Origin of the sequence: Sphingobium sp. EP60837 (genome assembly GCF_001658005.1) — a bacterium.
GTDB classification, from domain to species: Bacteria; Pseudomonadota; Alphaproteobacteria; order Sphingomonadales; family Sphingomonadaceae; genus Sphingobium; species Sphingobium tyrosinilyticum.
This window is the reverse complement of sequence record NZ_CP015987.1, coordinates 550,001-664,985: the sequence shown is the minus strand read 5'-3', so window position 1 is coordinate 664,985 and position 114,985 is coordinate 550,001. Positions and strand designations below refer to the sequence as shown.

General features: G+C 63.2%; 104 protein-coding genes, 1 pseudogene and 1 riboswitch (2 of these 106 cut by a window edge). Of the genes and pseudogenes, 46 read left to right on the top strand and 59 right to left on the bottom strand.

Features of this window, described 5'->3' with window-relative positions:
* The 3 genes from EP837_RS15975 to EP837_RS15965 form a co-directional block, all read left to right on the top strand.
* On the top strand, positions 1-826 hold the end of the coding sequence (locus tag EP837_RS15975) for a TonB-dependent receptor (RefSeq protein WP_066530798.1). It extends 1,439 nt beyond the left edge of the window; only the last 826 of its 2,265 coding nucleotides appear in the window; its start codon lies beyond the left edge, outside the window; its stop codon occupies positions 824-826.
* 61 nt (positions 827-887) lie between these two features.
* Positions 888-1,961 (top strand): helix-turn-helix transcriptional regulator, encoded by a 1,074-nt coding sequence (locus tag EP837_RS15970; protein WP_066530796.1) that lies wholly within the window; start codon positions 888-890, stop codon positions 1,959-1,961.
* A gap of 73 nt (positions 1,962-2,034) precedes the next feature.
* A complete protein-coding gene (locus EP837_RS15965; protein ID WP_066531691.1) occupies positions 2,035-3,177 on the top strand; it encodes an LLM class flavin-dependent oxidoreductase in 1,143 nt (380 codons plus the stop codon).
* 62 nt (positions 3,178-3,239) lie between these two features.
* On the opposite strand, the gene EP837_RS15960 is transcribed toward EP837_RS15965, so the two are convergent.
* Genes EP837_RS15960 through EP837_RS15945 form a run of 4 tightly spaced genes read right to left on the bottom strand, consistent with a single transcriptional unit; the run spans position 3,240 to position 6,788 of the window.
* A complete protein-coding gene (locus tag EP837_RS15960; RefSeq protein WP_066530793.1) occupies positions 3,240-4,037 on the bottom strand; it encodes a sugar phosphate isomerase/epimerase family protein in 798 nt (265 codons plus the stop codon).
* 30 nt (positions 4,038-4,067) lie between these two features.
* On the bottom strand, positions 4,068-4,820 hold the full coding sequence (locus EP837_RS15955; protein ID WP_066530791.1) for an SDR family NAD(P)-dependent oxidoreductase: 753 nt from the start codon (positions 4,818-4,820) through the stop codon (positions 4,068-4,070).
* A gap of 11 nt (positions 4,821-4,831) precedes the next feature.
* On the bottom strand, positions 4,832-5,695 hold the full coding sequence (locus EP837_RS15950) for an SDR family NAD(P)-dependent oxidoreductase (protein WP_066530788.1): 864 nt from the start codon (positions 5,693-5,695) through the stop codon (positions 4,832-4,834).
* 13 nt (positions 5,696-5,708) lie between these two features.
* Entirely contained in the window at positions 5,709-6,788 is a 1,080-nt protein-coding gene (locus tag EP837_RS15945) for a Rieske 2Fe-2S domain-containing protein (protein WP_066530715.1), read from the bottom strand.
* 182 nt (positions 6,789-6,970) lie between these two features.
* Here EP837_RS15945 and EP837_RS15940 point away from each other — a divergent pair, with 182 nt between their 5' ends.
* Positions 6,971-7,396, top strand: a complete 426-nt coding sequence (locus EP837_RS15940; RefSeq protein ID WP_066530786.1) for a steroid Delta-isomerase — start codon at positions 6,971-6,973, stop codon at positions 7,394-7,396.
* 58 nt (positions 7,397-7,454) lie between these two features.
* Here the strand turns inward: EP837_RS15940 and EP837_RS15935 are convergent, their stop codons facing one another.
* Positions 7,455-8,525, bottom strand: a complete 1,071-nt coding sequence (locus EP837_RS15935; RefSeq protein WP_066530774.1) for a hypothetical protein — start codon at positions 8,523-8,525, stop codon at positions 7,455-7,457.
* A gap of 246 nt (positions 8,526-8,771) precedes the next feature.
* On the opposite strand from EP837_RS15935, the gene EP837_RS15930 reads away from it, so the two are divergent.
* The 5 genes from EP837_RS15930 to EP837_RS15910 are packed head-to-tail and all read left to right on the top strand — an operon-like array spanning position 8,772 to position 13,182.
* Positions 8,772-10,037, top strand: coding sequence for a DUF1214 domain-containing protein (locus EP837_RS15930; RefSeq protein WP_225870617.1), 1,266 nt, complete (start codon positions 8,772-8,774; stop codon positions 10,035-10,037).
* 4 nt (positions 10,038-10,041) lie between these two features.
* Positions 10,042-10,455 carry a VOC family protein gene (locus EP837_RS15925; protein WP_066530772.1) on the top strand — a complete coding sequence of 138 codons (414 nt, stop codon included), beginning with the start codon at positions 10,042-10,044 and terminating at the stop codon, positions 10,453-10,455.
* Complete coding sequence (locus tag EP837_RS15920) at positions 10,452-11,309, top strand: sugar phosphate isomerase/epimerase family protein (RefSeq protein WP_066530769.1); 858 nt, start codon at positions 10,452-10,454, stop codon at positions 11,307-11,309. Before EP837_RS15925 ends, EP837_RS15920 begins: the two co-directional genes overlap by 4 nt.
* On the top strand, positions 11,306-12,433 hold the full coding sequence (locus EP837_RS15915) for a Gfo/Idh/MocA family protein (RefSeq protein WP_066530762.1): 1,128 nt from the start codon (positions 11,306-11,308) through the stop codon (positions 12,431-12,433). The genes EP837_RS15920 and EP837_RS15915 overlap by 4 nt, the downstream gene beginning before the upstream one ends.
* Positions 12,430-13,182, top strand: a complete 753-nt coding sequence (locus EP837_RS15910; protein WP_066530758.1) for an SDR family NAD(P)-dependent oxidoreductase — start codon at positions 12,430-12,432, stop codon at positions 13,180-13,182. The genes EP837_RS15915 and EP837_RS15910 overlap by 4 nt, the downstream gene beginning before the upstream one ends.
* Before the next feature lie 173 nt (positions 13,183-13,355).
* Here the strand turns inward: EP837_RS15910 and EP837_RS15905 are convergent, their stop codons facing one another.
* The 8 genes from EP837_RS15905 to EP837_RS15870 all read right to left on the bottom strand — a co-directional run bounded on the left by EP837_RS15905 (position 13,356) and on the right by EP837_RS15870 (position 23,284).
* The gene (locus EP837_RS15905; protein WP_066531686.1) at positions 13,356-15,299 is read right to left on the bottom strand and encodes a flavin-containing monooxygenase; all 1,944 of its coding nucleotides are present in this window, start codon (positions 15,297-15,299) and stop codon (positions 13,356-13,358) included.
* A 77-nt stretch (positions 15,300-15,376) separates the two neighbouring features.
* Positions 15,377-16,015, bottom strand: coding sequence for a TetR/AcrR family transcriptional regulator (locus EP837_RS15900; RefSeq protein ID WP_066530757.1), 639 nt, complete (start codon positions 16,013-16,015; stop codon positions 15,377-15,379).
* Position 16,016: 1 nt separating this feature from the next.
* On the bottom strand, positions 16,017-17,288 hold the full coding sequence (locus tag EP837_RS15895; protein ID WP_197486353.1) for a sulfotransferase family protein: 1,272 nt from the start codon (positions 17,286-17,288) through the stop codon (positions 16,017-16,019).
* Between the two features lie 40 nt (positions 17,289-17,328).
* Positions 17,329-18,402: a zinc-dependent alcohol dehydrogenase gene (locus tag EP837_RS15890; RefSeq protein ID WP_225870616.1), complete on the bottom strand. Its 1,074-nt coding sequence runs from the start codon at positions 18,400-18,402 to the stop codon at positions 17,329-17,331.
* 261 nt (positions 18,403-18,663) lie between these two features.
* Positions 18,664-20,100, bottom strand: a complete 1,437-nt coding sequence (locus EP837_RS15885) for an NAD-dependent succinate-semialdehyde dehydrogenase (protein ID WP_066530746.1) — start codon at positions 20,098-20,100, stop codon at positions 18,664-18,666.
* A gap of 131 nt (positions 20,101-20,231) precedes the next feature.
* Complete coding sequence (locus EP837_RS15880) at positions 20,232-21,155, bottom strand: acyl-CoA dehydrogenase family protein (protein WP_066530742.1); 924 nt, start codon at positions 21,153-21,155, stop codon at positions 20,232-20,234.
* A gap of 13 nt (positions 21,156-21,168) precedes the next feature.
* A complete protein-coding gene (locus EP837_RS15875) occupies positions 21,169-22,323 on the bottom strand; it encodes an acyl-CoA dehydrogenase family protein (RefSeq protein WP_066530740.1) in 1,155 nt (384 codons plus the stop codon).
* Between the two features lie 88 nt (positions 22,324-22,411).
* On the bottom strand, positions 22,412-23,284 hold the full coding sequence (locus tag EP837_RS15870) for a LysR family transcriptional regulator (RefSeq protein WP_066531679.1): 873 nt from the start codon (positions 23,282-23,284) through the stop codon (positions 22,412-22,414).
* A gap of 101 nt (positions 23,285-23,385) precedes the next feature.
* On the opposite strand from EP837_RS15870, the gene EP837_RS15865 reads away from it, so the two are divergent.
* From EP837_RS15865 to EP837_RS15840, 6 genes are all read left to right on the top strand, one after another.
* Entirely contained in the window at positions 23,386-24,186 is an 801-nt protein-coding gene (locus tag EP837_RS15865) for a crotonase/enoyl-CoA hydratase family protein (protein ID WP_066530738.1), read from the top strand.
* Positions 24,183-25,427, top strand: a complete 1,245-nt coding sequence (locus EP837_RS15860; protein WP_066530736.1) for a CaiB/BaiF CoA transferase family protein — start codon at positions 24,183-24,185, stop codon at positions 25,425-25,427. Before EP837_RS15865 ends, EP837_RS15860 begins: the two co-directional genes overlap by 4 nt.
* A 49-nt stretch (positions 25,428-25,476) precedes the next feature.
* Positions 25,477-26,376: an NAD(P)-dependent oxidoreductase gene (locus EP837_RS15855; RefSeq protein WP_066530733.1), complete on the top strand. Its 900-nt coding sequence runs from the start codon at positions 25,477-25,479 to the stop codon at positions 26,374-26,376.
* 13 nt (positions 26,377-26,389) lie between these two features.
* The gene (locus tag EP837_RS15850; RefSeq protein ID WP_066531677.1) at positions 26,390-27,244 is read left to right on the top strand and encodes a sugar phosphate isomerase/epimerase family protein; all 855 of its coding nucleotides are present in this window, start codon (positions 26,390-26,392) and stop codon (positions 27,242-27,244) included.
* Between the two features lie 114 nt (positions 27,245-27,358).
* Positions 27,359-28,318: an AEC family transporter gene (locus EP837_RS15845; protein WP_082919746.1), complete on the top strand. Its 960-nt coding sequence runs from the start codon at positions 27,359-27,361 to the stop codon at positions 28,316-28,318.
* Positions 28,319-28,415: 97 nt separating this feature from the next.
* Positions 28,416-28,877, top strand: coding sequence for a hypothetical protein (locus EP837_RS15840; RefSeq protein ID WP_066530730.1), 462 nt, complete (start codon positions 28,416-28,418; stop codon positions 28,875-28,877).
* 9 nt (positions 28,878-28,886) lie between these two features.
* Here EP837_RS15840 and EP837_RS15835 read toward each other — a convergent pair whose 3' ends face one another.
* Positions 28,887-29,297, bottom strand: a complete 411-nt coding sequence (locus EP837_RS15835; RefSeq protein ID WP_066531675.1) for a low affinity iron permease family protein — start codon at positions 29,295-29,297, stop codon at positions 28,887-28,889.
* A 59-nt stretch (positions 29,298-29,356) separates the two neighbouring features.
* Positions 29,357-29,704, bottom strand: a complete 348-nt coding sequence (locus tag EP837_RS15830; RefSeq protein ID WP_066530728.1) for a hypothetical protein — start codon at positions 29,702-29,704, stop codon at positions 29,357-29,359.
* Here EP837_RS15830 and EP837_RS15825 point away from each other — a divergent pair.
* The 5 genes from EP837_RS15825 to EP837_RS15805 are packed head-to-tail and all read left to right on the top strand — an operon-like array spanning position 29,694 to position 35,503.
* Positions 29,694-31,301, top strand: a complete 1,608-nt coding sequence (locus tag EP837_RS15825; protein ID WP_197486352.1) for a putative bifunctional diguanylate cyclase/phosphodiesterase — start codon at positions 29,694-29,696, stop codon at positions 31,299-31,301. The genes EP837_RS15830 and EP837_RS15825 overlap by 11 nt on opposite strands.
* Positions 31,298-32,029 carry a LysM peptidoglycan-binding domain-containing protein gene (locus EP837_RS15820; RefSeq protein ID WP_066530721.1) on the top strand — a complete coding sequence of 244 codons (732 nt, stop codon included), beginning with the start codon at positions 31,298-31,300 and terminating at the stop codon, positions 32,027-32,029. Before EP837_RS15825 ends, EP837_RS15820 begins: the two co-directional genes overlap by 4 nt.
* On the top strand, positions 32,026-33,756 hold the full coding sequence (locus EP837_RS15815; RefSeq protein ID WP_156518655.1) for a serine/threonine-protein kinase: 1,731 nt from the start codon (positions 32,026-32,028) through the stop codon (positions 33,754-33,756). Before EP837_RS15820 ends, EP837_RS15815 begins: the two co-directional genes overlap by 4 nt.
* Complete coding sequence (locus EP837_RS15810; RefSeq protein ID WP_066530718.1) at positions 33,756-34,766, top strand: type VI secretion system-associated FHA domain protein; 1,011 nt, start codon at positions 33,756-33,758, stop codon at positions 34,764-34,766. Before EP837_RS15815 ends, EP837_RS15810 begins: the two co-directional genes overlap by 1 nt.
* Positions 34,763-35,503 (top strand): PP2C family protein-serine/threonine phosphatase, encoded by a 741-nt coding sequence (locus EP837_RS15805; RefSeq protein ID WP_082919743.1) that lies wholly within the window; start codon positions 34,763-34,765, stop codon positions 35,501-35,503. The genes EP837_RS15810 and EP837_RS15805 overlap by 4 nt, the downstream gene beginning before the upstream one ends.
* 199 nt (positions 35,504-35,702) lie before the next feature.
* Here EP837_RS15805 and EP837_RS15800 read toward each other — a convergent pair whose 3' ends face one another.
* The 3 genes from EP837_RS15800 to EP837_RS15790 form a co-directional block, all read right to left on the bottom strand.
* Positions 35,703-36,380, bottom strand: a complete 678-nt coding sequence (locus EP837_RS15800; protein WP_066530716.1) for a hypothetical protein — start codon at positions 36,378-36,380, stop codon at positions 35,703-35,705.
* 88 nt (positions 36,381-36,468) lie between these two features.
* Positions 36,469-37,548 (bottom strand): Rieske 2Fe-2S domain-containing protein, encoded by a 1,080-nt coding sequence (locus EP837_RS15795; RefSeq protein ID WP_066530715.1) that lies wholly within the window; start codon positions 37,546-37,548, stop codon positions 36,469-36,471.
* Between the two features lie 745 nt (positions 37,549-38,293).
* On the bottom strand, positions 38,294-38,686 hold the full coding sequence (locus tag EP837_RS15790) for a restriction endonuclease (RefSeq protein WP_197486351.1): 393 nt from the start codon (positions 38,684-38,686) through the stop codon (positions 38,294-38,296).
* Positions 38,687-38,944: 258 nt separating this feature from the next.
* On the opposite strand from EP837_RS15790, the gene EP837_RS15785 reads away from it, so the two are divergent.
* Positions 38,945-39,187, top strand: coding sequence for a type II toxin-antitoxin system Phd/YefM family antitoxin (locus tag EP837_RS15785; protein ID WP_066531672.1), 243 nt, complete (start codon positions 38,945-38,947; stop codon positions 39,185-39,187).
* On the top strand, positions 39,187-39,609 hold the full coding sequence (locus EP837_RS15780; RefSeq protein WP_066530714.1) for a type II toxin-antitoxin system VapC family toxin: 423 nt from the start codon (positions 39,187-39,189) through the stop codon (positions 39,607-39,609). The genes EP837_RS15785 and EP837_RS15780 overlap by 1 nt, the downstream gene beginning before the upstream one ends.
* Before the next feature lie 562 nt (positions 39,610-40,171).
* Here EP837_RS15780 and EP837_RS15775 read toward each other — a convergent pair.
* Positions 40,172-40,993 (bottom strand): 3-keto-disaccharide hydrolase, encoded by an 822-nt coding sequence (locus EP837_RS15775; protein WP_082919809.1) that lies wholly within the window; start codon positions 40,991-40,993, stop codon positions 40,172-40,174.
* Positions 40,994-41,164: 171 nt separating this feature from the next.
* Positions 41,165-41,614 (bottom strand): P-loop NTPase fold protein, encoded by a 450-nt coding sequence (locus EP837_RS15770; RefSeq protein ID WP_066530712.1) that lies wholly within the window; start codon positions 41,612-41,614, stop codon positions 41,165-41,167.
* Between the two features lie 495 nt (positions 41,615-42,109).
* Here EP837_RS15770 and EP837_RS20680 point away from each other — a divergent pair, with 495 nt between their 5' ends.
* Together EP837_RS20680 and EP837_RS22095 are read left to right on the top strand one after the other, a co-directional pair.
* Complete coding sequence (locus tag EP837_RS20680; protein ID WP_082919808.1) at positions 42,110-42,460, top strand: thermonuclease family protein; 351 nt, start codon at positions 42,110-42,112, stop codon at positions 42,458-42,460.
* A gap of 237 nt (positions 42,461-42,697) precedes the next feature.
* The gene (locus EP837_RS22095) at positions 42,698-42,880 is read left to right on the top strand and encodes a DUF6961 family protein (protein ID WP_443019132.1); all 183 of its coding nucleotides are present in this window, start codon (positions 42,698-42,700) and stop codon (positions 42,878-42,880) included.
* A gap of 13 nt (positions 42,881-42,893) precedes the next feature.
* On the opposite strand, the gene EP837_RS21115 is transcribed toward EP837_RS22095, so the two are convergent.
* Positions 42,894-43,064, bottom strand: coding sequence for a hypothetical protein (locus EP837_RS21115; protein WP_156518653.1), 171 nt, complete (start codon positions 43,062-43,064; stop codon positions 42,894-42,896).
* A 192-nt stretch (positions 43,065-43,256) separates the two neighbouring features.
* Here EP837_RS21115 and EP837_RS15755 point away from each other — a divergent pair, with 192 nt between their 5' ends.
* The 4 genes from EP837_RS15755 (at position 43,257) to EP837_RS21435 (ending at position 45,215) form a co-directional block, all read left to right on the top strand.
* Entirely contained in the window at positions 43,257-43,472 is a 216-nt protein-coding gene (locus EP837_RS15755) for a hypothetical protein (RefSeq protein WP_066530706.1), read from the top strand.
* A 126-nt stretch (positions 43,473-43,598) separates the two neighbouring features.
* A complete protein-coding gene (locus tag EP837_RS15750; protein WP_066530705.1) occupies positions 43,599-44,081 on the top strand; it encodes an ATP dependent DNA ligase in 483 nt (160 codons plus the stop codon).
* A gap of 694 nt (positions 44,082-44,775) precedes the next feature.
* The gene (locus tag EP837_RS15745) at positions 44,776-44,976 is read left to right on the top strand and encodes a hypothetical protein (protein WP_066530702.1); all 201 of its coding nucleotides are present in this window, start codon (positions 44,776-44,778) and stop codon (positions 44,974-44,976) included.
* Positions 44,977-45,065: 89 nt separating this feature from the next.
* Positions 45,066-45,215: a hypothetical protein gene (locus EP837_RS21435; RefSeq protein ID WP_197486350.1), complete on the top strand. Its 150-nt coding sequence runs from the start codon at positions 45,066-45,068 to the stop codon at positions 45,213-45,215.
* Positions 45,216-45,228: 13 nt separating this feature from the next.
* On the opposite strand, the gene EP837_RS21630 is transcribed toward EP837_RS21435, so the two are convergent.
* The 3 genes from EP837_RS21630 to EP837_RS21105 form a co-directional block, all read right to left on the bottom strand.
* Positions 45,229-45,315, bottom strand: coding sequence for a DUF3606 domain-containing protein (locus EP837_RS21630; protein ID WP_082919741.1), 87 nt, complete (start codon positions 45,313-45,315; stop codon positions 45,229-45,231).
* Positions 45,316-45,463: 148 nt separating this feature from the next.
* Positions 45,464-46,120, bottom strand: coding sequence for an SOS response-associated peptidase family protein (locus tag EP837_RS15740; RefSeq protein ID WP_066530698.1), 657 nt, complete (start codon positions 46,118-46,120; stop codon positions 45,464-45,466).
* Between the two features lie 438 nt (positions 46,121-46,558).
* Positions 46,559-47,116, bottom strand: a complete 558-nt coding sequence (locus EP837_RS21105; RefSeq protein ID WP_156518651.1) for a DUF6894 family protein — start codon at positions 47,114-47,116, stop codon at positions 46,559-46,561.
* Between the two features lie 12 nt (positions 47,117-47,128).
* Here EP837_RS21105 and EP837_RS21100 point away from each other — a divergent pair, with 12 nt between their 5' ends.
* The 3 genes from EP837_RS21100 to EP837_RS21090 all read left to right on the top strand — a co-directional run bounded on the left by EP837_RS21100 (position 47,129) and on the right by EP837_RS21090 (position 47,811).
* A complete protein-coding gene (locus EP837_RS21100; protein WP_156518649.1) occupies positions 47,129-47,293 on the top strand; it encodes a hypothetical protein in 165 nt (54 codons plus the stop codon).
* Positions 47,280-47,450 carry a hypothetical protein gene (locus EP837_RS21095; RefSeq protein WP_197486421.1) on the top strand — a complete coding sequence of 57 codons (171 nt, stop codon included), beginning with the start codon at positions 47,280-47,282 and terminating at the stop codon, positions 47,448-47,450. The genes EP837_RS21100 and EP837_RS21095 overlap by 14 nt, the downstream gene beginning before the upstream one ends.
* Positions 47,451-47,634: 184 nt before the next feature.
* A complete protein-coding gene (locus EP837_RS21090) occupies positions 47,635-47,811 on the top strand; it encodes a hypothetical protein (protein WP_156518645.1) in 177 nt (58 codons plus the stop codon).
* Positions 47,812-48,391: 580 nt separating this feature from the next.
* Here EP837_RS21090 and EP837_RS15725 read toward each other — a convergent pair.
* Positions 48,392-50,017 (bottom strand): long-chain-fatty-acid--CoA ligase, encoded by a 1,626-nt coding sequence (locus EP837_RS15725; protein ID WP_082919807.1) that lies wholly within the window; start codon positions 50,015-50,017, stop codon positions 48,392-48,394.
* Between the two features lie 636 nt (positions 50,018-50,653).
* Between EP837_RS15725 and EP837_RS15720 the strand changes: the two genes are divergently transcribed.
* On the top strand, positions 50,654-50,959 hold the full coding sequence (locus EP837_RS15720; RefSeq protein ID WP_197486349.1) for a hypothetical protein: 306 nt from the start codon (positions 50,654-50,656) through the stop codon (positions 50,957-50,959).
* Here EP837_RS15720 and EP837_RS15715 read toward each other — a convergent pair.
* From EP837_RS15715 to EP837_RS15695, 5 genes and pseudogenes are all read right to left on the bottom strand, one after another.
* A complete protein-coding gene (locus EP837_RS15715; protein ID WP_066530683.1) occupies positions 50,943-52,199 on the bottom strand; it encodes an alginate export family protein in 1,257 nt (418 codons plus the stop codon). The two genes, EP837_RS15720 and EP837_RS15715, sit on opposite strands and share 17 nt — an antisense overlap.
* Before the next feature lie 141 nt (positions 52,200-52,340).
* Positions 52,341-52,996 (bottom strand): annotated as a pseudogene (locus EP837_RS15710) (RBBP9/YdeN family alpha/beta hydrolase).
* A 146-nt stretch (positions 52,997-53,142) separates the two neighbouring features.
* Positions 53,143-53,886, bottom strand: a complete 744-nt coding sequence (locus EP837_RS15705; RefSeq protein ID WP_066530678.1) for a metallophosphoesterase family protein — start codon at positions 53,884-53,886, stop codon at positions 53,143-53,145.
* Positions 53,870-54,643 carry a nucleotidyltransferase gene (locus EP837_RS15700; RefSeq protein ID WP_066530677.1) on the bottom strand — a complete coding sequence of 258 codons (774 nt, stop codon included), beginning with the start codon at positions 54,641-54,643 and terminating at the stop codon, positions 53,870-53,872. The genes EP837_RS15705 and EP837_RS15700 overlap by 17 nt, the downstream gene beginning before the upstream one ends.
* Positions 54,644-54,837: 194 nt before the next feature.
* Positions 54,838-55,776, bottom strand: a complete 939-nt coding sequence (locus EP837_RS15695) for a tetratricopeptide repeat protein (RefSeq protein WP_380804535.1) — start codon at positions 55,774-55,776, stop codon at positions 54,838-54,840.
* A gap of 191 nt (positions 55,777-55,967) precedes the next feature.
* Here EP837_RS15695 and EP837_RS15690 point away from each other — a divergent pair, with 191 nt between their 5' ends.
* From EP837_RS15690 to EP837_RS15675, 4 genes are read left to right on the top strand one after another with little or no spacing between them, the layout of a single operon-like run.
* The gene (locus EP837_RS15690; protein WP_237234896.1) at positions 55,968-58,445 is read left to right on the top strand and encodes a cyclic nucleotide-binding domain-containing protein; all 2,478 of its coding nucleotides are present in this window, start codon (positions 55,968-55,970) and stop codon (positions 58,443-58,445) included.
* The gene (locus EP837_RS15685) at positions 58,445-59,320 is read left to right on the top strand and encodes a hypothetical protein (protein WP_066530675.1); all 876 of its coding nucleotides are present in this window, start codon (positions 58,445-58,447) and stop codon (positions 59,318-59,320) included. The genes EP837_RS15690 and EP837_RS15685 overlap by 1 nt, the downstream gene beginning before the upstream one ends.
* Before the next feature lie 8 nt (positions 59,321-59,328).
* Positions 59,329-61,125, top strand: a complete 1,797-nt coding sequence (locus EP837_RS15680; protein ID WP_066530674.1) for a cytochrome c3 family protein — start codon at positions 59,329-59,331, stop codon at positions 61,123-61,125.
* A gap of 16 nt (positions 61,126-61,141) precedes the next feature.
* Positions 61,142-61,990 carry a metallophosphoesterase gene (locus tag EP837_RS15675; RefSeq protein ID WP_066530672.1) on the top strand — a complete coding sequence of 283 codons (849 nt, stop codon included), beginning with the start codon at positions 61,142-61,144 and terminating at the stop codon, positions 61,988-61,990.
* Between the two features lie 67 nt (positions 61,991-62,057).
* Here the strand turns inward: EP837_RS15675 and EP837_RS15670 are convergent, their stop codons facing one another.
* From EP837_RS15670 to EP837_RS15605, 14 genes are all read right to left on the bottom strand, one after another.
* Positions 62,058-62,243 (bottom strand): hypothetical protein, encoded by a 186-nt coding sequence (locus tag EP837_RS15670; protein ID WP_156518643.1) that lies wholly within the window; start codon positions 62,241-62,243, stop codon positions 62,058-62,060.
* A 50-nt stretch (positions 62,244-62,293) separates the two neighbouring features.
* On the bottom strand, positions 62,294-62,647 hold the full coding sequence (locus EP837_RS15665) for a hypothetical protein (RefSeq protein WP_156518641.1): 354 nt from the start codon (positions 62,645-62,647) through the stop codon (positions 62,294-62,296).
* Between the two features lie 410 nt (positions 62,648-63,057).
* A complete protein-coding gene (locus EP837_RS15660) occupies positions 63,058-67,077 on the bottom strand; it encodes an LVIVD repeat-containing protein (RefSeq protein WP_066530668.1) in 4,020 nt (1,339 codons plus the stop codon).
* Complete coding sequence (locus EP837_RS15655) at positions 67,077-68,915, bottom strand: hypothetical protein (protein ID WP_066530667.1); 1,839 nt, start codon at positions 68,913-68,915, stop codon at positions 67,077-67,079. The genes EP837_RS15660 and EP837_RS15655 overlap by 1 nt, the downstream gene beginning before the upstream one ends.
* Before the next feature lie 2 nt (positions 68,916-68,917).
* A complete protein-coding gene (locus tag EP837_RS15650; protein ID WP_066530666.1) occupies positions 68,918-70,894 on the bottom strand; it encodes a heme-binding protein in 1,977 nt (658 codons plus the stop codon).
* Positions 70,895-71,102: 208 nt separating this feature from the next.
* Entirely contained in the window at positions 71,103-72,431 is a 1,329-nt protein-coding gene (locus EP837_RS15645) for a multiheme c-type cytochrome (RefSeq protein ID WP_443019151.1), read from the bottom strand.
* 139 nt (positions 72,432-72,570) lie between these two features.
* The gene (locus EP837_RS15640) at positions 72,571-78,891 is read right to left on the bottom strand and encodes a histidine kinase (RefSeq protein ID WP_225870614.1); all 6,321 of its coding nucleotides are present in this window, start codon (positions 78,889-78,891) and stop codon (positions 72,571-72,573) included.
* 130 nt (positions 78,892-79,021) lie between these two features.
* The gene (locus EP837_RS15635) at positions 79,022-80,803 is read right to left on the bottom strand and encodes a ShlB/FhaC/HecB family hemolysin secretion/activation protein (RefSeq protein ID WP_066530659.1); all 1,782 of its coding nucleotides are present in this window, start codon (positions 80,801-80,803) and stop codon (positions 79,022-79,024) included.
* A gap of 115 nt (positions 80,804-80,918) precedes the next feature.
* Positions 80,919-81,638, bottom strand: a complete 720-nt coding sequence (locus tag EP837_RS15630; RefSeq protein ID WP_066530657.1) for a hypothetical protein — start codon at positions 81,636-81,638, stop codon at positions 80,919-80,921.
* On the bottom strand, positions 81,625-83,667 hold the full coding sequence (locus tag EP837_RS15625; RefSeq protein WP_066530655.1) for an adenylate/guanylate cyclase domain-containing protein: 2,043 nt from the start codon (positions 83,665-83,667) through the stop codon (positions 81,625-81,627). The genes EP837_RS15630 and EP837_RS15625 overlap by 14 nt, the downstream gene beginning before the upstream one ends.
* Before the next feature lie 4 nt (positions 83,668-83,671).
* Complete coding sequence (locus tag EP837_RS15620) at positions 83,672-86,788, bottom strand: CHAT domain-containing protein (RefSeq protein ID WP_225870613.1); 3,117 nt, start codon at positions 86,786-86,788, stop codon at positions 83,672-83,674.
* 194 nt (positions 86,789-86,982) lie between these two features.
* The gene (locus EP837_RS15615) at positions 86,983-87,768 is read right to left on the bottom strand and encodes an SDR family NAD(P)-dependent oxidoreductase (RefSeq protein ID WP_066530652.1); all 786 of its coding nucleotides are present in this window, start codon (positions 87,766-87,768) and stop codon (positions 86,983-86,985) included.
* A gap of 14 nt (positions 87,769-87,782) precedes the next feature.
* A complete protein-coding gene (locus EP837_RS15610) occupies positions 87,783-88,976 on the bottom strand; it encodes a zinc-dependent alcohol dehydrogenase (protein WP_066530651.1) in 1,194 nt (397 codons plus the stop codon).
* Complete coding sequence (locus tag EP837_RS15605; protein WP_066530649.1) at positions 88,976-89,569, bottom strand: SRPBCC family protein; 594 nt, start codon at positions 89,567-89,569, stop codon at positions 88,976-88,978. The genes EP837_RS15610 and EP837_RS15605 overlap by 1 nt, the downstream gene beginning before the upstream one ends.
* A gap of 189 nt (positions 89,570-89,758) precedes the next feature.
* Between EP837_RS15605 and EP837_RS15600 the strand changes: the two genes are divergently transcribed.
* The 3 genes from EP837_RS15600 (at position 89,759) to EP837_RS15590 (ending at position 91,084) form a co-directional block, all read left to right on the top strand.
* Complete coding sequence (locus EP837_RS15600) at positions 89,759-90,334, top strand: hemerythrin domain-containing protein (protein ID WP_066530647.1); 576 nt, start codon at positions 89,759-89,761, stop codon at positions 90,332-90,334.
* A 19-nt stretch (positions 90,335-90,353) separates the two neighbouring features.
* Positions 90,354-90,614 (top strand): hypothetical protein, encoded by a 261-nt coding sequence (locus tag EP837_RS15595; RefSeq protein ID WP_066530644.1) that lies wholly within the window; start codon positions 90,354-90,356, stop codon positions 90,612-90,614.
* A gap of 233 nt (positions 90,615-90,847) precedes the next feature.
* Positions 90,848-91,084 (top strand): hypothetical protein, encoded by a 237-nt coding sequence (locus EP837_RS15590; RefSeq protein WP_066530642.1) that lies wholly within the window; start codon positions 90,848-90,850, stop codon positions 91,082-91,084.
* A gap of 74 nt (positions 91,085-91,158) precedes the next feature.
* On the opposite strand, the gene EP837_RS15585 is transcribed toward EP837_RS15590, so the two are convergent.
* Together EP837_RS15585 and EP837_RS15580 are read right to left on the bottom strand one after the other, a co-directional pair.
* Positions 91,159-91,797, bottom strand: a complete 639-nt coding sequence (locus tag EP837_RS15585) for a Crp/Fnr family transcriptional regulator (protein WP_066530641.1) — start codon at positions 91,795-91,797, stop codon at positions 91,159-91,161.
* Between the two features lie 139 nt (positions 91,798-91,936).
* Positions 91,937-94,111, bottom strand: coding sequence for a catalase (locus EP837_RS15580; protein WP_066530638.1), 2,175 nt, complete (start codon positions 94,109-94,111; stop codon positions 91,937-91,939).
* Positions 94,112-94,316: 205 nt separating this feature from the next.
* Between EP837_RS15580 and EP837_RS15575 the strand changes: the two genes are divergently transcribed.
* The 3 genes from EP837_RS15575 to EP837_RS15565 are packed head-to-tail and all read left to right on the top strand — an operon-like array spanning position 94,317 to position 95,253.
* Positions 94,317-94,826 (top strand): DUF4142 domain-containing protein, encoded by a 510-nt coding sequence (locus EP837_RS15575; protein ID WP_066531661.1) that lies wholly within the window; start codon positions 94,317-94,319, stop codon positions 94,824-94,826.
* A 22-nt stretch (positions 94,827-94,848) separates the two neighbouring features.
* Positions 94,849-95,055: a DUF3606 domain-containing protein gene (locus EP837_RS15570; protein WP_066530637.1), complete on the top strand. Its 207-nt coding sequence runs from the start codon at positions 94,849-94,851 to the stop codon at positions 95,053-95,055.
* Positions 95,056-95,061: 6 nt separating this feature from the next.
* Positions 95,062-95,253 (top strand): hypothetical protein, encoded by a 192-nt coding sequence (locus EP837_RS15565; RefSeq protein ID WP_066530634.1) that lies wholly within the window; start codon positions 95,062-95,064, stop codon positions 95,251-95,253.
* A gap of 10 nt (positions 95,254-95,263) precedes the next feature.
* Here EP837_RS15565 and EP837_RS15560 read toward each other — a convergent pair whose 3' ends face one another.
* From EP837_RS15560 to EP837_RS15535, 6 genes are all read right to left on the bottom strand, one after another.
* Positions 95,264-96,580: an erythromycin esterase family protein gene (locus EP837_RS15560; RefSeq protein ID WP_225870612.1), complete on the bottom strand. Its 1,317-nt coding sequence runs from the start codon at positions 96,578-96,580 to the stop codon at positions 95,264-95,266.
* A gap of 57 nt (positions 96,581-96,637) precedes the next feature.
* Positions 96,638-97,009, bottom strand: coding sequence for a hypothetical protein (locus EP837_RS15555; protein ID WP_066530633.1), 372 nt, complete (start codon positions 97,007-97,009; stop codon positions 96,638-96,640).
* 65 nt (positions 97,010-97,074) lie between these two features.
* Positions 97,075-99,162, bottom strand: a complete 2,088-nt coding sequence (locus tag EP837_RS15550; RefSeq protein ID WP_066530631.1) for a PAS domain-containing hybrid sensor histidine kinase/response regulator — start codon at positions 99,160-99,162, stop codon at positions 97,075-97,077.
* Positions 99,155-100,657, bottom strand: coding sequence for an ATPase domain-containing protein (locus EP837_RS15545; protein WP_066530625.1), 1,503 nt, complete (start codon positions 100,655-100,657; stop codon positions 99,155-99,157). The genes EP837_RS15550 and EP837_RS15545 overlap by 8 nt, the downstream gene beginning before the upstream one ends.
* Positions 100,658-100,808: 151 nt before the next feature.
* Positions 100,809-101,111 carry a hypothetical protein gene (locus tag EP837_RS15540; protein ID WP_156518637.1) on the bottom strand — a complete coding sequence of 101 codons (303 nt, stop codon included), beginning with the start codon at positions 101,109-101,111 and terminating at the stop codon, positions 100,809-100,811.
* A 13-nt stretch (positions 101,112-101,124) separates the two neighbouring features.
* Positions 101,125-101,628, bottom strand: coding sequence for a hypothetical protein (locus EP837_RS15535; protein WP_066530622.1), 504 nt, complete (start codon positions 101,626-101,628; stop codon positions 101,125-101,127).
* 191 nt (positions 101,629-101,819) lie between these two features.
* Between EP837_RS15535 and EP837_RS15530 the strand changes: the two genes are divergently transcribed.
* Positions 101,820-102,209, top strand: a complete 390-nt coding sequence (locus EP837_RS15530; RefSeq protein WP_156518635.1) for a nuclear transport factor 2 family protein — start codon at positions 101,820-101,822, stop codon at positions 102,207-102,209.
* Positions 102,210-102,245: 36 nt separating this feature from the next.
* Here the strand turns inward: EP837_RS15530 and htpG are convergent, their stop codons facing one another.
* Positions 102,246-104,126 (bottom strand): molecular chaperone HtpG, encoded by a 1,881-nt coding sequence (gene htpG / locus EP837_RS15525; RefSeq protein WP_066530617.1) that lies wholly within the window; start codon positions 104,124-104,126, stop codon positions 102,246-102,248.
* Positions 104,127-104,272: 146 nt separating this feature from the next.
* Here htpG and EP837_RS15520 point away from each other — a divergent pair, with 146 nt between their 5' ends.
* The gene (locus EP837_RS15520; protein ID WP_066530614.1) at positions 104,273-104,782 is read left to right on the top strand and encodes a cupin; all 510 of its coding nucleotides are present in this window, start codon (positions 104,273-104,275) and stop codon (positions 104,780-104,782) included.
* Positions 104,783-104,987: 205 nt separating this feature from the next.
* Here EP837_RS15520 and EP837_RS22090 read toward each other — a convergent pair whose 3' ends face one another.
* The 3 genes from EP837_RS22090 to EP837_RS15505 form a co-directional block, all read right to left on the bottom strand.
* On the bottom strand, positions 104,988-105,239 hold the full coding sequence (locus EP837_RS22090) for a GFA family protein (protein WP_066530610.1): 252 nt from the start codon (positions 105,237-105,239) through the stop codon (positions 104,988-104,990).
* A gap of 272 nt (positions 105,240-105,511) precedes the next feature.
* Positions 105,512-107,113 (bottom strand): ShlB/FhaC/HecB family hemolysin secretion/activation protein, encoded by a 1,602-nt coding sequence (locus EP837_RS15510; protein WP_066530607.1) that lies wholly within the window; start codon positions 107,111-107,113, stop codon positions 105,512-105,514.
* Positions 107,114-107,178: 65 nt separating this feature from the next.
* Positions 107,179-108,324 (bottom strand): hypothetical protein, encoded by a 1,146-nt coding sequence (locus EP837_RS15505; protein ID WP_066530605.1) that lies wholly within the window; start codon positions 108,322-108,324, stop codon positions 107,179-107,181.
* A 147-nt stretch (positions 108,325-108,471) separates the two neighbouring features.
* Positions 108,472-108,549, bottom strand: a riboswitch (cyclic di-GMP riboswitch).
* Positions 108,550-108,900: 351 nt separating this feature from the next.
* On the opposite strand from EP837_RS15505, the gene EP837_RS15500 reads away from it, so the two are divergent.
* Positions 108,901-109,725 (top strand): hypothetical protein, encoded by an 825-nt coding sequence (locus EP837_RS15500; protein ID WP_335676291.1) that lies wholly within the window; start codon positions 108,901-108,903, stop codon positions 109,723-109,725.
* Between the two features lie 480 nt (positions 109,726-110,205).
* Here EP837_RS15500 and EP837_RS15495 read toward each other — a convergent pair whose 3' ends face one another.
* The 3 genes from EP837_RS15495 to EP837_RS15485 all read right to left on the bottom strand — a co-directional run bounded on the left by EP837_RS15495 (position 110,206) and on the right by EP837_RS15485 (position 113,979).
* On the bottom strand, positions 110,206-111,411 hold the full coding sequence (locus EP837_RS15495) for a replication initiator protein A (protein WP_066530601.1): 1,206 nt from the start codon (positions 111,409-111,411) through the stop codon (positions 110,206-110,208).
* 187 nt (positions 111,412-111,598) lie between these two features.
* Positions 111,599-112,696: a ParB/RepB/Spo0J family partition protein gene (locus EP837_RS15490; RefSeq protein WP_066530590.1), complete on the bottom strand. Its 1,098-nt coding sequence runs from the start codon at positions 112,694-112,696 to the stop codon at positions 111,599-111,601.
* Between the two features lie 86 nt (positions 112,697-112,782).
* Positions 112,783-113,979 carry an AAA family ATPase gene (locus EP837_RS15485; protein WP_066530586.1) on the bottom strand — a complete coding sequence of 399 codons (1,197 nt, stop codon included), beginning with the start codon at positions 113,977-113,979 and terminating at the stop codon, positions 112,783-112,785.
* 201 nt (positions 113,980-114,180) lie between these two features.
* Here EP837_RS15485 and EP837_RS15480 point away from each other — a divergent pair, with 201 nt between their 5' ends.
* Positions 114,181-114,985 carry the 5' portion of an aldo/keto reductase gene (locus EP837_RS15480; protein ID WP_066530583.1) on the top strand. Its footprint extends 209 nt past the window's final position, so the window shows 805 of its 1,014 coding nt (coding positions 1-805); the start codon lies at positions 114,181-114,183; its stop codon lies beyond the right edge, outside the window.

Here is a 114,985-nt window from a genome sequence, read left to right as displayed (position 1 = left end):
GCCGAGCTATACGTTGGAAAAGAGCTGGGACGCTTTCACGCCGCGCGCGTCGATCTCTTACAAGTTCCGGCCGAACCTGATGACCTATGCTTCCTATTCGCGGGGCTTCCGGTCGGGCGGGTTCAATGGGCGGCCCACCTCGGTCGAAGAAATCGGCTCCTATGACCCGGAATATCTGACCGCTTATGAAGCGGGTCTGAAGGCGGGTTTCGGCGGCGTCGCCACGATCAACCTCGCCGTGTTCCGCAACGAATATCGCGATCAGCAGATCCTGGTGTCCACGGTCAGCCCGACTACTGGCCTGATCGTCGTGCGGAACGAGAATGCCGGGCGCTCGCGCATCCAGGGTATCGAGCTGGAAGGCGCGTTCAAGGTGTCGCAGCGCTTCACTGTGACCGGCGCGCTTGGCTTGCTCGACGCCAAATATCTGGACTATGTTTCGGTAATCAACGGCGTCCCGACGGATGTCAGCGACCGCAAGCTGAAACAGGCGCCCGACATCACCGCCAATGCGAGCGTGGTTTATGAAGCGCCGCTCAGCGAAGATGTGGACGCGGTCTTCCGCCTCGACGCCGCCTATAAGAGCCAGGTCTTTGTCGATGCCGAAAACACGCCGCTGCTGCGGCAGCCCGACCATGCGATCCTCAATGCGAGCGCCGAGTTGCGCCTTGCGGACAGTGGCCTGTCGGTGCGGGCGGGCGTCGATAACATCACCGATCGCCGCATCATCACGGCGGGTTATGACGCGTCCACCAGCTTTGGCTTTACCGAAGCCTATTATTCGCCGCCGCGCCGCTACAGCATCACGCTGGCCCTGCGGCGCTGACGCGGGGGGAGAGCCGCGGCGGCGCAACCCGCTGCCGCGGCCAAGGCGGATGATCTGATCGATGAGCGACGACACTGCCTTTGCCGACCTGCTCGAAACTCTCTATGGCGGACTGACCCGGTCGCCGCCGTGGGAAGATTTTCTGCGCACGCTCGCGGCCGCGACCAATACGACTTTCGCCACGCTGCTCATCGGCCGGGGGCATGCTGGCATCGACGCGCATGTTACGCCCGGCGCTGACCCGGAACGCACACAGGAATATCAGAAGATATCGCAAGCCGACCCCTTTGTGGGCCTGCCAGAAGGACAGGTCGTGTCTTTCCGCGACTTTGTCAGCCATATCCCCGCGCGATTCCGCGACTGGTTGAATGTGGCGCATAGCGTCGAGATATTGGGCGTCGATCTCCATCGGCCGCCCGATGTCGCCGTCCGCTTGCGCTTGACGCGGGTTGATGAGGAGGGCGAATTCGGCGATGCCGAACGGGCGTTGCTCACCCGCCTGATCCCGCATCTGCGCATCGCGCTGGACCTGCACGCCCGCCTCACCACCACTCAGGCGGAAAGCCAGCTGTTCAGCAGCGCCATGGCGGGCCTGGCGGTCGCCACGCTGATCCTGGACCGTGAAGGCCGTATCCTGAGGCGCAATGCGGTGGCCATGAGGATGCTGGAGGAAGCCGACGTCGTGGCGGAGCAGAGCGGCAAGCTGCAGCCGCGAACGGGGTCCGCCGCCGCCACGATCAACCGCATTCTCGCTTCTCCCCCACCGGCGGGAGAGGAAATATTGTTCGAAGTCGCCGCGGGAGACGGGCAGCCGCTCCATGCCCGTGCCCGCGCGGTGCCGTCCTCAGCTTATGGTGATGGGGCATGGATCGCCCTGTTCATCGCCGATCCAAGCAGGCCGGGAGGGCTATCCGAAGAAGCGCTGCGGGAACGATTTCAGCTGACCCGCGCCGAAGCAGGACTGGCGCTGCATCTAGCGCAGGGCGCATCGCTCGCAGACGCGGCGGTAGCGCTCGACATTGCCTATAATACCGTCCGATCTCACCTACGCGCCATATTCGCGAAGACCGGCACCCATCGCCAGGGTCAACTCATCACATTGCTTAGGACCGCCGGCAGCGAATATGAAATCTGATCCATTTGGATGATGCCGCCGCCTGCCACTGCGCATAGCCTTGCTCCACGACAAGAAAATTGTGGAGAAGATGATGAAATTCTCGATCATTTACGAAGCGCAGATGGCCGACACGTCGCGCGCGAATGAACAGCAGGTGTTTCGCGACATCGTCGAACAGTCAGTCTATGCCGAGGAAATGGGCTTCGACACGATCTGGGCGGTCGAACATACCGCGCTGACCCAATATGCCCATATGTCAGCGCCCGAGACTTTCCTCGCCTATCTCGCCGGCCGCACCTCGCGCATCGGCATCGGCCATGGCGTGGTTTGCCTGCCGCCCGCGATGAACCATCCGGTGAAGGTGGCAGAGCGAATCGCGACGCTCGACATCCTGTCTAATGGCCGCGTTCATTTCGGCATGGGTAAGGGCGGGACGCAGCAGGAAGCGGGCACCTTCGGCTATAATCTCGAAGACCTCCCGCCGATGATCGACGAGTCCATGTATCTGATCCCCAAGATCCTGAAGCATGGCGAGATCGAGCATGACGGCCAGTTCGTGAAGATCCCCTTCCGTCCGATCCACCCGAGTCCGCTGCAGGATCCGCATCCGCCGATCTACATGGCCTGCACCCGCGCCGACACGCTGGTCACCGCCGGTTCGCGCGGCATCGGTGCGCTGGTTCTGGGCTTCGCAGGCCCGGAAGATATCGCTAAGAAGAACGCCATCTATCGCGAGGCTTTCGCGAACCGGAAAGCCGAGGATCAGGTCGGCTATCGCCCGACGCAGCATCTCGCCGCGCTTTGCCCCGCCGTCGTGCTGGAAGACCGCGAAAAGGCGCGCCGCATCGGCCTGCGCGGGCAGCGCTTCTTCGTGGAATCGCTCGGTCACTGGTATTCGGGCGGCCCAGCCCCCGATGTCGAGGACCTCGACGCCAGCGAAAGCCTCGCCGCGCTTCAGCGCCATAAGGAAGAGACCGTGGCCTGGCTGTCGGAAGAAAAGATCGCTGTTGGTGGCCATCATACCGAAAGCTTCGAAGTGGTCGAGGATGCCTACGGCACGCCGGAGGACTGCATCCGCCAGATCAAGCGCCTTCAGGATGCCGGCGCCGACGAAATCCTTTTCATGTTCCAGATGGGCGGCATCCCGCATGAAGTGATCATGGAAACGATTCGCAACATCGGCGAAAAAGTCATTCCCTATTTCCGGGAACAGACGACACTGGCTGCCGAATAAAACGGATCGGATCGGGCGGAGAGTTGCTCTTCGCCCGATGGAGACCCCTGAGCAATGGGCTCTCAGTGCGCTGCGTAGAGATCCCGCATCGATTGCATCAGCCGGGCCGCGCGTTCATGCGGCTCCCCCTTTGCAAGCGCGCGGGACGGCGCTTCCACCGCGATGGTTGCGTGGCCGGGCAGCAGCGCCAGCAGGGCCTTGAGGCCGAACGCGCCCTCCCCCGGCAGTTGTCGGTCGAACACAGCCTCATTCACCCTGTCATGCGGCGCTTCCAGCGGTCCATCATTCAACTGGACATGACGGATCCGTCCGGGTGGCAGCGCGGCGACATCGTCCCAGCTGCCTCCGCTGCGGATGATGTGCAGCGTATCGATGCACAGGCCGACGTCCGGACCCAAAGCCTGAGCAAAGCCTAGCGCCTGCGCCGGCGAGCGGATCGTGGAGAGCGGATAGGCTTCGATCACAGCCGCCGCCTGCGCCCTGCGACAAATATCGACCGTGCGCTCCAGCGACTCCCGCAGTCGCGCATGATCCTCGTCCAGGCCCAATATGTTGACCGTGCCGCCAAGCTCCGCCGTCAGTTCCGCGCTATGTTCAAGCAACTGCCAATTGGGATCCTGATCGAGCATGAAGGGTTCGACGATTCCGACCCGCAAGCCCGTATCGCGCAAAGCAGCGAGGACTTCCCTTCGCGCCACCTTGTCCGCCACCAGATCAGGCGTCGGACTGATGGGAATAGGGGTAACGAACAGGCTGACCGCAGCAAAGCCCGCATGGGCGGCGGCATCGATCACCGTCAGCGCATCGAGATCGACGAGTGACAGATGATCGAGACAAAATTCAGGCGCAGCGAAGGTCATTGCAGGCGACCCCTTGCAACGTCCGGCGCTTCAGGCGTGGACGCCCCCATCGACACGCACGACTGCCCCATTCATGTGCCCTCCATCCTCGCTCGCCAGCATGGCGATGACGCCCGCGATCTTGTCCGGGGCGGCAAAACCCTTGATCGGGCTTAGATGATTATACAACTCCCAATCGGCCCCTTCCACCATGGCGGTTTGTACGCTGCTGGCCAACGGGGTTTCAATCCCGCCGGGAGCCACGGCATTTACCCGGACCCCCCGCTTTACATATTCCCAGGCGAGGCTTTGGGTATAAGCGGCGACCGCCCCCTTGCTCGCGGCATAGCCGGTCAGGAAAGGGTGACCGAAATGGCTCGAGGTAGATGCGGCATTGACGATGTTGCCGCCGACCTTTTCCAAATGCGGCAGGGCTTCGCGACACATGAGGAAGGTGCTGCCCAGATTAACGGCAATGATGGACATGAAGTCTTCATAATCCGTCGATGCGGCGTGGCTCGATCTTATGATCCCGGCCATGTTGACCAGGACGTCCAACCGGCCCGCCACCGCGACCCATTCAGCGATGATGGAGCGGACGGTAGGTTCATCGGCGACGGAGCCCGCCCGGATTTCAATACCGGGCTGTTCCTGCTGCAGCGTCGCCAGACCCTTTTCATCCAGATCGACGGCCAACACCCGCCCACCCTCGGCAGCCAGGCGCAGCGCCGTAGCGCGTCCGATGCCCGACGCCCCGCCGGTGACGATGATCGACTTGCCTGCAAATCGACGTCCAAACTCCATCAGTTCTTTCCTCAAGCCACGATTGCAGGGTGCGCAATCCGGGGGTCGCCCAGCATCGCGCGGTAGGAAGGCGGCGTGCGCCCGCCGGATTCGGTGATGCCGTAGCGCTGCGCAATTTCGGCGGTGATCAACGTCTGACCGTTGAGCTCGTCGCGGTTCGGGTCATCATGAATCGCCGCGATAACGCGCCCGTTGAATTCCGGCGTTTCCGCGTCGGCCATGAACTTTTCATATTGCTCCGGATGCTCCGACAGCGTGCGTTCGCTCCGTTCGGTAAGCAGCGGCCCCATCCAAAGCGCGATCGCGGCGACGCCCGTTCCCCGAAAATCGACGCCCATGTCGGCGGCGAACTTATCTACGCCCGCCTTCTGCGCGCCATAGGCTGCGCCGTGCATGTAGCAGACCGACCCGAAGGAGGAGGTAAAGGCAATGAGGCCGCTTCCAGCCGGGACCATCATGCGCGCCGCATGCCAGCTCGCCAGATAATGGGAGCGAAGCCCGACGTTCAGAATGTCGGCCAGGCCGGTGGATTTTTCCCAGAAGGGGCCGGGCTTCACCAGATCATCATTCAAGGCGGCGACATTGTTGACCAATATGTCGAGCCGGCCGCTTTCTTCCCGCACCCGGTCGAACAGCGCGGCGATCGCGTCATCATCGGCGTGATCGACCTGGACGGCGCGGCCTTCGCCACCTGCGGCATCGACCTGCGCGGCCGTAGCGCCAATGGTGCCCGGCAGTTCCGCATCGCCTTCGCGGATAGACCGGCCGGTGACATAGACGCGATAGCCCTGTTCGCCCAGCGCAACGGCGATGCCGCGGCCTGCGCCACGGCTAGCGCCGGTAACGATGGCTACCGGGCGTTCACTTCTCTCCATCTCTTTTTCTCCTTCAGGCGGCTTGCGTCGAGCTACGCTTGTCGAGCGTGACATGCAGGCCGTTGGTGCGCTTGTGCAGGTCGGGGGTCTTGTCTCGGGGATTGTAGAACTGCTTGTACCAGGTGCGGACCTTGCCGTAGGGGCCGTCGCTCGGGATCACGAGCGGGTTGAGGCACGCCTTCTTGTTCTGCCAGATCTCGACATCCTGGGCGAAGGCCAGGCGGCTGCCTTCCTGATATTGCAGCGCCGCTTCGCGCAGGTCATCGGTGACCGGCGCAGAGCCGTCATTCACCTGCACCATCAGGCCGTGCCAGACGCGGATCTTGCCATCCTCGATCGGCGTGTGGGTGATGAGGATGAAGCTGTTGAACGTCCCCTCCATCTCTGACTGCAGGATCGAAGGGCCGGTGTACCAGGTGTCGAGCGTCAGCACGTCGTCCGGGTTGGTCACCAGCGTGCGGTGGCCAGCGGCATAATATTGGTGGACGATGTGATCCTTGAACTCATTGGCGAAATAGACAAAGTCCTTCGCCCCATGGATGGGCACGAAATGGCCAAAGTCGGCCATATTGTCCACCACCTCGATCGGGTGGATGTCGAGATCGCCCATAAAATCGATCTTCCAATTGACCCAGCCCGGCGCGTCATAATGGCCGCCAAAGTCGGGCAGGTCGAAATTGGGTTCGAGCCCTTCAGGATCATGCCAGATCCACACGGTGCCCGCACGCTCAACGACCGGGAAGGTCTTGAGCTTGGCCGCCTTGGGCACGAAGTCGGAATAGGGGATGTTCTTGCACGCGCCGTCGGGACCGAACTGCCAGCCATGGAAGGGGCAGCGGATCGAATCGCCCTCAATCTGCTCGCCGTCGCGCACGATGTAGCTGGTCGTGTTCTTCGCCAGATGCGCGCCCATGTGCGGGCAATAAGCCTCCGTCACATAAACCGTGCCGCTCTCGCCACGGTACATCACCATGTCCTGGCCAAGATAGCGCATCGCCTTGGGCGTCTTCGTCGCCTCGACGCTCTCCCCAACCATGAACCAGCCACGGGGAAACTCAAATTCTCCCAGACGATAGTCCGACGATTTGGCCATGCTATAATCCTCTCACTGTCCGGCCAAATTAGCATCAAGCGCAGCGAGTCACCAGCCTGCAGCAATTGTCCTGAACTTCAAAACTGCAACCTACTACGCAAAACAATAGGGAAAGTGCAAGATCCTATGTTAAATGCGGGGCATCAAGCCATTAAGACTGCCCGTTAAATGAGGTGAGCCCCATGACCGAGCGATCCGTTTCCCTTGGCGATACTCCCGCCTCTCCGCCGACCCACGCGCAGATGCGTGCTACGCTCCAAGCCTATGTCGATCGGATCAATGCAGGGGATCGCGACGGCGTCCTGACGCTTTTCGCGCCCGATGCGATAATCGAGGACCCACTCGGATCGCCGCCCAAAAGCGGAGAGGAAATAGCGGCCTGGTTCAGCGATACGGTCGCGTTCAAGACGCGGATTCAGCCAGTCGCGCCGATCCGGGGGTCGCATGCCAACGCCGCCGCGCTGGTTTTCGACGTCACCTTTCAGCCCCCCGAAGGTCCGCGCTTGCTGATCCGATCTCTCGACGTCTGCACGTTCGATGCGCAAGGGCGGATCACCAGCTTGAAAGCCTATTGGGGACCAGACGACTTGGAGCCAGCGATCGACTGATCTAAAAGAAAGGGCGCCGAAATGCGGCGCCCTTTCCTATTTCCCTTCGCTGGTCCGGTCAGGCCGCAACCAACTCACGCGGGGCTTCAGCCGGATATTCGGCAGGACCGCCATAGTCATAGGCGTCGTTCAGCGCCTTGATGAACGCCGGATCGTTCAGAGGGTCGGTCGGCGTTTCGATCTGGATGCCGCGCGAACGGACATCCTTGATCAGCGTGTCAAACACCTGATCATAGGTCAGGTTGTCCGACCCATCCATGTTCTTCTTCAGTTCGGCATAGTCCTCGAAGACCTCCGCCGACCAGTGAACGAGGAAGCGCAGGTCGTCGGTGTGATAGCGCTCGATGACCTGATCGCCCGTCTTGACCAGCCAGCCGTCAGGGTTGCCCGGTTCACCACTGAACAGCGAGTCGAAGCCCAGCCCCTTGGGATTCTGCCGCTCCAGCGGGCCGTTGGCCTCGCCGCGATGCACCAGCATCTCATTTTGCACCACTACGCCGCGGTTATAGACCGGCGGCTGCAGGCGGGCTGGCTTTTCCAGCGGACCCTTCGGCCAATAGGTAAAGCCGCTATTGGCATCATGGCTGAACCAGGTGATGACCTGCGCCATCTTGATCAGATAATCCTGGAACAGGCCCGAACGGCCCATGATCGAGCACAGCCAGGTCGGCGAATTTTCGTAACGCACGCCGCGGAAGCTGGGCGAATCCAGATGGCCCGGATCCTTGTTGCCGCACGGGCCGTTCACGTTGAACAGCATCATCTGCGGCTTGGCATAGTCGGCGTTCCAATAGGCCTTCGCATATTCCAGGAACGTCGGATTGTAGAAGGTGTCCTGAATTTCCGGGAACATGCAGGTTGAGTAATTAGCATAGAAGCCGCGGAAGGTCGGCGTCAGGAACATGTCCAGCGTCGGTTCGAAACCTTCGGGGAAGCCGCCTGCAAAAGTGGCGATCAGCGCTTCCGCATTGGGGAAATGCTGCGCAATGATCAGCTTCCAGGCGCCGCTATGCACCACGTCCAGCAAACGGCGACGCTGATCCTCGGTGTACACATTGTGCAGTTCGCGCGGCGGCGAAACCGGCTGCAAGATATTGGACAGATGGCGCTTCTGCGCATCGGTAAGCATGACTTCCTAACTCCTCTCACAGGCGAGCGACTCGTGCACGCCACCGGGCCGCACCGCTATCGACCCAAGAAAGTTATCAATCTATAACTTTCCGGTCAATGCCGTTCCCACCGCCCGTCGGATGTCGCAAAACCATTTTGCGTCACACAGGAAGGATAATGGCACGGGATCGACAGAAGAAAGGCTGGCCCCCACGCCGGGGCGATGGCACCTTCCGCTGATCAAACAGGAAGAGGATGGGCCGCGATGGCTGACGCGCTCAACGAAGCAATGGATATGCGGGAGATCGAGGCGCGCTCGGCGCAGAGGCTGCTTTCGGGTCAGTCCTGGGATGATTTCTGCGACGTGCTGAAGGTCGCAGGACGGATGATAGACCAGTTCAGAGATGATCCATCCGATCTGGACCGGGCGGAATGGTATCGCTTTCTCACCCGCCTCGCGCGGTCGGGTTTCGAACGGCTGATCGAAAATGCGGAGCCGACCCGCCCCCGCCTGCGCGACATGGTATGGCGCCAATCGATCAACGTCCAGACTGTCGATCAGGACCATCTGATGTGCCAGTTCGATGAGGCGCGCGATTATCGCATCGTCGGTACGCGCGGCACCATTCCCTATTTCGTCCTGGCCCTGCTGAGCGCGCCCGCGCCGGATGATGCAGGCGCACGCGACTGGGCGCCGCTGGGCGTCGATGGTCTTAAGCTATTCGATCCCGCCAACCTCAAAACCACCGGCTTTCTTGGCAGTCAGCAGCTGCGCGTCGAAGCCGACGGGAGATTTGAGATCATCCTGTCAAAAAATGATCCGGGCGAAGGCAAGAACTGGCTGAAGCTACAGCCTGACACCAACTGTATCCTTATCCGCCTGGTATGGAGCGACCGGGAGAAGGAAGTTGCGCCCGACATGCGCATCGAGCGGCTAGACGGCGCGGATCCTGAGCCGGTGACGCCTGCACTGATGGCGAACAACCTGGCCTGGGCCGCGCAGAATGTGCTGGGCTATGCTGAACTGGTCCGCAACTGGTGGAACGGGACGCAGGGCAATTTCGCCGCCAAGCTCAACCGACTGGACTATAGCCGCGCCCAATATCTGTCGAACGGCGGCGTGCCCGATCGCCATGTCGCCTTTGGCGGATGGGAAAAGCGGCTGGACGAGGCGCTGGTGCTCGAATTCGCGCCGCCGAACTGTGAATATTGGAACTTCCAGATCTGCAACATCTGGCAGGAAAATCTCGACACGTTCGAGGACGGCAACGGCTGGGTCAATAATTACCGCTTCGCCGCCGAGCCCGACGGCCGGGTGCGCATCATCATCGCCGAGCATGATCCGGGCCTGGGCGGCAATTGGGTGAATTCCTACGCGCATGAGAAAGGCATCTGGGGCTTGCGCCTGGTGCGGACCGAAAGCACTGCGGCCGTAAATCTGTGGCGCCTGCCGCTCGCGCAACTTGAGGCGGAAGGGCTTACGGCGCTCAAGCCGGAGGCTGCGATCGCCACCGGCCAGTTCGTGGACTGACGCCATGGCCGTGCGAACTCTTGACCATGTAAATATCCGGACCGCCGATGTACCCGGCACCGCGGCCTTTTTCCGCGATGTGCTGGGCCTGCGGGCGGAGACCGCGCCTGGGGCGGGATCGATCGATCAAGGCTGCTGGATCCATGATCCGGACGGACGGGCTATCGTCCATATCGGCCCAGTGGGTGCGGCCTATCCCAGCGACGACGCGCTGCCCTTCACCCCCGCGCGGGGCAGCGGGGCAGTGCATCATGTGGCGCTGGAGTGCGATGATCTGCCCGCTATGGTCGCCCGGCTGGACGCTGCCGGGCTCGCGGTAGTGCGGAAAGACTATCCGCCCGCCAATCTCTGCCAGCTGTTCGTCGAGGAGCGGAACGGGATCATTCTGGAACTGAATTTCCGGCTGGAGGCGGCATGACAGAGGATCTGCCGTTGATCCTGTCCGCTCCGCCTTTTGCACATGTGCCGCTGCTCGAACGATTAGCCCCGGCGCGTGAAGCGGGCTTTACCGGCATCTCGTTAATGCCCGGCGACGTCTGGTCGTTGGAAGAGGCAGGGATGAAGCCGTCCGAAATTGCGGCGCGGATCGCCAATCATGACCTGACGGTTATGGAGGTGGATTGCACGGCTTGCTGGCTGCCCAGTCATCGTCGAACGGGCGACGACGCGCCTTTGGCTTCGCTGCTTCAATCGCTGACGCCCGAGCGCGTGGTGGAAGCGGCCGCGCGCATCGGTGCGCCGTCGATCACGGCCGTCGAGATGATGGGCGTCTCCCCCTCGCTGGATGAGGCGGCTGAAGCCTTCACGCATCTGTGCGATCTGGCCGCGCCCTATGGCCTGAAAGTCCATATTGAGTTCCTGCCTTTTGGCGGCATCCCCGATCTGGCGAGCGCATGGGCAATCGTGCAGGCGGCCGGACGGCCCAATGGCGGGCTCACGGTCGATAGCTGGCACTTCTTCAGGAGCGGGTCCAGCTTCGAGCTGCTCGAAAGCATCCCGGGATCGCGCATCCACACCGTGCAGATCAACGATGCGCCTGCGCAACCAGAAGCCGACCTGCTGCACGAAACGATGAGCGGTCGGCTCGTTCCCGGACAGGGAAGCTTCGACCTCACGCGCTTCATCCGGACGCTTGATCAGATTGGGAGCACAGCCCTTTTCTCAGTCGAGGTCTTTTCGAAAAACATCAACGGCATGCCGATGGCGCAGGCCATCGCTTCATGGGCGCCAGCCGCTCGCGACATCATCAGAAAGGCTAGAGAAACGAGATGACGGGCAAGGAAGCGCCGATCGGCGCAGTCGTCGTAGGCACGGGCTTTGGACTTTTCACGCATGTCCGCGCGCTGCGCGATGCAGGATTTGAGGTGCGTGCCATCGTCGGTAGGAATCAGGAAAGGACCGCGCAGCGCGCAGCGCCGCTGGGCATTCCGCTTGCGTCCGATAATCTGGCACAGGTACTGTCCGACGATCCGGGCATTCGCTTGGTCACTGTCGCCACCCCGCCGCACGCGCATTACACGCCCGTCATGCAGGCGATCGCCGCGGGCCGCCATGTCATGTGCGAAAAGCCCTTCGCACGCGATCTACCCGAAGCGCGGGAGATGCTGGCCGCCGCCCAAAAGGCGGGGATCGTCCATGCGCTGGGCGCCGAGTTCCGTTTCGACAGCGCGCAGGCGCTGCTGCGTCGGGTGGTGAAGGATGGCCTCATCGGCGATCCGCTGATGTTCAGCCGCATATACCAGCAGCCGGGTAGCGGAGAGGAGGAACCACTTGCCGACTGGTGGACGGACGCTGCACAGGGCGGCGGTTTCCTGGGCGCATTCGGCACGCATATGATCGACCAAGTCCGATCCACCCTGGACGAGATCGTCGCGGTCAGCGCGATCCTGCGCAAGCTGACCACCACGCGCCCGGCGATGACCTCGGACGACTATTATAATGTCCAGTTCCGGACCCAAAGCGGCTGCCTGGGCGCAATCGAGGCGGCGATGAGCTTCCCTGGTCCGTTCGTCATGGCGACCAAGGTTGCGGGCACGAATGGTGCGGCCTGGATCCAGTCCGGGAGCGCTTTTGGCGATCCGGAAGAAGTCTGGATCAACGATGCTGACGGAACGCGGCAGATTCCGATGCCCGCCGAACTTGTGAATCCCGCGCCCGAGCCTTTCGGCATTGATGAACTGATCCAGACGGAAATGGACCGCTGGCACACGCAGGGCTTCGATGTCGCCCCCTATGCCAAGCTGTTCGGCCAGATGAAGGCCCGGATCGAAGGTCGCGCGCCACCGCTTCCTGATCCGGCGGGGGATTTTAGCGACGCGGCGGCAGGGCAAGCCGTGCTGGACGCCGCGCGCCTGTCTGCGGCTCAAGGCCGCTGGGTCGAAGTGGAGGCAGTATGACGAACCCGTCCTATGATTTTTCCGGTGCGCATGTGCTTGTCACTGGCGGCACTAGCGGGATCGGCGCAGCCACCGCGGCGGCCTATCGCCAAGCAGGCGCAGATGTGACCATCACCGGCACGCGCGGCGACACAGCCGATTATGATGCTGATCTGTCCGGCTATCGCTATCTGCGCATGGATGTAGAGGATGGCGAGAGCATCGATGCGGTTGCGGCGAGCCTTTCGAAACTCGACATACTCGTCAACAATGCCGGGATGGCGCTACCGAGCCTGGGCCTTGACGAATATGAGCCGGATGTGTTCGCGCGAGCCGTCAACATGCTGCTGGTCGGCGCGTTTCGCATGGCCCAGCGTAGTGCCGACCTCCTCGCACAAAGCAGCTTGGCGGGCGGCGCGAGCGTCATCGGCATTGCTTCGATGAGCAGCTATTTCGGCATTCCCATTGTGCCCGGCTATGGCGCGGCAAAGACCGGCCTTGTCGGACTGACCCGCACGCTGGCGGTCAAATGGGGGGAGCGCGGCATCCGCGTCAACGCCGTCGCCGCCGGGCTTACGCGCAGCCGCATGACCGAAGGCACCTTCGCGCAGGAGGATTGGATGGCTCCGACGCTGGCGCGGACCCCCTTGGGACGGCCCGGTGAGGCGGAAGATATCGCCAACGCAATCCTCTTCCTGTCGAGCCCCGGTGCGGCATGGATTACGGGTCAAACACTGGCGGTGGATGGGGGATACACGGTTTCCGGTTGAGGCGCGGCCGACACCGTTCGTGTCGAGCGCAGCGGAGACACGTTATCCCCACCGTTTCTCAACTCAAAGCGAACAGAGGCCGAGTGGGTTCAGGCGCACAGATGATGCCCCTAAAACAGTGAGAGCCGGCCCTTCGGACCGGCTCTCGCTTGCTATCGATCCATCGAAGCTGCTCAATGCAGTTCGAAATTCTCCTTCGCCGGCCCGCGCGTCTGGTTCCATAGGTCCACAAGCCGCCACGGCCAGGACAGAAAGACGCGACCCTTGGAGTTATTGTAGTAGCTGTTCGCGCGCGGGTGGGTCCAGATCATATTCTTCATCTGTTCCTCGACCTGGCGGTTCCAGGTCTCGAACGCTTCCTGCTTGGGCTCCACGGCCCGGGCGCCGCTGGCGTTGATCCAGTCGAGGCATTCGATGATGTAATTCACCTGCGCCTCTGAGATCAGGTTCTGGCCCGCCGCATGGTTCGGCGCGCTGTTCGGGCCAACGGTCATGAAATAGTTGGGATAGCCCGGCACCGTCACGCCAAGATAGGAACGCGGATCGTCCTTGCCCCATTCGTCGCGCAGCGAGCGGCCGCCCTTGCCGATGATTTCCAGCTTGCCCATCATGTTGGCGACGTCGAAGCCGGTAGCGCAAATGATGATGTCGAATTCATACTCCGTCCCGTCCTTCAGGCGGATGCCCTTGGGGGTGAAGCATTCGATCCCGCCCTGCTCCAGTGTGACGTTGGGCTGCTTGAGCGCGTCGAGCCAGCCCGCGTCCAGAATGATGCGCTTGGAGAAGATCGGGAAGTCCGGCGTCATCTTTTCCTTGAGATCGGGGCGGTCGTGGAACTTCGCCTCCAGATGGGCAAGCGCCCACTGCCGCGCACCTTCGTTCATGGCGGATACGGACGGGCTGTCCACCGGCCATTCGGGATCCTTCACGACGTTCGCGTAGAGGCCATCAGCCGCGAACCAATAGACGCGGAAACGGAACCATTCACGGAAGTGCGGGATGTAGCGCAGGGCGAACTTCATGCCCGGCGACACTTCATGATTGATCTCGGGATTGTAGATCGTCCAGTAGCGGGTGCGCTGGAACACGGTGAGTTCGCTGACCTGATCGGCGATCGCGCCGATCAGCTGCGCGGCGCTTGCGCCCGTGCCGATGATGCCGACGCGCTTGCCTTCGAGCCGTGTTGACGGATCCCAGTTCGCCGTGTGCATGATCTTGCCCTGGAAGTCTTCGCGGCCCGGAATGTCGGGCCACTTCCAGCGGTTGACCGGACCGTGGGCGTTGATGACAGCGTTGGCGCGGATCACTTCTTCGCTGCCGTCCTTGCCACGGACCGTGATGTTCCACACCGCGTCTAGATCGTCATAGCGCAGCGCGAGGACTTCGGTGTTAAAGCGGATGTTGCGGCGAAGTTCATATTTGTCGGCGACGTGCAGCAGGTACTTCTGCATGTCCACGCCCTTGGGATGGTAGTGCGTCCACTCGGGCGTGATCTCGAAAGAATAGGAATAGAAGTGGCTGGGCGTGTCGACGCCGACGCCGGGATAACGATTTTCGTACCAAGTACCGCCGACTTCCGGATTCTTTTCGATCACGATATGCTCGTAACCGGCTTCCTCCAGCTTCAGTGAAGCGGCAAGGCCGGTCATGCCCGCGCCGATCACCAGCACCTTGAAGTCGGACTTGGGCGCAGGGCGTCCTTCGATCTCCTTACGCGGCTTGGGCAGCTTTAGCCCGATCTGGTCGAACAGCAGCGGCAGAAATTCGTCGGCGACTTCCTCGCCCACGCCCACGCTCATCATCCGCTGCATCAAAGCTTCGGACGGATCATCCTCACGCGCGGCGCCCGGGGTCGTCAGCACATGCAGCAATTTGGTGCGCAGTTCGTGCAGATATTCGTTCGGGATTTCGGTGCCAGGAACCGCGAACGGCGGTTTGATATAGTTGCCGAACACGTCCAGCATCGCGGCATCGTGGGTCAAATGGACATAGACCATCAGCAGCGTCTGGATATTTGCTTCTTCCAGGGCGGTGTGCAGTTCTTCGGTGTCGGCGAGCGGCAGGCTACGGTCGTGCCAATCCCGTGCAATCACTGCGCCATCAACATGTTCAGCCATTTCTTCCATCCCTCTCCGACTCAAAAGCGGATAAGTAAGTAAACACTCACTTGTGATAGCAACCGCGGTTCCTTTGGTCAAGCCGCCGCCGCATTTGCACCTCTCTCTGTCCCGCGCATAAAGGTGCGCACCGCTATTTCGACGTGCAGTCTGCATTGCTGCTCGTCCGGCAACGCATCATCAACCAGCAGGGCGTTGTGAACGGGCGCTAATATCATCGATAAAAGGAGCATGGCGGCGCTGCCGCTGTCCCTTTTTGAAATACCTGTCCGCACCAGATACTCGGCAAGAGGCCGCGCGAGATAGTCATCCCGACTTTGCCGGATCAGCGGCCCAAATTCGCTGAACTCATGAGCCTCGCGCATCAACAGCCGGGCCATGCCAACAGTCGATGGGCGAGTGAATTCCTGGAGCAGGGCAACGCCGAACGCACGCAGGTCGGACTCTGGCTCAGCGGCATCGCTGAACTGCGCCAAGGGAAAGCGCTCAACTCCGGCGTTAAGACAGGCTCGAAAAAGCGCAGCCTTATCCTCATGCCAAAGATAGAGTGTGCGCTTGGACACCCCCGCCGCCTGAGCGATCGCATCCATGGTGACGGCGCGATAGCCTTGCCGGATAAATTCTTCGCGCGCGATCTGCAGCAGGCGGCGCTTTTTTGCGAGCGTCTGGTCCGCACGGCCGATCGGCGCCGGGATGGCAGAGCTGTCAGCCTCCACCTTAGACCTCATGCCGGACAGGAAAACGCTCATAATAAAAGGCGAACCGCTCACGCGCGGCGGCTTCGTTCAGACCGAATACGCCTTCGAGATCATAGACAACCTTGCCATGTTTGTTGCGAGGATTTTCGTCCAGATAGCCGAGCAGCTGAGCCTCGACCTCCGATGTCAGTTCCAGCCCCGCAAGATTGTAAACCCGCCGCATCACGCGCTCCTGATCGGCCATATATTCATGGAACAGGATGTCGGCCGACTGATCAGGACCCCATGCCTCGCGCTGATCAACGCAAGCGCGCAGCAACCTTTCTATACGGTCGAGCCAAAGCTGGGCGAGGGCGGGCGGGTCCACCGGATCGCGGCGGATGCGATCACTATAGCCCAGCATGGTAGTCAGCGACCGCAGCACCGCGATGGGATCGCGATGGGTGATGACCATCGTGGCATCGGGGAAAACCGTCTTGATTGCCGCCAGATTTTCCATGTGCTGCGGCGATTTCAACAACCAGCGGTTAGGTCCGCGATGCCATGTCAGGACCTGCAGCACCTTCTTTTCATAGGCGTAGCTGGGCGTGCGGTCGTGCGCGAAATAATAGTCGATCCACCGGGGGATCCGTGATTGGAACTCCCAACTATAGCAGTTGAGATCCATGTAGAGCAGTTCATTGTCCTCATGGATGGACGCTGCGTCCATCCCGTGCATCGCCGCCATGTGCGGCAACATCGCCTCGAACGCGCTCCAAAATTCGGCGCTGCGCACAGCGCGGGGATCGACTTCGCCCGGTGCAAGATCGCGCAGCTGAACCGGCTCCTCCGATTCCCACAGCGTAAGCGATCGCAGCCGCTCGTCGCGCGACAGCCAGTTGACCAGATGGGTAGTGCCCGAACGGGGCAGGCCAGCGATGAACAGCGGCCGATCGATCTCAATCTCTAATATCTCGGGATGCCGCTTGACCAGATCCTCTATATGAAGACGATTTACCATGACGCGGACGAGATGGTTCAGCAGCGTGATCCGTGCCCCACGGGTAAGGCCCTCATCCTCGTCCCACGCCTGCAGCGTCACCGCCATGCGCTCACGAAAGCTTTGATCGTCGCCAAAATCATCCAGGCCGCCCGCTTGGACGATCGCGCTGGCAAGCACCTCTTCCACCGTCATTCGGTCAGGCACATTCGCAGGCCCGTTGCGGGCGGCAAGGATCGCGGGGGTGACCACCGGGTCGGCCATGTCGTCGATACGGATTTCCTGCAGCTCGCGCAGCTGAACTTCACTCATGTTTAGATCCTCTGGATTGTGGAGCGGTTATGCCCGCCTCTCACGCGACTTGTGGAAAAGTGACGATCACCTTGGCCGACGCCTCCGGATCTGCGGCGGTTCGGAAAGCTTCGTCCAGCTGGTTGAAATCGATCCGATGGCTGATCAGCGGATCGACATTCACCTTTCCGACAGCCAGCATTTTCACGCACTCGTTGAACTCTTCCGCCCGATCACTCGCGATCGACCCGGAAATGCTGAACTCATTGGCCATCATCTTCCAAAGATTGATGGGCATCGGCTTTTTATGTAGCGCGACGATGACCACACGGGACTGATATTTCGCCAGTTCCAGTAATTCACCTAGGGCCTCTTGCGACCCTGCCGCATCGATGATGACATCGCTGCCCACGAAGGGCAGACCATACCGCTCCCCTGTTCCATGCGCTTGGCCGACGGCATGGCCCAACGACTCGCACGACGGATTGACGGTAACGCTCGCCCCAAGCTGGCGCGCCCGTTCCAGCCGGGCGTCGCACAGATCCGCGATCAGGATGTCGCTTATGCCCCGATGGCGAAGGCAGATGACGGTACATAGGCCGATTGGACCCGCGCCCAGAACCACAACCTTATCCCCCGGCTCAACCCGGCCGATGTTCAGGCCGTGCATCGCCACCGACAATGGTTCTGCCAGAGCGGCTTTTTCCAGCAGCAGACTGTCTGGGATGGGACAAATTTCCAAGCCGACGCGCGCATTCTCCACCAGGATGAACGGGGCGAACGCGCCCGGCCCGCCACCGCCGATAAGCCCGCTATCGGGGTTGACGGCGCAGCGTTGACCCGGCGCTATGTCGCGCACCTCGGCTCCTACCTGCTCGACGATGCCGGCAAATTCATGTCCAAGCGGCAAAGGTTCAGTAAGTGGCGCACCGCCCATATTCCCTGCGGCGACATAGCCGAGGTCGCTGCCGCAAACACCCGTTGCGCCCACGCGCACCAGTACATCATACGGCCCGATTGCTGGCACTTCCACCTGGTCGATGCGCATGTCCCCCGCACCATGCACGCGGGCCAGCGGCATTGTGGCCGGAAGCGCTGGGCTAGGGCTCGCACCCAAAACTTGAGAATCGCTCATGACGTCCTCTCCTCCTCATCTTTCTTTGTCTCGTTGGTAAACTTATCAGTTTCCTAGTCAAGCCGATTATAGCGAAAGACGTCAAACGGACATGCGTAAAGGATCCCCGCACTCCCATGCAGGAAGGCGCGCGGAACAACTGACGATTTCCTGATGCGAAGGCGGCGGCGAAAGATGCCGCGCCAAGTAGCTTATCCTTCACCTCCTTGTCAGGAGGCGGAGGAGGGCCGACGTAAGTCTATTATAGCGGCTGATTGATGTTCAGACGATCTTCGCCGTCACCAAGAAGGGGCGCAGATAGGCGTCCATGCCTTCGATACCACCTTCGGAGCCCATGCCGCTGTCGCCCACGCCGCCGAAGGGCGTTTCGGGCATCGCCATGGCATAATGGTTGAGGCCCAGCATGCCTGCATTGATGCGCTCTGAGATCTTGCGCTCCGTGCTCAGACTGTTGGTGAAGGCATAGGAAGCCAGACCATAGGGCAGACGATTGGCTTCGGTCAGCGCGGCGTCGATGTCATCGACCGGCATCACTAGCATCAGCGGGCCGAAGGGTTCCTCGTTCATCGCATCCATTTCAGGCGTCATGCCCGACAGCACGGTCGGCTGGAAGAAATAGCCGCGGTTGCCGATCCGCGATCCACCCGTTTCGATCTTTGCGCCACGCTGCACGGCGTCGGCGGCCAATGCCTCGATCTTTGACAGCTGCCCCGCGGTGGCGAGCGGACCCATCTGCGTGTCCGCATCCATACCGTCGCCGACGCGCAGCTTGCTTGCCGCTTCGGCGACGCCCGCGACGAACTCGGCATAGATCGGCTTTTCGACGAGGAAGCGGGTCGGCGACACGCATACCTGGCCGCCGTTGCGGAACTTGAACTCGGCCGCCAGCGGCACAACCGTGTTCAAGTCCACATCCCGCGCGATGATCACCGGATTATGGCCACCCAACTCCATCGTCACCTTCTTAAGGTGCTGCCCGGCGGCGCTCGCCAGAATGCGGCCGACGCGGGTCGAGCCGGTCAGCGTCACCTTGTGAATTTCGGGCGCGGCGCAGAGCGCAGCAGAGATTGCGGGCGCGTCGCCCCAAATGACGCTCAACGCGCGCGGGGGGAGACCGGCGGCGAGCAGGGCGCCGACGATGCGCCAGCCAGAGCTTGGAGTCTCCTCCGCACATTTCAGGACTACCGAACAGCCAGCGGCCAGCGCCGGGGCAACCTTCTGCATCACCGTCCAGGCGGGGAAATTCCAGGGCGTGAAGGCAGCGACCGGGCCGACCGGGCGACGGTGCACGGCCCAACGCATGTCGCTCGCCCGGGTGGGGATCAGGCGGCCATAGGCGCGGCGTCCTTCTTCGGCAAACCAATCGAGCAGATCGGCCGACGCCATCCATTCGCCCCGCGCCTGCACCAGCGGCTTGCCGCTCTCGCGAGTCATCTCGGCAGCGGCTTCTTCAACCTCGGCGCGCATCTGGTCGGCGGCGCGGCGCATGATTTTGCTGCGGTCGAAAGGCGCCATCGCCGACCATTGCGCAAAGCCCTCAACCGACAGGCGCGCAGCCTCAAGCGCTTCTTCCGCGCCGCAATTCGGGATGTTCGCGATCACTTCCTCGGTCGAGGGATTGACCAGCGGCATCGTCCCGAGCGAACCCTGCTTGCGTTCCTGACCGTCGATGATGGGATAGGGCGTCGAAATGGTCATGCGATTATGGTCCTCTACCTCAAGCGCTGCGCCGCACGGATCATCTGTTAGGGCGCAGCCCAGGGCTGCTGGCTGCGCCTCTTAGCGCCCTAGACCAACACGCGACAACCCCTTGCGTCGGGAGCTTGCGATCAGGCGCCCCGAATGAAATCAGCAGTTGGCTTGGCAGGCTCCGCCATGCGCAACTCCCCAAGCACCCCAGCCCAATAGCCTTCCGATCCGTCCGCCAGGCGCCAGCCATGCAGACGGCGGGTCAACAGTTGCAGGTCATATTCCTCGCTAATGCCGATCGCACCATGGACGGCATGAGCGATTGCGGCGATCTGTCCTGCGGCAAGGCTCGTGCCATGCTTTGCGATGGCAGCGTCCACGAGCTTCGGCCGCAACCCCGCCCGAGCGCCGATCGCGGCGGCGATGCGAGCGGCGACGGCCTGCTCGGCGAGGACGGACAGCTGCTGCTGCACGGCCTGCTGCTTGCCGATCGGCTTGCCGAACTGGACGCGTTCATTGGCGTAGGCGACGGTCATTTCCATCACGCGCTCCGCCGCACCGGAGATCAGCAGCGCGCGCAGCGCGGCAGCGATCGGGCGCAGGGCCTTGCCGTCGAGCCCGCTCACATAGGCCCCGCCGTCATGTGGCACGCCCGTCGGTTCGACGTTCGCTGGCGTCACTACCGGCGCGTCGGGCGCGCCGGAGAGGATGTGGGTAGCCACGGCGGCGAAAGGCGCAGCGCCCGCGCCGGTGGCGATGGCGATCGGCCCTTCGGGCGCTTCGACGCCAGCAGCGGCGAGCAGCGCGCGGGCGACCATCGTATCGCCGACCGGCAGCGGCACGGCATGGCGGCCGAGCAGCGCGATCAGCGAGGCGGCGTCGCTCAGCGACAGGCCAGCGCCGCCGGATTCCTCGGCGACCAAGGCGTCAAGGAAGCCGGATTCCAGGAAAGCCTTCCACATCGCTGCGGTATCGCCGCCCTGTTCAATCTCGCGGATCGCGGCGGGGGTGCAGATATCTTCGATCAAGCGGGCGAAGGGATCGATCAGTTCGGACATGTCCATGGAGTGGCTCCCTTCAGCGCAGGCCAAGGCCGCGGGCGATGATGCCGCGCAGGATTTCACGCGTGCCGCCGCGCAGCGAGAAGCTGGGCGCGGCATAGGTCACATAAAGTAAGGTGCGGTAGAGTTCCGGATCGACCGGCTCATCCGGGTTGGCAGCCAGGTCATCCCCGATCAGCTGGGGCACCGCCTGCTCGAAACTGGTGCCGAGATCCTTCATCAGCGAGGCTTCGACAACCGGGCTCTCGCCCGCCACCAACCGCGCGGTCACGGCGAGCGACATTTCGCGCAGCACCGCCTGCTGCGCCATCAGGGATCCGACGAGGCGCAGCGTGGCGCTGTCCTTCCGCCCAACCGCTTCGAGATGACGCACCCAGGCATCGATTAACACTACGGAGGAATAAATGCGCTCCGGTCCGCTGCGCTCGAACGCAAGCTCCGCGGTCACCTGCTTCCACCCCTGCCCTTCCGAACCGATCAGGGCGTCGGGGGCGAGACGAACATCTTCGAAAAAGACTTCGGCGAAATGCGCGTCGCCGGTCAGGTCAACGATCGGACGGATAATGACGCCGGGCGCTTTGAGATCGACGATCAGCTGGGACAGGCCCTGTTGCCGGTCGGCGCTGGTGCCCGATGTGCGCACCAAGGCGATCATATAATCGCCATGCATCGCGTTGGTGGTCCAGATCTTCTGGCCGTTGAGCAGCCAACTACCGTCTGCCTGCTGTTCGGCGCGGGTGCGGACGCTGGCGAGGTCTGAACCGGAGCCTGGCTCGCTCATGCCGATGCAGAAGAGCGCTTCGCCCTTCGAGATGCGGGGCAGGTAAAAGCGGCGCTGTTCCTCCGTGCCGTAATGCAGGATCAGCGGGCCGCTCTGGCGGTCGGCGATCCAGTGCCCGGCGACGGGAGCGCCAGCCGACAGCAGTTCTTCCACCACAACGAAGCGGGTGAAGGGGCCGCGACCCATGCCACCATATTCCTTGGGCAGAGACAGGCCGAGATAGCCGGCCTGGCCCAATTTTCGGCTGAAAGAGGCGTCGAAACCCTGCCAGGAGCGAGCGCGGCGGCTGACGGGCAGCTCGGCGATGGCTTCGTCGATCAGAGCGCGCAGGGCGGGGCGGATCGCCTCATCCTCGGGCGGCAGGGCGGAAAGGGTCAATGTTTCGAACAAGCCGGCCTCGTGAAACCATCAATGAAGTGGCGAACTGATCGCGTTTTGCGGGAGAAGTGTCCAATATCGAATTGGCGCAATTTGATAGTTAGTCGCTATTGGATGCGATCGCGGCGAAGTTTTGAGCGAGCGGGCTGGGCGTGTCGCGCGGCAGGGCGACGCCGGTCAGGACGGGCACCGGGCTGGCGAGGTGGACCAGGCGGACGCCCTGCGGAACCGATCCTGCGGCGCGGGAAGGGACGAGCGCCACGCCGAGGCCCGAGCGGACGAGGGCGAGAACGGCGCTGAGCTGCGCGGCTTCCTGCGCGACGATGGGCATGAACCCCGCCTTTTGGCAGGCGGTCAGCGTGATCGAATGCAGCACGCTGATGCGGCTTTGCAGGATGAAGGGCTGCGCGGCGAGATCGCTCAACTCCACGCTTTCCGCGTCGGCGAAGGGGCTGCCCTCTGGGAGCGCGGCATATAGTTCGTCCGGGTCGATCACCTGCGTGTCCACGGCCGCGATCTGAAGCAGCGGCAGGCGCACCAGCCCAACGTCCAATTCGCCCGCAGCCAGCTTGCGCGCGATTTCCATGCTTGTCGCTTCCTCCAGCACCAGTTCGACGGCAGGATAGCGTCGGCGATATTCCGTAATGAGGCGCGGCAGCAGTTCGAAGGTCGCCGAGCCGACAAAGCCAACGCGCAGCCGCCCCCTTTCCCCAGCAGCCCCTTCTCGCGCGGCTTCCCGAAAGCGATCGGCCTGCGCCAGCGTAGCCCGCGCCATCTCCAGCGAGGCGCGGCCCGCCGCCGTCAGCGTCACGCCCCGCGCACTTCGCACGAACAGCGCCGCGCCCAATTCGTCCTCCAGCTTGCGGATGGCGACCGTCAGCGGCGGCTGCGACATATTCAGCCGCTCGGCCGCACGGTGGAAATTGCCCGTTTCGGCCAGCATGACAAAGTAGCGAAGCTGACGCAGTTCCATGATAGCTTCCATATATCGGATAAACGAAAATCAATATTAGCTTGGCGCAGGGCGCGCGCCTAGCGTGCCCCGTCATTTCATCCTGCATTGGGAGAGTCCGCTTGGAACCGTTCCTTCTCGTCGAGCGCGACGGCCCCGTCGTCATCGCCCGTTTCAACCGCCCCGATGAACGCAACACCATCACCGAGGTCGCGCATAGCGAGGAAATCGTCGATTTCTGCCGCCACATGGTGCGCGACACATCGGTTCGGGCGATCGTCCTGACCGGCAATGGCAAGGCGTTCAGCGCGGGCGGCAACGTCAAATATATGGCCGAACGATCGGGCATGTTCGGCGGCTCGCCCTATGAGATCCGGAATTCCTACCGCACCAGCGTGCAGATGATCGGACCGGCGATCCACGAACTGGAAGTGCCCATCATCGCCGCGATCAACGGCCCGGCGATCGGCCTGGGCCTCGACATTTCCTGCATGTGCGACATCCGCCTGATGGCGGACACGGCCGTCGTGGCGGAAAGCTATGTGAAGCTCGGCATCATTCCGGGCGGTGGCGGCGGATGGTTGTTGCCGCGCCTGATCGGGCCGCAGCGCGCCAATATCATGACGCTGACCGGCGAAGCGATCAACGCCGCGACCGCGCTGGAATATGGCCTGGTCGCCGAAGTGCTGCCCGCCGACAAGCTGATGGACCGGGCGCTGGAACTGGCGGGCAAGATCGCCGCTAATCCGGGCCACGCCACCCGGATGGCCAAGCGGCTGATGCGCGAAGGGGCGGACATGAAGCTGCCAACGCTGCTGGAAATGGCGGCGGGTTATCAGTCGCTCGCCCATTATACCGAAGACCATCATGAAGCGATCGCCGCCTTCCTCGGCAAGCGCGCGCCGGAGTTCCAGAACAAGTGAGCGACAAGCAGACGCCCACCGGGCCGCTCGCCGGGATCAAAGTCCTCGATCTGTCCCGCGTGCTGGCCGGACCGTGGACGACGCAAATATTGGGCGACCTGGGCGCGGAGGTCATCAAGATCGAACAGCCCGGACAGGGCGACGACACGCGCCGCTGGGGACCTCCTTTCCTCGACGACGGGTCCAAGGACGCGGCCTATTATCTGTGCGCCAACCGCAACAAGCAGTCGGTCGCGATCAACCTCGCCGACCCGCGCGGCGCGGAGTTGATCCGGCAGATCGCGCTAGACGCGGACATCGTCGTGGAGAATTTCCGTGTCGACGGGCTCAACAAATATGGCCTCGACTACGCCTCTCTGTCCAAGATCAATCCGAAGCTCATCTATTGTTCGATCACCGGCTTTGGCCAGGATGGCCCCTATAAGGATCGGGGCGGCTATGACTTCCTGATCCAGGGGATGAGCGGTCTCATGTCGATCACCGGCCGTCCCGACGATGAGGCAGGCGGCGGCCCGATGAAGGTCGGCATTCCGATCAGCGATCTGGTGACGGGCCTTTATTCGGCCATTTCCATCCTCGCCGCGCTCGCGCATCGCGACCGCACTGGGGAAGGCCAGCATATCGACATGGCGCTGCTGGACACGCAGGTGTCGCTGCTCGCCAACCAGGCTTCCAACTATCTGAACGGCGGCATGATCCCCCGCCGGCTGGGCAATGAACACCCCAATACCGTGCCCTATCAGGATTTCTCCTGTTCCGATGGCGACATATTGGTGGCGCTGGGCAATGACCGGCAGTTCCGCAGCTTCTGCGAACTGATCGGCCGCCCCGACCTGCCCGACGATCCGCGCTTCATCGACAATGGCCATCGCTCGCCCAACCGCAAGGCGTTGCAGGACGAGATGCGGCCTGCCATCGCAAAATGGAAATCGGACGATCTGATCGCGGCGATGGAAGCAGCCAAGTTGCCGGGCGGACGCGTCAACGAAATCCCCGACATATTGGCCGACGAGCATGTCGTTGCGCGCGGCGTCATCAAGGACATGCTCCGGTCGGACGGCACGCCGGTCAAGGTGCTGGGCTATCCGGGGAAATTTTCCAAGACGCCCGCCGACTATCGCCGTGCGCCACCGCGTTCGGGTGAAGATACGCGTTCGGTGCTGACCGATGTTCTGGGATTGTCCGAAGGTCAGATCACCGCGCTTGTGGAAGCGGGCGTTGTCGCGGAAAAACTTCACTGATTTTTTTGAATCGTCGCGCAAGCGCAGACGGCATTGAGAGGAAGAAACAATGACCACCAAGATCGGCTTCATCGGCCTGGGCGCGATGGGCCTGCCCATGTCATCGAACCTGCAGCGCAAGGGCTTTGCGGTGACGGTCTATGACATTGACGACGCGAAGATGAGCACGGTTGCCGAGCTGGGCGCGAAGAAGGCGGCGAATGTCGCCGAAGCCAGCCGCGGCCAGGACATCGTCATCACCGTCCTGCCCGCGACGCAGCATGTCGAGGCGGTGGTGCTGGGTGAAGATGGCGTGCTGGCGAATATCGACGCTGGCGCATTGCTGATGGACCTGTCCACCATCGACGCCAAGGGCACCGATCGCGTGGCGGAAGCCTGCCGCGCCAAGGGCATCGCCTTTGTCGATGCGCCCATCGGCCGCCTGGCGCTGCATGCCGAGCGGGGCGAATCTTTGTTCATGGTGGGCGCTGAGGACCCCGATTTCGCGCGTGTCGAACCGGCGTTGAACGCCATGGGCACCGACATCTTCCGTTGTGGCAAGCCCGGCATGGGCAGCCGCATGAAGGTGATCAACAATTTCATGCTGCTGTCCACCGCGCAGGTGGTCGCCGAATCGATCGCGCTTGGCACCAAGCTCGGCCTCGACATCCAGACCATCCATGATGTCACCGGCAACACCACCGCGCGCAATGGCCAGTTCCATGTGCTGATGGTGAACAAGGTGCTCAAGGGCGATGTGGAGCCGGGCTTCACCATCGACCTGGCGTTCAAGGACCTGAGCCTTGCGATGAACGCAGCGGCGGAAAATCGCGTTGGCCTGCCCATGGGTGCGGCTGCCCATGCCGTGTTCGGCGGCGCGCGTGCGGGCGACTATGCGACGAAGGATTATTCGGCGCTGCTCGACTATGCCTGCCGCAACGCCGGGATCGAACCGCCGCGGATGGATTGAGCGGAGCGGCCCGATGGGCGCGCCGCAGCTGATCGCTACCTGCTGGACGACGGCAGGTGATGTGCGCCCGGACCGGCCGGACAATCTCGGCCGCTTTCCGCTAGAGCAACGGATCGAGGCGGCGGCGCGTGCAGGCTATGCGGGGAACGGCTTTTGGCTAGGCGACCTTATCGCCTGGCAGGAGCGTGGCCTTGGCTATGCGGCGCTGAAGCAGCGCCTGGCCGATGCGGGGCAGCATCTGGTCGAGCTGGAATTCCTGATAGACTGGTTCGCGGCGGGCCAACGGCGGGCCCAGTCGGACGCAGCGCGCGCGCAGCTGTTTCGCGCCGCCGATGCGCTGGGCGCTCGGCATGTGAAGGTCATGCCGCCCTTTCTGCCCGACGATCCCCAAGACGCCGATCTTGCGGCGGAATTTGCCGAGTTGTGCGAAGAAGCAGCGGGCCATGGGCTGATGGTGGGGCTGGAGATGCTGCCATTTTCAAGCCTGCCCAATCTGGAGGCGGCGCTAGGGATGGTGGCGGCGGCGAACGCCCCCAATGGCGGGCTGCTGATCGATATATGGCATGTCGTGCGCGCCGGCGGCGTTGTGGCGGATGTCGCGCAGGTGCCCGGCCGTTTCATCATCGCGGCCGAACTGTGCGACGCCATGATGGCTATGCAGGACAGCATCACCGAAGACACGATGCGGCATCGCAAGCTATGCGGCGAGGGCGAGTTCGACATCCCTGGCTTCATCCGCGCCCTGGGTGAGGCGGGCTATGATGGTCCCTATGGCGTTGAAATATTGTCCGATGCCTTCCGCCAGCTGCCCCTTGCGGAAGCGGCGCAGCGCAGCTTCGACACGAGCGCCGCGCAATTTAAGCGTTGATCGCATCCTACCCGCCGCTGATTGTCATTGGCGTATCTACGATTGCACAAAAAGCCGTTTTCGTCGCCCACAGCTTGGCATAGGGGACGCAGCGGTGCGGCAGCAAATGCCGCCATGCTGGGGGCAGTATATTCCATGGCGGTGACGATCTTCGGCGCGTTAATGCCGGTCTTCGGATTGATCCTGATCGGCTATATTTGCGGTCGATACGACATATTGGGCGACCGCGCGTTCGAGGTGCTGAACCGCTTCGTCATCGCGATCACGCTGCCGATCCTCACCTTCCGATCGATCGCGCATATGGATCCGCGCAACCTGGCCGTGCCGGGCATGTTCGCCGCCGTGATCCTGGGCGCGCTGGCTACTTATGGCCTTGCCTTCGCGATCGCGCGGCACTTTGGGCGATCGGGCGCGAACGCGAATATCGCAGCGCTATGCGCCTGTTTTAGCAATACGGGCTTCATCGGCCTGCCGGTCGCGACACTGGCCTGGGGTCCGGAGGCGGTGGCGCCAGTGTCCGTGACGATGCTGATCTATTCCGCCATCGTCTTCACGGTCGGGCTGGTCATGAGCGAGGTGACGGCCAGTCAGGGCCACGGCATTACCACCGGCCTGAAGCTGGCCGCGCGATCGACCGTTCGCAGCCCGTTGATCCTGCTGTCGGTCGCAGGCTGCATCTGGTCGGTGCTCGGCCTACCGCTGACCGGCCCGGCCGACGTGTTGATGGCGACATTGGCGCAGGCGACGGCGCCGTGCGCGCTGACGGCCATAGGCATCTTCATCGCCCTTCCCCGCCGCACCGCTACGCCAGGGCCGATCGGCCGCGTCGTCGCGCTGAAGCTGCTGGTCCAGCCGTTAATCACCGCCGCGATCCTGTGGATGCTGCCGCCGATCCCGCCGCTCTGGGCGAAGGTCGCGATCCTGATGGCAGCGATGCCGTGCGGCGCGTCCAGCTTCGTGCTGGCGGGCAAGGCAGGCCGATGGGCGATGGAGCTGAGCGCATGGGCGGTAATGCTGACGACGACGCTCGCCTCCCTGTCGCTGATCGGCATATTGTGGTGGCTGGGCGCCTAAGCCTTACCGGATGATTAACGGGGCGCTGACCCTGTCCCTTCACCGCTTGGAATGAGGTCTCGCGATAGGCTTGCCGCGGGGACGGTCGGAGATTTACGTGGTCAGCATCAACAGCAACGGCAACGCCTGGGCCAATTGGAATGCCAAAAATTCCAGCGGCAGCACCGCAACCACCCCGCCAGCGACGACGGCCGAGCCCATAGCGCCTGCCCCTATGACCGCGCCTTCGGGGGAGACCAGCAGCGGCGCGGCGACCGTACCATCCCCTATAACGGCAGCGCCCGAGCTGGCTTTAGTCTATCCGCCCCCGGCGCGGACGAACATCGGGCAAGTGTCGGCCCCATCACATTCGCTCGATGGCTTGCTGTCCGAGGCTGGTTTCTTCTCGCGCAGCGCTGCGGCCGAGACATCTGCCAGCACCGCCGCCGAACCGGCGGCCAGCAGCGCGATGCCCGCAGCGCTCAGCGCAGCCGAAGTCGTTGCCCGCGCCGCTTATGCGATCGTGGCGGAGGCAGGGGCGGACAGCGCGACCGCCTCGCTGATCAAGCAGTTCGGATAGGCGGGCGGCTCAAGTCCGCCGCAGCACATGTTCGACGCTGTCGTCGGCCGTCGCAGCCTTCCCCTCCTCCTCACCGACCTCCTTTTCCAGCGCGGCGCGGATCTCCTCCACCTCGCCCGCGCTGCGATGCTCGATGCCGATGAACTGCTCGCGCGCTGAATCGAGCGCCCGGATCACCTCATCCAGCTTCGCCTGCATCGCTGCCGCGTCCCGGTTTTGACTGTTCTGGATCAGGAAGACCATCAGGAAGGTGATGATGGTCGTGCCGGTGTTGATGATGAGCTGCCAGGTATCGGAATATTGAAAGACGGGTCCGGTAAGGCCCCAGACGAGGATGAGCCCGAGCGCCAGCGCGAAGCTCAGCGGTTGACCCGCGGCAGAGGCGATGCGCGTGGCTATGGCGGTGAAGATGCGATCCATGATGTGTCTCTCGTCCATTGCCGCTGGTCGTTCGGAACCAGCAATGATTAGAAAAACATTCAACGAAGCGAAATGATCAAAAGCGCCGCGATAAAAGCCGCCGGATATGCCATATCGACGCTGAGCGTCATTCTGCTGGGCATCGTGTCGTGGAAAAGCGCGCACACGATCCCATGCTCGCCCTGTGCCTCGTGGCCGGGACGCTCACCTCCATAGCGGGGATGGCGCTGCGCTGGCTGTCCTACCGGATCGAGGACGAGGATGGCGCGAACCAGCGATAGATAGACTTTCAAACCCTGATCCCTAATCCAGATCAGGCGGTTCATGGCAATCACGACTGCTGCTTTAATCATCTGTTTCACAATTGCCGGTACTGCATCGCCTGAAAGGGTGAGCATGCCGCGCATTGGTCACAGGGTGCAGGAGAGGAAAATCCGGCCGGGCTTTTGGCTGGCGGCTCTCCTTTTGTGCGTCGCCTTGCCCGCCGGCTTGCTGGCCTTCCGCCAAGCGGCCCTGCCTCTCCTGATCATTCTATCCGTAGCGGCGCTCGCCTATTTAGCGGTAGAAGGCTTCTGGCTGATCCGCCTCGGACGTTCCCTTGGCGTAGGAGGCTCCTGTCCCATGGGGCGCGCCGTCCATGGGCGGGTCCTCAAACTCATCGACGCCAACCGGTCGATCGCCCAGCGCCTGGTGCAGCGCCATGGCGTATCGGGACTGCCGACCCGCGAAAGGCTGATCCAGGCGATGAGCGAGGGTCCCGGCATTTTGGGCATCATCGAATTTGCCGACTTCGACCGGCTGAGCGCCATCGACCCGGAAAAGGCCGATCAAGTCCTCGCCGAGATCGCGCAGCGGATCACCCGGATGGCAGGGACGACGCGGATCGCCGCGCATGTCGATCGCGCACACTTCGCCCTCTGGTTCGCCGGTGCGTCGGAAAATGAGGCGGCCCCCGCGTTGCAGGCGATCACCTATGCGCTGCAGGACCGCATATTGATCGGCGGCGAGGAACTGCTGCCCGTCATCCGCATGGGCCATATGCTATGCGATCCTGCAGCCACCCCGGCGGAAAAGCTGCTTTCCCGCGCCTTTTCCACTCTGGCTGCGCGGCACAGCGGCGCGCTTAGCCCGGCCGACGCGCTATCGCAGGCGACAGGCTACGATTTCGCGCTGGAACAGGACCTGCGCCGCGCCATTACCAGCGGCGAGTTTGAGCTGTGGTTCCAACCCTTCATCGACGCGCGCAGCCAGTCGGTTTGCGGCGCGGAAGCCCTTATCCGCTGGCGTCATCCAACGCGCGGGTTCGTTTCGCCCGCCGAGTTCATTCCGCTCGCCGAAGCGGCCGGACTAGCGGACGAGATTGGCACATGGGTCCTTGACGCTGCCTGCCGCGCCACGCGTAGTTGGTCGGCGACCGGCCTGCCCGCCGTCAAGATCGCGGTCAACGTTTCGGGCCGCCAGCTCGAACGCGATGGTTTTGACCGCCTCGTTGAACGGACGCTCAGCCGTCACGGCCTGCCGCCCCACCTGCTGGAGCTGGAGCTCACGGAGACCATCGCCATGGCCGATTCCCGTACGGCCGCCCTTCTGTTCGAGCGGTTAAGGGCGCTGGGCGTGGCGATCTCCATCGACGATTTCGGCACCGGCTATTCCAGCCTCAGCTATTTGAAGAAGCTGTCCTTCGACAAGCTCAAGATCGACCGGGAGTTCGTGACGGATGTGGACAGCCGGCGCGATTGCCAGGCGATCTGCCAGTCCATCATCGCGTTGGGCCGCGGCCTTGGCATCAACGTGCTGGCCGAAGGAGTGGAGCGCCCGGAGGAAATGATCTGGCTGCGCCGTCATGGCTGTCAGCTGTTCCAGGGGTTCCATTTCGCCCGCCCGATGCCCGAAAGCGATTTCCTGGCCTTCGCCCGCGATCGCCAGGCCATTACCCGCCTGTTCACCCCAAAAACCCTGCCGTCGCCCGGCAGACCAGCCCCGCACGCAAGGATCGCCCGATGAGGATTATCGCACCAACACTGATCGCCATAGTGGCGATCAGCCTTGCCGGTTGCGCGTCCAAACCGGGCAACAGCGCGCCGCGGCCCGCCATGGTGCAGCAGGTCAGCAACGCGCAGGAACTGGGCGATGTCGTTTCCCTGCTCGACCAGGGCGACGAAGCGGGCGCGCGCAAGAAGCTGGAGATGATGCTGAAGCGCGATCCCGCCGACGCTCGGTCCCGCAATCTGCTGGACAGCATCAGCGCCGATCCGGTCGCGACGCTGGGTGCGCAAAACTTCGCCTATCGGGTCGAGACGGGCGACACAATGCAGGGTATCGCCCAACGCTTCCTGGGCGACCGGATGAAATTCTACCTGCTGGCCCGCTATAATCAGGTCGCTGCGCCCGGATCATTGAAGCCTGGGCAGACGGTTCGCGTCCCCGGCGTACGGCCCAAGGAAGCGTCGGCTCCCCCGCCCCGCCCGCGTCCTGAAACGCCGCCCGCCCCCGCATTAAAGCCTGCGCCATCCGCCGCTACCCCGGCGCCTGCCCCCCCGCCGCGCACCGCCGATCCTCGCCGCGCCGCCCAAATGCGCTCCGCAGGTCTCACCGCCCTTAACAAGGGGCAGGTCGGCAATGCCGTCGGCCTGCTGAGCCAAGCCCTTCGGCTCGACCCCGGCAATGCGTTGATCCAGCGCGACCTTGATCGTGCGCGACGGCTTCAGGCCATGGTGAGGGCGCGGCGATGATAAGCCAGAATGGACCCGAAGAGATGAGCTGGATCGGACGATACCGGATCGATGAGCCTATTGGCGAAGGGGCGATGGCGCATGTTCATCGCGCGCATGACCCCAGCATCGATCGGCCGATCGCGATCAAGCTGCTGAAGCCCGAATTTCGATCCGACAGCGAAGTTTCCCGCCGTTTCCTGAGCGAATCCCGCGCGGCGGGCATGTTAAGCCACGCCAACATCGTCACCATCTATGATGTCGGCGAAGCAGACGGCACGCCCTATATCGCGATGGAATATGTCGATGGCGTTCCGCTGGACGATCTGCTGGCGGCGCAGGGCCGCCTAACCGCCGACAAGGTCGCGGTGCTAGGCGCGCAGATCGCCAGCGCGCTTGCCTATGCCCATGAGCAGGGCGTCGTCCACCGCGATATCAAGCCGTCCAACATCCTGATCTGCGACAATGGCAAGACGGCCAAGCTGCTCGATTTCGGCATCGCCCGCATCGATGGCCGCGACGTTGCCGCCTCGGAGCGGCACGCCGCCCGGACGCAGGCTGGCGCGGTGCTGGGAACGCCGCGCTATATGAGCCCCGAACAGGCGCTTGGCCTAGCGGTCGATGCGCGATCCGACCTCTTCTCGCTCGGCGTCGTCCTCTATGAAATGGTGACGGGCAAAATCGCCTTCACCGGCACGGGGCTCGCCACGCTCGCCATCCAGATCGCGCAGGAACAGCCGCTGGAGATCGCGCGGCATGTGCCCGATTGCCCAAAGGGGCTGCGCTTCCTAATCGGCAAGCTGCTCGCGAAGAAGCCGGACCAGCGTTTTGCCGACGCCGCGCAGGTGGCCCAGGCGCTCCGCCGCGAATTTGACGCGGCGACCGGCGACCTTGACCAGCGGCAGGAAGGAAGGATGCAGCGCTATCGCATGCCGTTCTTGCTCGGGCTTTCCACGTTGCTCGCGCTTGGCACTGGCGTCGATTTCGTGGTGCAGCGTGAAAAAGCGGTCATGCAGGAGATGGCGCTGACCTCCGGCTCCTCGATCGCCTCTTTTGTCGCACGCAACGCGGCGCTCCATGTCGCGGAAAATGCGGGACGACCGGCTGCGGAGCAGGATTGGGCGCCCTTGCAAGCCTTCGCCGTGGCCGCCGCCAGCGACCCTAGCCTGCGCCATCTCGTCATTGCCGATGAGCGCAACATCATACGCGCGGCAAGCAACCCCCGCCTTTTGGGCACGCGCTATCAGGCGGCCACCGCCGAAGCCCCCCTAAGCTCCGCCGCCGGGTCCGCCGTGACCCAAACGCGGGGCGGCTTCCGCTTTGTCCAGCCGGTGCGATATGCTGGCGTGCCATTCGGCAAGGTCGATGTGGTCATCGAACGCGGATCGCTCGACATGGCGCAACGCACCGCCACCCTGCTGCTCGCCGGTTTCGCAGTCTTCGTGACGCTGGTCCTCGCCATTTGCAGCGCCGCCAGCGTGCGCATCTGGAGCCGTCCGCTCCGCCGCCTGCGACGCGCGCTCGACGATGTAACGGCGGGCAATCTGTCCTTTCGCATCTCGCACCGTCGCAAGGACGAGATTGGCGGATTGTTCGACTCCCTGAACCGCATGGTGGCCTCACTCGCGGACCGGCACGATAATGTTGCGACTGCGCTGGCCGATGCGGAACGCGCAATGCTGATGACGCGGATCGATCCCATGACGGCGGCTGATGCGGCCGGGCAAAAGAAGAAGAAGGTGGCCTGATGTATATCTTCCGCCTGTTCAACAAGGATGATGCGCTCACCCCCGTCGATGCTAGATTCCTGGCGGAAGGGGTGCTGACGGTCGGGCGCGATCCTGCGTCCGATTGGGTGATGATCGATCCCGACCGGGAAATTTCGCGATCGCATCTCACCATGCGTGTCGAAGATGGGCAGCTGCTGCTCCACTGCACCGGCGCGAATGGCGTGTTCGATGCGGCGACCGAAGAAAGGCTGCCGATCGGCGAGGATATTCCGATCGCCCCCCCGCAATCCATCCTGCTGGGCCGGTACCGCCTGGCCGCCGATCATGCGCCGCAAGCGTCGGTGAGCGGCGTAGCGGAAAATGGCACGCTGTTGATGACGCCACCGCTGGGCCACCGCATCGATGTGCCGAGCGAATGGACCGACGCGCCCACCCTGCCGCCGATCACGGCGGGCACGATGTTCGACGCCTTTTGCGAGGGAGCTGGGATCGAGGCCGCGCAATTCAGCGCGGAAGATCCGGCGGATATCCTGCGGCGCGCGGGGGCTGTCTATCGCCAGATGGTGCTGGGCGTCGGCGATCTGCTGGCCGAACGCGACCGCGTGCGCGGGCAATATCAACTGGCCCAGACCGTTATCACCAGCGCAGACAACAACCCTTTCAAATGGGCGCCCACTCAGCGGCTCGCGATTGACCTGCTGCTCGCCAGCGAGGCCAGCTTTTTGTCGGGGCCGGACGCGCTCAACGCATCCTTCCGCGACATCAAGAAACATCTTGTCGCGACCTTCCACGGCTTTCAGAAGAGCCTGACCGCCGCCGTCGGCAGCTTCGATCCGGTCTCCATCGCTTCGGCGACCCAAGGGCAAGGATCACTGCTGAAGGGCAGGGCCGCAGTCTGCTGGGAAGAGGCGTGCAGGCGGCACGAGGCGCTGGCGGCGGAGCTGGAGGGCGAGGCCGGGACGCTCAACGACGCCTTCGTCGCGGCCTATGGCGAAACCAGCGCGCAGCAGGAAGGCGCCGCTCGATGAGCGCCATGCACGCCGCCGCGCCGGAGCGGGATCCGGACCGCCGGCCTCATCATTCGGTTGCCCGCACGCATGTCGGAAAGGTCCGCCTGCTCAACGAGGATCGCTATCTGGACGCGCCCGAACGGGGGCTTTGGGCCATTGCCGACGGCATGGGGGGGCATGACGCCGGCGATGTCGCCGCGACGATGACCGTGCGCGCGCTGGCCGCGTTGTGCGATGCCGCAGGTCCGATCGACCTAGGCGCGATCGGCGGCGCGTTGCAGGCCGTCAACAGCGGCATCCGCAGCCATATGCGCCAGCGCGGACAGCATGGCGGTTGCACCGTCGCAGGGCTGTGGCTGGATGAAGGGCGGGCGCATATCTTCTGGGCGGGCGACAGCCGCGTCTATCGGTTCCGCAACGACCGTCTGGAGCGGCTGACGCACGACCATAGCCTGGTGCAGCAGTTGCTGGATGCGGGGGCGCTCAACGCCGATCAGGCCGCGCGCCATCCCCAGGCCAATGTCATCACCCGCGCGCTCGGCGTCGATGATGCGGTGGAAGTGGAGCTATGCACGCTAGACCTCGGCAGCGGCGACCGCTTCCTGCTCTGTTCCGACGGCGTGACGGCTGAACTGAGCGACGGCCAACTTGCCGGCTATATGCGAGAAGCGCCCGGCGAAGAGATGAACGCGATCATGGGGGCGGCGCTGGAGGCAGGCGGCAGGGATAATCTGACGCTGATCATGGTGGGCTGACTGGGGGACTCGCAAGGGCACCGAGAGGCGCGCGAAATCCATGCCTCGCCCTCTGCGGGAGAATTGGGTGTCGACTATCGATCTTTGCCGATCCTTAAATCACGCAGCTCCGTTCGGGCCGAGCCGTCGAAGGCCACTCCCTAAGCGAAGAGGCACCCTTCGACAGGCTCAGGGCGAACGGAGACGGGTGAATAATGGATCAGAGTTCGACCACCGACAGGATGTGGCTGTCATAGCCGGGCCAGACATAGTCGAATTCGAGGATCAACGTATCGCCGATCTGGCCGCTCGACAGCAGGTCGGTTTCCACGAACAGCTGAAGGCCATTGCGGCCATAGGCGTAGCGCGTGACGTCGCCAAAAGCGGGTGAAGCGTCGAGCCGCGCGTCGATTTCAGCATTGCCAAGGCGCGGGCGGTTCACCGTCACCTTCAAACGACCCTTGAGATCGGGGTCGTTCTTGTTCGCATCGATCAGGTCGAGCGTCATCTTTTCGACCACATCCAAGGAATCGACGAGCGTGCCGACATGGAAGGTATATTCAGGATCGGCATCAACTGCGTCGCGCAGCGCCTTGACCGCCTCATGCTCCTTGTCCGTGCCATAGCCCAGCGCCTCGCGCGCGGCCTTGTTCAGCGCGGCTTGCGCGGCGGGCAAAGCGGACAGATAGAATATGCCGTCGCCCCGGCCGCTATGCTGATTGTGCACTACGAAGCGGTAGAAATTGCCATTCGGGAAGGGCAGCATCTGCGTTTCGACAAAACCAAGGAGCTTGAGCAGCTTGGCCGCAGCCGGGCCGTTCTCGGCATTGGGGTAGAATAGGGCGACATGCCCCATCGATCGGACGCATTCCTGCGCTTCTGCTGCTAAAGTCGCCATCTCGTCTCTCCTCCTCAGGCCGCTATGCACGGCATTTTGTTACGAAACCCGCAGGACCGCCGCCAGCGCGACAGTCCTTCCCGGCGTTTTAGGCGGCTTGCGTCGAGCTACGCTTGTCGAGCGTGACATGCAGGCCGTTGGTGCGTTTATGCAGGTCGGGGGTCTTGTCTCGGGGATTGTAGAACTGCTTGTACCAGGTGCGGACCTTGCCATAGGGGCCGTCGCTCGGGATCACGAGCGGGTTGAGGCACGCCTTCTTGTTCTGCCAGATCTCGACATCCTGGGCGAAGGCCAGGCGGCTGCCTTCCTGATATTGCAGCGCCGCTTCGCGCAGGTCATCGGTGACCGGCGCAGAGCCGTCATTCACCTGCACCATCAGGCCGTGCCAGACGCGGATCTTGCCATCCTCGATCGGCGTGTGGGTGATGAGGATGAAGCTGTTGAACGTCCCCTCCATCTCTGACTGCAGGATCGAAGGGCCGGTGTACCAGGTGTCGAGCGTCAGCACGTCGTCCGGGTTGGTCACCAGCGTGCGGTGGCCAGCGGCATAATATTGGTGGACGATGTGATCCTTGAACTCATTGGCGAAATAGACAAAGTCCTTCGCCCCATGGATGGGCACGAAATGGCCAAAGTCGGCCATATTGTCCACCACCTCGATCGGGTGGATGTCGAGATCGCCCATAAAATCGATCTTCCAATTGACCCAGCCCGGCGCGTCATAATGGCCGCCAAAGTCGGGCAGGTCGAAATTGGGTTCGAGCCCTTCAGGATCATGCCAGATCCACACGGTGCCCGCACGCTCAACGACCGGGAAGGTCTTGAGCTTGGCCGCCTTGGGCACGAAGTCGGAATAGGGGATGTTCTTGCACGCGCCGTCGGGACCGAACTGCCAGCCATGGAAGGGGCAGCGGATCGAATCGCCCTCAATCTGCTCGCCGTCGCGCACGATGTAGCTGGTCGTGTTCTTCGCCAGATGCGCGCCCATGTGCGGGCAATAAGCCTCCGTCACATAAACCGTGCCGCTCTCGCCACGGTACATCACCATGTCCTGGCCAAGATAGCGCATCGCCTTGGGCGTCTTCGTCGCCTCGACGCTCTCCCCAACCATGAACCAGCCACGGGGAAACTCAAATTCTCCCAGACGATAGTCCGACGATTTGGCCATTATTCCGATCCTCTCACTCGGTGCCTGCGTAGCAGAACAGGGCCGATCCCGCCATATGCCACCATATGGCGCCAGCCCAACCGTGATAACTGATGGCGCACATTTTACGCAAAGCTATCAGTACGCGCAAGTTACTTATCGACAATCAGCTTGAATGAGCCCTTAACACTCCGCACTCCCCGCCCCTCTTCCATATTGGCGGAAGCGAGTGTTGCGCGCACGCAAAAGTCAGCGGCATCAATTCACGCCATGCGGACTGATAACGGCATCATATGCGCTCGCCTAATAGCGACCGGCAACTGCTCAATCTCGTCATCGCCCCCCTCAAGCGCTCGCTGCGGGTGAAGCCGGATTGGCGAATGGCTGAATGCGCTCGCCGACCATTCCCCACACTGGCAGGTCCATCTGGCTGAGCAAATTATCGGTCGCGAATATCTGCTCCAAGGCCGCGATAAAGAGGCAATTGAGGCGATCGCTCCGGCGAAACCCCTAGCCTTCATATGTCAGTGTCGCTCCGGTCCATTCGCGCGGAAAAGCTCTCGGATTTTATCGGCGCGTTCCTCGATGGTAACAGCCCATGAGCTCAGGCGCTGCTTGCTCAGCTTCCTGAATATCCAATACTCCTCCCCTGCCACCTGTCCACCGCGCGCGAATGGCTAAGGCGGCGCCCGCGCGAATGAACGTGTGGCCCTCCTCGCCTCTTCCAATGCACTCCGGCTGCCGTGCGCACCTTACGTTCGGGAACCTAGTTGAGCGATACTTCACGGTCCAGCATCTCGTGCAGGTCAAGGCCGTCCATGCAGATGACGTGCTTGCCGCGCCCGAAGGCGATCAGGCCCTCTTCGGTGAAGCCGCTGTTGCTCACAAAGAGACCACGGGTCCAGGCGGCCTTTTGTTCGATCTTGCCGCGAAATGTGTGCAGTTCGCCGACGCCGATCGGCAGGCCGTGCCATTTGGCGTCAAGCAGGTAGGTCTCGCTTCCAAGCTGGAAGCTGCCATCGATCTGCTCGCAAACGGAACGGCTCCTACGCCCGAAGGCGTCGATGAGGCCTTTGAGAACGCCTTCGAACGCATAGCCGCGTGCGTGCGGCGACAACCCGGCGATATGCATGAGATCCACTTTGATCTTGGCGATCACCGCAGAAGTGGCTGCTTGCTATGGCCGGTTTCGGATAGGGCAGAAAGCGCCATTTATTACGGCAATTGGCGCTCTGCCGTCTCCGCATATAGATCCACCTGGGCGCTGCGAAAGTCGGCCTGCCCGAGTGGAATTTCTCAAGCCGCCTTCGCAAAGTCCCAAGCTTGGCCTGGTGCCCCCTGCCGAAATTCGCGCCAGAGACTGGCAATCTGCTCCCGATTGATGTAGATGACCAACTACTTGGTCAGGAGACGGGAAATGGACGCAGTCAACCTTGCAGATGCGAAGGCGCACCTCAGTGAACTTGTAGACCAAGTTGAAGCCGGTGCCTCTATCGAAATCACGCGCCGCGGCAAGCCGGTTGCGAGATTGACGGGCGTGACCCGACCCCGCTCACAAATCGCGCTTGCCACGCTTAGGGCACTCACAGCGGCAATGCCGGACGCGCCGCAGTCCGCTGCCGAACTTATTCGCGAGATGAGAGATGGCGACCGTTACTGATGATCTATCTCGACACGTCCGTATTGATTGCCGCCCTGTTTCAAGAAGCAGCAACGAGCCGTACGCAGAGCTGGTTGGCGGAGCAGGACCCGGAACAGCTGCACATCAGCGAATGGACGCTGACAGAAGTATCCTCGGCGATGGCACTCAAGGTCCGCACAAAACAGATCACGCTGGATCAGCGGGCCGCAGCATTAGCTACATTTAACAGGCTTGTCGCCGAGAGCTTCCACCTTTTGTCAGTGACGGGCATGAACTTCCGCATGGCCGCTAAACATGTGGACCAACACAGTTTTGGCCTTCGAGCTGGGGATGCACTGCATCTGGCGGTGGCGTCGGATCACGGTGCAACGTTGTTCACGCTCGATCAACGTCTCGCTGCAGCAGGCCCTTTCCTGGGGACGGCAGCACATCTGCTATAGTAGCCTCGAGCTCCCCACCGGAATGAGCAGGAGCTACTCGTCTCCTGCGGACGCAGCACCAACGCGTCGGATGCATCGTCAGGCCCGTTCAGTTGAAGGAAGATGATGGCGCTTGGTGCCGTCGCAACAACAGAAGCCACCGGTCCGCAAGGGGGCCGGTTTTTGTAACTCTATGATGCCGGTCCCGCACACGCTCAATGTCGCTTCCTCATAAAAGTTGCCTTTCGACCTTTCGCTCTGCAAGGCAGGATTGTTCCAGCTGCCGCCTACCAACGTCGACTCATTGTGGGCATTCAGCGGCCGATTTTCGAGCTCCAGATCCGGAACGGCAACTATCCAATCTACCCACCTCATAACTCGCCCATTCCGGAATGGCGGGCTTGACGACAGCGACTGAGGAAAGCTCCCGGCGGGCGTTTGTCGGGCAACTTCCGGACAAACCGGTTTCCGTTTAAATGGTGAACCGATTTGGCTTGCGCACAGGAGTGAGGCTGCTGCGCTTCGGGACATGCCTGCCAGTAGGGAGACGCGGGGGTCGAACGGACGCGCGCCGCGCCTCGGTTCAGTCCAGCTTGCGCAGCCATATGTTCCGCACCTCGACCCGCGCCGGGTTGAGCTCGGCTTCGATGCCGATCAATCCGGCGCGATTGTCGGGGGATTGCGGATCGTCGAACACGCTCACCGCCATAAGCTGGCCGTTGAGGAGGTGAAGCACGACAGGGCCGCGCGCGATGATCTCGTATTCGTTCCACTCGTCCGGGCGAACGTTGAGCGCGAGCTTGCTGCCCTCGGCAATCGTGCCCACCAGTTCGGCGCCGGCGCCGGCGGAGCGCCGCGTCACTTGTCCGCGCCAGCTCGTTACTCGCGCGGGCTCGTTTTCCATGTAGACTTGACCGCTGAACAGGTCGCGGCCGAACGTCTTAGCCGGCCAGAAATCGGCCTGCGGCCCGGTCATCATCCAGCGCAGGTTCGGCGGCGGTGCGCCCGGCACAGGGTTGGTCCAGGCAAGGCCAGTGCGGCTGCGGTACTGAATGCCGGACCCGCCAACAGCCGCCTTGATTTCCAGGCGCAGATCAAAGTCGCGGGCCTTCATGCCGCGATAGACGAGATAACTGTTGTTCATCGCCCGGTTCGGCGGACGAACGGCGACGATCGCCCCATTTTCCACGCGCCAGACCTCGGGATCGCCATCCCAGCCCGCCAAGGTCCGACCATCGAACAGTGAAACGAACCCTTCGTGGTCCTGAAACGCGCGCGGGCGGGGTTGCTTTAGCACGAACGGATGCGCCACGCTTTTGGCCGCGGGCGGTTCGGCTGCTCCAGCACCAGTCGCCAGCGCGGCGCTCAGCACCGCGCCGCAAACCTTCAGGGCTACTGTGCTCATGCCCACCGCTCCTCTCTTTTTTCGCGTCACTAGTCAGGCGAACACCGACACGCTCCCGTTTCGCCTTTGTCTAGAACCTCGGCGGAGAGGATCAAATAGCAGTCCTATCCCGCGCAAAGCTCCGCTCCTTGGAGAGCAGCGGGGCCTGACCTGTCAATCGGCATATTCGCTTCAACCGTCCAGGCCACTCAGCTCTAGTGACTGAGATAGCTGCGCGCCACCCTCTGTCATCGGACTGAACGACCAACTGGAGCCGTTCCCTGGCGCCCGGGTTAGTGGCTGCACCGCCAATTTCGTCGCCCCGGTCGTGCCGCCAGCAGCGTGCTCCAGACCGGCGATCGCCTTGGCTAGGTCTTCGAACAACGCGAATAGCAATTGGTCTCGGTCGCCGACCAGCCATGGCCGGAACTCCACTGCCACCGCTTTCATCACGTCTATCTTGCGCAAGCGCTTCAAGGTCAGGGCGAGTAGGCTTGATTTTCCTGAGCCCCATTTGCCTTCGAGGCCGAACACGAACCTTCTGTTGGCCGCCTGTGTGGTCAGCAATTCCGCGATCCGCTCGGCGAGCGCGGCGAAACCGAAGCGATCTTTACTGTCTGATTCAAATCGGACGATCGCCATGGAAGGTCGGTTCGGTCATTGCCTAGTCTCTCTCAATGCCACGACCTGATCGTGCTTGAGGATGCGCGTGTATCGGAGCACTGGATTGCACCATTAGCGAGCCAGAACGTCGCTTACCAATGGCTTTGATTTGCCATAAAGATCGTGCTTACCCGCTCTGCGTAAGTGACCAAGCAATCGAACAAGCTCCCGTTCACGCCGTTCCTTCTGACAAAATTTCTTTCCGCCGCTCCCCTGCTGGTCTTCATCCACAAGTCTCCCGTGGCCAAGCTGACGCACTCTTCAGAGAGTCTTAGGTGATTGGCGGTGACCCTAATCACCCACACTGTACCACAACCTGAGGACAACCCCTCGGCAGCCGAATCTGGCCAAAACTGCTCGTTTCTGCGGATTTTCAACGAACATGGTGGTTCTGCTTATTGTACTAAAAAGTAGAGGTCAGTGGGAGGTAACTTCGTGCTTGACCTCCAGCTTGCGGAATTTATTCCTGCCGCGATGATCGCTGGCATCCTCCTCTCTGCTGCCGTTACCGTCGTGGACGGCGATACCCTGCGTATAGGTGGAGAACGTGTCCGCCTGCTCGGCATCGACGCTCCTGAGATCCACGGTTGCCGACCGGGCAGAGCGTGCGTCCCCGGTGATGGGCAAGCCAGCAAGCGCAGCCTTCAGGCAATGATGGGCGAAAAAATCAACGTTCAGCGCGTGGGGCAGGATCGCTATGGCCGGACGCTCGCGCAGGTCTATGTCGGCGGGCGGAACGTCGCCTGCGAGCAGATCAGGCGCGGTCATGCGCAGTATGTCGCCAAGTGGGACGACGGCGGGCTGCTGGCGAGGGACTGCCGATGAGCCGCTATCGCTGGAAGGATCGCTACGGCGACTTGATCCGACGTCGCAACCCTTGGCCTCTTCGGCTGGAGTTCGCACTGCTTCTCGCGTTGACGATCTGCGCCTTCGGTAGCCTTTTCGTCCCGAACTGATCGCAGCCCTTGCTGCCCCTCACATCATAAGAGAAAGTACCGGCATTCGGGACTCGCGGTAGGACGGCAGTTCGGAGGGGTGGGTGTTACTGGATGATTGGTAGCTATGGCCTGCGCTCAGCAGGTCCTCAAGCAGCACGGCGGCTGCGCGCCTTTGCACATCGCTAATCGGATTGGCGAGCTAGCCACAGCAGGCGATAGCGCTGGCGTGGACGCATGGAAGTACATTGCGAGCCGCGTCGATCAGCTAATGGATTATCGCTCCGGGCAGCCGTCACGTAGGCAATGATTAGCGTTGATGGCTAATGCATGACAGATGGAGCGCGCATCAGCGCCAGGGCGCGCAGCTGATGCCGAAAGGCGATCTCTTGCTCGATTTGGATCGCGTCGGGGCAATCGCCCCGGAGCAGTGCGTCAATCGCCTTGCGGGCGTCCTGCTGCGGTAGATTTGCGGCGTCGTCGGACGTTCTCACCACGGCCTCTCCTGCGAGTCGTTGGGCGAGAAGCACATGCCTCCACGAAGCCGATGCAAAGCGGCTCACCACCTGTCTCAGCAAGGCGGTGGCTCGGCGCTACGGTGCCTCCCTTCACCGCTCCCGAGCGGTCCATCTTCCCATCATACGGTATGAAGGGCCGCCATCCCGGCACATGAGAGGATCGTCAAAATGGCGGATCAAAATCAGGGCAACCAGCAGGGCGGACGTCAGAACCAAAATCCTGGACAGCAACAGCAGGATACCGGAGGCGGACAAGGCGGCCGGCAACAAAGCGGCCAGCAGGACCGGAACCCCGGCCAGCAAAATCAGCAGGATGAGCAGCGGCGGCAGCAGGGCGGCGGCCAGCAGGAACGCCGTGATGATCAGGGTGGACAGCAGCGCTGATCTGATACCGACGCAGAATGGGGCCGCCTCTCGTGGGCGGCCCTTTTCTTGTTGTCATAGCCTGAGGAACCCGACTCGAACGGCAGGAGTCGCGGTCGCGAGCGGTGCATCGATCGACGATCTTGGTTGCAAGAGCTCATCGGGGAGCATGACCCCGCCTTCCGCATCCAGGTCAGCGAACACATCATCGGACACGGACCCGAGTTTTTCCAACAGGCAGAAGAGCTAGAACTGGAGGGCATCGTCTCCAAGCTGGCGGACAGTCGCTACCGCAGCGGTTACAGCACGTCCTGTCTCAAGACCAAGGCGTTTACAGAAGATCACTTCATCATCGTTGGGACGGAGCAGGGACCCGGGCCCACAACTGCCCTCTGCGCGCGCGAGACGCCCCACGGGCTTGAATATGTCGGCGGAGCCATGCTGACGCTTACCGCCACCGAGCGCGACCGGTTTTGGGCAGCGGCGGAGAAGTTGGAGCGATCGAGCCCTCCGGTGAAGACGGAGAAGCGTAAGGCTGTGCGGTGGTTGGAGCCGAAGCTGCAGGCTCGGGTGCGGCACTTGCGGGGCGAAGAGAAGCTGCGCCATGCGACTGTGATGGAGCTGCTATGATCGGCGATATGTCTCGCGAGGAGTTGCACGCGCTGCGATGGGAACATCCGCATCCGAAGGAAGAGGCAGAGCATTTCTATCTCTGCCAGGAACGCGGCCAGGCCGTGGATATGCGCAGGCTCATAATACCAAGGATGTACGACTCTTGACCAAGGAACGAAGGCTGCCTTCCGATGCTATGCCCGGGTGTTGATGATCGATGGGGGTCCGTAATGTCTGAGGAAGATACTAGCTTGAGCGCGCGTGAAGATCGTCGGCGCTTTCTTCAAAACTGCGGGCGTTTTGCTGTCACAGTGCCTCCTGCGATGACGATCATGCTGTCCACCTCACTAACGTCTACAGCAATAGCTGCATCATCTGGCGGCGGTGGGGGTGGCAGCAGGGGCGGCGACGGCGGCAAGGGGGACAGACCTGACACTGGCGTAAAAACCGGAGCAGATAGTGGTCTGAAGACGACGATCGACACCGGGAAAAAGCAGCCTGAGGCGAAGGGCGATCATCCGGAACGAAGCAGGGGCCATTAGCGTAGCGCGAGCTGTTACTGAACTACGGAAAATTACTTGGATTTAACCGAGTTTGTGGAAGCTTGTCGTCATAGCAGAGTAGCTCTCCAGCCTCACGGCTGGGGGAAGAGGGACATGGAGGATGCCCAGGAGGATGCAGCCGAGAAGCGCGAGCAGGAAGGGGGCTATCAATGACCGAAGCTCCCGCTGTGGCGGAGTTTACCCTGGTCGATGGCAACCCCGTTACCGTGAACATGGCGCAAATCGACTATTTCCAACCCTCCGATAACGGGACGCTGGTCGTGTTCTCTGACGGACGGCAGCTGGAGCTGGAGGAAAGCTATGACGCCGTGGCTGAGGTGATGAACCCGGAACGACAGGCGGGGTGCTAGCGAGGAACTTAGCGACCCGAACGACGTTAACCGTCACTTGCCGTAGCGTCAGCCGCCTTCATCAGTGGCTGTGAAGCAAGGGGCTGAGCATGGATGATCCTCACGACACTCTAGAACTTGCTCAAATGCGAGACGACGAACTCATCCGCGCCTGGTGTTCCTGCGAGGATCATGAGCATCTGAGTCCGGAGAGTCAGGCCCTCATCCAAGAAATGGAGCGGCGCGATCTGGAATTTTGAGGCTGGCTGGCTCTCACCCCTTGCGCTGGAAATATTCCGCGACCTGATCGACGCCGTTCCCCACTTCCCGCACAGCGTCCTGCAACTGGTCGCGCGACACGTTGAACCGCTTGGTCCAATATTAAACCTCATAGTCCTCGCCCATCGAAACCCGATTGGCATCACGGGGGCCGGTCTTGGTCTTGTCGTCGCTCATGGAATCTCTCCTTTGGGGCGAACAACGCGCGAATACCCCGCTCATTCCCCGTTCACAGGAATGTAGGAGAGGCGGGCGTGCTGCCCGGCCGCTGGAACCATAGATTGTCGGTGCGCTCAACAAGCAGGCGTTCACCCGGGTATGGCTGGTGGAACTGATATAGTTCTTCGAGGGGCGCATGCAGCCATGTGTCCCAATGCTCCGGGTCGATAATGACCGGCGAGCGATCATGAACATCCATCAGTTCGATGCAGGCTTCCGTCATGACGCCGGTATAAACTGAGCCCCATTCATCACTGTTCGACCACAGCCCCGCCCAGGCAAAGATTGGCTGATCCTTCACTGAGATCCATGCCTCGGTCATGCGGCGCGGCTCGCCGATCGCTTCGGCAAACCGCGCGGTCGGGATCAGGCAGCGATTCTTCGGGTTGACCGTCCAGCGCTTCCAAAAGGTGCCCAGCTTGTCGAACCGGGCATTGTTCACGGGCTTCGGCTTGTTCTTCTTCGTCGGGTCTCGCTTGCTGGGGAGTGCAACAGGAAAGCCCCAGGTCATCTGCTCCAGCACCCGCTCACCATCCTGGAGGCGAATAACTGTGCCGGGCTGGGCTGGATGGGTCTGAAGCGGTCCCTCGTTGAAACGCGCGCCTTTCCTAGCACCGAACAGGTTCAGCACCTTCTGCGTGTCGCCGCGTTCAGCTCGGTTGCACATGCAGGAAAGGTGAGATGCACAACAGGGGGAGTCAAGCGGGTGCTCATTGAGTGTCCGGATGTCCCACTTGGGTGGATAGGCGATGGTCCGCTATTGAGCAAGGCGTGGCGGCAAGGTGACGCAATTCGCTGTAGGTCGGACCTATGACGAAGCCATGGATGTCGCGCTTCAAATCGAAACCGCCCACTCGAATCGGCAGCTTGGTTGATGTTTGATGGCCTACGCCTTGCGGCATCGGGAGTGATAGGCACGGCGTTATGCGTGCCATCGGCATTTCTCTTGCCCGATTGAATGTCGGAAGTTGGGCGCCTGGGACGTGGCAGCTTACCACCGCGAACCGGAACAGCAGGTCATGGGCGGAAAAGGGGCGAACGCAGGCTGCCACCGACGCCGGCGGGCAGGTATCGCAAGCGGCTTTTCCTGTGCCTGCAGTTAGGATTAGGGGATGCTTGCTGTTGCCGCCGTTTTCATCGCGGTGATGTTTAGCACGTAGAGAATTAGCCCAGTCTCGTCCGAGACGTCTATTTGCCAGTCCTCATCCACCCAGATGAGGTCTGCGTGGTCCTTTAGAAGCTCACCTACAAACCGAGCAAGCTCGATCCGAAGCGCTGTGTGATCATCACTGTGGACCGGGACCGTATCGGAAATACGGGACTGCGTTCGGATGTTGATGTTGAACTTTGGGATGGGAAGCCTCCACCCGCAAAGCGCGCCGTTCGGCATTGCGTTCCAGTTCCCCGTACAGCGTCCAGTAACCGACTCCCATATGTTCTCTTTCTGTTCTATAGTGGCTTCACGAATCGGAAGGAGTCGGTCATGTCCATTGAGCGCCCCGAATGGGATGCATCCTGTGCTGTCTGGCAGGGCTACTGCGATCATCTCAACACAGTGAAGTTCAGCAACGCCGACCAGATGCACACAGGCTTCGTCGCTATAATGCGGGAGCGGAAGCACCCTGAGGACCTGCGCCTTTTCGTCCGCGGCTTCGCTGGGCATGATCCCGAGACAGTGACTGCCGCGCTGCGCGCCCGGTACGAGATCTGGGTCGAAGCACAGGATTGCGGCGTCGATCTGAAGGAGTCCGCGCTTGATGTGTGGGCAGCACTGGCAACCCGGCCGCTCACCCCCGAAGACTTCAATGTTTTTCCCGCGTTTGCAGATGCTGAAGCTTGAAAAAGTCCGGGAAACCGTCGCCGCTGAACTGGAGGCGCGCGGGATAGGCGATGCGCCTTTCTATGAGCAGATCAGGGAAGGGCGGCGCGATGACGGGCCGTTCATGATCGGGGCGCTGGCAATGGCGAAGCGCCGGGAAAGCGATGAAGGTCCCTGAACGGTTTACATCGTCTTGCGCGGGAGCAAGGAAGGGGTTTCCCAACGCGAAAACATGTTGCCGGGGATTGGGCATAATTTACCGCAACTCGTGACATATCGCAGCGACATTCCGAGGGCTTTCTACGCCCGTGGGAGATCACCGTTTATGTTGAGGAGGACGCCGATCAGGGGGATGATGAAGCGTGATCTCCGAAACAGACTCCGCCATCCGCGCCTTCAATGTCATGGTGGAGCAGATCGAGAAGGGGCAACCCTTCCACCCTCAAGAGGTGCAGGACGTCATAAACGAACTGCTGGAGGAGGGGCATCATAGCCTCGCCGATCGGTTGTCGCGGATGAAGATTAAGTGGGGTCGGTGAGAGACCGACCCCTGATGGAAGCACCATATTCGTATGTGGGCAATCGATGACACGCTGTCGCCTCTTTAGCGCCATGATCGCGAGCAGCTGATCGAGGATATGGCGCCGGAATGTGGCAATTTGCTGAGGCGACGTTGAAGGCTCTCACGCGGGAGCATGGCGGAACTTGATCGCCCCTTCTGCGTAATCTGCGGGCCTCGCTTCATTCACGCCCCCAGCATTTGGACGAGGCTACTTTTCAAAGGCAAGCTAGAAGCCGGTGCCTTTGCGGAGAGAATGCCGGCTCGCCCATCCCCGGAGGATTTGTGCACCTGACTCGTCCCCGCGCAGAATATTATGCGGCAAGATTGTTACAGAACCGGCAACTGGCTGACGCGGCAAGCGACCGCAACATTAGAGATGTCCATGAGCGCTTTGTGGAGATGTATGCAATGCTTCTCAGCCAGATAGATGCTTCCCCCGCTTCGAGGGGTGTGCATTTTTCGGGCTCTAAGGACTGTCGTGCTCAGGATGGCGAGTGTGCCTGAGCGTAAGAGCGTCGACCGGCCTATGTCGATGCCAGATCATCGCGCAGATCGCGCTATGAAGGCAGAGCATAGCCCGTAAACTGATCGCGGAGCCGTTTCTTGTCGATCTTACCCGTGGCGCCCAGCGGGATATCGTCGACGAACTGCACATCGTCAGGCATCCACCATTTGGCGATCTTGCCGTCCAGAAAGGCGAGAAACTCCTGCTTGTCAGCGGTTTGGCCACGGCATAGCTTGATCAGCAGCAAGGGCCGTTCATCCCATTTGGGATGGGGCACGCCGATGACGGCAGCGTTGGCGGTTTTCGGGTGTCCCATCGCGATATTCTCGATTGCGATCGACGAAATCCATTCGCCGCCCGACTTGATGATATCCTTGGCTCGGTCCGTAATTTGCATGAAGCCAAAGCCATCGATGGTGGCGACATCGCCCGTATCGAAAAATCCGTCGCCATCCAATATGACGCCGCCATCGCCCTTGAAATATTCGCCGACGACATAGGGGCCCTTTACCTGAAGATGGCCGCAGGTAACGCCATCATGCGGCAGGACATTGCCCGCGTCATCGGTCAACCGCATCTCCAGCGTCACCGGCGCGCGTCCCTGCTTCAGTCGATAGCCCAGCTGCGCTTCCTCTGCCATGGCTGCCACCTCCGGCACCAGTTCACCAATGGTGCCCACGGGCGAGGTTTCCGTCATCCCCCAAAGCTGGCTCACTTCCACACCATAATCATCCCGGAACGCACGCGCGATTGCCTCGGGCAGCGCCGAGCCGCCGATCTTGACGCGCTTGAGCGTCGTCAGCCTGCCATTCGTTTCCCGCAAATGCGTCAACAGCATCTGCCACACGGTCGGGACCGCCGCCGTGAAGGTAACTCCCTCCGCCTCCAACAGCTCATGGATCGACGCTCCGTCCAGCTTTGGTCCGGGCAGGACCAGTTTGGCGCCGACCGCCGGACCGGAAAAGGCCAGCCCCCAGGCATTGGCATGAAACATTGGTACAACCGGCATGATGGTATCAGCCGCTGAAATGCCGAGCATCTCGACCGACAATGTGGCCAGCGTACGCAGGAAATTCGAACGATGGGAATAGAGCACGCCCTTTGGCTGCCCGGTCGTGCCCGACGTGTAGCACAGTCCCGCCGGGCTGTTCTCATCAAACCCGCCCCATGCACAGTCCGGGGAACTCTGCGCGACCAGATCCTCGTAGCAGTGGGCATCCTGCCAAGGGCTGTTCTGCATGTGCTCGCGATCGGTCATGACGATGATGGCTTCGACCGTGGGCATCTTGAATCGATGTTCCGCCAACATGGGCAGGAAGGTCAGATCCGTCAGGATGACGCGATCTTCGGCATGGTTGATGATGTAGCAAAGCTGCTCAGCAAACAGACGGGGATTGAGCGTATGGCACACCGCCCCAATGCCCATGATACCATACCAGACTTCCAGGTGGCGGGCCGTGTTCCATGCCAGTGTCGCAACACGATCTCCCGGCACGATCCCCAACGCCTTGAGGGCGTTGGACACCCGCTTGGCCCGTTCATGCACCTGCGCATAGCTTGTCCGAACGATCGGCCCTTCGACCGAGCGGCTGACAATTTCGCGGTCACCATGCCAGACCTTGGCGTGATCCAGTATCTTATCGACGGTAAGGGGCCAGTCCTGCATCAGGCTACGCAAAATAACGCCCTCCTCTCCATGCCGCCTTTTCTTGAAGGCGTGCCGGCGCGCCAAACGACTGCATGACGCGGCTTATATGATGCTACTCCAAGACGGCTCGCGCGTCGCGCCATGTTTGCGGTGGCGGAAATTCCAGCATTTACCAAAAAACAGATCGGTAACGCGGTCCCAGTCTTTGGGCGCCCTCGATTTTGCAGGAGATTTTCCAGCATTATTCGTCGCATGTAAGCGTCGAAGAGCGGCACCGTAAACGGTGCGGTGGATGCCGGCCCGATCGGCATCATCCTCCCGACTCCAACCCTTGGCCTCGCGGAGGCGGCGTATAGTAAGACCAAGGCGCTGCTGGATATCCACCCCCATCTTAAAGCGCGCCTGTCGCTTATCGATCTACAGACGATCAGTGACAAAGGACGGATTAGCGTTCGCTCCGCTAACGAGGCGTCCTCCCGCCGATGCACCTCCCAAAGTCTCCTTATCCTTGCACATTCTACTCGACTTGGTGGCCCAACAGAGCGAACGCTGATGTCGTGACGAGCGGCCGAATTGAGTGCCGCTGCCCTCGGAGGATGACAATCCACGGGGCTTTGGGTGGTGGGAGCGGCGCTCATGCCTGCACCCTTGAAGGAGTCCGTTCGGTTGAGCGACATTCAACTGGTCCTGCTGGCCACCGCCGCGCCGCGCGACAATGGCAGCCTGCTGCCGCCGCCTGCCGCGGTAGGCGAGGCCCCTGCCCGCATCCGCAAGGCTGTCCAGGCGCTTATACGCCGCGGCCTTGCCGCAGAGGTGGAACTGCCCGCTTACGCAGACGCTTGGCGGACCGAGGGTGGCCACGCGATCGGCGTGGTGATCACCGATGCAGGCCGCGTTGCGATCGGCATCGAGCCGGAGGAGCCCGAATCACCCGCGACGGACCTAGCCGAACCGTCTAGAAGCTCGCTGTAAGGTTGAATGAATTATACACCGTCCAGTCCTTCGGCGGCGCATTGGGCGCGTCACGCAGGAACCGGCCCTTTGCCAGCAGCAGCCCGTCATATTCAAACCGCAGCCGCGATGGGATCAGCCAATAGCGTATGCGCCCTTCAACCTGATGTCCGGCGAATCTCCCTGACCGACCGCTCGCGTCGCGCACGCCCGTCGTCGCGAAACCGTCGGTCGCGGAGTCCAGCCACATGGCGCGGTAGGACAGGAACCAGTCCAGCCGCTTGTCCGGGGTCGCTTCCACACGCACGCCCGGCGTCACGATGTTGGCGCGGGTGATGGCATTATAGAGGCCCGCGGGCGCGAAGTCCGCACGGCGCATGCCGAGCAGCGTGTCGAACCGGCCATAGCTGCCGCCTGACCTGTCGCCGCTTGCCCGGTCGAACTCCACCGAGAAGCGTGTTTTCCACTTGTCAGCTAGACTGTAGCCGACATCGGCATGGACGAAGCTGGCGCTGACATCCTGCCGGACGGCGGTAAGCGCGAGCGACGCATTGATGCCACCCCATTGGTAGAAAGCCTCTACCTCATAGTCTAACCGCCCGGGCGCGGGATCGGTCATGATCCGCCCGCCAAACGTATTCAACGACCGATCGCGCGTCGGCCGTCCCGGCGCGTCACGCTCACCCAGGTGGAAATAGCTGACCTCCGCCATTACCGGACCGAGCGCCTTGGCCTTGCTGACCAGCCCGCCCCACAGCACCAGGTCAAAGCTCTCCTTGTCGAGCCGCACCTTATGATCCCGCACGCCCTCCGCGTCATCGGGCCGACGCATTTGCGGCAGCGTATAGATAAAGGTCGCCTTCCACCCCTTCGCCGCCGCCAGATCGGTGCGGATGCCGGTATAGCCATTGGTCGTGTTGCGATAATCATCTGCCGCCACCAGCCGCCGCGATCCCAGGTTCAGCGTCATCCGGCCCAGCGTCACGCCCAGGCTGCTTCCCCTGCCGAACGGATCCTTCCAATCCCGCGCCGCATAAGCCTGCACCAGCTCCAGCGTATTGACCTCATTGGTCGAGATCGGCGTTCCGGGGTCAGCACCCCAAGCACGGCTGTCAAACAGTTCCGCGCCTAGCCTCCATCCGTCAGCCTGATATTCCGCCAGCAGCTGCGTCCGAATATTCGTCAGCGAATCTTCAGCATCGAAACCTGCACGCGCTTGCCCGTAGATGATTTCATGACGCAGGCGAACAGTGCCGCTCAACCGGAAAGCCGACCCTGCCCCTTCAGCGGCCGCCCAACCGGTTCCGTTCCAGCACAGGGCTATACAACCCAGCGCAAACCGACTTAACGATACATATGTTTTCATCATGGTGGATGGTGATATACATGTATCTTGCCGCCTTCAAGCGTTGAACTGGGCCTTGGGTTCCAATCTGCTCTCCCCTTGCGATCCAGCGCCCCAAGGGCTTGGCTGATCCTCCGCAGCGCCCGCGCCGCTGAGGCGGGTCAGGAGAAATTGCCCGAACTGCCATTCGCCAAGGCCGGAGTCCGCGTTGATGTGGCCCGCCTGTCCCGGATCAGCGAAGCGGCTGCCCCAGAACCGCGCCAACTGCCGCGCCCGCTCGAACCGGATATAGGGATCATCGCGGCTCGCCACGACGATCGATGGGAAAGGGAGCAGCGCCTTGGGCGAGGGCGCAAAGCTCAGCAATCGGGAATCGATGCCGCCCACATCGACCTCGGGCGGTGCGACCAGCAGCGACCCCGCTATCTTGTGGCTCCATTCCCGGCATTCCAGCGCCGCCCACCAGGCGACCGCATGGGACCCCAGGCTGTGCGCCGCCAGGATCACCGGCCCCTTCACCGCGCGATCGCTTCATTGAGGTTGCTGACCCAGCTATTGCGATGCGGCCGGTTCCAACTGCCCAATTCGACGCGGCGGCAGTTGGGCAGTTCGGTTTCCCAAATCGTCTGCCAATGCCCGGGCCCGCTGTTCAGCAGGCCGGGAATGGTCAGGATGGTGGGGCATGGTTGCGGTAGGGTGGCTTGCGTGAGCATTATGAAGTCTATCCTGCGGAACTTCATCATATCTCTACTATATCAGTTGAGATGCCGAGCGACTAAAGCTATCAGCCGCTCAAGTGAGACTTGCTGCGCGCCCTTCGACCCGGTTTCAGCATCCATCGCCTCGACGGCGGGGTAGGTCAGATCGCGATCAGCGCATAGGGCCGGTCAAATTTCTCCGACACCACGAACTGCGCGCAATTGTACACCGGCACCCCGCGCGGCGTCCGTCCCTCGAACGCGCCGCGATGGGCATGTCCATGCACGGCAAAGCGCACATTGTCGAACCGGTCGATCGCCTCCGCCAAGCGGGACGAACCCAGAAAGGGAAAGATTTCCGGCGGCTCGCCTTCGACCGTATCGACCACCGGGGCATAATGCAGCACTGCGACGCAGCGGTCGGTTCGAAGCGAGCGCAACGCATTTTCCAGCTTGCGCGCTTCGTTGATCGCTTCCTCGACGAAAGTCTTAATGGCCTTCTCGCCAAACGCGCCCAGCTCCCCCCGGCCGAAACCGCCGACAAAGCCCTTCACCCCGGCAAAGCCGACGCCCTTTATCTCCACCGCCTGGTCATCGAGCACCGTGACGCCCGCGCCATGCAGGATGCGCGAGACCTCCTCGGGCTGGCCGCATTCATAATCATGATTGCCAAGCACCGCGACGATCGGGATGGAGCAGGCGCGCAGATCCTCGGCCAAAATCTCTGCCTCGCGCGTCTTGCCGAAATTGGTGAGGTCCCCGCACAGCGCCAATATGTCCGCCTTTTCCGAAATCTCCTCGAACATCACACGGTAACGATGTTCGGACGTGTCTGTGACATGAAGGTCGCCGATCGCCGCAAGCGTCAGCCCCTCATTCCGTGCGGCTTCATTTGTTCCGGTCATGGCTCTCCTCAAGACCCTTGCCGACCACATCGGCGAAGCCCCATTCGGTGATGTCGATCAGATAGTCGCGCGGGGACAACAGCCGCCCCCGGCACACCCGGATATTGGGCACCGGCAGTTCCGCCCGTGTCTGCAGGCGGCCCAGCAGCTCCTCGAACAGCCATAAGGGGACGCAATGCCGTTCGGTCGGGTAGATGAATCGAAAGTTGAGCAGGTGAATGAGCAGCAATTCCCAATGCAGCTCCATGGAATCGAGCAGCCATTGCCAGTTGATCCGCTCATGCTGTTTCAGGATCATGTGGACGACATCGGCGCCGTCATAGCGATAGCGGTCCTGGATAAAGATCTTGGACAGGATGAATTCAGTGGGCGGGGTGATCCTAACCTCTATGCCATAAACCTCGGCATAAGCGGCATCGCGGAACCATTCCTCGGTCACCGGCACGCTGGCCGATGAGATGTTATAGATCACGTCGAAGAAGTTCTTGTCCTTCCAGACCTTCCCGATCCACCGCTCATCCTCAAACTCGACCGCATGTCCAAGATGCTTGAAATAAGAAAGGATGCGCGGCGCGTCGCCGGCCTTGCAGAAGACATCGAGATCCTTCGTCGGCCGCACGATCCCGGTATGGCATCCCAGCGCATAGGTGCCCGACAGCATGAATGGGATACCGGACTCCACCAGATGCTGGAGGCTCTCGGTATAGAAAGCCACCGAATCCGGCGGCGGGTCGAAGATCGCTGGGTCGGCTGTCATTTCAGACTGCAACGGGCGAAGGTGGCGAGTGTTCCGCTGCGTCTGCTACCTCTTCCGCCTTGATATCTTGTCCGCTGCCGTCACCCCGGGCTGGACCCGGGGTTCCGCTTGTTTAAAATGAACGCCGATGGTGAAAGTAAGTGAGACCCCGGATCAACTCCGGGGTGACGAGGAAAGCACAGTCTCCCGCCCCTTTATGAAACCCCCGGCACCCCAAGCACCCGCGCCTCATCCCGCAACCGCCCGGCCTGCCCCGGATTGGCCTTCCGCGCCGCCTCGAAGGCCGCTTGCGCTTTCGCCGTCTCGCCCAGCGTCATCCGGCTGCGCATCAACATGATCCATCCGTCGATATTGCCGGGATTGGCCTTCAGCTTGCCCTCCAGCCCCGACACCATGTTTTCGATCATCGCATCCTGCTGACCCTTGGGAAGCTGCGCCGCCGCCTGCATCTGCTCCCGGCTAGGCCCAGGAATTGCCGCCGTCGCCACCGATCCGATGGGCGGATGCGGCGCGGCCTGTTTTACCGCCGCCAGCCTATCCTTGACCTCAACCCCATTGATCTTGCCCACCTGCTCGATGGTCCGGCGCAAATCCGCTTCCCATGGCGCGCCGGGCGGCGTGTCGGCCAGCAGCGCCAGCCAGTCGCGGATCGCGCCTTCATGATCCTTCGCCAGGTCCTTGCGCACCGCCTGGAAGTAGCGCGCGCGCGGTTCCTTGGGATCGAGCTTGACCGCTTTTTGGAACGCATCCGCCGCCTCCTTGGGCATGGGATCGCGCTCGCTCGCCATCACCACCGCTTCACCCAGCGATGACCAGAAGGTCGCATTATCCGGCGCCAGCTTCACCGCCCGCCGGTACGCCCGCGCGGCATCGGCATGCCGTCCGCTCTCGAAATAGGCCCAGCCCAGCATCTGCCAGCCTTCCGCGTCATTGGGAGTGGCGCCCACCCTGTCCTGCAAGCCGCGAATGACGCTCTCCGGATCGGACGGCTGCTGCCCGGCCGCTGCGAAAGGCGCGGACGCCGCGCTTTCCTTCTCCTGCGGCCTGTCGCGCCGCACGCTATAGCCCACCGACACGAGCGCCAGCCCGGCCGCCCCAATAAGAGCCATGCGCCCCACGCTCAGCTTCGTCACTTACTCACCCCCGCAAATCACCAACTGCTCTCTAGCGTCACGCGATGGAATTGATAGAGTGCCCAAAGGCTTGATCCGCGCATCATAAACCGGCAGGGGCATTTGCCGGGGCTGCGGGTGATCTCGCAAGAGGGGGGTATCAAGTGACTGACCGCGTGCGTATCGCGATCGTCGGGTCGGGACCGGCGGGGATGAGCGCGGCCGCGCGCGCGGCGCAGCTGGGCCTGTCGCATCTTCTGATCGAAAAGACGGACCATCTGTCCGACACGATCTTCAAATATCAGAAGGGCAAGCATGTGATGGCGACGCCCAGCCAGCTCGTGCTTCGTTCCGATTTCGATTTCGAAGCTGGTAAGCGCGAGGCGATCCTGGGCCGCTGGAACGAGCAAGCCGCGGCGCAAGGCATCAACGTCGCCTATAATGCCGAGGTGAAGGCGATCACCGGCACCGGCGATCCCATCCCCGGCAGCGTCCAGAAGATCGTCGAACGCAAGCGCGACGGCACTACCGCGACCACGGAAATCCAGCGCCTCGCCCCGCCCTACCGCCTGACACTGACCGGGGGCCGCGAAGTCATCGCCGACGCTGTCATCATGGCAATCGGCACGCAGGGAAATCCCAACCTGATGCGCGTTCCCGGTGCGGACCTGCCTCATGTCCAATATCAGCTGGATGATCCCGCAGAATATAATGACGAACATATCTTCGTCGTCGGCACGGGTGACGCAGGCATCGAAAACGCCATGGGCCTCGCCGCCGATGAGGCGCAGGGGAACAGCGTCACCATCCTCAACCGCTCGACCGAATTCGCCAGCGCCAAGCCCGCCAACGTCAAGGCGCTGATGGCCGCTGCCGAGGCGGGCCGCCTCTCCATCATGACCGAAAGCACCACGGCGAAGATCGAGCCGGGCTTCATCACCCTCGACAGCCGCGATGGCGAGGTGAAGATGAAGTGCGACCGCATCATCGCCCGCATGGGCTCTGCCCCGCCGCGCGCCTTCGTCGAAAGCTGCGGCATCGAATTCACGAGCAGCGATCGTCTGGCCTTCCCCAAGCTCTCACCGATGTTCGAAAGCACCGCGCCCGGCATCTTCGTCATCGGCGCGCTGGCGGGCTATCCGCTGATCAAGCACTGCATGAACCAGGGCTATGACGTCGTCGAGTTCATCAACGGCAATGAAGAGCTGAAGCCCGCCGACGAACCCATCCTCGCCGCCAAATTCGCCGCGTTACCGGGCAAGAAGAGCGTCGCGGAATGGCTCGAATATCTCCGCACCAACGTTGCGATCCTGGAAGGGCTGTCTCCTCTTCAGATGCGCGAGTTCATGCTCGACAGCGAAGTCCGCGCCTATCGTGCTGGCGAGGTGATTTTCGAAAAGCACGACCCCGGCTCCTCGCTGTTCGGTATCGCTGATGGCCAAGCGTCGGTCGAAGTCGCCTCCGAAACCCACGTCGCCATCGACCAGGGCTCGATTTTTGGCGAGGTCGGCCTCATCTCGGGCCGCCGCCGCGGCTCGACCGTGCGGGCGGGCACGGACTCGATCATGGTGGAAGTGTCGCGCACCGCGGCGCTGAAGCTCATGTCCTCGAACCCGCCCGCCAAGCGCGCCATCACCCGCATCTCGACCGAGCGGCAGCTGCTCCAGCTATTCGGCGCGGGCCTGACCCCGGCTGACCTCGCCGAAGTGCTCGACAGCGCCGAAATCAAGACCGTGAAGGCAGGCGAAGCGATCCTCACCGAAGGCGATCTCGGCAGCGACATCTATGTCATCCGCGTCGGCTCCATGATCGTGGAGAAGAAGATCGGCGGGAAAAACGTCTTCCTCTCCTACCTCCCTGCCGGTTCCTATGTGGGCGAAATGGCGCTGATCGCTGGCGGCCCGCGCACCGCCACGGTCAAAGCGACCGTCAAATCCGAAGTCATCAAATTGAATGGCGACGCCTTCGCCCGCCTGATGGCCGCCAAGCCTGCCTTGCTCGAACGCGCGCGCCGAGACATGGCCGCGCGGCAGGACGTCAACGCCTTCATCGAAAGCCGCAAAGACAGCTTCTCGACCGTCGTCGACATGTATAGCGAGACGGCCAAATTCCTCGTCGACAACGGCATCGGTGAAGCCACTGACGTTCTCCTCATCGATGAACATCTCTGCGTCGGTTGCGACAATTGTGAGAAGGCGTGCGCTGACAGCCATGAAGGGCTTTCCCGCCTCGATCGCGAAGCCGGACGCACCTACGCCCATCTCCATGTGCCAACCAGCTGCCGCCATTGCGAGCATCCGCACTGCATGGCCGACTGCCCGCCCAACGCTATCCATCGCGGCCCGGACGGCGAAGTCTTCATCGACGACACCTGCATCGGCTGCGGCAATTGCCAGCGCAACTGCCCCTATGGCGTGATTCGCATGGACAGCGTCCCGCCGAAGAAGCCAGGCCTCTTGAGCTGGATGTTCTTCGGCGCTGGCCCCGGCCCCGGCGAACCTTCCAAAAAGTGGAGCTACAAACACGCCAAGCCCGGCGTCGAAAAGCCGAAAAAAGCCATCAAATGCGATATGTGCTCCGGCATTGACGGCGGCCCCGCCTGCGTGCGCGCCTGCCCGACCGGTGCGGCCATCCGCGTCTCGCCCGAGGATTTCCTCACCGTCGCCCGCCTCGATGGGCAAGCCAGCTGATGGCCACGCGCGCAACCGCAACCCGCCGTGTGAAAGGCGAGGTGCTGCATGACGGCTTCCTGCGCCACGCCAATTTCCGCTGGCTGAAGATCGCGACCGTCATCTGCATCCTCGCCATCGCCAGTTATTTGCTGATCGATGTGACCCCACGACATAATGGCGGCAGTTGGTACGGCTACACCATGGGCACGATCGGCGTCGGGCTAATCCTCTGGCTCACCCTGCTTGGCTTGCGCAAACGCGCCATGACGCGCGGCCGCTGGTCCTTGAAGGCATGGACCAGCGCCCATGTCTATCTCGGCCTCAGCCTCATTGTCATCGGCACGTTGCACACCGGATTCCAGCTCGGGTGGAACGTCCACACGCTTGCCTATGTATTGATGATGCTAGTCATCCTCTCGGGCCTCTTCGGCATCATCGTCTATGCGACGCTCCCCACCGCGCTCAGCAACAACCGCGCGGAAATGACGCAGGTGCAGATGCTCGAGGCCATCCGCTCCATCGACCGGCAGTTGCACGACGCCGCCCAGCCCCTGCCCCACGAGGAGGCGGCGCTCGTGCGCCAGTCACTGGACGATGATCCATTCGGCGGCAGCCTGATCGCCCGCCTCTCGGGCCGCCACCCCCGCTGCGCCACCGCGAAAGCCCAAGCCTCCCTGCGCTACTGGACCGCCGACCACCCCGACACTGGCAAGGAGCCCTTGGAAAAGATCGACGCCCTGCTCGAACGCAAGCAGGCCATGCTCGCACGCCTCCGCCGCCACCTGAAATTGAAGGCGCTGCTGGAAATCTGGCTCTACGTCCATGTGCCCGCCACCTTCGCCCTGCTCGCCGCGCTCACCGCGCATATCGTCAGCGTCTTTTTCTACTGGTGAGCGCGACCATGAACTTCATAGTCCGCCAGATCAGCCTCACCGCAGACGGCCGCGAGATCGTCCGCACCGCCACGCTCGCCAAGCCCCAGCTATCGATCGGCCGCGCGGCCGCGAATGACATACACCTGCCCGATCTCGCGCTGGAGCCAGACCACGCCCGCATCGAGCAGATCGACGGCCGCACGATCCGCGTCCGCGCGACCGGCGCGCTCGGCTTTGATCTCGAAGGCCGCACGACCCGCTCCGCCGAGATCGACACCAGCAAAGGCGCTGAACTGCGCTTAGGCGGCCATCGCGTCACCGTTGGGCAGGAGGATGGCGCAACCATCCTTTCGATCCGCCGCGTTGATGCCGTGTCCGAAGCCTCGGAGGAAAAGGAGGAGGCCAAAGTCTTCTCGCTCGCGCGGCACCTCCCGCCCAAGCGCCTGACCGCCTGGGGCATGGTGCTGGCGATCCTGATCGGCTTCCTCGCCATCCCGATCTACAGCTACGCCACCCGCGCCGCCGCCGACACGCGCAACATCTATAGCGTCAAAGGCGACGGCGCATGGTCCTCCGGCCCCTTGAGCCAGGCCCACCACGCGCTCGAAGGCAAATGCGAGACCTGCCACCAAAAGGCGTTCGTCTCTGTCCGCGATTCCGCCTGCCAGACCTGCCACAAGTCGGTCCATGACCACGCCCCCGCCGCGCGCATCGCCATGGCCCGCGCCGAGCCCGGCATCGGCGGCAAGCTCCTCGCCAGCGTCGCCGCCACCTTCGGCAAGCCCCCGGAAGGCGCCTGCGTCGATTGTCACCGCGAACATGAAGGCGCAGGCCCCATGCAGCCCGCGCCCCAGGCTTTCTGCACCGACTGCCACGGCACGCTGAAAGATCGCCTGAAGGATACAAACCTCGCGAACGCGAGTGACTTCGGCACCGCCCACCCGCAATTTTCCGCCCTCGTCCAATATAATCCGGGCAAGCATCCCAGCTTCACCCGGGCCGGCCTGGACGCCAGGCCCTCGGACGACAGCGGCCTCAAATTCCCCCACGACATCCATCTCTCGAAGACCGGCGGCGTCGCCCGCATGGCGCGGTCACTGAAGGCTCAGAATGGTTATGGCGACGCCCTCGCCTGCAAGGATTGCCACCGTCCCACCGCCGACGGCGTGCGCTTCCTGCCGGTCGACATGGAGCGCGACTGCCAGTCCTGCCACAGCCTCGCCTTCGAAACGATCGGCGGCACTGTCCGCACCCTGCGCCACGGCCAGCCCGAGCAGGTGGTCGCGGACCTGCGCGCCTATTACCGCTCCACTGGCCCCGCCCATCCCATCGCGCTCGGCGGCATGGCCCGCCGCCGCCCCGGCGACTATGCACAGGGCCGCCTTTATCACGCCTATTTCGGCGCAGCAGCCGCGCGTCCCTCCCGCGCCGACGACGCGATCCGCGCTGTCTTCTCGAAGGGCGGCGCCTGCTACGACTGCCACACTGTCACGAGCGGCGCTGGCGGCTGGCACGTCACCCCCGTAAACCAGCCGATGCGCTACATGATGACAGGCTGGTTCGATCATAAGGCGCACAGCACCGAGAGCTGCGAAAGCTGCCACGCCGCGCCCAAGTCGCACGACGCCAAGCAACTACTGCTGCCAGGCATCGACAGCTGCCGCACCTGTCATGGTGGCGAAAAGTCGAAGGCGGATGTGCCGTCCAGCTGCGCCATGTGCCACAGCTATCATATCGGCGACGGCGCTCCATGGACGCCCGCCGATCAAACCATCAGACGAGAGCAGGCGGACAGGCCGCGCCGGATCGGCCGCGACAGTTGAAGGGGGAAAAAGGACCATGCTGATCGCACAGGTCACGGACATTCATCTCGGCTTCGACCCCGGCAATCCCGCCGAACTAAACCGGCAGCGGCTCGACCAGGTCCTTGGCGCGCTGATCGACGGCCCCAACCGCCCTGACCTGCTGCTCGCCACCGGCGACCTGACCGACCATGGCGACCTTGAAAGCTACCGCGCGCTGGCGGAGGCATTCGCCCAATGCCCCTTCCCCGTCTGGCCATGTATGGGCAATCATGACGACCGGGACAATTTCGCCGCGATCTTTCCGCACGTGCCGCAAGAGGGCGGCTTCGTCCACTATGTCGTCCCATTGGACCACCGCCGGATCATAATCCTCGACACGCTGGAAACCGGCCGCCACGGCGGCGCCTTCTGCGACGCGCGCGCGGCATGGCTGGCCGCTCGGCTCGATGAGGATGCAGAGACGCCCACCCTCATCGTCATGCACCATCCCCCCGTAGAGGTGGGCATCGACTGGATGAACACGCACCCGGAGGAACCCTGGGTCCAGCGCTTCTCTGCCGTGATCGCCGACCGGCCCAACATCACCGCCCTGGTCTGCGGCCATCTCCATCGCACCATCACCGCGCCGTGGATGGGTATGGCGGTGGCCATCTGCTCTTCGACAGCGCCGCAACTCGCCCTAGACCTGCGCCCGATGGACCCCGATACGCCCGACAACCGCCCCATGATCATAGCGGACGCCCCCGCCTATGCCCTGCACCGCTGGACCGATGCGGGCCTCGTCACGCATTTCGAAACGGCTGGGGATCATACCACTCTGGCGAAATTCGATGCAGCGATGCAGCCGCTCGTGCGGATGCTGATGGACGAACGGCCCGCCTGAACTGACCTCTGCATGCCTAAAGGTCGCGCCTCCTAAACGGCCCCGCCTGCGACCGGCGCCCGTCCACTTACTTTGCCGCCATGTCGTCCAGCGCGGCGTTCAATCGCTGCATATCGGCGCGCGACAATGCTTCGCCCAGCGCGAGTTTTTCGCGCGCGATATTAAGCAGCGCTTCCAATCTTTGCAGCCTGACCAACGCGCCTGCCGATGCGGTCGATGCCGTGGCCGTCAATTCCGTTGGTCTAGCGTTCATCATTTGCTCCATTCTGATTGCAGCGGCTAAGGTCCGCGAGGGCTCGGGCGTCAATGGGTCAGCCAAACTGCCAGTCCCGCCCCTGCAAGCAAAAGAAGCAAGCCGTTCACGATGACCGCCCCCCAAAGTGTGTCATCGCGAAACAGATCGGCAGTTAATCGCAACCTGCTGAGCTTTGCCGGACGGCCGGTCGTCGCTGGGGGGCCGTCGTCCGCCACAGCGCCGCCCTCATTTTCCCAAGCGCCGACTGCTCTTTCCAGTCGCCGCTCCCGCGCGAAGGAATCTGCGCAAAATGTTCGCTCTCGCGCGGCGCCCAGGGCAAGTGTCTGCCGCTCGACATTGGCATGCAAATCGCGCTGTCGGAGTGATGAAGATGATGATGATGAATTGGGTGAGACGGACATGTCGCTCTCCTCGCCAAACGGGAGCACAAGCCTCTCTCAGTCACGGCATGTCTGGAAAAATTCAGCCGGGATAGGTCAATATACCATAGGCCCTTTCGGCGGCCTAATGGACTCTTCGGCTCAATGCGCGGGGAATATGTCTGTCAGATGGGCTGGGGCCGTATATGGTCGAGCAGCGCGCCGCCTAGCTCGTCCGCGCTTTCGCTCCCGAAACATGATAGGTTCGCCATACCGCGGCGCCAGCATCTTGCGAGCGCTGCAGGAGGCCGCCCATGGCTCGGAATGACAATGATCTGTCCGCGCTCGATGCCATCATCATGATCGTGCTGATTGGCCTCACCATGGGTGTAGGCTGGATGCTGTGGGGCTGGCTCTTCACACCATAGCCCTCACGGGCTGCCCACCCCGGCTCAGCGCAGCAACGGCGGCCGCCACGCCTTCATGTCCACATCATCGCTGACCTTGTAAGGCACGCCCTTGGCGTTCAGGAACAGCCGCTCCATTTCCGGCCGCGTGAAGGGCCGCGATCCGATCCGTCCGAACACCGCCATCTGCCCACCCGTCTCGTCCACCGCCCGGTCGCGGTCCAGGCCCTTGGACAGCGCCAGCGCCGGCGAGGGCGTGCGCGCCCAGGCGATCAGCTCGGGCTTGGGCGCGGGGGAGAAGCCATAGAAATTGGGCTGGCTCGCGGGACTGGTGAGCTGGATCACCTTCATGCCGTTCCGCCCATCCGCGACATAGGCGAAGAGCGAGGCGTTGGTCGTGCCGACGATCACATCCTCCACATCCGTCATCTGCCCGCCAAACGTCTCCTTCGCATAGACGCTCGGCCGCAGCGGATTGGTCATGTTGATGATCGCGAGGCCCTCCGTCTTGGCCGCGACATAGGCATAGGTGCGCGCCAGATAGATGCGCCGCGCATCGGCCAGCGGCACGGTCGCCGAAGGCACTGCCACCGGGTCGGTCAGCCGCGTCACATCGAACAGCTTCAGGCCCTCCGCATCCGTCACCCACAGGTAACGGAACTGGATCGCACTCGCCCGCGCGTCCTTCATGGGCCGCACCGCCGCCAGCTTGGGATGCAGCGGATCGGACAGGTTCACCACCACCAGCCCCACATCAGCGGTGATATAGGCGATCTGCCCCGCCAGCTGGATATGCCGCGCGCCCTTCAGCACACCATCGGGGTTCCAGGTCACCGCGCGCTTGAGGAAATTGTTGCGGAATTCGCCATCGGCCATGGTCTCGATATTGACCATGATCAGCCCCTCGACGCTGTCCGTCACCGCCGCATAGCTGTAGATCGGCAGGAACGGCTGCTCCTGGTTGATCGCGCGCAATTCCTTCGTGTTACGCAGCGGATTAACCGGCTGATTGGTGGCGAGCGCCATGCAGGTCGCATTCTTCGACGCCACGCTCGCATTATGGCCGAGTTTCGAGAAAGGCCCGCTCAATATCGGCTCGGAAAAGCCCTTATTGGCGATCGACGCCACGTCATAGACGCGGAAGCCGCCCTTCCCTTCGGCCACGAACATATATTCGCCGCGCAGTTGCAGGCAGCCGACGCGGCCCGCCGTGCCCTTTACGACATTGCGGAACTCCTCGACCGGCCGGGTTTCGCCCGACGCCTTCTTGTCAAAGAACTTTCCCCGCACCCAATTTTTCAGCTCGCGCTTGTTCTGCTCGACATGCAGCTTCCAATAATCGGGATAGGCATATTTCTGAAGGTAACTGCCGATCACCGCCTGCGGCTCGTCCCATTCGGTGACGCGGATCGCCTCGAACCCGCCTTCAAGCCCCGTCCAGGCGTTCAGCCCCACAAAATTCACATAATTGGTGCCGAGCAACAACAGCTGCGACATGATCGCATTATTGTCGTCTTTCGCCGACAGGTGGCAGTCCGAACAGGTCTTCGTCTCCGTTTTCCGCACCGTATGCGGGAAATGCGGCGCGAAGGCCTGGGACGAAAAGCCGATCCCGGAAATTGGCGGCTGCTGGATATAGATGCGCTCGCGATTGATGTTCGTGGACGACAGCACCAGCGCGGACGTCGACCGCACCGGAGCGGTTTCATTCCCCTTGGTCGTCATATGCTTGCCAAGCTGGAACATCTCGTCCCGCGCGACCTGCGGATTATAGGTCGCGAAGTTGCGCGTCTCCTCTCCGTCGAAATGGTGGAGCGTGGTCTTCCAGTTCGCCTCGATCGGCAGGTGACAGCCACCGCAGCTGGTCGTCCAGCTCAGATGGCAGGTGAAGCAGGCCATATTGTCGTCGCCATGCGCGCGGTCTTCCTTCGCGATTCCGGGGCCAAAGGCGAAGCTGCCATCTTCCGCGCCCGACCGGCTCATCAGCTTGGCGCGCGCCGCCTTGGCGTTGAAGTGCGGATTGGCCGGATCGACGCTGTCCTTGACGAGGCTGACCTCCCACTCAAGGCTGGGATCGACGATCGACCGCTGGATCAGCTTGCGCTGCCCGCTCGCGTCATAGAACCACTCGAACCGCCGCTTGCCATCAGGATTGCGCAGCAGCGCGAGGTTTGTGCCCTTGGGCGGAGCCGCCGGCCCGGAGGTCAGCAGCGTGGGATAAGCATCCGCCGTGCCATGGCAATCCTTGCACCCGATCTCGATCGCGTTCGCCACCTCGCCATAGATGAAGCCGTTGCCATGGCTGTCCTGCGCAAAGTGGCAATCCGCGCATTGCAGGCCCTTCTCCGCATGAATGTCCATCATATGGACGGTCTTGCCAGGGTTCACACCGGGTTGGACGAACTTGCCCTCGCCCTTTTTCCGCCATTTCTCCGGATCATCGTTCGACACGATCTTGCCGTCCGCGTCGAGCAGATTGCCCTCCCGATCGCGCTTGAACACGCCCCGGAAGTTCCAGCCATGGCCATGATAGTCGGCGAACTGCGTATCCTTCGCCTTGTCATTCAGCTCATAGACGTTGCGCAGGAAATCGAGGTCCGACCATTTGCCCTTCGGCCCCGCCCCTTCCGGATTGCGCTCCAGCGTCTGATGCACTTCGGCGGCGGTCGGATATTTCTGCTTTTCCGGCCACATCAACGGAGCGTCGGACTCATAGTCCCACATGGTGTAGCCCAAATAGCTGTTCAGGAAGATATTGGGCTGGTGCATGTGGCAGTTCATGCACTGCGCCGTAGGGATGGCGCGCGTGAATGTGTGCCGGATCGGGTGCCCGCTTTCCTTGGCCCCTGCGGCCGGAGGGCCGCTTCCCTCGACTAAAGCGACGGGATGATCGGGCTTGACCGTCTCGCCATGCGCACCCTTCAGCGCGCCGTGACCGCCATCCTCATGGGCCAGCTTCCCCGCGATCGTCGGGTCCACCGTCGCCGACTGCCCGTCGCGCCCATATTGCGCATAGATCAGGCTGTGGCGCGGCTCGCGGTCATTGGCATAGACGACATGGCATCCCGAACAGCCCGAATGGCGATAGTCGCCCGGCTGATCATTGGTCCCCATGAACCACATATAGGGGTCGTTGAGGCGGGTTTTGTGCAGGTTCAGCACCGGAATGGCGACGCGAAGGCCCGTCCCCGGCCCCCGGCTCGACTGCTTCAGGTCCGGCCGCCCCGGCTCCTCCAGCCTCTGGATCGATCCGGTGGGATTGGGCAGCCCGATCTCCGCAAACTGCGTTCCGATATTGCGCCCGCCCCGCTCGAACACGCGGAAGATATCGCCCGGCGGCGTCACCTGCCAGTTGGGCAACGGATAGAGTTCGCTAAGCGCCCCGCGCGCCTTCTGCTCCGCCGTCAGCGTGCCCGGCGGCGATCCCGGCGACACGATCTTCGCAGGTCTGCCATCCTTGGTATAAGCCTCGCCGAAGATGTAGTTTTTGAACGGCACGATCCCGTTATTATAAGCTGCCCCGCCCCACAGCATCGCACCCGACGCCATCAGCGATCGCTCGGCCGCCTCGATGGTCTGCATATGGCAGGACCCGCAAGCCTCCCGCGCCACGCGATAATCGCTCGGGTTCACAAAGCGCACGAATTCGGGCGCCTCCCTGTTGAGCAGCGTGTAGGTCCGCTTGGGGTTGGCGGAGGAGGGATAATGCCAGCTTCCCGGATAGCGCGGCAGCACATGCGCCTTGTCCCGCGCCGCCACATAGGCCGCGTCCTCGAACCCATGGCTCGGGTCGCCCCGAACCGTCGCATCGCCGCCATGGCAATCGACGCAGCCCAACATGACTGCCGGAGTTGCATGCATCGACGGCTCGTCGGTTTTGGTATGACAGCTATAGCAACCGTCCGATTTCGCCGCGACCTGTTCCGCCGTCTGGCTCATCGGCGCAGGCGCGGTCTTCGCATAAACGCGCTCGACCGGCTTTTCTGCATCCGACGCATTGAGGATGGCGACAGGCAACGCCAGCGCAGCGAGGATCAGCAGGAAAAGGGCGGAAAGTGCGCGCATCAATAACTCAAGATCAAGTTGCCGAGCACCGAATAATATTCGCGGTTACGCTCGCTATTGGTGAAAAGGTCGCGAAAGCCCGCGCCCGGCAGCAGGGCCGCGCCCGACAGCCGGAACACGATATTTTGGCTCGCATGCGGCCGCCAGATCGCGGCGGTCGACAAATCCCATCCGATCGCCTTGGGAATGCTCCCTTCGTTCCGCAGCGCCTGCAACGTCGCGGTATTTTCAAACCACAGATGGTTCGCATTGGCCGACAGCCGCAGTTCAGGCAGCAGGTCGAAATCCGCCCCCGCCCCCAGCAGCATCGTGCCAGGATTGTTGAAGTTGGACTGGCCCTGCTCCTTGGACGACCGCAGCGAGTTCAGGATGCCGTTCCGGCCGCTGATCCCGATCACGCGCCCGCCGCCCGCAAAGGGGATGGTCTGCCTGATCCAATAGCTTGTATCCGCACCCGCAAAGACCGGATTTTCGAATATCGCATCGAAGCCGTTCTCGCGATCGTCGTAAGGATCGCCATCGCCGCTGGCATAAAGCCCCGACAGCCGGAACCGCATCCAATCCTTGTCGATGCTCGCCTCGGCCGCTGCGAAGAACGCCCTGATCTGCGCAGGCCGTGACGTGAAAAAGCTGTTCCGATCCTCGCCCAGCGCCCCATAGAGCGACGCGGTCAGGTTGACCCGCCCAAGCCGCCCATCGGCATTATAACCAAGGTACACAACGTCATAATCCCGCCCGCGCAAGTCGCCTAGCAAAGCGGGCCGCACCGGGAAGCCATTATCGTCAACCTCGATCCGCCCGGCCTCCCGATTCATATTGTAAACGGCAGTGATCTGGCTGGTGAGGCCGGGGATCAGGAAATCCTGCCGGTAGAGATTGGCGAGGAACACCCAATCCCTTCGCGGCGACTGCACCACGCTGTTGAGCCCGCTGTTCGTGTCCTTTTCCAGCCGCCAGAAAGCCGCGAGATTGAACTGGAAGCGGTTATTGTCGCGATTGCCGAACAGGCGGATGCCAAGCTGCTGGTCGTTGAACAGGAAGCCGCGAAAGTCCGACTGGAAAGGCTGGATGCCGACGCGCAGCGACCGGAAATCATAGCGGTCCGACGTGTTCGCCAGGTGATAATCGACGAACAATTCCTGCACGCCCAGAAAATGGTCGGTGCGGTGGCTCGGCTTGGACGGCTCGACGAAGAGCACGCGCCGTTCGGGCACGTTCACATGATTGATGTTATACGCCAGCGTCAGCCGATACTCGATCTCGGGCGGCTTGAACGCGGTCGACCCCTTGATCAGCGCCACGCCGCCGATGAAGGTCTGGCTCAGCACATAGCTCGCATCCGTGCCGAACACATCGATGCTGCCAGGCCGCTCGGTCGTCTGCACGCCGACGGGAATGGGAAAGGTGCGCGGTTCGATGACCGTGTCGTTCACGGCATTGACGACGAAGAACCAGTCGTCGCCCTTGATAGGCAACCACTTCACCTTCTCCCGGTCGATCGGCCGGTCGCCCTTCAGCGTGTTCTGATTATAGGGGTCGAACCAGCGTTCCTTGACCACGCCAAGGCTCTCGATCAGCCGCCAGCGGTCGGGGATCGGCACCTGATCAACCGGAAAGGCTTCGGGCGGCGGCGCGCGCAGAGCGCCCTTGTTGTCCTGCGTCACCGCCTCGGGCAGCGGCGCTTCATATCCGGGCCGCCGCCGTCCTTCGATCGACTGCTCGTCCGCGCCGACCTCGGGCGCGTTCAAAATCTCTTCCCAATTGTCGGGCGGCGGCGGCGGAACCGGCTCGCCGGGCTGCGCGAGCGCGAACAGCGGCAGGAAGGCGGCGAGCCCCATGCTCACAGTCCCCTGCAAACATCTTGAGATGAGGTGCCGAGAAATGGCGCAATCGGGCACTGGACATAGCGCAGCCGCACCGATTCATTACCAAGGTCCACGACAATCTGATCCGACCGGATCGCCGCCGGGGCATTGCCGATACCGCCACTGCGCTGCCCGCCATTATGCGTGCCTAAGAAGCTGATCATATCATCCTGATCAATGCCGTCGCCCGACACGCCGATCGCGCCGACCAGCACATTGCCGCGATAGATGGGCACCGATCCCGGAAAGATCTGGATGCCGTTCTGGATGCGGTTGGCCGCGCCGACCCCCGTCACCGCCGAACAGCGCTGCGGCGTGTCGGACGCGCTCGCGCCGGTCACATAGGCCAGATGCGCGGCGAGATCGCCTACCACCAACGCCGACTGCAGGCCGGTCGAAAAGGGATTGAACTGGGCGATCGGGCGGGAGAACGGCCCATTGGGGCGCCCCACCTCGCCATCGGGGAAATAGGGCCGCGACAGCAGTCCATGGCCTCGGTCGGAGTAAGCAGTCTTGCCCGTCAGCGCCGCCGGATCGTTGAGGAAGGTCCGCGCTTTCCCCACAAAAGCCGCCACATCCGCACTGCTGCTCGCCAGCAGGTCCGGCGCGGCATGCGCGCCCGAGAAGAAGGCCGCCGTCCGCGCCTTCTGCAGGCTGACATCCGTGCCGAAGATCGGCGCGTCGGGCGATCGCACGATTCCCAGCGCCGCGCCGCGCGTGTCCACCACGCTGATGGTCACCTGCGCCCGGCTGTCGAGCGGCTGCCGGATCTGCGCCCGCGCCCGGCTCATGATGGCGAAGGCCTCCTCCAGCACCGCCGTCACCTCGGCCGCGCTTAAGGGCTGCGCCACATCCCCCGCATCGGTCGCCGCCCGCACCGGGAAGCGATTATTCCCCGACCCGTCCGTCAGCACGAAGGCGTCACGATTGGAAAATTCCCCCGCCCGCGACGCTCGCACGCCCGAAGCCTCGCTGCCATAGGCGACACCCGCCAGGACCATCGGCGCGGGCTCGCCATAATAGCCGCGCACCGCCACCAGGTTCCCGACGCTGCCGTTGATCGCGGCAAAGCTCACCGCGCCACTCCCCATCAGCCCCGAATAGGCGGCGTCCGAATAGCGCAGCGATGTCCCGTCCACGAAAATGCGGTTCGCGCGGATGCTGTCGGGCGCTTCAAAGCCCAAGGTCCCGGCCAGCGCGATATATTCTTCCGGATCATTGTCCGTATCGGTAACGTTAGGATCGGAACCATAGACCCCATCCGCCATCACGCCGATGCCGCCCACCACGACGCCATTTTTGTAAAGTGGAAAGCCGCCCGGATCGGCCGCCAGCCCGAGCGGCGATCGCTTCGGCCCGATCATCGCCTGCGCGCCTGACGACATGAAGCGCGCCGACAGGTCCGAACAGGGCAGCTGGCTGAACTGCACCCCGAACAGCGGCCCGCTTTCGAGGCCCACCGTATTGGGGGCGGGCGGAAAATGCGCCTGCACGATCATGCTTGCCGTGCGCGTCGAAAAGGCGTTGCCGCCACTCGACAGATAGGCGCCGGTAATAGCCTTGGAAATCGCGCCCGCTTCGGCCGGGACGGTCAAATTCTGCGCGTCGAGATTTTGGCCATTCGGCGCGGCGCTGGTCGTCGCGCTGGCCCGCGCGCCATTCATCCGGAACACGGCCAGCACATTGCCGACCCGGTCGGTGACGGCGATCACCGCAGGCAGGCTGCGCGCCTGCGCCTCCGCCACGGCATGGCCGACGACGCTCTCGACATCAGCGACGCTCAACGCCTCCTGCGCCGGATCGGCATAGAGCCGGGTCGCCGTGGGTGTCGGCGTCGGCGTAGGACTTCCCCCGCTCCCACCGCTTCCACCGCCCCCGCCCCCGCCGCACGACGACAGCATCAGCGCCGACAGAGCCGCAAACGCGCTAAGCCTGCGCCTCAATGCTCTCATCGTAGAACCCCAGCGCCGCGAAGCGCGCTACCCGAAACCCCACCGGGTTGCCGCCCGGCTCCCCGATCTGCTGCGTTATGACCGCGGAAGTCGGGCCGAACCTTCGCCGCCGCGCAGATGGCGACGCCATCCCGCACTTTCGGGCGCAGGACCACATGATCTGCGCCAGCGCCCGTCAGCAGCCTGACCAACCCATGCCGCTCAGCCCTCACCGCAACGATCCAATGCTGCGCGCGGCGCTGCCCAGCGCCGACCGGAAAGCGGCGGGTTGGTAGCCGTTCGGTTCCTTCACCGCCGCATAGGCGCGATTGACGTCCGACCGGATGCCCGCCGCCGCGCCGACGGTCACCTGGCCCGACTTCACCATGCTGTTAAGCAGCGTGTCGACCGCCATCACCGCCTGCACCGATCCTTCATAATCGGTGAAGCGGGGGGCAATCGCTCCGCCCGCAATCTGCTGCACGATGGCGAAGGCCATGTCGCCTTTCATGCCCCCGCCCGCAAAAGCGTCGCCCAGCGCCCGCGCGCTCGCCGCCAGCTTGCCCGCAGCCGCCACCGCCGCCCGCCGATCCGTCGCGATCGCCGCATGGAAGGCGCGGCTGTCCGCATCGAACCGCCCCTCCAGGCCCGGCGCGGCCACCCGCGCAGCCGCCGACAGCAGGATCATATTCTCGTCATTGAAGGGCGGCATCCCCGCCGGGATCGGGCGTCCGGGGTTCGCCTCCCACGTCTTGCTCCGCTCCGCTTGGTCATAGATGCGGCGATGGCAGCTCTGGCAATCGAAGAAGTAGAATTCCGGGAAAGCGCCCTCGCTCCCCTTCGACGATGCGTAAAGCGTCAGCGCGCGTTCCACCGCCATCGCCTGCCCCACCGCCCAGAATTTCAGGCTGTCCGTCCGCCCCTTGCGCCGCGCATAGTCCGCATCCTCGTCATGATGCGCCTGCATCGAGGAAAAAAGGTCCAGCTCGAACGAAACGCGCGGATGCCCCGCCGCCATCATCCGATGGTCCACGAACTGCCCCGCCCGATGGCTGCCGAAATGGCAATCCAGACAGACCCAGGCGCGCGCCTGCGGCTTCTCCAGCGGTATCATCCCCGCCGCAATATTTCCCGCATGGCTCGCCCCCACCGCATAGTGGCCCGCAATCCAGCCACCCGCCGCGCCATGGCATGCCTCGCACCCCACGCCGTCGCTCGCCAGAAAACGCGAGCCCCGCGCCGCCGCCGGAGTAGAATGGCACCCCAGGCACGCGGGCGCTGCCGTGGGATCGCCCAGCCCCAGCGTCGCCGCGATCTGTCGCCCCCGCGCGCCACCAAGCACCGCAAAGGCGCGGCTATGTGCGCCGCCGGGCGTTGAAGGCTCCTGCCAGCGCATCAGCTCGTCCTGGCGCACGACCTTGCCGTCGCCTTCCATCCGGCCGTGACAAGTCGATCCCGCGCAGGAAGCGACGCCCACGAACCCGCGCCCTCCAGACGCATCCGCCGCGCGCAGGCCGCTTTCCGACAGGCCGCCCAGCAGCAACAGCACGAGCAGCATCGCCGCCGCCAGCATCACGCCGGCCGCCCGCTTGCCCATCCTGTCGCCTGTTACGTCCCCCATCTACACGCCCCCCTGCGCGCGACGCTCTTGCCGCGTCCGCCGCGCCCTTTCAATCCGTTTCTGCCCCTTTTTCCGCTTATTGCGCCGCGCAGGCTTCCTCCCCGGGACCGCCGCACGGCCGGTCCCAAAGATCCTCATTGCCCGCGCCCGTCACCGGCTCGTCGATCAGCGGCGGAAAGCCCTGCGTCACCACATCGCGCAGCTGGATCAGCGTCAGCGGGAAGATCCGCGTCACCGACACCGCCGGGCCCAGCAACCCATCGATCGTGTCCCGGCTATCGACGCTGATCCCGGTGCAGGACGCGCCATTCCCGATGAAGCAGCCGTTGATCTTCGACCCCGCGGCATAGCGCCCGTCGATCGCCACCAGCGGGATCGTGTCCAGCCCCGTGGCAAACAGCCCGGCGCTTGTCGCCAGCCGCCCGTTGATCGCGATCTGCGGCCGCCCGCTTCCGGCGATGATGGTCAGGCTGTTGGCGGTAAAGCCGCGCCGCGCCGCAAAGTCGTTCGAAAGCCCGCTATTCTGGATATAGACGCCATCGCTCGCCTGCAGCCGGATCGCCCCCGCCCGCAACATCCCCGCGTCCAGCGCCAGCCCGTCATTCTGCGCCAGCCGCAACTCACGCGCGCCCAGCGATCCCGCCGCCTCAACGTCAGCGATCGCGGCCAGCGTCGCGGCATAGATGGACGGCGCGCCGATGCTCAACACCCCGCCCAGCCCGCCATTACTGTCGCTGATGTCGATCGATCCCTGTCCTGCGATCACCTGCACCGCCTGGCCAGCCGACAGCGCCAGCCCGCCCTGCCCGCTGCGCCCGGTCAGCGCCACCGCGCCCTGCACGCGCAACAACCCCGGCGAAGTAATGCTCAGCACACCGCCGCTTGCTAGCACGCCGCTGCCGATCGTTAGGTCGCGGACAATGACGTCGCCCGCCGCATCGATTGCGATATCGCCTGCCGATACCCGGCCCAACTCCGCCGCCGACAGGCTGTAGCCCGCCGTCGCATCGCCGCCGCCGATCGCCGCGCCGCCCAGCGCGGTGAAACGCAGCAGCCCCGCCGCATCGACCCGCCCGTTCGCGCCGATGACGATATCGCTCGACCCGATCGTCACCGCCTGCCCGCTGATCTGGCCCGCCACCGTCGCCACGCCCGCCGCGTTCAGCAGCACATTGCCGCTCGCCAGCGCATCGGCGATCGTCACCGCGCCGCTCGACCCCAGGCTGATGTTGCGGCCAAAGGCGGAAATCGGCCCCTGCGCGACGATATCGCCGACCAGCAGGTCACCCGCGCCCCCATCCAGCAGCGCCGCGCCGCCCGAACCCAGCCGCTGCGCGCTGATCCCGATCCCGCCAAGCGTCAGCGCCCCCCCGGCCATCGCATTGCCGATGGTCAGGCCACCCGCGCTGGACGTCAGAAGGACATTCCCCGCCGCCTGCGCGTCACCGACGCTGAGCCCGGCTACGGATCGCAACAACAGATCGCCCGTTCGCGCATTCAGCCCATTGGCACTGATGCTCCCCGCATCCACGTCGATCGACCCGGCCGCAACGGTCCCGCCAAAGGCCGCCACCGCCCCGCGCTGCTGCAACAGGCCGCCAATATCCGCGCCGCCCAATTGCAAGCTGCCATTGACGATCAGGTTGCCGCCCATCACCGCGCTGCCGATCTGCACGCCGCCCGGCGCAGTCAGCGTCTGGCTCCCCGCATTCAGCGTTCCGATGCCGATGCTGGCCGCTGACAGGGTCCCGCTGCCCGCGCCGATGGTCAGCGCGCCGCTGACGGCAAAGTCGCCGCCGATCGCGATGCCCGTCCCGCCCAGCGCAGCGCCGCTCGCATCGGCCATGTCGAGCAGTCCGCCCGACGACAGGCTGGCGAGCCGTATAGCGCCCGCCCCGCCAAGCCCGATCGCCGCCCGGCCGCCAGCGCTCACCGCCCCGCCCGCGCCATCGACGCTGCCTTGCGCGAACAGCCGCAAATCGCCGCCCGCCGACAGCGCGCTGCCGCCCGACAGCGCAATATCGCCGCCTCCCGCCAGCATCGTCAGCAAAGCCGCGGATCGCAGCGCCCCACCCACAACACTGATGCCGCCCGGCGTGGTCAGCAGGATGCTGTCCGCAGACAGGCTGTCCAGCCCTGCCGGTCGCGCGCCATGGCTGATCGTGATGCCCATGCCGGAATAACCCGTCAGCGCGCCCGCCACCGCCAGCGCGCCGCCGCCGTCAAAGGCGAAGCCCAGCGGCCCCTGCGTCATGAAGTCGGCAGTCCCGCCGACGGTCACCGGGTTGCCCGAAGCGGCGAAGCTGATGCCGGTAAAGCCTGGAACCACCGTTCCGCTCGCGCTCAGCGTCATCGGCCCGGCGACATGAAGGCCCCCGCCCGCCGCGCTCGTGCTGTCGGCAAAGCTGATCCGCCCGCCCGCAATGCCATTCGCCGTCATGGACAGCGACGCCAGAAACCGTTGCGCGCCCGCGCCCAGCACCACGCCGCCGCCATGGGTCAGCCGCGCCGTTCCCCCGCTCGTCAGACCGTCCGCGCCGCCCGCGCCGCCCAGTCCCGCCGTGCCACTGGCGATGATGGAAAGGTCGCCCAGCACGAAGTCGGCATCGCTCGCCTCGAACGAAGCGATGCCGCCCGCGCCCGAACCGCCGTTTCCGCCCGCACCGGCGGCACCTGTCGAAATCGACGCACCGCCATTCGCACCAGAGCCGCCCTTGCCCACCGCCGTGATGCTGTAGGGGGGCAGCGTCGAAAAGCTGCTGTTCACCCGCAAGCGCCCGCCGTCGATGCGCAGCGTCGCGGCCCCGCCGATCGCCTGCCCGCCACTGCCGCCAGCGCCTCCGGCCGGTCCGTCCTGTCCGGCCGATCCCGCGCCGCCGGTCGCATCCCCGCTCAATGTCAGTAGCGCGCCGGTGATGGCGCTCGCCCCCGCATTCACCGCGAACAGCGCCGTGCCGCCCGTTGCGTCGCCGCCGTCCGCGCCCGCCAGGCCAAGGCCACTCTGTAGCCCCGCTGCGCCACCCATTCCGCCCAGCGCCTGTGCAAGCACCCCAATGTCACCCGCGTCGAGCGAGGTGGAGGCTCCGGTCAGCCCCAGCGTCGCGCTGCCGCCGAACGCATCGCCGCCGCGCCCGCCAGCGCCGATCGTGCCAGCGCCGCCCGCTCCGCCAAAGCCGGAGGCCGACACGCGCAGTTCGCCGCTGACGCTGGTCGCGCCAAAGCCGATGTTGAGCGCCGCGACGCCGCCCGTGCCGACGCCGCCTGCGCCACCCGTTCCACTGACCGCGCCCACGCTGCCAAATCCGTCCGCGCTGACGATCAGGCTCACGAAGCTCGGATCGACATCGATCAGCAGGTCAGCAAGGCCGCCCTGCCCCGCACCGCCCGCGCCGCCTTGGCCCGAGCCGTAGGTATAGATGTCGTAGTAGCTGTCATAATAGCCATTGATGCCGGCCAAGCCGCCTTCGCCATCCGCTGACACCGTCAACGCGCCGATGGCATGGCCTTCGCTCAAATAGGCGACCCGCGCCGTTCCGCCGATACCATTGCCAGCAGCGCCGCCCGGCCCATCGCTGTCATTGTCGCCGCCCTTACCGCCCGCACCTGCCGCCGACACCAGCAGCGACGGCGTGGTCAGCGCGCCGCTTGCCAGCGTCAACTCGGCGGTGCCGCCTGTGCCGTTGCCGCCCGCACCGGCTGTGTAAAAACCGCCCGACCCGTCCGATCCGGCGACGCCGCCCTCGCCGCCGAATCCCTGCGCCCTGATGCTGACATCCTCGCTGACGATGATCTGGCCAGTCCCGCCCACATCCATCAGCAGCCGGGCAGTGCCCCCAATCCCTGCGCCGCCATCCGCGCCATTCGGGCCGCTGTAGGAATAATAGGAATAATAATCGCTGCCGCCGCCCGCGCCGTTCGCCTCGATGCTGATCCCATCGGCGTTCAGCACGCCGCCGCGCGATTCCAGCTGCGCCGTGCCGCCCGTGCCGCGTCCCGCAATGCTGGACACCTCATCCGGCGCGCTCGCCGCCGCACCCGCGCCGCCGATGCCGCCTGCCGCCAACGTCAACGACGCGATGGTGGCGCTGCCGCCGGTGATCAAAAACTGCGCGGTGCCCCCTTGGCCGCTGCCTGCCTGAAACGGCGTCACGCCGTCGCCGCAGCTCGGGCAATTGATGGACGAAGCGCCACCCCGACCATCAGCGGCGCCCAACAGGCTTGCCGCCGTCATGCTGCCGCCCGCCACCAGGAAATTTACCGATCCGCCAGTGCCGGTCCCGCCATCGCCTTCATTGAAGGCCGATCCCCCGAGACTCAGCGTCGAAAGATTTCCCGAACTCAGCGCCCGAAACCCGAAAGACGCTTCTGTGGACGCGCCGTCGGCGGAAGCGAAGATAGTGCCAAAGCGCATATCGGCGCTGCCCGCTGCACCGGCCCGACTTTCAATGGCAATCGCGCCGCCCAGCCCGTCACCGCCTCGACCCGCTACGCCATCATAGAACTCGGTGCCGCCACCAATGCCGTTCGCCTGCAAATACAGTTGGCCGTCCATCGCGAAATCCGCGTCGGCAGCGTAGAGCAGGATAGACCCGCCTGCCGCATTCGCCCCATTCTGGCCATAGCCGCCCCGGCCATCGGCGGTTACGCTGCAAGATAAGGTGCAATCGGCGGCGAAACTGCCACGCAATCCGTTTAGCGCGGTCGCCGACAGAGTGATGCTGCCGCCGCTGCCTGTTCCCCCTATGCCAGTCGCATCGCCGCCTACGCCATCAGCAGCTGGATCGATATAGCCGGTCGTGACGCTGCCGCCAGCAGCCGACACGTTGATCGTTCCGCCATTGGCGTTGCCGCCTGCGACAGGCTGCGGCGAAAAGGCGACCCCCGCCGACGCACTCAGCGACATGCTGCCGAAACCAATCGTCCCCGCCAGCGCTGCGCTCGGTCCAGCAGCGGTTCGCGCCGACACGGTGATGGAGCCGCCCGTCGCATTGCCCGAACTGTCACTGCCCAGCCCGCCGATCGCATCGGCATAGGCAGAAAGGTTCGCCGCGCTGATCGAGCCGCCATTAGCGATGACGTTGATCTCGCCCCCGGTCGCGTCCCCGCCCGCCAGCAACGGCGCATTGGCGCTGCCCAGGCCGGTTGCGCTCGCATCCAGGACCATCGATCCGGTAACGCTGATCTGCCCATTGCCAGCCGCCGTCGCGCTGCCGCCATAGGTCAACACGTCGATCTTGCCGCCGGCGCCCGCCATTCCAGCGGAAAGATTCAAATTGCCGCCGACGCTGATGCTGCCGCCCTGATCGGCGCGCAGCGTTACCGCCTCGGCCGCTTTCAAATCGATATTGCCAGATGCGCTGACCGTTCCACCGACGCCCGCCTGCACAGCGATCGCGCCTTCCGCCGTCAGGTTGAGGGCCGCAAAGCCCGCCGCGCCCGCGCCAGGCTGGACCGTGATGCCGCCTGTCGCCTGCCCATTCACATCGGGCTGCCAAGTCCCGCTGCCGATGGCGATATTCGCCTCGCCGGTGGCAGTGGCATTGCGCACGCCCACGGCGCCGCCGCTCACATCATAACCCGCCGACAGCACCACGCCGCTGTTAGTCTGCACCGCGCTGTTCGCTGCGTCATAACCGACATTGCCCGACAGCAGCATGGTCAGCGCATTATTCTTGGGCACCGCCACCATGAAGACATGCTGGGCATCCGTGACAGTCGCGCCGGGCCGCTCGGTCGTTCCCGTATGCACCACACCATTAGCGTCGGTCGTCCCCGCGCTGATGCTGATATCGAACAGCCCGCCATTAATAGTGATGTCCGCCGCTTCAGCGGCAACATAGGCGGCCGATCCATTGACCTGCACCGTCCCCGCCTGCACCACCCGCGGCGCGACCAGCGCGACATAGCTGCCGCCAGACAATGCGCTGATCTGCGCCCCGCTGCGCACTTCCACCGATGTCAGGACATCGGCAGTCCCCCGGAACCGGATCTCACCGCCGCTGCCGTAAAGGCCGCCGGTCATGTCGATGTCGTTACTGGTCAACAGCAGCGACCCGACGTTGAAAATGCTGCTCGCCCCCGCGACGATACCGCCGGGCGCATAGAACCAGACCTTGCCGCCCGTAGCGCCGTTGATCTCGCTCTGCACCGTCCCGTTCAGCGCGACCACCCGCGACACGGAAATGCCGCTGCCGTCCACCGGCAGGATGCGGTTCAGCACCGTGAAGTCATTGACGCCGGAAACCTCGTTCGTGAACTTCTGCGTCTGCCCCGCCGGAAGGAAATCGATCACTCCCGTTCCCGAAGTGTCGTTGGGGATCCAGTTGATCACGGTCTCCGCATCGCGCAACACCACGGTCCCCGGCGTCGTAAGGTCCGGATTCGCCAACCCTTGCACAGTTGGAGTGCCCTGAAAGCCTGTCTGCCCCCACACCGACGGCATGCAGCAAGCCACCGCCAAAGCCATTACACTTACGTAACGATAGTGCAGCGTGAATCGCGTTTTTCTCGCTATTTCGTTCATGACTTCACCGCCCCCACGGCAGAATGCGCGTCGTCACCGACATCAGCAACCGCGTATCGCCCCGCTCCGTCTGGAACGCCGCCTTCCGCAACGGCGTCGCCAGCGTCAGGTCGATCCGCGCATGATTGTCCCACGTCGCCCGCACCCCGCCGCCCACTGAATAGAGCTTCTGCGGATCAAGCCCGGCAAAGCTGCTGCCCTGGTGCCAAACCCACGCCGCATCGAAAAAGAGGAAAGGCTGCAACGCGATCGCGCCCGGGCCCTTGGGCGTGATCCGCCCATAGCGCAGTTCCGCCGCGACCCCCACGCCGCTATCCCCAGTCAACGCGCCTGGATCATAACCGCGCCCGACCGTATAGTTGCCCGCGCTCATCTGCTCATAGGACAGCAGTTGATCCGGACTATATTGCGCCCGCGGCGCCAATGCGAAGGTCAGGGCCGGCGCCGGGCGATACTCTGCCTGAACCCCCGCTCGCACGACCAGGGCGGACGCGTCGCCGCCTAACTGGCTCGTCGGCACGCAGGTCGCCGCGTTGCCGCAATCCTCACTCGCCCCCAGTCCCGCCAGGCCATGACGCAGTTCCAGATTGCCGCCCATCCGCCATTTCGGCTCGATCCCAGAATAGCCCGCCGTGCTGATCAGACTATCAGGATCGATCATCTCGCCCTCCAGCCGCAGGAACAGCACCCGCAGCCGATCGCGCGACAAAGGCGCAGAGCCGATCCGAAGATCCTGGTCGATCACATCCAGCCCACCGCTCGCCAGCAGTGTATGCACCTGTCGCCGCACCAGCGGGTAGGACAGCGCCGCGGTCGCGATCATCGTCTTTGATGACAGGTCCAACCCGTCAATGTCCGGCCTGGTCCAGGCGTAGGTAAAGTCCCCCGACAGGCGCAGCCCGTCGCCGCCCAGCGCCATGCTATGCCCCGCCTGCAGCACCGTCTGTTCGTCAGGCTGCGCGGTGTTGAAGAGGCTCAGTACCGTGCTGTCGCCCATGCCCGTCAGGTCATTGAAGCGCACCCGCGCCAGCCCGCCAAAGCGCCCTACCGCCCTGCTACCAAAATTCTGGACATTGACGTCCATTTCCACCCGGCGGCGCACGACCGTGACCTCACCCACCACCTCGCCGGGCGCAGTTCCCGCCGGGCGCAGCGCCAACCGCACGTCATAGCCGGGCAGGTCGCGCGCCAGCAGCAAATGCCGTTCCGCCTCATGCACGTTGAACAGCGGCTGTCCTTTCAGCGCCTCCATATGCGCCGCGATCAGCCGCTCGCTATTGCCTGCGTCGCCGCGCACCTCGATCGCAACGAGCCGCGCCATCAATATGTCGAAGCGGATCGTGCCGCCCTTTTCGATCCGCTGGGGGGGCACCTGCACCGCGGCGAGATAGCCCATCTGGCGCAGCGCCGTCGCCGCGCGATCCCGCACTTCGCACAGGCTGGCGATCGGCACGTCGCTGCCAGCCAGATCGATCCAGCTGTCCTTCAACACGTCGGGCTCTACTCCGCGCAGCCCGTCAAACTGCACAGCGGCGAAGTTCACCGTCACATTGGCAAAGCGCGGATCGGCGAGCGAACAAGGCGCACGTTCAACCCCGCCTTCGACCGTCAGTCGGCTTCCCTGCGGCGCGACGTCCCCTTGCCGCTCGGCCGGTGACAGTTCCTCGCGCGTCGGCGCGCGCGGCGCGACCTGCGACATTGCCGCCACCGGCACGACCGCCGTCAAAGCCAACGCCAACCGCGCGCGCTTCGTGAAAGTGATTGCCCCTGCCCCCAGCAAGCCCATAGACGTCCCATTTCCCCCAACCGTGCCGGAGAAGCGGCCTTGTGGCCTGTCATCCCCATCGCTGCGACCGTCCAGGTGCAGGCGCTCTGCACTTCCCCGGCCCGGCTATCAAGTCCTAACGCGCTGCCGTTTCGACCAACAGGTCAAGCTGCGCCTGACAACCATGCGCGATCAGCGCCGCCGCCGTCCCATCCAGTCCGATATCGGCCGCGTTCAGGAGCGCAAAACGGATATCGCTGGACCGTCCGCCAGCCTCCAGGCGATAGGACGCGCCATCCTTCACCGGCAGCGTAGCGGGCCAGGCAGCGATGGTCTCGCCCGCCGCAAAGCTCGCCGCCGCCTGTACGCCCCCGCCGCTGATGCGCAGGCTCAGCGGCTTGGTTGCATCAACGCGCCACAGGCGAACCGCAGGCGGATCAGCGACGCACAGGGCGCCCGGCTGCGCAATATCAACAAGCCACAAATTGGGCCGCTTCGCCACGGCAGGCGCTTCGCCGAGCGCACCGCGGACCGCGCCGGTCCTTGCCCGTCGCACGCGCTTCGTGTCGAGCAGCGCCGCGAGCGTCACATTGCTGGCAAGCGCAGCGCTCGCCGCCGCCGTCACGCCAAAGCGTCCTGGCCCGCGCAGCGTTCGCGTGCCCTTGGCATCCAGCAGCGTCACCACATCCCCCGCCTTCAACAGCAGCGATCCGCCATCGGCCAGCTTCGCACCCGGCGGATAATTCCGCGCCGAAGGTCCGGACGCGCGCACCACCAAAGTCTCCGCCAGCGCAGGCCCCGCCACGCCCAATATAGCCGCCACGCCCAGCGCCGCCGCCCGCTTAGCCCAGACCATAAATTTCTCCATCCCCAATATATTCATAGCGATACACCAGATTGGCGAGCGCCGCATCCTCCGGGTAGCGGTCTGCCAACGCTTTCAACTGCCCCAGCGCCGCCGCGCGCGCTTCCACATCTTCGGTGTCAAAAGCGGCCAGAGCCTGCTCCAGCAGGGCGCGATCCTCGCCAGGGAAATCCGGCGCGGGCTCGAACAGATCAACTGGCGTGGCCCGTCCGCGCAGCCTTACGCGCCCCATGGGCCGCCACCAGTTGAGGCCGGACCGCTCCATCGCCTCGCGCGACACCAGCACAGCCGTCTCCAGCGCCTTGTTCGCCGATTCAAGCCGAGCCGCCGTATTCATGCTGTCGCCAAGAGCAGTATATTGGATCCGTCCCTCTCCGCCGAAATTGCCGACGATCGCATCGCCATGATGCAGCCCCACGCGCGTCCGCCCGATCGGTGGGACGCCCGGCGGCAGGTCGCGGCGGAACGTCTCCCCCGCCTGCCACATCGCATAGGCGGCCAGCGCCGCCTTGCGTCCGTCATCGTCACGCGCGATCGGCGCGCCCCAAAAGGCGACGACGGCATCGCCTACGAATTTGTCAATCGTCCCGCCATGGGCCAGCACGACGTCGCTCAACATGTCGAGATAGCGGTTGAGCAATTGCGCCACCATCTCCGGCGCGATGGCATGGCTAAGCTTGGTAAAGCCCTCGAGATCAGTAAACAGGGTGAAGATCGGCCGCTTTTCCCCGTGCAGCGCGAGCTTCTCGGGGTCACCCAATATTTGCGCCGCTATGTCGCGCGGCAGATATTTGCCAAGGGCCGCCTGCGCAAAGCGGCGCTGCTGCGACGTCACCGCGCGTGCCGCCGCGCTCACAGCCGCAAAAGCGATCACCCAGCCCAGCGCCCAACCAGCGGCCGGCAACCCCTTCGTGTCCCATCCGCGCGCCTGCAGCCAGAGCGGCGCGCCCACAATCGCCCCAGCCTGCACGACCAGCGCGGGCACAAGCCAGAACCAGCGCAGTTCCGCCAAGCTGGTGAGCCCCGCCGTCAGCACCACCAGCGCCGCTGCCGCCCACATTGCCCATCCCGGAATCGCCGGCAGCAGTGCTTCATCCAGCAACTGCGTCAGCATCGTCGCATGGACTTCAAGACCGATCATCGTCGATTTCGCCTGCCTGCCCGACAGCGGCGTTTCGAACTGGTCGATATCGACAATGTCCCCGCCGATCAGCACATGCCGCCCCTTCACCATCGGTGCGAGCGCGGCGGTCATGGCGGAGTCAGCAAGCAGATCGATCTGCAGGCTAGGGATCACCGGCTCCTCCGCCCCGTCCGCTTGGGCCAGCGGCATGCGGAAGCGGATCGCGCCGCGATAATCGGTAAAGCGCGGCGAAGGCTGCATCGCGAGCGATAGCAGCGGGGGCTGCCCTGCCAACGGCCGGGGCCAGCTACGTGCGACATTGTCAGCGTCGGTCTCCAGTCTGATGCTCGCAGGCCGGACACGATCGGTGCGCGCCCTTGTAAGGAAGCGGTCGAGATATTGCTGCTGCTCAAAGATGATCTGTTCGCGATTGTCGCCGATATTGGCGTAGCCCAGCCAAACCGGCGTGCGCATCCCATGAAGCGCCGCAATCAGTTGCGCATCCTCGTCCTGCGGCTGATCGAACAGGATATCGATGCCGATCGACTTCGCGCCCATCGCATCCAGATTGCGCAGAGCCCGCGCCAACAACCCGCGATCGAGCGGTGATCGCTTGCGCGTCGCGATCAGGGTCTGGTCGTCATAAACGACCATCACCACTCGCTGGTCCTGACCCACGCGCGGCGCAAAGGTGGCCGCCCGCCAGTCATACAGCCCGCGCTCGGCATCCGCCGTCGCAATCTCGCGCTGCGACCCCGCGCCACCCAGGGGCCGTGTCCAATCCCATCCAGCCACGAAGAGTGCAAGCATCAACAGCAGCGCTGTTCCAGCTAGCCGCCAACGTCCCGCGTCCTGCACCACGCGTGCGCCCCGGCGCAGCAGTGCCCGCGCCGCCATCAAATCACCGCTGGGCGATCAAGGGGCGCGCGCCATCGCCGATGACCGCAAAGCCGGACCAGTAAAAGGGATGCGACGTATCGGCATCGTCCATCAATTTGACCTGCGTCGCCCGCAATGCCTCGGCGACCGGCTCATTCGGCGCGGCGGCGAACAGTCCGCTCATCAGCCGTTCGGTCGCCCGATATTCCTCCGGCGCGGGCCAATGGCTGGCGATCACCGACCGGCTCCCCGCCCCGATAAAGGCGCGCACCAGACCGTCCAGCGCCCCGCCGCCGCTGGAAAGCCCGGCCGCCCGCGTCGTTTCGGCGCCCGCCGCACCGGCCGTGTCGCAAGCCGACAGCACCACGAGATCGGCGTTCAGCCGCAGGTCGAAAATCTCGCCAAATTGCAGCAGCCCGTCCGAAGCGCCGCTCGGGGCAAAGCTCGTCAGCAGCGCCGGGCGCGCGGGGCATCCCGCACGTGGCGGCGTTACCAGGCCGTGGGTCGCGAAATGGAGGATGCGGAAATGGTCAAGGTCGCCGCGTCCCATAACCGCCGCATCGGTGAAGGCACCGCCGGTCACCAGCTCGCTGCCCTGCCCGCCGATGGCCTGCGCCGCCCGCCGCAATTCGGTCGCCGGGATAGGATGGTTCCATTGCGCAGGCGACCAGCCGCAATCCTCGCCGACGCCGGGCAAGGCGCCGCGCGTCAACGCTGCCAGCTTGAGCCCTGCGAGCGGCACATTGTCGCCAAAACCAATATAGCTTTGCGCCGCGCCTGACGGCGCGGTCAGCCGTGCATCACGAAAAGCCCGCGCTGACAGTGCCGTGCTCACCGCATGATCGCGCCCTAGCCAATCGACGCCGCGAAAATCAAACTCGTCGCCCCCCTTCGCCACCCGCGCTTCATAGGCATCCACACCGGATTGGCTCGCCACCAGGAGGTTGACCGGCAGCTGCAGCATCGCGCCGTCGGGCTCGAAGATCAGATGGCCAACGCTCTTCAGCCGCTGATCAACCGGGCCGAAGAGGTCAAGATAGAGGCTGCGCGCCACGGGCAGGTCCAACGCATAGGTGGTCTGCACGCCACCTACTGCGATCGAGATCGTCTCGCGCAGCGCCGCGACCTTGCGCGCCACCTCGCTGGCGCTCGTTCCCAAACGGAAGCCGGTCGCCCCCTGCGCATCGATCCATAGCCCGTAAAGCGCGTCGCCAAGCTGGGCGAGCTTGTAATAGCCCTCCCCGCTCTTAAGCGTTGCCCGCATCTCGTCCAGCGTCAACACCTGCGGGCTCACCGCACGATATTGTGGATAGGCGGCCAGCGCTGTCAGCGTCGCCGCCTGGTCGCTAGAGAGAGCATCAAGCTCCGCCTGCCGCCGCGCGACTTCTTCCCGTGTGGCGCTGTCGTCCTTGCCAGCCTCGCGTAGTTGGGCGAGCGCGATGCGGCCGCGCTCGACGTCGCGTGAGAGGGAGACCGACTGGCGAAACAGCCGCGCCGCTTCTCCATCGCCAGCCGACAATTCCCGGCTCAGCAGCTCCAGCGTTTCGGCAGCACCAGGCCGCACTAGCAGCTGCGATGCCTCGAACAGGTCCGCCGCCAGTTCGGGCCGTCTGGGCATCTCCGCCGCCAGCAACGTGAAATAGGGCTGCAACTGGTTCACCATCGCCGTCAGCGTGCCCCGGCCCGCAACCGTGGACGCCATGATCGCGCGATAGGTTTTCAGCGCCTCTTGTGTCCGTCCGCGCCGTACCAGGAAAGCGCCCAAGCGCGCCCGCGCGCCGTTCAGCGCCAACGTTTCGGGATATTGCGCTGCGATCAAGGTGACAGCCTGGTGGAGCCGCGCCTCCGCGCCTCCGAAATCGCCCTCGGCCTCCTGCGTCAGCGCGATCTCGCCCAGCAGTTGGGCGCGCAGGCGAGTGATCGACGTCACGCGTCCGTCGCGGATGCGCTGCGCATCGGCCAGCGCCTGGGCCAGCACCGCGCGCGCCTCGCGTGGCTTGCCCGACAAGCGCAGAATCGTGCCGCGCAACTGCTGCGCCTGCGCATCGAGGATCGCTGCGCGCTCGCCCGGAGCGAGCTTCGCATCCTGCCGTACGCCGAGCGCCCGTGCTCCGGACGCGCCGCTGCTCAATTCCGCCGCGACGTCGCTGGACAGCATCACCGCACCGTCGTCGCCTGCGCCGACCGCCACGCCACCTTCTGGCGACTGGTCCAACAAGCCAAGCGCGCCTTGCAGATCCTGCTGATTGAGATGATGCACCGCTTCAAAATTGCGGCGGAGGCGCAGCTGCACCGGGTCAGCCGTGGGAATTGCGCGCGCCTGCGCGAAGGCGGCATCGGCCTGATCGAACAGGCCAAGATTAGACAGCTGCAGCCCATGATTGACCAAATATTCATGCGCCCGGTTCGCCCGTTCAACCGGGCTCATCGCATTCGCGTCCGGATCGCGCGCCAGCCGGTCGGTCAGGCTGTCGAAAAATTCGGCGGCTTCGGCATAATTGCCCGAGGCATTGCGGCGATAACCCTCCGCCAACACGGTCTGCGGGTCGAGTGACGCCGCCTGCATCCGCGCGAAGGCCGCGCCATTGCCTCCGCCTGTCGTAACGATGTCCAGCTTGCCCGGCACCGTGCGCCCAAGGGCCACAATACGCAGGCCCAGATCCAGGGCGCTCGCATAAGGCGCAAAACCCTGCGCCGCATAAAGCGTCTTGCCGCGCGCCACCGTCACTATGCGATAGACGCCCGCCTGGCTGCTGCAGTTGCGCACCGTGACCTGTCCCACATCTGGCAGCGTCACACCGCCCGCCCCGCTGCAATTCACTGCAGCGCCGCGCGAGGCGGCCAGCCGTCGCAGGATAATGTCGTCGCTATCGCCCGCGCCCTGGCGAAGCGCATAGAGCTGCCCCACCGGCCGAGCCGAGTCACGGCAGACGACCGTCCAGGCGCGATCGAACATGGTGCGGGCGGCAGGATCGCCGTTGGCGCTCTGCGCTTGGCACAGCGCACCGCCTCCGCTGCCGATCCGGAAACTGTCCTGCAATAGCGGTCGATCACCGCTGCCCTGCGCCGACAACAAGGAAGACAGGCCCAAGGCGCCAAGCCCGGCCAGTATGCGACCAATTTTCCAAACAGCGCTCAAGGCTTATCCCCCAGCCTCGCCGGATCTGTCCGTGCGAGCCCCCCTCGGCGCGACCCAGCGCGCTCTTCATAGCGGGACGCGCGTGCGCCGCAAGGCCCTTCTCTTTAACCTCAGCGATCTTTCCTCACTCATCCGCCTGGGGCTATCGAAGGGGCGTCAACAGGACACAGGCGGAAGAGGACATCAGTTCGGTATCACTCTTCGCCTGTTCCCGGCTCCGCCTGCTTGCGATGGAATTCCGCCAGGACGCCGGCGGGGGCGACATGAGCGGCCGCCGCCTGGATCTTGTTCTTCCAGCCCGACACGATATGCGCTTTGCCTGCAATGAGCGCGTCCCAGCCGTCACGCGCAACCTTGGCCGGGTCGTCCTTTTCCATCGTGCCGACCTTGGTATCCAACATGTCGGCGCGCTCGAAAAATTCGGTATCGGTCGCCCCTGGCATCAGATTGGTGATGGTCACGCCGTCGCTTTCCTTGATCTCGTTGCGGATCGCGTCCGCAAAGCTGTCAATGAAAGCCTTGGTGCCGTTATAGACGGCATGAAAGGCCCCCGGAATGAAGCCTGCAATAGAGCCGGTGATCAGCACCTTCCCTTCATTACGCGCCACCATTTGCCGCAGCACCTTCTGCAGCAGGTAGAGCGTTCCGGTGATATTAGTGTCGATCACGCGCCGCCAGGTCGCGACATCTTGTTCGAGGAAGCTGTGCCCGATGCCACGCCCGGCGTTGGCGAACAGCAGGTCGATTTGTCGTCCCCCCGCCGCCGCGAGCAGCCGATCCACACCTTCGAAGGTGGAAAGGTCGGCCTCCACCGATTGCACGACTGTGCCATGCCGCGCGAAATCTCTCGCCGCCGCCTCGATCAGCGGCTCGTCGGCGACGACCAGCAGGTCGCATCCTTCCTGCGCCGCCACATGGGCGAGTTCAAAGCCGATGCCGGTCGATGCGCCGGTCACAATCGCGAGTTTGCGTGAAGCCATGGTCCTTCTCCTCTTCAGGCCGGCAGCGCCGGATCCATGCCGGGCTTCAGTACGATCTTGGTCACTTCATTCTGCTTGTCATGGAACATGCGATATCCCTCCGCCGCCTGTTCCAGCGGCAGGCGATGGCTGATGAGGAAGGTCGTATCGATCTTGCCTTCCATGATCGCGTTCAGCAGGGCCGGCATATAATGTTGCACATGAGTCTGGCCGGTCTTCAGCGTGAGCCCCTTTTGCATGAAGGCGCCAAGCGGGAATTTATCGACCATGCCGCCATAAACCGCTGGCATCGACACGCGTCCGCCCTTGCGGCAGGCGATAATCGCCTGGCGGATCGAATGGGCGCGATCGGTGCCAAGGAAGGTCGATACCTTGATCTGATCGATTACATTGTCAGCAAACAGGCCATGCGCTTCTAGCCCAACCGAATCGATGCAGGCGTCTGGCCCGATGCCGCCGGTCATTTCCATCAGCGCGTCATAGGTCTTGCTTTCCTCATAATTGATCGTCTCCGCGCCAAAACGGCGCGCCAATTCCAGGCGGCGGGGGAAATGATCGATCGCGATCACCCGCTCAGCGCCCATCAGGAAAGCCGATTGCACGGCGAACAGCCCGACAGGGCCGCAACCCCAGACGGCGACCGTATCTCCAGCCTCTATGTCGGCATTCTCCGCAGCCATCCATCCGGTCGGCAGAATGTCGGACAGGAACAGCACCTTGTCGTCATCCACCCCGTCGGGGATCACGATCGGCCCGACGTCGGAAAAGGGCACGCGTACATATTCCGCCTGCCCGCCCGCATAGCCGCCGGTCATATGGCTATAACCAAACAGCCCAGCCATAGGATGGCCATAGAGCGTCTGGGCGATCTCCTGATTCTCGGCGGGCAGGCCGTTTTCACAGGCGGAATATTGATGCTTTTCGCAATGGAAGCAGCCCCCGCAGCTGATCGTGAAGGGTACCACGACCCGCTGCCCTTTCTGCAGCGTGGATTTCGCCCCGACCTCGACTACTTCGCCCATGAACTCATGGCCCAATATGTCGCCTTTCTCCATGGTGGGGATATAGGCGTCATATAAATGCAGGTCGGATCCGCAGATGGCGGTTGATGTGATCTTGATGATCGCATCGCGCGGGTTGATGATTTCGGGGTCGTCCACAGTGTCCACGCGGACGTCATGCTTTCCATGCCAGGTGAGCGCGCGCATCAGTTCTGCTCCTCCTCATATTGCGCCATCGTCCGGGCGGCCGTGGCGATTTCCCCGGTTTCCATGAGCTGCTTTAGCCGCCGCAGGTCGCGGCGCGCCTGGGTGTGCGGTTCACGCTGGAACATCTTGGCGATGACCTTGCCGATGACGCCCGCCGGCGGATCATAGAGGATGGTCGCGGTCACCCATGTGCCGCGCCCACCCGGCGCGTCACGAAATTCGATACGCCCGCTATTGGCCACATCAGCGCCTTCTTCGGACATCCAGGCGATCAGTTCGCCCGGCCGGTCCTCGGTCACTAACGAAGTCCATTCGACGGTGCCGCCACCCGGCGCCTTGACCGTCCAATGCGACCGCCGCTCATCCAACGTATCGATGGCGATGACATTGTCCATCACCTGCGCCAGGTTCGAAAAGTCGCGCCAGAAGTCATAGATTTCCTGCCTGGGCCGATTGATCGTCACCGTCTTCGCGCTGATGTCGCTGCCCTCGGCCTGCGGGATCCCGTCCTTGGCCTGCTCCTGCTTTTCCGCCTGCTTGGCGGTGACGGGCGGCGCGTCGTCCTGCTGGCTTGGGGTCCTTATGTCACCCATGCTGCGCTCCTCTCTTTGGGGTCTGTCCTGATCCCTCGCCAACCAGCACGGCCATGCGCCGTTCCGCTTTCCCGACCAAAAATCGCGCCTCGTTAACCTGCGTTAGGGGCTTTCTCCTGTCTTCCAAACACGGTGGAACGGGGCTGCGCGAGGCTCGTTGTCGGACCATTCAGGCAAAGGAGGATCATCATGGGCGCGCACGCACCGCTTCACCGTTTCACCCACGGCTCCAGCCGCGAAGCCTTGATCGGGGCGGGCATCGGCGCGGGTCTTGCTCTCTTGGGGGCAGCCGGACGCAAATTCGCTGTCCAAGCCCCGACCGCGCTAGCAGGCGAGTGGGACAAGGCCCTGGCGATGGAGCACAAGATGGCGCTTGGGCTATTCGACAAGCTGCGTGAGGCGGGACCGGCCGCGCATGGCAGGCGCAGCATGCTGTTGACCCAGCTTAAGCATGCGCTCGGCAAGCATGCGATGGAGGAGGAGAACGCCATCTACGCTGCGATGCGCGCCGCAGGCATGCGCGAAGAAGCCGACGCGCTCAACGCCGACCATGGCTATGTGAAGCAATATCTCTACGAACTGACCGACCTCACCCGCGACCACACCGCTTTCCAAGCCAAGCTCGCCCAATTCCGCCGCGATATCGAAGAGCATATCCGGCGTGAGGAGCAGGAACTCTTTCCTCGTCTCAAGCAGGCGATCAGCGAAAAGGAAAACGAAACCCTCACCCGCCGCATGAACCAGGAGGGGCTGAAGCTCGCCTGAGCGCTCCAGGAGAAGCGATATGACAGACCCAACCCGAAGCAAGCGCAACGTGCCTACGCAGCAGACGCGCAATCCCAATATTTCGACGGAGAACCAGCCTCCGGGCGCCGCCCGCCGTCCCAGCGCGACGCTCGACCGCGAGCCCGAGCGCGACCCGCGCAGCGGCGGGTCCATCCCCTCCAACTACAATCCTGAAACCATGACCCGCCGCGGCGAAGAGGATGACAGCCGTGCAGGGCAGGAGGGCGCAGGAGAAAAGTCGCGCCGCGCCGATGACTAAAGACAAGCGAGTTCGCGACTTGCCCCCCATCTACCAGGGCGATCAGGACGCCGATATCCGAGCGGACAAGCCACTCCCTATCTCAACCGGCCGGGAGGATAATCGCGGACACCGCGCGCGCCCTGGGTCAGGCGTGGTGGAGGGAAGCGGCGCTGGTGCGGGCGGAGGCGGAAATCCCGAAGATTTTGACAGCGATCCCGTCTCGGGCGGGAACGCACAGCAAGGGCAGGACGATGATCGAGAACCAAAATCGCAGTGAAGGCCGCGACGACAGCGACCTGCATGACGATCCGGCCGCACCCGGTCAGGGCGGCGCGGCAGGCGGCAACACCGCACGCGACATCGGCTCACGCGACGAGGAAAAGACTGCGCGAGGCGGCCATCCTGGACCCACGCGCGTGACAAAGCAGGACAAGGTGCAACCAGACACAGGCACACAGTCCGATCATGAAGGTGCGCAAAAACCCTGAAGACGATTTGTAAAGAGGGCTGGCAGCCCTCCGTTCGGGCGAACTGGGAATTATTGCCCGTCTTAGCGCAGACCTTAAGCCAAAACCTCATTGCTCGTGAGCGCCGCCGCATCCCGTAGCGCCGCCAGATCCGGGATGCGCAGCCATTTGGACTGCAACTCCACCAGCCCCCGCTGCCGCATCGTCTGCAGCGTACGGTTGACATGCACAGGCGTCAGGCCTGTCATGTCAGCAATCTCCATCTGCGTCAGCGGCATGGCGCATTGCTGCCCATAACTGAGGCCCGACGAGCGCATCCGTTCGAACAACTCCAACAGAAGATGGGCCAGCCGTTCTATCGCGGTCTTGCGTCCCAGCGTCACCAACCAATTGGTCTGTCGCTCGATCATGTCCGCCAGGCCTTTCCAACAGGCTTGCTGGCTTTCCGCTGGCAGGACACCATGAGGGCTCGAGGGCAGATTGGTAGCCCTCACGTTAGTAAGGGCTACGATCGGCTGCGAAGGCCGCTTGCCCAGTGCCCAATGCGGCTCGCAAATGTCTCCCGGCAGAAACAGGCCGGTGATCTGCCTGCGCCCGTCCGGCAACAGCCTGTAACGGCAGGCCCAGCCCTCATCGATCCGATAGATCGCGTCGGGCTGTTCATCCTCCCGAGCCAGAAACTGGTGCGGGCGAAAATGGCAATGCGTTTCGCTTGCAGCAAACTGGCCTAACATGGACGATTCCCTGTTTAAGCCCCCTTCAACAACATACCCAACCTACTTAAGCGGGACTTTATCCATGTTGGACAACTTATTAAACTTACGATGAAATGAGCGTCTTCATCGACAAAATGGTCCGCCGTTAATTTTAGCTTTACTTTTCCTGATCCTGATCAGTCGACCCGTTCTTCTGGCTGGCGAGGAATCCTGCAGCGTCCAGGTCCACCTTGAACTCCCGATCCCACAGCCGCAGTTGCCCGCAGAGCGCGAGGAAAGGGGTGACATCTTCTGGTCCTTCCAACCGCACCAACCCTTCGTCCATGTCAGCTTCGCTGACCCCCGCACGATCAATCAGCGGCAGCGCGTCATCGACATAGGCAATGAACTTGCAATGGGCGTAAGCGTCGCTGACGAAATCCTTGGCCGCCTTGTCCTGCGCCAACTGCGCTGCGCCATCAGAGGAGAGGATGAGAGCGACGGCGTCGTAAAGAACCGAAGGGCCGCCATCGATCTTCTGCTTCCCTTCGACTAAAGTGCCATCGTCTAGCACCGCGCCCGCGATTTTCGGCGCGATGATTTCATAGACGGCGCCAAGCTGCTTCACCTCCTGGGTCAGCGCCTTCACCAACGCGACCGGCGCGCCATCGCTGACCAATATGCCGAGCTTGCGGCCAGCGAAACTTTCCGGGCCGTTGCGGACGATGCTGAGCGCCTCCGAGGGCGGCAGGTCGGTTCGCGGCGCGGCGGCGGCCGGGGCGGGATCAGGTAGTTTGGACAGGCCCAGGCCGCCTGCGACCACCGTCGCCAGCTTTTCGTCGATATTGCGCAGATGCGCGACCATCTTCTGCCTTATGTCGATGCGCTCGCATTTCGACAGCTCGAACACCAAGGCATCGCCGATATGCTTCTGTTCGATCGGCGTCTGGCTGATGAAGAATTGCCGCGCCTGGCTGTAATGATCGTTGAAGCTGGGCGAGCGGATCTGCAGCTTTGGTCCTGCTTCGCCTGCCGCGAAATGGCGATAGCCGCGATCGGGAGACTCACGCGGGCCGCCCCAGCTATTGGGCTCGTAATTCACCCGGCCCTTGGGATTGCTCATCGCCATATGGCCGTCCTGCTGAAAATTATGCACTGGGCAGCCACGGGGGGCGTTGATCGGAATGTGCGTGAAGTTGGGCGATCCAAGCCGCTTCAGCTGCGTGTCAAGATAGGAGAAATTGCGGCCCTGAAGCAGCGGATCATTAGAAAATCCGATCCCCGGCACGACATTTTGCGTGCAGAAAGCCACCTGTTCGGTTTCGGCGAAGAAATTTTCGACCCGCGCATCTAAGACGAAGCTGCCGATGAGGCGCACCGGCACTTGCTCCTCGGGAATGATCTTGGTCGGGTCCAACACGTCGAACTCGAACTGGTCGGCGAAATCATCGTCGAAAATCTGCACGCCAAAGTCCCATTCAGGCGGGCTGCCGAGATCAATCGCATCCCACAGGTCGCGGCGGTGGAAATCAGGGTCCGCGCCGTTGATCTTAAGCGCCTCGTTCCACATCACCGACTGCAGACCCTGCTTAGGCTTGAAATGGAATTTGACGAAGCTGCCCTTCCCTTCAGCGTTGATCAGGCGGAAACTGTGGACGCCAAACCCTTCCATGAAGCGGAAGGACCGCGGGATAGCCCGGTCGGACATGACCCACATGATCATATGCATTGATTCCGGCGTCAGGCTGATGAAGTCCCAGAAATTGTCATGGGCGGTCTGCGCCTGGGGAAAACCGCGATCAGGCGTCTGCTTGGCGGCATGAACCAGATCGGGAAATTTGATCGCATCTTGGATGAAGAAGACCGGGATATTGTTGGCGACAATGTCCCAATTGCCTTCCTTGGTATAGAATTTGGCGGCGAACCCACGCACATCGCGGGCGAGATCAAAGGACCCCTTGTTGCCGACCACCGTCGAAAAGCGCACGAACATCGGCGTCTTCTCGCCGACTTCGGTCAGCACCTTAGCGGTCGTGAACTCCTCCAGACTCTCGTTCAGGGTGAAGGTGCCGTGCACGCCAAAGCCGCGGGCATGCACGACACGCTCCGGAATACGTTCATGGTCAAAATGGAAGATTTTCTCGCGAAAGTGGAAATCCTCCAGCAGCGTCGGGCCGCGCTCTCCCACCCGCAGGCTGTTCTGGTCGTCGGCGATCGGTACCCCTTGCTGCGTCGTTAGGACATCGCCCGACGATCCCGCGATTTGATGCAGTTCGCCCCCGGCGCCTGTTTGGGTCTCGAATTCGCGGGCAGCACTTTTGGCACCCTTGTCCTCACCGATCTTCCGGGCCATGCGAAGCTCTCCTGATGCAGATGGTTTCAGCGCGGGGAAGGCTTCCCCTCTCCCTGCCCAGACCGATGAGGCCCTGCTCTGGTTCCTGCGCCAATGGGCAAGCTTGCAATGAATCCGGCGGTCAATAATGCAGGTTATGAACTTTCCTCGCAGCCTCTGGAACATCATTTCCCGTAACTCGCTCTACCGCCGAGAGGAGTTCATGATGCCCAAAACATCGCTGATCATTGCATCCTTGCTTGCTGCCGTGCCCATTGCGGCCTATGCCCAAACCCCGTCGACCTACGTGGCCACAGCTGGCGCGGGGGACCTTTTCGAGCAGACTTCCAGCAAGCTTGTCCTGCGCACGACAAAGGATGCCAAGGTTCGCTCCTTCGCCACAATGATGGTGCGCGACCACGCCAAGAGCACCGCCATGGTCAAGGCCGCAGCTCTCAAGGCAGGGGTCAAGGCTGCTCCCCCGCAGATGAGCGCTGACCAGAAGAGCAAGATCGCAGCGCTGACCGACGCAAGCGGCAAGGGCCGCGACCAGCTTTATTGGCAGCAGCAAAAGGCAGCCCATAAGGAAGCACTGGCCCTGCATCAGGGCTATGCCTCGACCGGCTCCGCTGCGCCGCTAAAGGCGGCCGCCGCTCAGATCGTGCCGGTCGTCCAACATCACCTCCAGATGCTGGACAGCGGCGGCACACATGACAGTGCGAAGCATAAGGACTGATACAGCGCAGGAACTAACCGCCATGACCAGTTTGAACATACAACCGCGGCTTGACGACCGGGCGCCACCCGTACCCCGCGACCTCAAACATGTGTCGATCAAATCAGATCTGGAAGTGCAATATTGGTCGCAGCGCTTCCAGACTTCCCGGCAATTGCTTGAGGATGCGGTCGAACGGGTTGGTCACAACGTCAACGCCGTGGCCGATTATCTCGACCGGAACCGCTGACTACTTATGAACCGCGCCGAACCGCCGCCGCCGCCCCGCAAGCCAGGGAAGGCGGCCGTGCTGGTCCTTCTGGTAATCGCCGCGATCATCCTGATCATCTTCTTCGCCCGCAACATCTGGCATGGGGAAGAGCTGCAGGAAAATCAGGAAGCAGGGAATAACGTCGCCGAAAATTATCAAGGCCAGTCGAACTACTAAATGGCCTCTATCACTCTCCAAAGGGATAGGTTTCCGGCACGCCGCGATGATGCTCCGGCCCCAGCGGGGTTACCGCACGTGTCTCGTCGAACCAGACGAAAGCATCGAACTGCTCAGCGATATTGGCTTGGCTATAATGGCTCCAAAGCTCGGTTTCGGGCCGGTAGATGACGCCGATGAACCGCTCGAGGCGCGGCTCGGACAGGCTGCGGCGCAACATCTCATGACGACCGGGTGTCAGGTCCAACAAAAAGCGCGACAGTCCGCTGTCATGGAATAGTCGTTCATAGCTGTCAGCTCGCGAGGGATTGACCCGCTTCACTTCCATATCGCCGTCCCAGTCGGTGGCCGCCGCTACCGTGCCTCCATGGGTGCCAAAGCCAATCAACGCAACGCCCGAGCCGAAACGCTCCCGGCACAACTGGCCGATGTTGAGTTCGTCCCGCGTTGCGCCCATGTCGGTATGACGCGCGTCGCCGATATGGCTATTATGCGCCCAGACGATCGCCTTCGCGTCCGGCCCCTTGGCCTCCAGCAGATTTTCGAGCGTCTCGAACATATGGGTGTCGCGCAAGTTCCAGCTTTCCGCGCCGCCATAATACATAATCCGGTAATAGCGTTCGGCCGACGCGATCAGCCGCGCATTTTGCGCCGCGTCCAAGAAATCATCGCCGCCCTTCTGCGCATAATCCAGCTCCTTGCGCAGCAAGGACTGGCATTGTTCGATCACCGCTGCCTCGCATTGGGCATAGCCGCGCGATAGCGCCGCGCGGCCGTAAGTGGCCGGATCACTCTGCCAAGGGGTCAGGCAGCCATAGCGTTCGCGCGCCACCGCTGCTGCTTCTGGATCGACCCGGTCAAGATAGTCCAGCACCGCTCCAATCGACCCGGACATATTGTAAATGTCGAGCCCGTAAAAACCGGCTCGCTCCTCGATCGCCGCAATCCTACCATTATGGTCGTGCATCCAGTGGATCAGCGCCTGTATGTCGGTGTTGCGCCACATCCAGGTCGGGAAGCGCTGGAAAGGTTTCTCCGTCCCTCCCCTCTCGCCCGCCCGATGACGGACATAATGATCGACCCGTGCCGCGTCGGGCCAATCCGCTTCGACCCCGACGATCGTGAACCCATGATGGGCGATCAGATGTCGGGTGATGGCAGCGCGAGCCTGATAGAATTCACTTGTTCCATGGCTCGCCTCGCCCAGCAGCACGACGCGCCGATCCGCAAAGCGATCGAACAGCGCCCCGAAAGCCGGGTCGCTGAAGTCCGGAAGCGGTTCAGCGGCCACTGCGATCATCGGCAGGAGTGAAGCAGCATCCTTCATCTCTCAGTCCTTTACTTCGGCTCGCACCCGCTCGCCCAGCAGGAACAGCCGCATAGTCTAGAACCGGGCGGGAATGATGCGGATCGGCACCGGCTCGGGCAATCGCCGCCATCCCAGATCAGCGATCACCTCATTGCTCTGCACCGCCTCCCGGCCCCTGCTGCGGTCAAGCGACCAGGTGATGTGATAGGTGCCGCCATCGGGCCGGCCAGTAACGCCGCCTACCGCGACGATCAACGCTTGCAGTCCCTCGCCATCGCTGATGCTGCCAATGATCTCGGCCGACTCAGCTGGCGGAGGTGGGTCGTCCGCGGCCGCATTGGCGTCCAGCGTGATATGATCGGCGATGACATCGGGCCAAAGCGGCGGGATCTGCTCCAATAAACCGGGACGCTCCGTCTCATCCAGTTTCCATCCAGTGACGGCCATATCCTGCTCCTTAGCCTGTTAACGTCCCAGCGCGCAGTTGGTCGCAGGAAAGATGTCGCAAAGTCTCAGCTCTCCAGCATCTCCCGGATACGGGCGGAGAGCATCTCGATCTGGAACGGCTTGGTAATCATCTGCATGTTGTTCGACAGGAAGCCGCCACGCACCGCAGCGCTTTCGGCATAGCCAGTGATGAACAGGATGGGCAGATCGGGAAGATGCTCGCGCGCAATCTCCGCCAGTTGCCTACCGTTCATCCCCGGCAGCCCGACGTCGGAAATCATGAGATCGAACCGTTGCCCATCCTCCAATATGCGCACTGCCTGCTGCCCATCGGGCGCTTCGGTCGCCTTGTAACCCAGCTCTTCAAGTACGTCGCGCACCAGCAGCCGCACGGATTCATCATCTTCCACAAGCAGCACCGATTGCCCGTCGCCATGATGGATCGGCGCGCTTTCCGCGGTTTGCTCTTCGGGTTCTGCATCAGCGACCGGCAGAAAAATCTTGACCGATGTGCCCTCGCCCAACGTCGAGTGGATGCGGACCAGTCCGTTCGACTGTTTTGCAAAGCCATAGACCATTGACAGCCCAAGCCCGGTTCCTTGGCCGATTGGCTTGGTTGTGAAGAAGGGGTCGAACACCTTGTCTAAGGTTGCCGCATCCATACCCACGCCCGTGTCCGACACCGCAACCACCACATAGCGGCCCGGCGTGACGCCCAGGTTGCGCACGCAGAAGGCCGCGTCCAGCTCCTGTTCCTCACAGGCCAACGTCAAACGCCCGCCATCAGGCATCGCATCGCGGGCGTTGATCGCCAGGTTGATGATGGCGCTTTCCAGCTGGTTAGCGTCGACCAGGGCTGGCGGCAATGAAGTCGCCGATACGATCTGTACCTCGATCGATTCACTCATCGTGCGCCGCAGCAGATCTTCCAGCGAATGGACAAGGTTGCCGATGTCGGTTGGTTTGCTGTCGAGTGACTGCCGCCGCGAGAAGGCCAACAGCCGCGCCGTCAGCGCTGCGGCGCGCTGCGCTGAAGTGCTGGCTGCGTCCATGAAGCGATCGAGATCCTCCAGCCGGCCGTTGGCGATCCGCCGCTTCAATATGTCGATCGCGCCGATAATGCCGGTCAGCATATTGTTGAAGTCATGTGCGATGCCGCCCGTCAGCTGACCCACCGCCTCCATCTTCTGCGCCTGGCGCAGGGCCTCTTCGGCGCGCGCGCGATCTTCAGCCTCGGCTTCAAGCCGCGCGAGCGCTTCGCGCAGTTCGAGCGTCCGGGCATCGACCTCCTGCTCCAGCCGCTGCGCCGCTTGCGCAAGCGCCTGCTGCCCGCGCTTTTGTTCATCGATATCGACGATCACGGAAATGGCGCCCGTCACCGTGCCGCTGGCGTCGCGCAGCGGCACGCCGCTTACCCGCGTCCAGACGGGTTTTCCAGTGGGCGGATGGTGCAGAAACTCAACGCCCGTCACATGCTCGCCCTTGAGCGCACGGGGGGTGACGAAGCGGTCGCGGGTGATGCGGCCCCCCTCTTCATCATAGCCCTCCCACTGCTGCTCCGCATCGGGCAAGCGCGCGGGTATTTCGCCGCTCGGTAGAAACCGGAGAAAGGCGGGATTGGACAAAAGGGTATTGCCGTCGCGATCGACAAAGCCGACACCGACAGGCAGATTGTCCAGCAGCGCATTCAGCCGGCTCCGCTCCGCATCCAGAGCGGCCAACTGGTCGCGGATCTGCAATTGCTTCTGCCGCGCGCGCATCGCCGAAGCGACCGCGCTCACCAAGGATTCACCGCTGACCGGCCGTTCCAACAAAATGACGCTCAGGGCATTCTCAGGCAATCGCCGCCGCACCGCCTCACTGGAAGACAGGCGGCCCGCCTGTCTTCCTGCAAGCAGGATGAAGGGCACGTCGGACCAGGCGGGTTGCGCCTCCAGCGCGCGGTGCAGCGGCCCCAGGTCGGCGAACAGCGCCTCTTCGGTGACCAGCACGACGCCCGCCTGTTCGTCGATCGCTTCGGCTATGTCGTGCAAAGTGGGGCAGACAAGGACGCGCTGCCCTTCGCCGCGCAGCAGCTGGGCGGCGCTTTCCGCGTCGCTGCCATAGGGTGCACTGACAAGGACCCGCAGGCCCGAAGATGTGGGCTTATGCACGGCCCGGCCGGTCGTCCATCAGCGGCGTTGTGGAGCCGAGATATTCCGGCGTTCCCGTCAGAACGCCCCTGAAGTCGGACAGCGGGGCGCCGACCCGGATACCCTGGGTATCGATACGCAATTCGCGGATCGCATCCTCATGCGGGCCGCTGCGGTTCTTGACCACCGACAGCGCCTTTCGGATCCGCCCATCCGCCTCGAAGAAGCGCAGCAGGATGACGATGTCAGCGATGTAGGACACATTTAGCCCATTGGTGCTCATCGTCCCGAAAAAGCCCTGTTGCGGATTAACCAGCAAGGTCACGACGCCACGGTGGCTGAGATAGGACAGCAGTTCATGCAGTTGCAGGATCAACTGCTGCTCTTCCGGCATGGATGCGACATAGCCGTTGAGGCTGTCGATCAGGACGATGCGCGCGTCCCCCTGCTCCACCGCCTGCCGAACCATGGCGGCAAATTCGCCCGGCGTGATTTCCGCCGGATCGACCTGTCGGATCACCAGCCTGCCCTCGTCCATGAACGCCTGAAGATCCATGCCGAAATGGCGGGCTCGGCCGATCAGCGTGCCAACACGTTCGTCAAATTGGTAGATGACGGCATTTTCGCCCCGTTCGCATGCTGCGATCAAATATTGCAGCGCCAGCGTAGTCTTACCTGCGCCAGCGGGCCCGCTGATCAAAGTGCTGGTGCCGCGGGCCGGGCCTCCGCCCAATATCGCGTCCAGAGCCGCGATCTTGCTTGGCACCGGCTCGCCTACGAAGGTCGAGTGATGGTCGGCGGCGATCAGGCGGGGGAAAATATCTATGCCGCCCTTGCGAATGATCATGTCATGATAGCCCGCGACAAAATCGACGCCGCGCATCTTCTGGATCTGCATCCGCCGCCGCGCAGCGCCGAAATCTAGTGTCAGCCGCTCCAACGTGACGACGCCATGGCACAGGCTGTGGAGATGATTATCGCGCACACCAGACCCGCCCGTGAGGTCATCGACGAGCAGAACGGTAGTATCTATCCGCGCGAAGAATTGTTTGAGGAATAGCAGTTGGCGGCGGTAGCGCAGCGGATCTTGCGCCAATAACCGCAGTTCGGAAAGGCTATCGAACACGACCCGGGCGGGCTTTACCCGTCCTACCTCTTCGCGAATCAGTTCGATGATCCCGCCCAGCTCCATTTCCCAGCTATGAAGGATGGATTGATCGCGGCCGACGCCTAGCACGGAATCGGCGGAGGCCAGTTCGAACAGGTTCACATTATCCAGACTCCAGCCGTGGGAGGCGGCCACTACGGATAATTCCTCGCTCGTTTCCGAAAGTGTGACATAGAGGACCGGTTCGCCTGCCTTCACGCCTTCCAGCAGGAACTGCAGCGCCAAGGTCGTCTTGCCCGATCCCGGAGCCCCCTCGATCAGATATAGTCGCTTCGCCGGCAGTCCGCCGCCCAACACGGAATCCAGCCCTTTATTGCCCGTCGAAATCCGATCGAAAATTCCCGTCATTCAGCCGCACCTCCCTCAGTACGGCCGTCAGCATATCGATCACCATAGGAAGATCTACCGCCTATCATCACCCGAAGGCACGCGCCGCATTGGTTGCCATGCGCACATAACGCCGGGGGATCGCCGCCAGTTGCATCCTGGTGAAAGCGCGTCAGCGGCCGGGGGGATCGCGGGGGGCCGGAGCCGTCACCGGACGCAAGCTTTCGCGGTCTTCAGGCGGCACTGGCGCGGTGGGATCAGGACGATAATGTTCTTCCGCCCGCACCGTCCCGTCGGGATGACTGCCGCCTTGCAGATCGGAGGGAACATGCCCTCCTGAGGCCGTGGATGGCCCTGCCTGGGGCTGGAGCCGAGTGCTGCTTTGGCTTGGGGAAGGCATATCTGCGCGCGAGCGGTCGAGCAGCTTCTTGGCGATGAACCCGGCTCCGGCGAGAAGGGCAAGCTTGCGGATCATGATGATCATCCTGTCAATGATGGGTCACTTCGGGCGCGCGGATGAAGGGCATTTCGTCCGGCTCGATCGTTGTGGGGTGACGATCTGAATGAGCAGCGGGGTTGGTCCATGACCTCTCGCCCCATGATCTCGCCGCCCTTCGGGCTGGAAAGGCGCTGCCGGTGCTTTTGTCCAGCGCGCGTGCGACCAGTGCGTCGATCACCGTCGCTCCCGCGACAAAGGCGATGGCGCCCCATACCGCCCGATGCCGCGGGGCGTTGCGGGCCGCGAGGCCAAGCGCGGCGAGGTCCAGAGCGTCGCCTGCAACACGGTTCCAGACAAGGGTCGAATGGGCGGGAGCGGCGAGCAATCCTGCACCCGCCAGCATTTCGCGTGCGCCGAAGGCTCGCAACGTAGCGCGGCCTATACGATGATCATTGCCCAAGGCGCGGGCGATGCGGCGGGTCGCGGCGACTTCCACGACGCCGAGAGCGATCGAAAATAGACCAAGGCTAAGACTAACACGCCGGGCATCCATGATCCGCCTCCTATGCTGTGTTCCGGGGAGCTAACGGCCTTGGCGGGGCTGCGTTCCCAGCTCTAGCGAAGGTCCGCCGAAATGATGCGAAAGGGCGGCGGCCGGTTTTTCAAGAATGAAGTAGCGAGTTAAACTTGCCTGGGACGGAATGGCGGGCATATCCGTCAATTAGGATCAAATAGGATATGCTCGTGGACCCATCCATAGACCTTGCCATCCGCCTGCGCCGCGCCGCGTTCAATAGAGCGCTGGCGGAAGGTGACCTGACCGCCATCGGCCCGCTGCTGGCGCAGGACGCGGTCCTTGTTACCGGCAGCGACAGTGCGGTGCTTTCCGGCCGGAAAGCGCAGCTTTTGGCGTGGAAGCAGGAGTTCGCGGCGCCCGATCGCACCATCTATACGCGGACGCCGACGAGCATCCTCCCCTCCCCCGTCGAGCCGATCGCGCTGGAGCATGGAGAATGGACGGGGGTGGCGGCGGAGTCGGGTACGCCGGTAGCGTCGGGCACCTATAGTGCGAAATGGCGCAATATTGGCGGGGATTGGATGATCGAAGCGGAGATTTTCGTGACCATGGCCTGATGGGCTGGCCCGGCGAACCGGGCCAGCCATTATGGATCAGCCGAGCGCCCGGGCCATCACCCGGCCGAGCCGTTCGGCAAAGGCGCGCGGATCGGCGGGCAGTTCGCCATCGGCGATGCGGGCTTCGTCCAGCAGCAGCCTGGCGGCATCCTCGCGCAGGGCAGAGTCATCCTGAAGCGCGCTCAGCTTCGCGATGAGAGCGTGCCGGGGATTGAGTTCCAGCACCGGAGCGGAGGCCGCGCCGCCGCGACCGGCAGCCGCGAGCAGCTTTTCAAGCTGGCGGTCCATGCCATGTTCGGCCGCGACCAGGCAGACCGGGCTTTCGGTCAAACGCTCCGAGGCGCGAACGTCGGACACCTCATCCTTCAGCAGATCCTTGGCGAAGGTGATGAAGCCGGTCACTTCTTCCGAAGCGGCGGGCGCGGCCGTTTCCCCTTCGCCCAGGGGGATGAGGCCAAGGTCCGCGAGACCCTGCGTCACCGACTTGAACGGCTTTCCATCATAATCGACGCCAGCGGAGACCCAGAAGCTGTCCACCTGATCGGTGAGGAGCAGCACCTCGATCCCGCGCGCCCGGAAACCTTCCAGTTGCGGCGAAGAGGCCAGGCGGTCGAGATCGGAGCCGGTGGCATAATAGATCGCCGTCTGGTTCTCCTTCATCCCTTCCGCATAATCCTTCAGCGAGCGCCAGCCTTCGCCGGAGACCGTGGATTTGAAGCGGGCGAGGCCAAGCAGCTGCTCGCGGCGGGCGAAGTCCTCATAAAGCCCTTCCTTCAGGACCGCGCCAAAATTGTCCCAGAATTTGATATAGGCTTCCCCGTCATTGGCGGAGAGCTTTTCCAGTTCGGACAGGATGCGGTTGCTGACCCCCTTCTGGATCGCGGCAAGGACCGGGCTCTGCTGGATCATTTCGCGCGAGACGTTGAGCGGCAGGTCGCTGGAATCGACGAGGCCGCGTACGAAGCGCAGGTAACGCGGCAGGATTTCGGCCTCGTCTGTGATGAAGACGCGGCGGACATAGAGCTTCATGCGGCCTGTCCGGTCAGGATCGAACAGGTCGAAGGGCTTCATTTCGGGAATGAAGGCGAGCACCGCATATTCATGCAGCCCCTCCGCCCGGTAATGCAGCGTCAGCGCGGGCTGGTCGAACTGGCCCGCCACGCTGCGGTAGAAGTCAGTATATTCTTCGGCGCTGATCTCGCTCTTGGGCTTGGTCCAGAGCGCCGCGCCGTCGGCGACCTGCTCCGCTTCCGCATCGGGCTTTTCCTTGAGGAAGATCGGCACCGGGACATGGCCCGACTGATCCTTGATGATCTGCTGCGTGCGATAGCGTTCGGTGTAGGAGGCGGCGTCATCCTTCAGGTGCAGGATGACACGCGTGCCATGGTCGGGCGCTTGGGCCACATCGGCGGGCTGAACGCTGTAGGCGCCAAGCCCATCCGACGACCAATGCGCGGCCTGATCGGACCCCGCGCGGCGCGAGAAGACGTCCACGCGATCGGCGACCATGAAGGCGGAATAGAAACCGACGCCGAACTGGCCGATGAGCTGGGTGCCTTCCGCCTCCTTCGCGGAGGCGATGCGGTCCATGAACGCCTTCGTCCCCGACCGCGCAATGGTGCCGAGCGCTTCGGCCAGTTCCGCCTCGCTCATGCCGATGCCATTATCTTCAACGATGATCTGCCGGGCGTCGGGATCGAGCGTGACGGTGACCTTCGCGCCCTCGCTGGCGGCCAGGGCGGGATCGCTCAGGCTTTCATAGCGCAGCTTTTCGCACGCGTCGGCAGCGTTGGAGATGAGTTCGCGCAGGAACACATCCTTGTCCGAATACACCGAATGCACCATCAGGTGCAGCAATTTGGCTACGTCCGCCTCGAATGGGCGGGTTTCCGGAGCAACGTCGGTCGGGTTCGTCATGGCGGTCTTTCATGCCCTCCTGTGAATTTGGCCGCCGGACAGATGGCGTGGGCGGCCGCCGCTTTCAAGTTCGGCAAATAAGGATGGCCGATGGATCGACATGCCCGGTCCGGCGCTTTCACCCCCGATTAACGAAGGAGGCATGGGTGCAGGTTGAAACCTATTTGATGGCCGAACATGATTGGGTGCCGAACAACGGACGGTTGCCGGTCATCCTCTACCGGCGTGCGCTCGCCCCGGCATCCTGCGAAGAAACGGCCAGCGCGTTCGAGGACGCCTTCGCCCGCCATGGCTGGCCCGCGCAGTGGCGCGATGGCATCTATGATTATCATCATTATCATTCGACCGCGCATGAAGTGCTGGGGATCGCCGCCGGCTCCGCGCGGCTGATGATCGGTGGACCAGGTGGGCGCGAGGTGAAGGTGAGCGCAGGCGACGCGCTGCTGCTGCCGACAGGAACGGGCCATTGCTCGCTGGAGAGCAGCGAGGATTTCCTGGTCGTCGGGGGCTATCCGGACGGGCAGAAGTGGGACATTTGCCGGAACGCTCCCGATCCTGTGGCGCGGGAGAGGATGGCCGCCCTGCCCTTCCCCGCGTCCGATCCGATCGCGGGGGCGGATGGGCCGCTTAATGAGCATTGGAGGGCGGCGCTTTAGGGCCAGCTTGGCCGACCCGCCTCAACGTGATCTCAGCGCAAGCTGGGATCAACAGATGGAGGCCCTGCCCAGTACGAGGCCCCAGCTTCCGCTGGAGTGACGGGAAATTCGGGTAGAGCAGCGCGCTTAGGTTAGCGAAGACCTGTATCGAAGCATCACGCGTGGCGCATAATCCCTCGATACGTCGCTTCGACTTCGTCAGCGACTACTCAGGAGGAACGGGGTGGAGGGAGCAGGCGCTAAACTCACTAGGTTGGGACTGCCAAACCCTAAGCCCCTTCACGCTTTTGATCCCTTTGACGCCATATTTATCGGGCAGTTTCCGCATCTTGTGGAATGTATAGACGCCGCAATGGCGGCAGAAATAATGCACCGCTACACGCGTATTGAACTGGTAGGTGCTGAGCGCGTCCTGCCCCGAGAGGATTTGCAGATCGGCCTCATCACAGCGAAACATCACCGAAACATGCCGCCGGCACAGTGAGCAATCGCAGTGCACCCGAATAGTCTGGATCGTTCTGGATCGAAAATCGCACTGCGCCACAGTGGCATGATCCCCGATACGCCTCCATCACACCCTCCCGATAGTGAGGCAAATATTATTGCCCGCGTCTGTTATGGCGGCATCAAGCCTGTCCGTCACCCGGGCTTGGCAATGTCGGAGAAGAAGCGGGACCCCGGAACAGGTCCGGGGTGACGAGACGCTACAAAGGATCATGCTCTTTACGATTAGCGGCGAAACTTCAGATGCCAGCCGATGTTGAACCGCCAGCCGCGATCGCCGCCTAGATAGGCCCGGTCGATCACCTTCGCGCCTTCCAGGCTGAGCGAGGCGTATGGATTATAGGCGATCCGCAAGCCGCCGCCTGCCGACGCCAGGTCATAGCTGGCGGATGCCAGTGTCGCGCGTTCGAGGACATGGATCTTTGCGCCATCGACGAAGCCATAGACTTCGCTGTCCTTGAGCTTGGCCGCGATATCGGGCCGCCAGGCGAGTTCCAGCGAACCCGCCGCGCCCCGGTCGCCGCTCAACACTGCGGTGTCGAATGCGCGGCCGAATTCAAGGCCGCCTATGGCGAATCGCTCATTTCCCGACAGGCGGTCCGCGCTATATTGGCCCGCCATTCGCAACCGGCCGACGAAGCGTTTGCCGAGCATCCGGTCATAACCCATGCGGCCCGTGAATTTGGTGAAGACGGTAGCGGTGAAGCCCGGCGTCCCCCGCGCGCCCAGAATGTCGAGGCCCCGGCTGACGCCCAGCGATGCGCTGAACAGGCTTTTCTTGCCGATCATCGAATAGCCTGCCGCCGCACGCGCCGCGCGGATATGGTCGGATGACACTACCGACCCGAGCAAGGCCGCGTCGCTGTTGAGGCCGTCCAGCCCGGCGCTGACGGTCAGGTTGCGCTTATAGCCCCGGATGATCGGGTAGCTGAGCGATGCGCCCAGCGTCCAAGCCTCGCCAGTTATGGGGAAATTCTTGAGCCTTGTGTCCAGATGGGATGCGGTCAGGCCCAAGGTCAGGCCGTCAGAGCCGATCGGCGTCTGGTGGCTGATCCCTGCATAGCGGTAGCGTTTGAGGTCTGTGGCGGCGAGCAGCGTGATGTCAGTGCGGTCGCCGTCGCGCAGCAGGCTGTAAAGCTGGCCCGAGGCGCGGAGCTGGCCGGTGCCGAGCCCTGCCTGGGTGCGGTTGTCGATGCCGAAGCTGAAATCGCTATATTTGCGCTGGGGCGTGACCGACAGGCGAACGCCTCCGGCGGTCGCGCCGCGCAGCAGCCCTACCTCCACCTTCGCGCCGGGAATGTCGCGCATCAGGGACAGATAGCGTTCAAGCGCGCGGCGGGTCAGCGGCTTTTCGGCGCGCAGTCTTTCCGCATAGGTGCGGATGAGCGGGCTGGCGCCCTTGGGATAAACGATATCCTCGACAAAGCCCTCCGCCAGCAGCAGCTTTACCCGTCCGGCGGACAGGTCCTGCTGAGGAATGGCGACGGTGTAGAGGGCGATGCCGCTTTTCGCATAGGCGGCTGAAATGGCCTCAGCCAGCGTTTTGAGATTTTCGGCCGAGGCGGGTTTCCCCAGATAGGTGCGGGCGGCGGCCGCGACCGGCTCGGGCGCTTGTACACCGATGAAGTCGATGCCCCGGATGATCGTGGCGGGGTCACCGGCCTGAACGGCGACCAGATTGCCGGTGGGCGGCGTGGCCTGGGGCTCGGCCGCTTCCTTGGACGCGGGTTGGGTGGCCTGCTCGATCAGCGGGGGCGCAAGCAGCGCAGGCGAGGATTGCGCGGCCAGCAGGAGCGGCGCAGCGGCGGAGAGGAGCGCAGCCGTCATCAGCGATGTCCTGGGGAGAAGAAAGGGGGAGCCGGAGGCGCGTGGGAGCGCCTCCGGATCATCGATCAGGGATTGGTGAGGCCGAGACCGCCGGTCAGGCTGTTGAGGGTGCCCGACACGGTTCCCGTCACTGGCGTGAGGACGCCGCCGGGCGAGGCTGTCGCGCCTGCTCCGGCGCTGGTTCCGCCTGCCGTTGCGCCCGCTGCTACGCCAATCGGCGCGAGCGCTTCGCCCCCCACCTGCTGAGCGCTCGAGGTAAGGCCGGAGGTGGTGGAGGTTACCCCGTTGACCACCGATTCAACCGGCGCGAGCAGACCGCCCGTGCCGCCTGCGCCGGTGGTGGGCAATCCGCCTGGCAGGACATTGGCCTGGATGGCGGCGGGGCTGCCCGTTCCGATCAGTTGATTGCCGCCCAGGGCTACGTCGAGCAGGTTCGTCGCGATGCCGCCTGTCGGCGCGCTGACGTTGGTGACCTGCACATCGGCGATACCGTTGACGGACGCCAGCACGGTATTGCCCGCGTTAAGGGCGCTGACGCTCGCCACGGTGCCTACAGGCTGCGTGCTCCCGAGCACGCCCGCGCCGATCGCGCCGGGGGTGCCGTCGAGACCCTGGATCACCGTCTGGCCGCCGACATCGATGCTGACGAGATCGCCGACCACGCCCTGCGCGCCCTGCAGCAGGAGAGTGCGGCCCTGGCCTGCATCGACCAGCACCGTTCCTGTGTCGTCCAGAACGCGCGTGATGGTGCCAGTCACCGGCTGAAGCAGCGGGACGGCCGTCGCGATGGGCGTGGTTACGCTGCCCTGCCCGTCCGAAACGCCGAGCACGGCATTGCCTGCGGTCACCAAGACCGGGGACACCTGCTGAAGTGCGGCGCCGAGCGTGCCGCCCGAGCCGGTGGAACCTGACCCGGATCCGCTTCCCCCGGAGCCGGCTCCACCGGTTCCGGTTCCGCCACCTGTTCCCGCGCCTCCGGTGCCGGTGTCAGCGCCGCCATCGGTGCCGGAGCCGCCCCCGCTGCTGCCCGTTCCGCCGCCGCCAGCACTTCCGCCCGCGCCCGAGCCGGGCGTGCCCGCGCCGACGCTGCTGAAGCGGGTGCCGCCCGTACTTTCGCAGGCGCTGAGCAGCAGCATGGCGGCGGAACAGGCGGTAAGGGTCAGGAACGCGCCACGGCGCGATGTTCGATCATAGGAATGTCCCTCTAGCATCAGCCTTCTCCTTCTGAACCGGCAGTTCTGCGGGCAGACGGCGGCCACGCGAACGGGAGCGAACAATCAGAAGGCGTGCAGGACGCGGCGCGTTATCTATTCATGAATGGCGACGGGCACTGCACAAATCACCTGAACCTCGGCTCCTTCGGTAGCCCCGCTACCTTGCAACCAAGGCCGGAGACTTTGCGTCCCGATGTCACCATCGGTTTGCCTTTTTCGAGATCGATCCATCTGCACAACTCCAAAGTCGCCCATTGGTTCTGCGGTCTAACGAAAATAATGAATTTTATGGTTAACTTTCAAAGCATTGTGGGCCCGCGGCCGTCTTCTTCTCCTCTTTTGTCTCGGACGCGGGCGCTTTGGTCCGAGCGACAGCCCGAGGGACCAGAAAAAGACGATCCAACCAACCTATCTCTTTAGTTGGACGCCATATGCCGCTAAGGCAGGGAAATGCTGGGTTTTTCCTCATCGTCCGAACAGGCTTTGCTATTGCTCGGGAGGCTTGATGGGCGGCTAGCCAACAGTGCAGCCGCGGACATTTGGCTGGCAAGAGCGCGGCTGAAAGGGGCGGCCATGTTGGCGACTGTCGCGTCCGTGCCGATCGGGGTTAAGGAGCTACAGGATTGGATTTGCGGACGGACGCTGCCGCCCCGGCATAGCGAGGGATTGAACGACCCGCTGTCGATCGCGGCGCTCGTCCACTTCGCACTGTCTGCGACGGAAAGCCAGCGGGATCCGATCGCGCGCGCAACGCTGAACATATCCCGCCTGCTGTTGGACGATCGGAAGGAGGCAGAATTATGGGCGCCGGACGATCTGGTGCGCTTTGGCCCGGCCTGGAGGGCGGTTCAGGCGCTGGTGGAGGCCCCCTACCCTATTACGGGGCTGGAGAGCGTTGCGGAGCGCCTCATCGCTGCCAGGAGCAGTTTGGCGGCCCCGGTGAGTGGCGGGCAGCTGCTGACGACGGCTGACGGGCGGCAACTACGCCTTGATCCCCGCCGGTCGGATCTGGGATGGGTGGTGGCGGCGCATGTGCCGGCGGCGCTCGAGGCGGCGGGGCTGGCGCTGCGGCGATTTCCCTCCTTTGTCGAACTGCCGCGCTTCCCAGGCGCGGATGTGGAGACGCTGACAGGGCAATTGGCAGCGATGATCGGGCGGCAGGCGCAAGCGGGCTTGGCGGAACTGGATCGGCTTGAGACGCGGTTGAAGAAACTGCCATCGGAATTACAGGTCACGAAGAGAAGCAAAGCGCCGCTCCTGATGCGGCTGAGCTTGGCTTATCCGGGCCTCAGCAAGACGGCAGTTGCCCGGCTGCTTGGCATTTCACACCAGGGGGCTACGAAGTTGGTCCTGCAGGTGGAGCAACTGGCAGAAGGACTGTCGCCGCGCGGAACATGAGTGGCGGGCAGGCCGTTTGAAACAATGCCTTATCTCCTCTTCCAAAAAAGATGGCTCTCCCCCTTAGTTATAAAGTTTCTAAGAAAGTTAGAGAGTTACGCGGCCGGAATCACCGAGAAAAGCGCGGGAATGCGCGAGTCGGGAAGACTGCCCTGTTCCTAAAGGATCGTATTTCCGTTCCCGGAGTGTCGGGTGTACCGTTCCTGAAATGTCGGGAGAGCGTTCCCGAAGGTGCGTAGCGTGTTCCCGGAATGTCGAAGCTTGCCAATTGAGGTGGGTGGCGCGGCGATGGTTGAATCAGTTCCATCGATCGACCTTGGAATGTCGTTCAAAAGCTGTGGACTAGATTGGCGCGCGGCTCTGCCACCCTTCCCCACCGTGAGCATCAAGAGGGGTGAACCGACACTTCGGGAACAGTGAGGGTGCAGATGCCGCTTAGGGGCAACATTTGAGATGGGATGTAGTCCAAGGGACGGCAGATCAGAGCCGGTGACGGTTCTTTTCGTGGAAGCGGCGCACGAAGCCGATAAAGGCTTTTTGATAATTGACCGGCGTGCGCGTGGGATCGGCATCCAGCCAGTTGCGGAAATCCTGATGGAGCGATTGATAGTCCCAACCGGGACACTCGGCGCGAAGCGTAGCAAGCGTCGCGTCGGTCAGTTCGCCTGCGCTGGCCTTGGTAGAGAGGCCGGTCAGCGTACGGCGGATGACATCGCGCGCGTCAAACAGGGGTTCGGCCTCTCCGGTCGGAGCGTCGAGAGTCAGAGTCGCCGCGCCGTCGGACTTTGTCGGATGAACGGGAGTGCTGCGCGCCGGAGCCATTGATCGTGCAGCGCCGGACTGCGGTTCCGCCGGGCGGCGGCGCATACGGACCGACGGTTCGCGCTTGCCGTCCAGCTGTTCAAGCTCGAGCGTGTAGCCGGGCAACGGATCCCGCTCGGCGATCTTGGCGATCTCGAACTTGAAGCGGCGATAGGCGCCTTCCGCACCGGATTTCTCGAACAGGGTGGGCATGGAGATGGCGAACCCCCCCTCCCCTGCCCCGCCGGCATGTTTGCGCGCGACCTTGTAGAGCCAGCGTTCGCGCCCCCCGGTTAGGTCGAAATAGGCGCGATCGATGGATAAGACGCCGCCTTGCATCAGCACGCCTTCATAGAACCAGTTGCTCAGTTCGATGGTCATGCCGCGCGACCGTTCGGTGCGCTCGTCAACTAACTGGGTCCAGCCATCGAGCCAGCTGAAGGTCGCTTCGCGGCGGTTTTCAGCGCGTATGTTGGTTTTGATCGTGGTGGAGACGAGTCGGTCGAGCGACTGGCCCAGCAACTCATAGGCGCGGCCGGTGGTCGGACGATGAATGGCGCGCAGCAGATCATAAGGCATGAGATGCAGCTTGCGCGGAATGTCGTTGGCGCCCCGGCGGGCCATGTCGGCGAGGACGGACGCGCAATAGATAAGGATGTCGGCGTCCCAGATCGTAGCCATGCCATAATCAGGATTGGCCGAGACATGGACCCATGCCTTGCCGTCCGGGGAGGTGTAGTCGATCGGCTTGACGCGTTTCGACTTGGCTAGGCTGAAAAAGGGCCGCTCCATCATCTCCCGCTGATCGCGCAGCGGCATGTCCGCAATATAGGGAAGGAACAGTTCGAACTGGTCGTTTAGCTCCGTCCTGCTGGTGCGGGTCATGGGCGGCCGACAGTCTGCGGCGTAAAGCCTGCGTTGTTTCCCCGGGGAAACGAGGTGGAAAAGGGGAGGGGAGGCGTGCTGCCCCCGAGCTGTTTCCCCGGGGAAACACAGAGACGGTTTCCCTTAATCGCCTCCCGTAAGCGAAGGGAGCGAAGATAGGCCATGTTGCGATGCCCCCCCGAGCGCGTCACTGCTGCAAGCCCAATCCCTGGCGCTCCAAATGGTCAAGTGCGTCGCGCAGCGCCTGGCCGAGCGTTTCCATGTCAGCGCCCGAGCCCGCGTGGAAGCGGATGGTGACGCCTTGGCGATTAACCGACTGGACGGTGAGGGCAGGGCGGCCATAGCGGGTGACCCAGGTGAACGGCTCTTCCTTCGGCTGCAACACGGCGGCGCGCGGGGCGTCGAGCAGTCGCTTCAATATCTCGGCCGCCGGGATCGGAGGCGCGCCTGCGGCACGCCGTTCCCGTTGTGTCGTGGCTAGCTGGGCGGCTTCGGCATGAATGACCGTTGCGGCGCTGTGGTCGTCGAGCGCCTGCGCCAGCGGATAGGCAGGCTTCAGCTGCACGTCGCCGGGCGAGGGGAAAGCGTCGATGATGTCGTCGGGGATGCCCGCGACCTTGATCATCTTGCTAAGCCAGCCCTTGGAGAGCTTCAGCCGTTCGGCCATGCGCGTGAGGTGGCTGCCATAATGAGCGCCGAGCGCTTCGGCATAGTTGCGCGCCCTCTCGAGATCGGTGACGTCCTTGCGCGCGCGATTTTCCAGGTCGGCGAGGCGGAAAGCCGCCTCGTCATCCAATTGCGCGACCTGCGCCACGAACATCATTTCAGGATAGCTGTGCGCGCGCAGCCAGCTGATCGAGAAATGGCGGCGCGTGCCTGCGATCACCTCATAATCATGATCGGGATCGCCTTCGACGCGGCGCACGACGGCGGGGACTTTCTGCCCCCCTTCGGCGATGATCGAGTCGATCAATTCGCGGCAATTTTCCTCGGTAAGATGCTGGTAAAGCCGCGCATTGCCGCGCCAGATGCGGACCTTTCCCGGATCGAGCAGCAATTGCGTCACTTGCCGTACTTCGCCCGACGCCAAGCGGGCGAGCGCGGTTTCACGGCCCAGCAGCGTCGCGCCGCGCGCTCGATCGGCACGCGGCGGAGCAACAGGGGCAGGGGAGGGGGCTGGCTCGTCCTCCACCGCAGGCGGGCTTTCCACCACGGGGGCGGTGGCAGCGCCTTCCGCCTCGTCGGCCAGCAGCGCCGCCAGATAATCCGATTGCTTACGCGCCATGAGCCTGTCCTCCAGTTCGCGGGGAACATATGGGGAACATATCCATGTAAGACAGAGGCGATTTTGGTCTCCCCGTCACGAAAGGCTCAGGCCGCATTGACGATATCCTCTTCCCGGGCGGGGGCGACGCGGCCCCAGCCCTGGCGGACAAGCGCCTCAATCTGGCCCATGGCTTCGTCGAGATTGGCGCGGCAACGCTTGTGCGTGCGGGGCGTGCCGATCGGCCGTTCCAGTTCATAGACCGTCATCATGCGCAGCGCCGCGTGGCTGATTTCCGCGCTGTCGAGGATCGGGATGGGGAGGAGGGCAGGGCCAAAGCTCTGCTCCATGATTGCGCGGACCATCGAATGGCTGGGATCATTGCTGTCGAATTTCGAGCAGAGCAGGCGGACGAATTGATAATCGACCTCAATCCCCGCCGTCTGCAGCTGATTGATCACCTGGTCCATCATCGAGAGGAACTGGACGGTCGAACAAAAGTCAGGCGTGGTCGCGGCCAGCGGCACCAATAGCGCGTTGGCCGCCTGCATAACCGCGAGGCTGATGGTGCCGAGCGCTGGCGGCGGATCGAGCAGGACGACGTCATAATGGCGGGCCAAGTCCATGAGTCCCTGCTTCAGCTTACGGAAGCGCGCGGCAAGGACGGAGCCGCCATCGCTGCCCGCCGCCGCCAGCTCATATTCGACGTCGAACAGTTCAAGGTTCGAAGGGATCAGATCGACATTGGGCCAAGCGGTGTGCTTGACCGCATAGAGAAGATCGACCTGCGTCGGATCGATGGACAGATAGGGATAAAGCGTCTCTTCCCGCTGAATGTTGAAGTGCGGGTTGAAGCCGAACAGCGTCGTGGTGGTCGCCTGGCTGTCGCAATCGACGACTAGCACACGATAGCCCTGCACTGCGAAATAATGGGCGAGATGGGTGGTGACCGTTGATTTGCCGACGCCACCCTTGAAATTCTGCACGGCAATGATCGCGGGAATGTCCAGCGGGGCGCGTTCGGGCGAAGCGCCCAATACTTGCCGCATGTTCAGCAGCTCTTCGACATTATAGCCGGGACGGCGACCATTTTCCGTCGGCGGGGCAGGGGGGAGGCGGCCATCCTCCTCCGCCATGCGAATCCGATTCGTGGAACAGCCGAGCAGTTGCGCCGCCTCCGCTATGCCGAAGCGGACATTGAGTTCCTTGCGGCTGTCGGGCAGAAAAGCCTTGCGCCGCAGCCTTTCGACCATCTTTTCGCCGGCTTCGGCCAGGTCGCCGATCTGGTCCACAACTGCGTTCATTTCCGCCCCTAAACAGGAAGTTGAAGCTCAATTCGCAATGCTATCGCAGAAATACTTCAATTCTGCAATCAGCGCCGATTAATGATGCGCTTATCCTGCAGAAGGGGCGAGAGGATGATGTTGCATGGGGAGCGAAGCTAAGGAATAAGGTGGGGCTAAATAGCGTCTGCTTATCTTTAGTCGGGGGTTTTCGCAAAAGCCATGCCGTGTCCACTGCCCGTGCGCCAGATCGGCCCGCTCACCGTTTCCGCCATCGGGCTGGGGTGCATGAACCTTAGCCATGGCTATCTGCCGCGGCCTGATACAGCACAGGCCGAGCGGCTGCTCTTGCATGCGCTCGAATCAGGCGTGACCTTCTTTGACACTGCGGCGATTTATGGATTCGGCCGCAATGAGGAATTGCTGGGGCGCACTTTGATGCACCGTCGCAATGAATTTACGCTGGCGAGCAAATGCGTGCTGGCCGAGGTGGACGGCAAGAGGGGGCTGGACGGCTCTCCGCAAGCGATCACGCGGGTGCTGGACGATGCGTTGCGGCGGCTGCAGGTCGATCATATTGATCTTTATTATATGCACCGCCTGGATGCGAAGGTGCCGATCGAAGAATCGATGGGCGCGATGGCGCGCGCGGTGGAGGCGGGCAAGATCCGGGCGATCGGCTTGTCCGAGATGTCGGCCGCGACGATAAAGCGGGCGCATGCGGTGCATCCCATTGCGGCGGTACAGACCGAATATTCGCCCTGGACGCGCAATCCCGAAATCGCCGTGCTGGATGCGTGCAAGGAGTTGGGGATCGGCTTTGTCGCCTTTTCGCCTCTGGGCCGCGGGCTTCTCGCGGGGCGAATCAATGATGATGGCGTGGGCGAGGGCGACATGCGCGCCGACATGCCGCGATTCCTGCCGCCGCATCTTGGGCATAATCTTGCGCTTTATGAGAAGCTGCGGGCCGTGGCCGACGAAGCGGGCTGCTCCGCGGCGCAGCTGTGCCTCGCCTGGGTGCTGTCCA

What these genes read in the sequence shown, in the direction of transcription:
- EP837_RS15570 (WP_066530637.1), top strand. Translation starts at nt 94,849, where the DNA reads ATGACCAGTTTGAACATACAACCGCGGCTTGACGACCGGGCGCCACCC.
- EP837_RS15485 (WP_066530586.1), bottom strand. Translation starts at nt 113,979, where the DNA reads ATGAACGCAGTTGTGGACCAGATCGGCGACCTGGCCGAAGCCGGCGAA.
- EP837_RS15820 (WP_066530721.1), top strand. Translation starts at nt 31,298, where the DNA reads ATGAGGATTATCGCACCAACACTGATCGCCATAGTGGCGATCAGCCTT.
- EP837_RS15825 (WP_197486352.1), top strand. Translation starts at nt 29,694, where the DNA reads ATGCCGCGCATTGGTCACAGGGTGCAGGAGAGGAAAATCCGGCCGGGC.
- EP837_RS22095 (WP_443019132.1), top strand. Translation starts at nt 42,698, where the DNA reads ATGGCCTGCGCTCAGCAGGTCCTCAAGCAGCACGGCGGCTGCGCGCCT.
- EP837_RS15755 (WP_066530706.1), top strand. Translation starts at nt 43,257, where the DNA reads ATGGCGGATCAAAATCAGGGCAACCAGCAGGGCGGACGTCAGAACCAA.
- EP837_RS15935 (WP_066530774.1), bottom strand. Translation starts at nt 8,525, where the DNA reads ATGCTTACCGATGCGCAGAAGCGCCATCTGTCCAATATCTTGCAGCCG.
- EP837_RS15845 (WP_082919746.1), top strand. Translation starts at nt 27,359, where the DNA reads ATGCTGGGGGCAGTATATTCCATGGCGGTGACGATCTTCGGCGCGTTA.
- EP837_RS15740 (WP_066530698.1), bottom strand. Translation starts at nt 46,120, where the DNA reads ATGTGCAACCGAGCTGAACGCGGCGACACGCAGAAGGTGCTGAACCTG.
- EP837_RS15545 (WP_066530625.1), bottom strand. Translation starts at nt 100,657, where the DNA reads ATGACGGGAATTTTCGATCGGATTTCGACGGGCAATAAAGGGCTGGAT.
- EP837_RS15830 (WP_066530728.1), bottom strand. Translation starts at nt 29,704, where the DNA reads ATGCGCGGCATGCTCACCCTTTCAGGCGATGCAGTACCGGCAATTGTG.
- EP837_RS15500 (WP_335676291.1), top strand. Translation starts at nt 108,901, where the DNA reads ATGTTGGCGACTGTCGCGTCCGTGCCGATCGGGGTTAAGGAGCTACAG.
- EP837_RS15675 (WP_066530672.1), top strand. Translation starts at nt 61,142, where the DNA reads ATGCTGATCGCACAGGTCACGGACATTCATCTCGGCTTCGACCCCGGC.
- EP837_RS15940 (WP_066530786.1), top strand. Translation starts at nt 6,971, where the DNA reads ATGACCGAGCGATCCGTTTCCCTTGGCGATACTCCCGCCTCTCCGCCG.
- EP837_RS15615 (WP_066530652.1), bottom strand. Translation starts at nt 87,768, where the DNA reads ATGGCTTCACGCAAACTCGCGATTGTGACCGGCGCATCGACCGGCATC.
- EP837_RS15705 (WP_066530678.1), bottom strand. Translation starts at nt 53,886, where the DNA reads ATGACCGGAACAAATGAAGCCGCACGGAATGAGGGGCTGACGCTTGCG.
- EP837_RS15780 (WP_066530714.1), top strand. Translation starts at nt 39,187, where the DNA reads ATGATCTATCTCGACACGTCCGTATTGATTGCCGCCCTGTTTCAAGAA.
- EP837_RS15915 (WP_066530762.1), top strand. Translation starts at nt 11,306, where the DNA reads ATGACGGGCAAGGAAGCGCCGATCGGCGCAGTCGTCGTAGGCACGGGC.
- htpG (WP_066530617.1), bottom strand. Translation starts at nt 104,126, where the DNA reads ATGACGAACCCGACCGACGTTGCTCCGGAAACCCGCCCATTCGAGGCG.
- EP837_RS15625 (WP_066530655.1), bottom strand. Translation starts at nt 83,667, where the DNA reads ATGGCGGCGCGGGCACTGCTGCGCCGGGGCGCACGCGTGGTGCAGGAC.
- EP837_RS15945 (WP_066530715.1), bottom strand. Translation starts at nt 6,788, where the DNA reads ATGGCCAAATCGTCGGACTATCGTCTGGGAGAATTTGAGTTTCCCCGT.
- EP837_RS15925 (WP_066530772.1), top strand. Translation starts at nt 10,042, where the DNA reads ATGGCCGTGCGAACTCTTGACCATGTAAATATCCGGACCGCCGATGTA.
- EP837_RS21105 (WP_156518651.1), bottom strand. Translation starts at nt 47,116, where the DNA reads ATGCCCAGCGAAGCCGCGGACGAAAAGGCGCAGGTCCTCAGGGTGCTT.
- EP837_RS15600 (WP_066530647.1), top strand. Translation starts at nt 89,759, where the DNA reads ATGGGCGCGCACGCACCGCTTCACCGTTTCACCCACGGCTCCAGCCGC.
- EP837_RS15595 (WP_066530644.1), top strand. Translation starts at nt 90,354, where the DNA reads ATGACAGACCCAACCCGAAGCAAGCGCAACGTGCCTACGCAGCAGACG.
- EP837_RS15490 (WP_066530590.1), bottom strand. Translation starts at nt 112,696, where the DNA reads ATGGCGCGTAAGCAATCGGATTATCTGGCGGCGCTGCTGGCCGACGAG.
- EP837_RS15800 (WP_066530716.1), bottom strand. Translation starts at nt 36,380, where the DNA reads ATGGCGACTTTAGCAGCAGAAGCGCAGGAATGCGTCCGATCGATGGGG.
- EP837_RS15870 (WP_066531679.1), bottom strand. Translation starts at nt 23,284, where the DNA reads ATGGAACTGCGTCAGCTTCGCTACTTTGTCATGCTGGCCGAAACGGGC.
- EP837_RS15910 (WP_066530758.1), top strand. Translation starts at nt 12,430, where the DNA reads ATGACGAACCCGTCCTATGATTTTTCCGGTGCGCATGTGCTTGTCACT.
- EP837_RS15745 (WP_066530702.1), top strand. Translation starts at nt 44,776, where the DNA reads ATGACCGAAGCTCCCGCTGTGGCGGAGTTTACCCTGGTCGATGGCAAC.
- EP837_RS15555 (WP_066530633.1), bottom strand. Translation starts at nt 97,009, where the DNA reads ATGGCCGTCACTGGATGGAAACTGGATGAGACGGAGCGTCCCGGTTTA.
- EP837_RS15920 (WP_066530769.1), top strand. Translation starts at nt 10,452, where the DNA reads ATGACAGAGGATCTGCCGTTGATCCTGTCCGCTCCGCCTTTTGCACAT.
- EP837_RS15815 (WP_156518655.1), top strand. Translation starts at nt 32,026, where the DNA reads ATGATAAGCCAGAATGGACCCGAAGAGATGAGCTGGATCGGACGATAC.
- EP837_RS15630 (WP_066530657.1), bottom strand. Translation starts at nt 81,638, where the DNA reads ATGGTCTGGGCTAAGCGGGCGGCGGCGCTGGGCGTGGCGGCTATATTG.
- EP837_RS15535 (WP_066530622.1), bottom strand. Translation starts at nt 101,628, where the DNA reads ATGGATGCCCGGCGTGTTAGTCTTAGCCTTGGTCTATTTTCGATCGCT.
- EP837_RS15950 (WP_066530788.1), bottom strand. Translation starts at nt 5,695, where the DNA reads ATGGAGAGAAGTGAACGCCCGGTAGCCATCGTTACCGGCGCTAGCCGT.
- EP837_RS15650 (WP_066530666.1), bottom strand. Translation starts at nt 70,894, where the DNA reads ATGAGAGCATTGAGGCGCAGGCTTAGCGCGTTTGCGGCTCTGTCGGCG.
- EP837_RS15795 (WP_066530715.1), bottom strand. Translation starts at nt 37,548, where the DNA reads ATGGCCAAATCGTCGGACTATCGTCTGGGAGAATTTGAGTTTCCCCGT.
- EP837_RS15905 (WP_066531686.1), bottom strand. Translation starts at nt 15,299, where the DNA reads ATGGCTGAACATGTTGATGGCGCAGTGATTGCACGGGATTGGCACGAC.
- EP837_RS15590 (WP_066530642.1), top strand. Translation starts at nt 90,848, where the DNA reads ATGATCGAGAACCAAAATCGCAGTGAAGGCCGCGACGACAGCGACCTG.
- EP837_RS15970 (WP_066530796.1), top strand. Translation starts at nt 888, where the DNA reads ATGAGCGACGACACTGCCTTTGCCGACCTGCTCGAAACTCTCTATGGC.
- EP837_RS15835 (WP_066531675.1), bottom strand. Translation starts at nt 29,297, where the DNA reads ATGGATCGCATCTTCACCGCCATAGCCACGCGCATCGCCTCTGCCGCG.
- EP837_RS15880 (WP_066530742.1), bottom strand. Translation starts at nt 21,155, where the DNA reads ATGGACATGTCCGAACTGATCGATCCCTTCGCCCGCTTGATCGAAGAT.
- EP837_RS15685 (WP_066530675.1), top strand. Translation starts at nt 58,445, where the DNA reads ATGGCCACGCGCGCAACCGCAACCCGCCGTGTGAAAGGCGAGGTGCTG.
- EP837_RS15770 (WP_066530712.1), bottom strand. Translation starts at nt 41,614, where the DNA reads ATGGCGATCGTCCGATTTGAATCAGACAGTAAAGATCGCTTCGGTTTC.
- EP837_RS15510 (WP_066530607.1), bottom strand. Translation starts at nt 107,113, where the DNA reads ATGACGGCTGCGCTCCTCTCCGCCGCTGCGCCGCTCCTGCTGGCCGCG.
- EP837_RS15700 (WP_066530677.1), bottom strand. Translation starts at nt 54,643, where the DNA reads ATGACAGCCGACCCAGCGATCTTCGACCCGCCGCCGGATTCGGTGGCT.
- EP837_RS22090 (WP_066530610.1), bottom strand. Translation starts at nt 105,239, where the DNA reads ATGTTTCGCTGTGATGAGGCCGATCTGCAAATCCTCTCGGGGCAGGAC.
- EP837_RS15885 (WP_066530746.1), bottom strand. Translation starts at nt 20,100, where the DNA reads ATGACCATTTCGACGCCCTATCCCATCATCGACGGTCAGGAACGCAAG.
- EP837_RS15505 (WP_066530605.1), bottom strand. Translation starts at nt 108,324, where the DNA reads ATGCTAGAGGGACATTCCTATGATCGAACATCGCGCCGTGGCGCGTTC.
- EP837_RS15890 (WP_225870616.1), bottom strand. Translation starts at nt 18,402, where the DNA reads ATGAGCGATTCTCAAGTTTTGGGTGCGAGCCCTAGCCCAGCGCTTCCG.
- EP837_RS15635 (WP_066530659.1), bottom strand. Translation starts at nt 80,803, where the DNA reads ATGGGCTTGCTGGGGGCAGGGGCAATCACTTTCACGAAGCGCGCGCGG.
- EP837_RS15965 (WP_066531691.1), top strand. Translation starts at nt 2,035, where the DNA reads ATGAAATTCTCGATCATTTACGAAGCGCAGATGGCCGACACGTCGCGC.
- EP837_RS21095 (WP_197486421.1), top strand. Translation starts at nt 47,280, where the DNA reads ATGCTGAAGCTTGAAAAAGTCCGGGAAACCGTCGCCGCTGAACTGGAG.
- EP837_RS15605 (WP_066530649.1), bottom strand. Translation starts at nt 89,569, where the DNA reads ATGGGTGACATAAGGACCCCAAGCCAGCAGGACGACGCGCCGCCCGTC.
- EP837_RS15610 (WP_066530651.1), bottom strand. Translation starts at nt 88,976, where the DNA reads ATGCGCGCGCTCACCTGGCATGGAAAGCATGACGTCCGCGTGGACACT.
- EP837_RS15960 (WP_066530793.1), bottom strand. Translation starts at nt 4,037, where the DNA reads ATGACCTTCGCTGCGCCTGAATTTTGTCTCGATCATCTGTCACTCGTC.
- EP837_RS15785 (WP_066531672.1), top strand. Translation starts at nt 38,945, where the DNA reads ATGGACGCAGTCAACCTTGCAGATGCGAAGGCGCACCTCAGTGAACTT.
- EP837_RS15580 (WP_066530638.1), bottom strand. Translation starts at nt 94,111, where the DNA reads ATGGCCCGGAAGATCGGTGAGGACAAGGGTGCCAAAAGTGCTGCCCGC.
- EP837_RS15670 (WP_156518643.1), bottom strand. Translation starts at nt 62,243, where the DNA reads ATGAACGCTAGACCAACGGAATTGACGGCCACGGCATCGACCGCATCG.
- EP837_RS15660 (WP_066530668.1), bottom strand. Translation starts at nt 67,077, where the DNA reads ATGCGCGCACTTTCCGCCCTTTTCCTGCTGATCCTCGCTGCGCTGGCG.
- EP837_RS15680 (WP_066530674.1), top strand. Translation starts at nt 59,329, where the DNA reads ATGAACTTCATAGTCCGCCAGATCAGCCTCACCGCAGACGGCCGCGAG.
- EP837_RS15850 (WP_066531677.1), top strand. Translation starts at nt 26,390, where the DNA reads ATGGGCGCGCCGCAGCTGATCGCTACCTGCTGGACGACGGCAGGTGAT.
- EP837_RS15585 (WP_066530641.1), bottom strand. Translation starts at nt 91,797, where the DNA reads ATGTTAGGCCAGTTTGCTGCAAGCGAAACGCATTGCCATTTTCGCCCG.
- EP837_RS15955 (WP_066530791.1), bottom strand. Translation starts at nt 4,820, where the DNA reads ATGGAGTTTGGACGTCGATTTGCAGGCAAGTCGATCATCGTCACCGGC.
- EP837_RS15690 (WP_237234896.1), top strand. Translation starts at nt 55,968, where the DNA reads ATGAGCGCGGCCGCGCGCGCGGCGCAGCTGGGCCTGTCGCATCTTCTG.
- EP837_RS21435 (WP_197486350.1), top strand. Translation starts at nt 45,066, where the DNA reads ATGGATGATCCTCACGACACTCTAGAACTTGCTCAAATGCGAGACGAC.
- EP837_RS15855 (WP_066530733.1), top strand. Translation starts at nt 25,477, where the DNA reads ATGACCACCAAGATCGGCTTCATCGGCCTGGGCGCGATGGGCCTGCCC.
- EP837_RS15565 (WP_066530634.1), top strand. Translation starts at nt 95,062, where the DNA reads ATGAACCGCGCCGAACCGCCGCCGCCGCCCCGCAAGCCAGGGAAGGCG.
- EP837_RS15575 (WP_066531661.1), top strand. Translation starts at nt 94,317, where the DNA reads ATGCCCAAAACATCGCTGATCATTGCATCCTTGCTTGCTGCCGTGCCC.
- EP837_RS15930 (WP_225870617.1), top strand. Translation starts at nt 8,772, where the DNA reads ATGGCTGACGCGCTCAACGAAGCAATGGATATGCGGGAGATCGAGGCG.
- EP837_RS15805 (WP_082919743.1), top strand. Translation starts at nt 34,763, where the DNA reads ATGAGCGCCATGCACGCCGCCGCGCCGGAGCGGGATCCGGACCGCCGG.
- EP837_RS15895 (WP_197486353.1), bottom strand. Translation starts at nt 17,288, where the DNA reads ATGAGTGAAGTTCAGCTGCGCGAGCTGCAGGAAATCCGTATCGACGAC.
- EP837_RS15655 (WP_066530667.1), bottom strand. Translation starts at nt 68,915, where the DNA reads ATGGGGCTCGCCGCCTTCCTGCCGCTGTTCGCGCTCGCGCAGCCCGGC.
- EP837_RS15645 (WP_443019151.1), bottom strand. Translation starts at nt 72,431, where the DNA reads ATGCTGCTCGTGCTGTTGCTGCTGGGCGGCCTGTCGGAAAGCGGCCTG.
- EP837_RS15665 (WP_156518641.1), bottom strand. Translation starts at nt 62,647, where the DNA reads ATGTCCGTCTCACCCAATTCATCATCATCATCTTCATCACTCCGACAG.
- EP837_RS15495 (WP_066530601.1), bottom strand. Translation starts at nt 111,411, where the DNA reads ATGACCCGCACCAGCAGGACGGAGCTAAACGACCAGTTCGAACTGTTC.
- EP837_RS15810 (WP_066530718.1), top strand. Translation starts at nt 33,756, where the DNA reads ATGTATATCTTCCGCCTGTTCAACAAGGATGATGCGCTCACCCCCGTC.
- EP837_RS15540 (WP_156518637.1), bottom strand. Translation starts at nt 101,111, where the DNA reads ATGATCCGCAAGCTTGCCCTTCTCGCCGGAGCCGGGTTCATCGCCAAG.
- EP837_RS20680 (WP_082919808.1), top strand. Translation starts at nt 42,110, where the DNA reads ATGATCGCTGGCATCCTCCTCTCTGCTGCCGTTACCGTCGTGGACGGC.
- EP837_RS15775 (WP_082919809.1), bottom strand. Translation starts at nt 40,993, where the DNA reads ATGAGCACAGTAGCCCTGAAGGTTTGCGGCGCGGTGCTGAGCGCCGCG.
- EP837_RS15560 (WP_225870612.1), bottom strand. Translation starts at nt 96,580, where the DNA reads ATGAAGGATGCTGCTTCACTCCTGCCGATGATCGCAGTGGCCGCTGAA.